Origin of the sequence: Pseudomonas putida S13.1.2 (assembly GCF_000498395.2) — a bacterium.
Classification (GTDB): domain Bacteria; phylum Pseudomonadota; class Gammaproteobacteria; order Pseudomonadales; family Pseudomonadaceae; genus Aquipseudomonas; species Aquipseudomonas putida_Q.
Genome location: NZ_CP010979.1, coordinates 4344768 through 4458075 on the forward strand (window position 1 = coordinate 4344768; position 113308 = coordinate 4458075).

The 113308-nt window shown below is 64.0% G+C and carries 102 protein-coding genes, 2 pseudogenes and 1 riboswitch (2 of these 105 only partly in view); of the genes and pseudogenes, 64 read left to right on the top strand and 40 right to left on the bottom strand.

The window, feature by feature from the left end; all coding sequences use genetic code 11:
* The 3 genes from N805_RS19215 to N805_RS19225 all read left to right on the top strand — a co-directional run.
* On the top strand, nucleotides 1-117 hold the 3' end of the coding sequence (locus N805_RS19215) for an IMPACT family protein (RefSeq protein WP_019472753.1). Its footprint begins 468 nt before the window's first position; only the last 117 of its 585 coding nucleotides appear in the window; the start codon falls outside the window, past its left edge; its stop codon occupies nucleotides 115-117.
* 370 nt (nucleotides 118-487) lie between these two features.
* The gene (locus N805_RS19220; protein WP_019472754.1) at nucleotides 488-1174 is read left to right on the top strand and encodes an SDR family oxidoreductase; all 687 of its coding nucleotides are present in this window, start codon (nucleotides 488-490) and stop codon (nucleotides 1172-1174) included.
* 86 nt (nucleotides 1175-1260) lie between these two features.
* Complete coding sequence (locus N805_RS19225) at nucleotides 1261-2208, top strand: adenosine deaminase (protein WP_019472755.1); 948 nt, start codon at nucleotides 1261-1263, stop codon at nucleotides 2206-2208.
* A gap of 19 nt (nucleotides 2209-2227) precedes the next feature.
* Here N805_RS19225 and N805_RS19230 read toward each other — a convergent pair whose 3' ends face one another.
* On the bottom strand, nucleotides 2228-2941 hold the full coding sequence (locus N805_RS19230; RefSeq protein WP_019472756.1) for an ArsR/SmtB family transcription factor: 714 nt from the start codon (nucleotides 2939-2941) through the stop codon (nucleotides 2228-2230).
* 486 nt (nucleotides 2942-3427) lie between these two features.
* Here N805_RS19230 and N805_RS31035 point away from each other — a divergent pair, with 486 nt between their 5' ends.
* Entirely contained in the window at nucleotides 3428-3625 is a 198-nt protein-coding gene (locus N805_RS31035; protein ID WP_080642756.1) for a hypothetical protein, read from the top strand.
* On the opposite strand, the gene N805_RS19235 is transcribed toward N805_RS31035, so the two are convergent.
* Both N805_RS19235 and N805_RS19240 read right to left on the bottom strand, forming a co-directional pair.
* Nucleotides 3576-4757, bottom strand: coding sequence for a multidrug effflux MFS transporter (locus N805_RS19235; protein ID WP_019472757.1), 1182 nt, complete (start codon nucleotides 4755-4757; stop codon nucleotides 3576-3578). The genes N805_RS31035 and N805_RS19235 overlap by 50 nt on opposite strands.
* 244 nt (nucleotides 4758-5001) lie before the next feature.
* On the bottom strand, nucleotides 5002-5199 hold the full coding sequence (locus tag N805_RS19240) for a heavy-metal-associated domain-containing protein (RefSeq protein ID WP_019472758.1): 198 nt from the start codon (nucleotides 5197-5199) through the stop codon (nucleotides 5002-5004).
* Nucleotides 5200-5343: 144 nt separating this feature from the next.
* Here N805_RS19240 and N805_RS19245 point away from each other — a divergent pair, with 144 nt between their 5' ends.
* The 5 genes and pseudogenes from N805_RS19245 (at nucleotide 5344) to N805_RS31325 (ending at nucleotide 10700) form a co-directional block, all read left to right on the top strand.
* Nucleotides 5344-5730 (top strand): hypothetical protein, encoded by a 387-nt coding sequence (locus N805_RS19245; protein ID WP_019472759.1) that lies wholly within the window; start codon nucleotides 5344-5346, stop codon nucleotides 5728-5730.
* A gap of 52 nt (nucleotides 5731-5782) precedes the next feature.
* The gene (locus tag N805_RS19250; RefSeq protein WP_019472760.1) at nucleotides 5783-8182 is read left to right on the top strand and encodes a heavy metal translocating P-type ATPase; all 2400 of its coding nucleotides are present in this window, start codon (nucleotides 5783-5785) and stop codon (nucleotides 8180-8182) included.
* Nucleotides 8179-8589, top strand: coding sequence for a Cu(I)-responsive transcriptional regulator (cueR, locus tag N805_RS19255; RefSeq protein WP_019099768.1), 411 nt, complete (start codon nucleotides 8179-8181; stop codon nucleotides 8587-8589). The genes N805_RS19250 and cueR overlap by 4 nt, the downstream gene beginning before the upstream one ends.
* A 365-nt stretch (nucleotides 8590-8954) precedes the next feature.
* A pseudogene (locus N805_RS31320) lies at nucleotides 8955-9794 on the top strand (cache domain-containing protein); the annotation flags it as partial.
* A gap of 201 nt (nucleotides 9795-9995) precedes the next feature.
* Nucleotides 9996-10700, top strand: coding sequence for a methyl-accepting chemotaxis protein (locus N805_RS31325; protein WP_419198335.1), 705 nt, complete (start codon nucleotides 9996-9998; stop codon nucleotides 10698-10700).
* A 126-nt stretch (nucleotides 10701-10826) separates the two neighbouring features.
* Here N805_RS31325 and N805_RS19265 read toward each other — a convergent pair.
* Together N805_RS19265 and N805_RS19270 are read right to left on the bottom strand one after the other, a co-directional pair.
* Nucleotides 10827-11605 (bottom strand): annotated as a pseudogene (locus N805_RS19265) (AraC family transcriptional regulator).
* A gap of 180 nt (nucleotides 11606-11785) precedes the next feature.
* Nucleotides 11786-13063 (bottom strand): acetyl-CoA C-acetyltransferase, encoded by a 1278-nt coding sequence (locus tag N805_RS19270; protein ID WP_019470370.1) that lies wholly within the window; start codon nucleotides 13061-13063, stop codon nucleotides 11786-11788.
* A gap of 118 nt (nucleotides 13064-13181) precedes the next feature.
* On the opposite strand from N805_RS19270, the gene N805_RS19275 reads away from it, so the two are divergent.
* From N805_RS19275 to N805_RS19310, 8 genes are all read left to right on the top strand, one after another.
* The gene (locus tag N805_RS19275; protein ID WP_019470371.1) at nucleotides 13182-14534 is read left to right on the top strand and encodes a 3-oxoacyl-ACP reductase; all 1353 of its coding nucleotides are present in this window, start codon (nucleotides 13182-13184) and stop codon (nucleotides 14532-14534) included.
* Between the two features lie 2 nt (nucleotides 14535-14536).
* Entirely contained in the window at nucleotides 14537-15388 is an 852-nt protein-coding gene (locus N805_RS19280; RefSeq protein WP_026034345.1) for a MaoC family dehydratase, read from the top strand.
* Between the two features lie 188 nt (nucleotides 15389-15576).
* Nucleotides 15577-15882 carry a MazG-like family protein gene (locus N805_RS19285; protein ID WP_019470373.1) on the top strand — a complete coding sequence of 102 codons (306 nt, stop codon included), beginning with the start codon at nucleotides 15577-15579 and terminating at the stop codon, nucleotides 15880-15882.
* Nucleotides 15879-16628 (top strand): methyltransferase, encoded by a 750-nt coding sequence (locus N805_RS19290; protein ID WP_019470374.1) that lies wholly within the window; start codon nucleotides 15879-15881, stop codon nucleotides 16626-16628. Before N805_RS19285 ends, N805_RS19290 begins: the two co-directional genes overlap by 4 nt.
* Before the next feature lie 21 nt (nucleotides 16629-16649).
* Nucleotides 16650-17285, top strand: a complete 636-nt coding sequence (locus N805_RS19295) for a DUF4136 domain-containing protein (RefSeq protein WP_019470375.1) — start codon at nucleotides 16650-16652, stop codon at nucleotides 17283-17285.
* 19 nt (nucleotides 17286-17304) lie between these two features.
* Entirely contained in the window at nucleotides 17305-17874 is a 570-nt protein-coding gene (locus tag N805_RS19300; RefSeq protein WP_019470376.1) for a DUF4136 domain-containing protein, read from the top strand.
* A gap of 278 nt (nucleotides 17875-18152) precedes the next feature.
* A complete protein-coding gene (locus tag N805_RS19305) occupies nucleotides 18153-18623 on the top strand; it encodes an A24 family peptidase (protein WP_019470377.1) in 471 nt (156 codons plus the stop codon).
* Between the two features lie 119 nt (nucleotides 18624-18742).
* A complete protein-coding gene (locus N805_RS19310; protein ID WP_026034346.1) occupies nucleotides 18743-19519 on the top strand; it encodes a response regulator transcription factor in 777 nt (258 codons plus the stop codon).
* A gap of 140 nt (nucleotides 19520-19659) precedes the next feature.
* On the opposite strand, the gene N805_RS19315 is transcribed toward N805_RS19310, so the two are convergent.
* Nucleotides 19660-21306, bottom strand: coding sequence for a ShlB/FhaC/HecB family hemolysin secretion/activation protein (locus N805_RS19315; RefSeq protein WP_019470379.1), 1647 nt, complete (start codon nucleotides 21304-21306; stop codon nucleotides 19660-19662).
* Nucleotides 21307-21398: 92 nt separating this feature from the next.
* On the bottom strand, nucleotides 21399-23741 hold the full coding sequence (gene pbpC / locus N805_RS19320) for a peptidoglycan glycosyltransferase PbpC (protein ID WP_019470380.1): 2343 nt from the start codon (nucleotides 23739-23741) through the stop codon (nucleotides 21399-21401).
* Nucleotides 23742-23818: 77 nt separating this feature from the next.
* Between pbpC and N805_RS19325 the strand changes: the two genes are divergently transcribed.
* Nucleotides 23819-24112, top strand: coding sequence for a hypothetical protein (locus N805_RS19325; RefSeq protein ID WP_016497866.1), 294 nt, complete (start codon nucleotides 23819-23821; stop codon nucleotides 24110-24112).
* Between the two features lie 163 nt (nucleotides 24113-24275).
* On the opposite strand, the gene N805_RS19330 is transcribed toward N805_RS19325, so the two are convergent.
* The gene (locus tag N805_RS19330; RefSeq protein WP_019470381.1) at nucleotides 24276-29177 is read right to left on the bottom strand and encodes an alpha-2-macroglobulin family protein; all 4902 of its coding nucleotides are present in this window, start codon (nucleotides 29175-29177) and stop codon (nucleotides 24276-24278) included.
* Nucleotides 29178-29456: 279 nt separating this feature from the next.
* Between N805_RS19330 and N805_RS19335 the strand changes: the two genes are divergently transcribed.
* Complete coding sequence (locus tag N805_RS19335; protein WP_019470508.1) at nucleotides 29457-30794, top strand: MATE family efflux transporter; 1338 nt, start codon at nucleotides 29457-29459, stop codon at nucleotides 30792-30794.
* A gap of 73 nt (nucleotides 30795-30867) precedes the next feature.
* On the opposite strand, the gene N805_RS19340 is transcribed toward N805_RS19335, so the two are convergent.
* The 3 genes from N805_RS19340 to N805_RS19350 form a co-directional block, all read right to left on the bottom strand.
* Nucleotides 30868-31323, bottom strand: coding sequence for an REP-associated tyrosine transposase (locus N805_RS19340; protein WP_019470507.1), 456 nt, complete (start codon nucleotides 31321-31323; stop codon nucleotides 30868-30870).
* A gap of 208 nt (nucleotides 31324-31531) precedes the next feature.
* A complete protein-coding gene (speA, locus tag N805_RS19345) occupies nucleotides 31532-33445 on the bottom strand; it encodes an arginine decarboxylase (RefSeq protein ID WP_016497862.1) in 1914 nt (637 codons plus the stop codon).
* Nucleotides 33446-33596: 151 nt separating this feature from the next.
* Nucleotides 33597-33968, bottom strand: coding sequence for a translation initiation factor Sui1 (locus tag N805_RS19350; protein WP_016497861.1), 372 nt, complete (start codon nucleotides 33966-33968; stop codon nucleotides 33597-33599).
* Nucleotides 33969-34220: 252 nt separating this feature from the next.
* Between N805_RS19350 and N805_RS19355 the strand changes: the two genes are divergently transcribed.
* A complete protein-coding gene (locus tag N805_RS19355) occupies nucleotides 34221-34832 on the top strand; it encodes a transferase (RefSeq protein WP_019470506.1) in 612 nt (203 codons plus the stop codon).
* Here N805_RS19355 and N805_RS19360 read toward each other — a convergent pair.
* Both N805_RS19360 and N805_RS19365 read right to left on the bottom strand, forming a co-directional pair.
* Nucleotides 34823-35359 (bottom strand): NUDIX hydrolase, encoded by a 537-nt coding sequence (locus N805_RS19360; RefSeq protein WP_019470505.1) that lies wholly within the window; start codon nucleotides 35357-35359, stop codon nucleotides 34823-34825. The genes N805_RS19355 and N805_RS19360 overlap by 10 nt on opposite strands.
* A 2-nt stretch (nucleotides 35360-35361) precedes the next feature.
* Nucleotides 35362-36429 (bottom strand): DUF2333 family protein, encoded by a 1068-nt coding sequence (locus N805_RS19365; RefSeq protein WP_016497859.1) that lies wholly within the window; start codon nucleotides 36427-36429, stop codon nucleotides 35362-35364.
* Nucleotides 36430-36677: 248 nt separating this feature from the next.
* Here N805_RS19365 and N805_RS19370 point away from each other — a divergent pair, with 248 nt between their 5' ends.
* The 6 genes from N805_RS19370 (at nucleotide 36678) to accC (ending at nucleotide 44819) form a co-directional block, all read left to right on the top strand.
* Nucleotides 36678-38036 (top strand): diguanylate cyclase, encoded by a 1359-nt coding sequence (locus N805_RS19370; RefSeq protein ID WP_019470504.1) that lies wholly within the window; start codon nucleotides 36678-36680, stop codon nucleotides 38034-38036.
* A gap of 1425 nt (nucleotides 38037-39461) precedes the next feature.
* Nucleotides 39462-40241, top strand: coding sequence for a methyl-accepting chemotaxis protein (locus tag N805_RS31330; protein ID WP_419198336.1), 780 nt, complete (start codon nucleotides 39462-39464; stop codon nucleotides 40239-40241).
* A 231-nt stretch (nucleotides 40242-40472) separates the two neighbouring features.
* Nucleotides 40473-42245: a protein-disulfide reductase DsbD gene (locus N805_RS19380; RefSeq protein WP_019470502.1), complete on the top strand. Its 1773-nt coding sequence runs from the start codon at nucleotides 40473-40475 to the stop codon at nucleotides 42243-42245.
* Nucleotides 42246-42424: 179 nt separating this feature from the next.
* Nucleotides 42425-42880 carry a type II 3-dehydroquinate dehydratase gene (aroQ, locus tag N805_RS19385; protein ID WP_003255330.1) on the top strand — a complete coding sequence of 152 codons (456 nt, stop codon included), beginning with the start codon at nucleotides 42425-42427 and terminating at the stop codon, nucleotides 42878-42880.
* A 98-nt stretch (nucleotides 42881-42978) separates the two neighbouring features.
* The gene (gene accB / locus N805_RS19390; RefSeq protein ID WP_019470501.1) at nucleotides 42979-43446 is read left to right on the top strand and encodes an acetyl-CoA carboxylase biotin carboxyl carrier protein; all 468 of its coding nucleotides are present in this window, start codon (nucleotides 42979-42981) and stop codon (nucleotides 43444-43446) included.
* Between the two features lie 17 nt (nucleotides 43447-43463).
* On the top strand, nucleotides 43464-44819 hold the full coding sequence (gene accC / locus N805_RS19395; RefSeq protein WP_019470500.1) for an acetyl-CoA carboxylase biotin carboxylase subunit: 1356 nt from the start codon (nucleotides 43464-43466) through the stop codon (nucleotides 44817-44819).
* Nucleotides 44820-44992: 173 nt separating this feature from the next.
* Here accC and N805_RS19400 read toward each other — a convergent pair whose 3' ends face one another.
* Complete coding sequence (locus N805_RS19400; RefSeq protein WP_019470499.1) at nucleotides 44993-46846, bottom strand: sigma-54-dependent Fis family transcriptional regulator; 1854 nt, start codon at nucleotides 46844-46846, stop codon at nucleotides 44993-44995.
* Between the two features lie 282 nt (nucleotides 46847-47128).
* Here N805_RS19400 and N805_RS19405 point away from each other — a divergent pair, with 282 nt between their 5' ends.
* From N805_RS19405 to N805_RS19430, 6 genes are all read left to right on the top strand, one after another.
* On the top strand, nucleotides 47129-48184 hold the full coding sequence (locus tag N805_RS19405; RefSeq protein ID WP_019470498.1) for an ATP-NAD kinase family protein: 1056 nt from the start codon (nucleotides 47129-47131) through the stop codon (nucleotides 48182-48184).
* Nucleotides 48185-48206: 22 nt separating this feature from the next.
* Nucleotides 48207-49184: a thiamine pyrophosphate-dependent dehydrogenase E1 component subunit alpha gene (locus tag N805_RS19410; protein ID WP_016497852.1), complete on the top strand. Its 978-nt coding sequence runs from the start codon at nucleotides 48207-48209 to the stop codon at nucleotides 49182-49184.
* 33 nt (nucleotides 49185-49217) lie between these two features.
* Complete coding sequence (locus N805_RS19415; RefSeq protein WP_013970705.1) at nucleotides 49218-50240, top strand: alpha-ketoacid dehydrogenase subunit beta; 1023 nt, start codon at nucleotides 49218-49220, stop codon at nucleotides 50238-50240.
* Nucleotides 50237-51343, top strand: a complete 1107-nt coding sequence (locus N805_RS19420) for an acetoin dehydrogenase dihydrolipoyllysine-residue acetyltransferase subunit (RefSeq protein ID WP_019470496.1) — start codon at nucleotides 50237-50239, stop codon at nucleotides 51341-51343. Before N805_RS19415 ends, N805_RS19420 begins: the two co-directional genes overlap by 4 nt.
* Nucleotides 51344-51840: 497 nt before the next feature.
* Nucleotides 51841-53574 (top strand): C13 family peptidase, encoded by a 1734-nt coding sequence (locus tag N805_RS19425; protein ID WP_019472372.1) that lies wholly within the window; start codon nucleotides 51841-51843, stop codon nucleotides 53572-53574.
* Between the two features lie 27 nt (nucleotides 53575-53601).
* Entirely contained in the window at nucleotides 53602-54246 is a 645-nt protein-coding gene (locus N805_RS19430) for an oxidoreductase (RefSeq protein WP_016497847.1), read from the top strand.
* Between the two features lie 107 nt (nucleotides 54247-54353).
* On the opposite strand, the gene N805_RS19435 is transcribed toward N805_RS19430, so the two are convergent.
* The 4 genes from N805_RS19435 to N805_RS19450 all read right to left on the bottom strand — a co-directional run bounded on the left by N805_RS19435 (nucleotide 54354) and on the right by N805_RS19450 (nucleotide 58749).
* Nucleotides 54354-54641, bottom strand: coding sequence for a YceK/YidQ family lipoprotein (locus N805_RS19435; RefSeq protein ID WP_019472371.1), 288 nt, complete (start codon nucleotides 54639-54641; stop codon nucleotides 54354-54356).
* On the bottom strand, nucleotides 54638-55267 hold the full coding sequence (gene ubiX, locus N805_RS19440) for a flavin prenyltransferase UbiX (protein ID WP_019472370.1): 630 nt from the start codon (nucleotides 55265-55267) through the stop codon (nucleotides 54638-54640). The genes N805_RS19435 and ubiX overlap by 4 nt, the downstream gene beginning before the upstream one ends.
* On the bottom strand, nucleotides 55264-56613 hold the full coding sequence (mpl, locus tag N805_RS19445; RefSeq protein WP_019472369.1) for a UDP-N-acetylmuramate:L-alanyl-gamma-D-glutamyl-meso-diaminopimelate ligase: 1350 nt from the start codon (nucleotides 56611-56613) through the stop codon (nucleotides 55264-55266). Before mpl ends, ubiX begins: the two co-directional genes overlap by 4 nt.
* 66 nt (nucleotides 56614-56679) lie before the next feature.
* The gene (locus tag N805_RS19450; RefSeq protein WP_019472368.1) at nucleotides 56680-58749 is read right to left on the bottom strand and encodes a sigma-54-dependent Fis family transcriptional regulator; all 2070 of its coding nucleotides are present in this window, start codon (nucleotides 58747-58749) and stop codon (nucleotides 56680-56682) included.
* A 255-nt stretch (nucleotides 58750-59004) separates the two neighbouring features.
* Here N805_RS19450 and N805_RS19455 point away from each other — a divergent pair, with 255 nt between their 5' ends.
* The 9 genes from N805_RS19455 to N805_RS19495 all read left to right on the top strand — a co-directional run bounded on the left by N805_RS19455 (nucleotide 59005) and on the right by N805_RS19495 (nucleotide 68306).
* A complete protein-coding gene (locus N805_RS19455; RefSeq protein WP_019472367.1) occupies nucleotides 59005-60525 on the top strand; it encodes an aldehyde dehydrogenase family protein in 1521 nt (506 codons plus the stop codon).
* 237 nt (nucleotides 60526-60762) lie between these two features.
* Entirely contained in the window at nucleotides 60763-62211 is a 1449-nt protein-coding gene (gene eat, locus N805_RS19460; RefSeq protein ID WP_019472366.1) for an ethanolamine permease, read from the top strand.
* A 46-nt stretch (nucleotides 62212-62257) separates the two neighbouring features.
* Entirely contained in the window at nucleotides 62258-63652 is a 1395-nt protein-coding gene (locus N805_RS19465; protein WP_019472365.1) for an ethanolamine ammonia-lyase subunit EutB, read from the top strand.
* Between the two features lie 8 nt (nucleotides 63653-63660).
* Nucleotides 63661-64479 (top strand): ethanolamine ammonia-lyase subunit EutC, encoded by an 819-nt coding sequence (gene eutC, locus N805_RS19470; protein ID WP_026034571.1) that lies wholly within the window; start codon nucleotides 63661-63663, stop codon nucleotides 64477-64479.
* A gap of 107 nt (nucleotides 64480-64586) precedes the next feature.
* On the top strand, nucleotides 64587-65045 hold the full coding sequence (locus N805_RS19475) for a GNAT family N-acetyltransferase (RefSeq protein ID WP_019472363.1): 459 nt from the start codon (nucleotides 64587-64589) through the stop codon (nucleotides 65043-65045).
* A 269-nt stretch (nucleotides 65046-65314) separates the two neighbouring features.
* Entirely contained in the window at nucleotides 65315-65962 is a 648-nt protein-coding gene (locus tag N805_RS19480; protein ID WP_019472362.1) for a DedA family protein, read from the top strand.
* A gap of 20 nt (nucleotides 65963-65982) precedes the next feature.
* Complete coding sequence (locus N805_RS19485) at nucleotides 65983-66798, top strand: zinc-dependent peptidase (RefSeq protein ID WP_019472361.1); 816 nt, start codon at nucleotides 65983-65985, stop codon at nucleotides 66796-66798.
* Between the two features lie 93 nt (nucleotides 66799-66891).
* On the top strand, nucleotides 66892-67419 hold the full coding sequence (gene ppa, locus N805_RS19490; RefSeq protein WP_016484715.1) for an inorganic diphosphatase: 528 nt from the start codon (nucleotides 66892-66894) through the stop codon (nucleotides 67417-67419).
* Nucleotides 67420-67604: 185 nt separating this feature from the next.
* Nucleotides 67605-68306: a LexA family transcriptional regulator gene (locus N805_RS19495; RefSeq protein ID WP_019472360.1), complete on the top strand. Its 702-nt coding sequence runs from the start codon at nucleotides 67605-67607 to the stop codon at nucleotides 68304-68306.
* A 288-nt stretch (nucleotides 68307-68594) separates the two neighbouring features.
* Here N805_RS19495 and N805_RS19500 read toward each other — a convergent pair whose 3' ends face one another.
* Nucleotides 68595-71453 (bottom strand): TonB-dependent receptor, encoded by a 2859-nt coding sequence (locus tag N805_RS19500; protein WP_019472359.1) that lies wholly within the window; start codon nucleotides 71451-71453, stop codon nucleotides 68595-68597.
* Between the two features lie 270 nt (nucleotides 71454-71723).
* Here N805_RS19500 and N805_RS19505 point away from each other — a divergent pair, with 270 nt between their 5' ends.
* Together N805_RS19505 and N805_RS19510 are read left to right on the top strand one after the other, a co-directional pair.
* Complete coding sequence (locus tag N805_RS19505; protein WP_019472358.1) at nucleotides 71724-72263, top strand: sigma-70 family RNA polymerase sigma factor; 540 nt, start codon at nucleotides 71724-71726, stop codon at nucleotides 72261-72263.
* Nucleotides 72256-73215: a FecR domain-containing protein gene (locus N805_RS19510; RefSeq protein WP_019472357.1), complete on the top strand. Its 960-nt coding sequence runs from the start codon at nucleotides 72256-72258 to the stop codon at nucleotides 73213-73215. Before N805_RS19505 ends, N805_RS19510 begins: the two co-directional genes overlap by 8 nt.
* Before the next feature lie 12 nt (nucleotides 73216-73227).
* Here the strand turns inward: N805_RS19510 and N805_RS19515 are convergent, their stop codons facing one another.
* Both N805_RS19515 and N805_RS19520 read right to left on the bottom strand, forming a co-directional pair.
* The gene (locus N805_RS19515; protein ID WP_019472356.1) at nucleotides 73228-74448 is read right to left on the bottom strand and encodes a glycosyltransferase family 4 protein; all 1221 of its coding nucleotides are present in this window, start codon (nucleotides 74446-74448) and stop codon (nucleotides 73228-73230) included.
* Between the two features lie 355 nt (nucleotides 74449-74803).
* Complete coding sequence (locus tag N805_RS19520) at nucleotides 74804-76981, bottom strand: TonB-dependent siderophore receptor (protein ID WP_026034569.1); 2178 nt, start codon at nucleotides 76979-76981, stop codon at nucleotides 74804-74806.
* A gap of 181 nt (nucleotides 76982-77162) precedes the next feature.
* Here N805_RS19520 and N805_RS19525 point away from each other — a divergent pair, with 181 nt between their 5' ends.
* From N805_RS19525 to N805_RS19535, 3 genes are all read left to right on the top strand, one after another.
* Nucleotides 77163-77855, top strand: a complete 693-nt coding sequence (locus N805_RS19525; protein WP_019472354.1) for a response regulator transcription factor — start codon at nucleotides 77163-77165, stop codon at nucleotides 77853-77855.
* Complete coding sequence (locus tag N805_RS19530; RefSeq protein WP_026034568.1) at nucleotides 77855-79201, top strand: sensor histidine kinase; 1347 nt, start codon at nucleotides 77855-77857, stop codon at nucleotides 79199-79201. Before N805_RS19525 ends, N805_RS19530 begins: the two co-directional genes overlap by 1 nt.
* 82 nt (nucleotides 79202-79283) lie before the next feature.
* Nucleotides 79284-80174: an alpha/beta hydrolase gene (locus N805_RS19535; RefSeq protein ID WP_019472352.1), complete on the top strand. Its 891-nt coding sequence runs from the start codon at nucleotides 79284-79286 to the stop codon at nucleotides 80172-80174.
* Nucleotides 80175-80212: 38 nt separating this feature from the next.
* Here the strand turns inward: N805_RS19535 and N805_RS19540 are convergent, their stop codons facing one another.
* Together N805_RS19540 and N805_RS19545 are read right to left on the bottom strand one after the other, a co-directional pair.
* The gene (locus tag N805_RS19540; protein WP_019472351.1) at nucleotides 80213-81199 is read right to left on the bottom strand and encodes a zeta toxin family protein; all 987 of its coding nucleotides are present in this window, start codon (nucleotides 81197-81199) and stop codon (nucleotides 80213-80215) included.
* A 95-nt stretch (nucleotides 81200-81294) separates the two neighbouring features.
* Entirely contained in the window at nucleotides 81295-82521 is a 1227-nt protein-coding gene (locus N805_RS19545; protein ID WP_371113231.1) for an RtcB family protein, read from the bottom strand.
* Between the two features lie 70 nt (nucleotides 82522-82591).
* Nucleotides 82592-82733: riboswitch (FMN riboswitch) on the top strand.
* Nucleotides 82734-82813: 80 nt separating this feature from the next.
* Between N805_RS19545 and ribB the strand changes: the two genes are divergently transcribed.
* The 5 genes from ribB (at nucleotide 82814) to N805_RS19570 (ending at nucleotide 88940) form a co-directional block, all read left to right on the top strand.
* The gene (ribB, locus tag N805_RS19550; protein ID WP_019472349.1) at nucleotides 82814-83464 is read left to right on the top strand and encodes a 3,4-dihydroxy-2-butanone-4-phosphate synthase; all 651 of its coding nucleotides are present in this window, start codon (nucleotides 82814-82816) and stop codon (nucleotides 83462-83464) included.
* A gap of 193 nt (nucleotides 83465-83657) precedes the next feature.
* Nucleotides 83658-83900 carry an exodeoxyribonuclease VII small subunit gene (locus N805_RS19555; protein WP_003255380.1) on the top strand — a complete coding sequence of 81 codons (243 nt, stop codon included), beginning with the start codon at nucleotides 83658-83660 and terminating at the stop codon, nucleotides 83898-83900.
* Nucleotides 83897-84784, top strand: a complete 888-nt coding sequence (ispA, locus tag N805_RS19560; RefSeq protein WP_019472348.1) for a (2E,6E)-farnesyl diphosphate synthase — start codon at nucleotides 83897-83899, stop codon at nucleotides 84782-84784. Before N805_RS19555 ends, ispA begins: the two co-directional genes overlap by 4 nt.
* Nucleotides 84785-84960: 176 nt before the next feature.
* The gene (gene dxs, locus N805_RS19565; RefSeq protein ID WP_019472347.1) at nucleotides 84961-86856 is read left to right on the top strand and encodes a 1-deoxy-D-xylulose-5-phosphate synthase; all 1896 of its coding nucleotides are present in this window, start codon (nucleotides 84961-84963) and stop codon (nucleotides 86854-86856) included.
* Nucleotides 86857-87068: 212 nt separating this feature from the next.
* Nucleotides 87069-88940, top strand: a complete 1872-nt coding sequence (locus N805_RS19570; RefSeq protein ID WP_019472346.1) for a TonB-dependent receptor domain-containing protein — start codon at nucleotides 87069-87071, stop codon at nucleotides 88938-88940.
* Here the strand turns inward: N805_RS19570 and N805_RS19575 are convergent.
* From N805_RS19575 to nrdR, 12 genes are all read right to left on the bottom strand, one after another.
* Nucleotides 88918-89730, bottom strand: coding sequence for a cobalamin-binding protein (locus N805_RS19575; RefSeq protein ID WP_019472345.1), 813 nt, complete (start codon nucleotides 89728-89730; stop codon nucleotides 88918-88920). The genes N805_RS19570 and N805_RS19575 overlap by 23 nt on opposite strands.
* A complete protein-coding gene (locus tag N805_RS19580) occupies nucleotides 89730-90149 on the bottom strand; it encodes a hypothetical protein (RefSeq protein ID WP_019472344.1) in 420 nt (139 codons plus the stop codon). The genes N805_RS19575 and N805_RS19580 overlap by 1 nt, the downstream gene beginning before the upstream one ends.
* Nucleotides 90146-90763 (bottom strand): GTP cyclohydrolase II, encoded by a 618-nt coding sequence (gene ribA, locus N805_RS19585; RefSeq protein ID WP_019472343.1) that lies wholly within the window; start codon nucleotides 90761-90763, stop codon nucleotides 90146-90148. The genes N805_RS19580 and ribA overlap by 4 nt, the downstream gene beginning before the upstream one ends.
* A gap of 244 nt (nucleotides 90764-91007) precedes the next feature.
* A complete protein-coding gene (locus N805_RS19590) occupies nucleotides 91008-91751 on the bottom strand; it encodes a substrate-binding periplasmic protein (RefSeq protein WP_019472342.1) in 744 nt (247 codons plus the stop codon).
* A 15-nt stretch (nucleotides 91752-91766) separates the two neighbouring features.
* Complete coding sequence (locus N805_RS19595) at nucleotides 91767-92270, bottom strand: phosphatidylglycerophosphatase A (protein ID WP_010951803.1); 504 nt, start codon at nucleotides 92268-92270, stop codon at nucleotides 91767-91769.
* A complete protein-coding gene (gene thiL, locus N805_RS19600; protein ID WP_019472341.1) occupies nucleotides 92267-93235 on the bottom strand; it encodes a thiamine-phosphate kinase in 969 nt (322 codons plus the stop codon). Before thiL ends, N805_RS19595 begins: the two co-directional genes overlap by 4 nt.
* 18 nt (nucleotides 93236-93253) lie before the next feature.
* On the bottom strand, nucleotides 93254-93754 hold the full coding sequence (gene nusB, locus N805_RS19605; RefSeq protein WP_016497782.1) for a transcription antitermination factor NusB: 501 nt from the start codon (nucleotides 93752-93754) through the stop codon (nucleotides 93254-93256).
* Nucleotides 93751-94227 carry a 6,7-dimethyl-8-ribityllumazine synthase gene (ribE, locus tag N805_RS19610; RefSeq protein WP_003255395.1) on the bottom strand — a complete coding sequence of 159 codons (477 nt, stop codon included), beginning with the start codon at nucleotides 94225-94227 and terminating at the stop codon, nucleotides 93751-93753. Before ribE ends, nusB begins: the two co-directional genes overlap by 4 nt.
* 91 nt (nucleotides 94228-94318) lie before the next feature.
* A complete protein-coding gene (gene ribBA / locus N805_RS19615) occupies nucleotides 94319-95410 on the bottom strand; it encodes a bifunctional 3,4-dihydroxy-2-butanone-4-phosphate synthase/GTP cyclohydrolase II (RefSeq protein ID WP_019472340.1) in 1092 nt (363 codons plus the stop codon).
* Between the two features lie 18 nt (nucleotides 95411-95428).
* Nucleotides 95429-96094 (bottom strand): riboflavin synthase, encoded by a 666-nt coding sequence (locus tag N805_RS19620; RefSeq protein WP_016497780.1) that lies wholly within the window; start codon nucleotides 96092-96094, stop codon nucleotides 95429-95431.
* A gap of 42 nt (nucleotides 96095-96136) precedes the next feature.
* Complete coding sequence (ribD, locus tag N805_RS19625; protein ID WP_019472339.1) at nucleotides 96137-97267, bottom strand: bifunctional diaminohydroxyphosphoribosylaminopyrimidine deaminase/5-amino-6-(5-phosphoribosylamino)uracil reductase RibD; 1131 nt, start codon at nucleotides 97265-97267, stop codon at nucleotides 96137-96139.
* Between the two features lie 2 nt (nucleotides 97268-97269).
* Nucleotides 97270-97734 (bottom strand): transcriptional regulator NrdR, encoded by a 465-nt coding sequence (gene nrdR, locus N805_RS19630; RefSeq protein ID WP_003255402.1) that lies wholly within the window; start codon nucleotides 97732-97734, stop codon nucleotides 97270-97272.
* 106 nt (nucleotides 97735-97840) lie between these two features.
* On the opposite strand from nrdR, the gene N805_RS19635 reads away from it, so the two are divergent.
* The 3 genes from N805_RS19635 to trxA are packed head-to-tail and all read left to right on the top strand — an operon-like array spanning nucleotide 97841 to nucleotide 99857.
* Nucleotides 97841-98293, top strand: a complete 453-nt coding sequence (locus N805_RS19635) for a YbaY family lipoprotein (RefSeq protein WP_019472338.1) — start codon at nucleotides 97841-97843, stop codon at nucleotides 98291-98293.
* Nucleotides 98294-98953, top strand: a complete 660-nt coding sequence (locus N805_RS19640; protein ID WP_019472337.1) for a class I SAM-dependent methyltransferase — start codon at nucleotides 98294-98296, stop codon at nucleotides 98951-98953.
* Nucleotides 98954-98984: 31 nt separating this feature from the next.
* Nucleotides 98985-99857 (top strand): thioredoxin, encoded by an 873-nt coding sequence (gene trxA / locus N805_RS19645; RefSeq protein WP_019472336.1) that lies wholly within the window; start codon nucleotides 98985-98987, stop codon nucleotides 99855-99857.
* Nucleotides 99858-99993: 136 nt separating this feature from the next.
* Here trxA and N805_RS19650 read toward each other — a convergent pair whose 3' ends face one another.
* Nucleotides 99994-100338, bottom strand: coding sequence for a hypothetical protein (locus tag N805_RS19650; protein ID WP_019472335.1), 345 nt, complete (start codon nucleotides 100336-100338; stop codon nucleotides 99994-99996).
* A 130-nt stretch (nucleotides 100339-100468) separates the two neighbouring features.
* Between N805_RS19650 and N805_RS19655 the strand changes: the two genes are divergently transcribed.
* The 5 genes from N805_RS19655 (at nucleotide 100469) to N805_RS19675 (ending at nucleotide 104452) form a co-directional block, all read left to right on the top strand.
* Nucleotides 100469-101044, top strand: coding sequence for a DUF2796 domain-containing protein (locus tag N805_RS19655; protein ID WP_019472334.1), 576 nt, complete (start codon nucleotides 100469-100471; stop codon nucleotides 101042-101044).
* A complete protein-coding gene (locus N805_RS19660; protein ID WP_019472333.1) occupies nucleotides 101045-101755 on the top strand; it encodes an ABC transporter ATP-binding protein in 711 nt (236 codons plus the stop codon).
* A complete protein-coding gene (locus tag N805_RS19665) occupies nucleotides 101755-103020 on the top strand; it encodes an ABC transporter permease (protein ID WP_019472332.1) in 1266 nt (421 codons plus the stop codon). Before N805_RS19660 ends, N805_RS19665 begins: the two co-directional genes overlap by 1 nt.
* A 126-nt stretch (nucleotides 103021-103146) precedes the next feature.
* Nucleotides 103147-103659 (top strand): DUF3299 domain-containing protein, encoded by a 513-nt coding sequence (locus tag N805_RS19670; RefSeq protein WP_028614145.1) that lies wholly within the window; start codon nucleotides 103147-103149, stop codon nucleotides 103657-103659.
* 109 nt (nucleotides 103660-103768) lie between these two features.
* Nucleotides 103769-104452, top strand: coding sequence for an OmpW/AlkL family protein (locus N805_RS19675; RefSeq protein WP_014589498.1), 684 nt, complete (start codon nucleotides 103769-103771; stop codon nucleotides 104450-104452).
* On the opposite strand, the gene N805_RS19680 is transcribed toward N805_RS19675, so the two are convergent.
* Entirely contained in the window at nucleotides 104440-105645 is a 1206-nt protein-coding gene (locus tag N805_RS19680) for an MFS transporter (protein WP_019473986.1), read from the bottom strand. The two genes, N805_RS19675 and N805_RS19680, sit on opposite strands and share 13 nt — an antisense overlap.
* Before the next feature lie 102 nt (nucleotides 105646-105747).
* Between N805_RS19680 and N805_RS19685 the strand changes: the two genes are divergently transcribed.
* Nucleotides 105748-106191: a winged helix-turn-helix transcriptional regulator gene (locus N805_RS19685; RefSeq protein ID WP_019473987.1), complete on the top strand. Its 444-nt coding sequence runs from the start codon at nucleotides 105748-105750 to the stop codon at nucleotides 106189-106191.
* Between the two features lie 131 nt (nucleotides 106192-106322).
* Here the strand turns inward: N805_RS19685 and N805_RS19690 are convergent, their stop codons facing one another.
* Both N805_RS19690 and N805_RS19695 read right to left on the bottom strand, forming a co-directional pair.
* Nucleotides 106323-107255 carry an NAD-dependent epimerase/dehydratase family protein gene (locus tag N805_RS19690; RefSeq protein ID WP_019471907.1) on the bottom strand — a complete coding sequence of 311 codons (933 nt, stop codon included), beginning with the start codon at nucleotides 107253-107255 and terminating at the stop codon, nucleotides 106323-106325.
* A complete protein-coding gene (locus N805_RS19695) occupies nucleotides 107248-108132 on the bottom strand; it encodes a sugar nucleotide-binding protein (protein WP_026034500.1) in 885 nt (294 codons plus the stop codon). Before N805_RS19695 ends, N805_RS19690 begins: the two co-directional genes overlap by 8 nt.
* Nucleotides 108133-108399: 267 nt before the next feature.
* Here N805_RS19695 and N805_RS19700 point away from each other — a divergent pair, with 267 nt between their 5' ends.
* Nucleotides 108400-109191 carry a TSUP family transporter gene (locus N805_RS19700; RefSeq protein WP_026034499.1) on the top strand — a complete coding sequence of 264 codons (792 nt, stop codon included), beginning with the start codon at nucleotides 108400-108402 and terminating at the stop codon, nucleotides 109189-109191.
* An 8-nt stretch (nucleotides 109192-109199) separates the two neighbouring features.
* On the top strand, nucleotides 109200-110045 hold the full coding sequence (locus tag N805_RS19705; protein WP_019471905.1) for an alpha/beta hydrolase: 846 nt from the start codon (nucleotides 109200-109202) through the stop codon (nucleotides 110043-110045).
* 11 nt (nucleotides 110046-110056) lie between these two features.
* On the opposite strand, the gene N805_RS19710 is transcribed toward N805_RS19705, so the two are convergent.
* Nucleotides 110057-110866: a helix-turn-helix domain-containing protein gene (locus N805_RS19710; protein WP_016497761.1), complete on the bottom strand. Its 810-nt coding sequence runs from the start codon at nucleotides 110864-110866 to the stop codon at nucleotides 110057-110059.
* A gap of 178 nt (nucleotides 110867-111044) precedes the next feature.
* Here N805_RS19710 and N805_RS19715 point away from each other — a divergent pair, with 178 nt between their 5' ends.
* A complete protein-coding gene (locus N805_RS19715) occupies nucleotides 111045-112487 on the top strand; it encodes an alanine/glycine:cation symporter family protein (RefSeq protein WP_019471904.1) in 1443 nt (480 codons plus the stop codon).
* A gap of 72 nt (nucleotides 112488-112559) precedes the next feature.
* Nucleotides 112560-113308: the 5' portion of an asparaginase gene (locus N805_RS19720; protein ID WP_026034498.1), read on the top strand. Its footprint extends 241 nt past the window's final position; 749 of the gene's 990 nt are visible here — the first part of the coding sequence; its start codon is at nucleotides 112560-112562; its stop codon lies off the right edge, out of view.

Genomic DNA, 113308 nt, shown 5'->3' on the forward strand with positions numbered 1-113308 from the left:
CAGTTCACCGCCAATGGCGTAGACCTGCTGATTGCCCTCGGTGACGCCCACCTGGCACCCCTGCAGCAGCAACTGGCCGACCTGAGCCGCGGGCGCATCCTGCTCGAAGCACGCTGAACATTGCCCACAACAACTGTGGGCCCGCCTGTGGATAAGCTTGGGGCAGTCGCTTGCAGACTACTGTTTTCAAGGCCTGCAGCGCTTTGATCATATTATGATCACCGTTTGATGACAGCCGCAAACCGCTGAAAGCTCACGAGTTATCCCCAGTGCGCGACCAAGCGGCCTGGCTGCATCGCCTTGGGCTTGCACACAATAACTGTGGACCAGCTTGTGGATAACCCGTGCGCCAACAGTTGCAATGCCCGGCCAGACAAGGCCCAGGTGCAGTTGATCATTTTTTATACAGCCATGGGTAAGGCAGTAACTGCCGCTGTGCATTATCCTCAATACCTTTCTTTAACCACCGACCACGGAGCGCGTTCACATGGCTGACACAAAAACCGCACTTATCATCGGTGCCTCGCGCGGGCTTGGCCTGGGCCTGGTGCAGCGCCTGAACGAAGACGGCTGGAACATCACCGCCACCGTGCGCAACCCGCAGCAACCCGGCGCCCTGGCAGGCGTGCCCGGCGTGCGCATCGAACAGCTGGAAATGAACGACACCGCCCAGCTCGATGGCTTGCAACAACGCCTGCAAGGCCAGGTGTTCGACCTGGTATTCGTCAACGCGGGCGTCATGGGCCCCCTGCCGCAAGACCTGGAAACAGTACAGAGCAACGACATCGGCGACCTGTTCATGACCAATGCCGTGGCCCCGATCCGCGTGGCCCGCCGCCTGGTCGGCCAGGTACGCGAAGGCAGCGGCGTGCTGGCCTTCATGAGCTCGATCCTGGGCAGCGTGACAATCCCCGACGGTGGTGAAATCTGCCTGTACAAGGCAAGCAAAGCCGCGTTGAACTCGATGATCAACAGCTTCGTGGTCGAACAACAGCGCCCCGACCTGTGCGTGCTGGCCATGCACCCGGGCTGGGTGAAAACCGACATGGGTGGCGAAAACGCCGAAATCGACGTGCTCACCAGTACCCGCGGCATGCTCGACCAGATCAAGGCACAAAGCGGCAACGGCGGCCTGCGCTTCATCAACTACAAGGGCGAACCCTTGGTCTGGTGATTCACCGGGTCGCAGCCTGGCCGGGCGCAATGCCCGGCCGGCCCCTGTAGAATGGCGGCAACCGTACCTGATTGAGATGATCCACTATGTATGACTGGTTGAACGCCCTGCCCAAGGCCGAACTGCACCTGCACCTGGAAGGCTCGCTGGAGCCCGAGTTGCTGTTCGCCCTGGCCGAGCGCAACAAGATTGCCCTGCCCTGGGCCGATGTGGAGACCTTGCGGGGTGCCTATGCCTTCAACAACTTGCAGGAGTTCCTCGACCTGTATTACCAGGGCGCGGATGTGCTGCGTACCGAGCAGGACTTTTACGACCTGACCTGGGCCTACCTGCAACGCTGCAAAGCCCAGAACGTGATCCACACCGAACCGTTCTTCGACCCGCAAACCCACACCGACCGCGGCATCCCCTTCGAAGTGGTGCTCAATGGTATCAACCAGGCGCTCAAGGACGGCCGCAAGCAACTGGGCATCAGCAGTGGCCTGATCCTCAGCTTCCTGCGCCACCTCAGTGAAGAGGAAGCACAAAAAACCCTCGACCAGGCCCTGCCGTTCCGCGATGCGTTCATCGCCGTCGGCCTGGACAGCTCGGAAATGGGCCACCCGCCGAGCAAGTTCCAGCGCGTTTTCGACCGCGCTCGCAGCGAAGGCTTTGTTGCCGTTGCCCATGCCGGCGAAGAAGGCCCGCCCGAGTACATCTGGGAAGCGCTGGACCTGCTGCAAATCAAGCGTATCGACCACGGCGTACGCGCCATCGAGGACGAGCGGCTGATGCAACGCATCATCGATGAGCAGATCCCGCTCACTGTGTGCCCGCTGTCCAACACCAAGCTTTGCGTGTTCGACCATATGAGCCAGCACAACATCCTCGACATGCTCGAACGCGGCGTGAAGGTTACGGTCAACTCGGACGATCCGGCCTACTTCGGCGGCTACGTGACGGAAAACTTCCACGCCCTGCACACCCACCTGGGCATGACCGAAGACCAGGCCCGTCGGCTGGCGCAGAACAGCCTGGATGCCCGGCTGGTCTGATTGACCGACGCCGTTGCGCTCAGCCGACCTGCAACGTCGCCACCCGGGCTATGCGATTGATCTGCTGGATACCCAGCGCCGAGATATGCAATGCCCGCGTGTCCTCGGCCTCGCGCATCCAGCCAGATTGCAGAAACAGCCGGAACAAGGCCTGGCCCAGCACGCCACCCAGGTGCGGGGCCTGGTCGTTCCACTCGGTGCAACGGCAGATCACGCAACCACGTTGCTGGTGTGGCGCCAGGGCATCGATGTAGACCCCGACCAAGGCCAACTGCGCCCGCCCCTCGTCACTTACCATCAACTGTCGGCCGCTGCCTTCCAGCCAGCCGGCCACTACCAGGCGATGGTACAGCTCACTGGCCAGCTCCCCACCCAGGTGATCGCCACAACGTCGTGCCCGGCGCATCGACATGGGCAACGGTGATACCGGCGCCTTGGCCTGCTCCCCCCTGGCGCTCTCCAGCTGAACGCTGGCCAAGGCCTCCACGGCGGCCCCGACCTGCGGTGTCGCCAGGCGGAAATAGCGCTTGCGGCCACGTGCTTCATGCCTGAGCAAACCGGCCGACGACAGCAACGAAAGGTGCGCGCAGGCCGATGACGAAGTCAGGCCGGTCATTATCGCGAGCTCATTGGCCAGCCGTGGCGTGCCGTCGATCAATGCCCACAACATGGCACTGCGCTTCGGGTCGGCCATCAGGCTGGCAATCTGGCTGATACTGCTGGCTGCGTTCATATCCCTGTAACTCCCTGCAAGTTCACGGTGTGGATGCGATGGCCAACCCTGGCAGGGAAGCACCTCTCGCTGTCACTGGCCTGGGTCGCCAGTATAAGCCGCAGAAAACGCCGTTCAGGCGGCCACGTGCCGACGTACCAGCGGCGAAAAACCACTGGGTATACCTACCCTTGGAAATTAATGAAGCAACCTGGGAAAACTACCCGAAACCCGGTCAGCAAAGCGCCGACACAGGTTTACAGCAGCGCAGAAATATCTTGATGAAAAATTACTTGCTGCAATTTCAGATACGGCCCACAGCCATGTTCCACAAATAGCGCGAAACAAAGCGAAGGTTCTGCGGGTTTGCGGGCATTACGCCCAAAGCGGGAAACAGGGTGAGAAAATGCGCCTGTCGACCGTCAGTCAGGACACGGATACAGCGCGTGGCAGGCACGAGGGGCAGCGCTACACTTGAGCGGCTCCCCCTTCTGGAGGTATGCCGCGATGAAAATTGTCGTCAGCGCATCGAGCCGAAACCCTGCCTGCCCCTGGCAGGTCCAGCTCGATCAACACGTGGTCAGTTTCCGCAGCGAGGCCGAGGCGCGGGCCTTCGTCGCCACGCTGGAGACCCGCCTGCAGGCACCTCACCCGCTTATGCGGGACGCCTGGCCTGCAAGCGTCGGGTCAGCAGCGCGACACTGACCGCCAGTGCACCGCACAAGCTGATCACCATCGCCATGGGTACCGCACTGCCATCATGCAGCAGGCCGACCAGTGCCGCCGCCCCTGCGGCGACGCTGAACTGCAGGCAGCCCATCAGTGCCGAGGCGCTGCCAGCCCGTGCGCCCTGCCCGCTCATGGCGCAGGCAGAGGCGTTGGGGATGATGCAGCCCAGGCTGGCGATGCAGATGAACAGCGGTACCAGCAGCGGCCACAACTGTGCCGGCTGCAACGCTGCCACGCCCAACAGCGCCAGGCCTGCCGCCAGGTAAACCCACACCCCGCGCGCCAACAGAAACGCCGGCCCACGCTTGGCCAGCAAACGTGCATTCACCTGCGCCACCAGGATAAAGCCGGCGGCATTGGTACCAAACAGCCAACCGTAATGCTCGGCCGGCACGTCATAGAGCTTGATGAACACGAAAGGCGAACCGGCGATGTAGGCAAACATGCCGGCAATGGCGATACCACCGGTCAAGGCATGGCCAAGGAACACCCGGTCAGCAAGCAACCGCAGGTACTGGCGCAAAGCGCCAGACAGCGGCTGACGCGGCATGTGCTCAGGCAGGCTTTCCGGCAGGCCAAGGCTGACCGCCAGCAGGCAGCCGGCACTGAACAGGCTCAAGGCCAGGAAGATCGACTGCCAGCCCGCCAGGTTCACCAGCACCCCGCCCAGCATCGGTGCCAGGATCGGCGCCAGGCCCATGACCAGCATCAGTTGCGAAAACACCTTGGCCGAGGCCACCGGGTCGCACTTGTCGCTGACGATAGCCCGCGACAGCACCATACCGGCACAACCGCCCAGTGCCTGGACGAAGCGCGCCAGCACCAGGGTGTCGAGGTTGGGCGCATAGGCACAGGCCAGCGACGCCAGGGTGAACAGGGTTACCCCGAACATCAGCGGTATGCGCCGGCCAAAGCGGTCGGCTACCGGGCCATAGGCCAACTGGCCGATGGACAGGCCGAGGAAATAAGCGGCCAAAGTGGCCTGGATGTGTTTTTCATCGGTGGCGAACGCCTGCGCCATGGCCGGGAAGGCGGGCAGGTAGAAGTCGATCGCCAAGGGCCCGAACGCACTGAGTGCGCCCAGGATGAGCACCATTCGCAGGTTCATCAGGAATCCATAGCAGGCTAAGCAAGTGATTGATTCTACCTGCTGTGGCGCCAATCAGGCTGAAAACATTTGCAACAAACCTCGGCCTTACGGGGACAACTGCCTGGCCCGGAACCTGAAAATTGCCGTGGTCCCTGTGGGAGCGGGCGTGCCCGCGAATCAGGCACCGCGGTGGATGGCACCGGCTACGCCGGTGTTCGCGGGCACGCCCGCTCCCACCGGTAAGTCTCCCACTGGCAAGTCCTCAGGCCAGTTCGGCCTGATAACCCTCTTCACGAATGGCCGTAAGGATCTGCTCCTGCGCCAGCTCACTCTGCACCCGTACCTGCTTCGCCGCCAGGTCGATCTCTACCTTGGCCGCGGCATCCTGCTCCTGCACCGCCCGGGTCACGGCTTTCACGCAATGGCCGCAGGTCATGCCTTGTACATTGAACACTTGCATGGGGTTACCTCCTTCAGGTTTTCAACGAGTCTCAAGCTTGCCATCGGGGCAAGGTCAAGCCCGGCCAGCAACACCTGGGGTGGAAATCCGCGCCCACGTCGGCCAAGCTTCGCGTTTGACGATCAGGCAAGCAGGAGATTTTTCATGTTCAGGGCAGCATTGGGCGTCGTCGGGCTATTGAGCGCGCTGGCTGCGGTGCCACCGGCCAGTGCCGAGGGCAATTCGGACTACAGCGTACTGATCATTTCCCGAGAACGCCTGGAAGTGGCCACCCACTGCGAAATCGGCGTCTACCTCAACGATCAGCTTTCCGGGCGTGTGTTCCAGGAGCAATCCGCCTCGTTCAACCTGCCGCCCGGCCCGGTGGATGTGCGCCTGCGCCTGCTGCCAGGGCAGATGCCAGGCTGTGCACCGGGCATCGAAGACCAACGCAGCACACGTTTGAACCTGCAGACGGGCCAGATCAACAAGTACCGCATCGCCATGGGGCAATATGGGCTGGAGTTGAAGCGAGCCGGCCTGGGCTATTGACCTTACCTGCATGGCAAGGTTGATGCTGGAGGCCTGTCCAAGGAGGAGAGCCATGCCCGCATCCACCACTTATGACCTGCCGATCTCCGGCATGACCTGCGCCAGCTGTGCCGGCCGGGTCGAGCGCGCCCTGCGCAAGGTCACCGGCGCTGAACAGGTCAGCGTCAACCTCGCCACCGAACAGGCCCGGGTCCAGGCCCCGGCCGACAGCCTGCCAGCCCTGCTCGACGCCGTGCGCGAAGCTGGCTACGGGGTGCCCAGCCGTACCGTCGAGCTGCAGATTGGCGGCATGACCTGCGCCAGCTGCGTCGGCCGCGTAGAGCGCGCCCTGGGCAAGCTGCCCGGGGTCGAGCAGGTCAGCGTCAACCTCGCCAGCGAACGCGCGCACCTCAAGGTGCTCGCGGCCGTCGACGACAACCTGCTGATCGACGCCGTGCACAAGGCCGGCTACAGCGCCAGCCTGCCGCAAACGGCCAATCACGACCAAAGCGTTGCCCAGCGCCGGTTGCGCAATGAGCGCCTGGCGGTCGGCGCAGCCTTGCTGTTGGCCCTGCCACTGGTATTGCCAATGCTGGTGCAGCCGTTCGGCCTGCACTGGATGTTGCCCGCATGGGCGCAGTTCCTGCTGGCCACGCCGGTGCAGTTCATTCTCGGCGCGCGCTTTTACGTAGCCGCCTGGAAGGCCGTACGCGCCGGCGCCGGCAACATGGACCTGCTGGTGGCGCTAGGCACCAGCGCTGGCTACGGCTTGAGCCTGTACCAGTGGGCGCAGGCGCCCGCCGGCATGGCCCCACACCTGTACTTTGAAGCCTCAGCCGTGGTGATTGCCCTGGTGTTGCTGGGCAAGTACCTGGAAAGCCGTGCCAAGCGCCAGACCGCCAGTGCCATCCGCGCCCTTGAGGCACTGCGCCCGGAGCGCGCCCTGCGTGTAGTCGACGGCCAGGAGCAAGACGTGGCCATCGCCCAGTTGGTGCTGGGCGACCTGGTACTGGTCAAGCCCGGCGAGCGGTTCCCGGTCGACGGTGTGGTCGAAGACGGCAGCAGCCATGCCGATGAAGCACTGATCAGCGGCGAGAGCCTACCGGTGCCCAAGCAACCCGGCGACAGTGTCACCGGTGGTGCCATCAACGGCGAAGGCCGGTTGCTGGTGCGCACCCAGGCGCTGGGCACCGAAACCGTGCTGGCCCGTATCATCCGCCTGGTGGAAGACGCCCAGGCCGCCAAGGCGCCGATCCAGAAGCTGGTCGACCGGGTCAGCCAAGTGTTCGTCCCGGCCGTGCTGGTACTGGCCCTGATCACCCTGATCGGCTGGTGGCTGGCGGGCGCACCGTTGGAAACCGCACTGATCAACGCCGTTGCCGTGTTGGTCATCGCCTGCCCCTGTGCCCTCGGCCTGGCCACACCTGCAGCAATCATGGCCGGCACCGGGGTTGCCGCCCGCCACGGCATCCTGATCAAGGACGCCGAAGCCCTGGAGCGTGCCCATGCGGTCAACCGCGTGGTCTTCGACAAGACCGGCACGCTTACCTCCGGCAGCCCCCGGGTGGTCCATAGCCAGGCGCAAGTGGGCAGCAGTGCCGACCTGCACCGTTTGGCCGGCGCCCTGCAGCGCGGCAGCGAGCACCCACTGGCCAAGGCGGTGCTGGATGCCTGCGCCGATCAGGGGCTGGACGTGCCAAGCGTAACCGACAGCCAGTCGCTGACCGGTCGCGGTATTGCCGGGCGTGTAGAAGGCCGCGAGCTGGCCCTGGGCAACCGCCGCCTGCTCGACGAAAGCGCCCTGCAGCCCGGTGACCTGGCCGCCAAGGCCCAGGCCTGGGAAGCCGAGGGTCGCACCCTGTCGTGGCTCATCGAACGCGGCCCGCAACCTCGTGTTCTGGGCCTGTTCGCCTTTGGTGACAGCCTCAAGCCCGGCGCCGCACAGGCGATCGACACCCTGCACGCACAGCACATCAGCAGCCACTTGCTGACCGGCGACAACCGCGGCAGCGCCAAAGTGGTGGCCGACGCCCTGGGTATCGACGATGTGCATGCCGAAGTGCTGCCTGCCGACAAGGCCGCCACCGTGGCCGCACTCAAGCGCAATGGCGTGGTTGCCATGGTCGGCGATGGCATCAACGACGCCCCGGCCCTGGCTGCCGCCGATATCGGCATTGCCATGGGTGGCGGTACCGACGTGGCCATGCAGGCCGCCGGCATCACACTGATGCGAGGTGACCCGCGCCTGGTGCCGGCCGCCCTGGAGATCAGCCGCAAGACCTACGCCAAGATCCGCCAGAACCTGTTCTGGGCGTTCATCTATAACCTGATCGGCATCCCGCTGGCGGCGCTGGGTTACCTCAACCCGGTACTGGCCGGCGCCGCCATGGCCCTGTCCAGCGTCAGCGTGGTCAGCAACGCGCTGTGGCTCAAGGCGTGGAAACCCACCAGCACCACCGAGGAAGCGCCATGAACATCGGCCAGGCCGCCCGCCGCAGCGGGCTTAGCACCAAGATGATCCGTTATTACGAATCCATCGGCCTGCTCAAACCTGCCACGCGCAGCGACAGCGGCTACCGCCTGTACCAGGCAGAAGACTTGCACAGCCTGGCCTTCATCAAGCGCTCCCGCGACCTGGGCTTTTCCCTGGAAGAGGTCGGCAAGCTGCTGACCCTGTGGCAGGACCGTCAACGTGCCAGCGCCGATGTGAAAGCACTGGCCATGCAGCACATCGATGAGCTGAACCGGCGCATCGAGGAGCTGGTGAGCCTGCGCGATACCCTTGGCGAGCTGGTTTCGCATTGCCAGGGGGACGACCGCCCGGACTGCCCGATCCTCAAGGACCTGGCCAATGGCGCTGCTGGAAACTGCTGTCACTGATCGGTCACCCGCGTTTGGTATGCCAAAAGCGTCCAAACGCGACCGAATAGTCATCAACCGCGACTTTATCCAATAAATACGGGCGTTTTGCTTCATAAAAACCGGAATGCTGCCGATGTACTGGCTACCTGCCTCGTGGGTCGACAATAAAAATTCCGGGAGCGTCGATGAGCATCAAACAGAAACTGACCTGGGCATTCGCGGTCATCGCCGGCTTGCCCATTGTCCTCGTGGCCACCCTGGTGGTCCTCAACCTGCGCGGCGAAGCCCGCGACGGATTCCTCGACGGTAGCAGCCGGGAAATCCGCCAGGTCAGCAACGCGATGAACATCTTCTTCCAGGGCATCAACCAGAACGTCGAGTACATGGCTTCGCAGCCAATGGTCGCCGCCACCGGCAGCGAGCTGAACAAGTACATGAGCGCCGCCCCGTCCTACGAACTGGGCGAGCACGCCAGCAAGCTCCTCGAGTTCATGACCCGTCTGGCCAACGCGCATCCCTCCTATGCCTACCTCTCATACGGGGTGAACGACGGCGGCTACACGGGCTGGCCGGCCGGGCAGAAGTTCGTCAATTACGACCCACGCACCCGCCCCTGGTACCAGCTGGCCATGGCCAACCCAGGCAAGACCGTGCGCACCGGTGCCTACTACTGGGCCGCCGACGACGCGGTGCTGGTCAGTACCGTGCGGGCCGTGGCGAACCAGCTTGGCAACCCCGGCGGCGTGGTCAACATCGACGTGTCGCTCAAAGGCCTGACCGAGATCGTCAAACAGATCAAGCTGGGTGAAAGCGGCTACCTGATGCTGGTGGAAAGCAACGGCAACGTCATGGTCGACCCACGCGACGCCGCTCACAACTTCAAGCAGCTGGCCAGCTTCGGCGACGGCTATGCCGCGCTGGCCAAGGCCGGCAAGGGCCTGGTCGAGGTCGAACTCAATGGCGTGCGCTACATGGCCAACGTCTACCCCGACGAGCAGCTGGGCTGGACCTTCATCGGCCTGATCGAGCAAAGCGAAGTGATGCAGACCACCACCCGGCTCACCTGGCTGATCGGGGTTATCGCCGTGGTGCTGGCCGCGCTGTTCGCAGTGGTGGGTGCAGCCTTCGCCAAGCTGATCGTGCGCCCGATCAACAGCGTCACCAGCGGCCTGGAAGACATTGCCCAAGGCGAGGGTGACCTGACCCGCAACCTGGAAATCCGTGGCCGCGACGAAACCGCGCAACTGGCCAGCTGGTTCAACCAGTTCCTCGGTGCCATTCGCAGCCTTATCCAGCACATCGGCGCCGCTGCCGGCAAGATCCTCAGCACCTCCAGCAGCTCGACCCGTGTTTCCAGCGACATGGCTGAGGCCGCAGGCCGCCAGCGCGAGGCCGTGGACATGGTTTCTACCGCCTTCCACGAAATGGTCGCCACCGCCAACGAAGTGGCCCGTTCCTGCAGCCAGGCGGCGCAGTCGGCCGACAGCGGCCAGCAGCAAGCCCGCGAAGGCCAGCAGCAGATCGATGCCGCCGTACAAAGCGTCGACCGCCTGAGCCACGAAATAGAACAATCGGCCCAGTCGATCCAGCAGCTGGAGCGTGACAGCAACGCCATCCAGTCGATCCTCGGCACCATTCGCTCGATTGCCGAACAGACCAACCTGCTGGCCCTCAATGCTGCCATCGAAGCCGCCCGTGCCGGTGAGCAGGGCCGTGGCTTTGCCGTGGTGGCCGATGAAGTGCGGGCCCTGGCCAAGCGCACTGCCGACTCCACGGCCGAAATCGACGGCCTGCTGGGCAACCTGGCCAGCCGCACGGCCGAAGTGGCCGACCAGATGCATGCCAGCCTGGAAGTGTCGCAGCAGTCGGTGAGCCGTATCGGCCTGGCCCGCGACAGCTTCGGGCAAATCCGTGAGTCGGTGGATGTGATCCGCGACATGAACACGCAGATCGCCACGGCGGCCGAGGAACAGCATCAGGTGGCCGAGGACATCAACCGGCACATCAGCCAGATCCACGGGGATGCGCAGCTGGTGGCCGAACTGGCCCAGGCAGCGCGCCAGGACTCCGAGAGCCTGGCTGGGCTGTCCAATGAGCTGGATTCGCTGGTGCGCAGGTTCCGCACCTGATGTGTTGCCTGTACCGGCCTCTTCGCGGGTAAACCCGCTCCCACAGGTACAGCGCTGCCCTGAGCCTTGCGCTGTACCTGTGGGAGCGGGTTTACCCGCGAAGAGGCCGGTTCAGGCAACCAGGCACTACAGTTTCAACTCCCCCGGCGTCGCCCCGAACAACTGCTTGAATGCGGCAATGTAAGCCGAGGTGGAGTCATACCCACACCCCAACGCCGCCTCGGTCACATTCTCCCCGCCTCCAGCAGCGCCAGCGACGACAGCAACCGCATGCGCTGGCGCCAGTTGCGAAAGCTCAACCCCGTCTCCCGCTGGAACAGCCGCATCAGCGTCTTCTCCGAACACCCCAGCTCCCGCGCCCATTGCTGCAAGGTCTGCGGCTGGTCCGGTGCGGCGATCAAGCCATTGCACAGCGTCAGCAACCCTGGGTGGCGGGGCAACGGCAGTGAAAACCCGACTTCCGGCAAGGTGCGCAATTGGTCGAGCAGCACCGCCACCAGACGCGCCTCGGCGCTGTCGCCCTCCGGGTAGTCCGGCGCAAACAGGCAAAACTGCTTGATCAGCTCGCGCGCCAGTGGCGTCACTTCCAGCACCCGGCATTGCTCCGGGGCCCATGGGCAGGCATCGCGGCGCACATACAGGCTGCGCATCTCGGCCTGCATGGAGGTGACCACTTCGTGCTCGGCATCGGCAGGGATCCACACACCCCACTGGGGCGGGGCGAAGTAACTGCCGTCGCGCGTGTATACGCCAAGTACGCCGCTGATGGCGTAGGAAAACTGCACCCAGTCGTGCTGATGGCGGGTGGTCCAGGAGCCGGCGCCGAGGCTTTCGGCACGGGCATAGAGGGGCCTGGGCAAGTGGTCCAGCGCCGGGATAGCGCGGGGATGTCCGATGATCGGCATGGCGGTTTCTTGTAGTTATGAGCAGACAAGCCTAACAGTTGGGGGATAGGACTGTGGCATCTGTGCTGCCTTCTTCGCGGGCTTGCCCGCTCCCACAGGTAGACCGCTGCCTGCGAAACCTGTGTTGTCCCTGTGGGAGCGGGTTTACCCGCGAAGCAGGCGACGCGGTATTGCAGAAAATCAACGCTCGACGATAACGGTCACCCCCTGCCCACCCGCCGCACAAATCGAAATCAGCCCACGCCCCTTCCCCGCCGTGGCCAGCAACTTGGCCAGGTTGGCCAATATCCGCCCCCCGCTCGCCGCGAACGGGTGCCCAGCCGCCAGCGAGCTGCCCTTGACGTTGAGTTTGCTGCGGTCAATCGCGCCAAGCGGCGCATCCAGCCCCAACCGCTCGCGGCAATAGTCGGCATCCTCCCAGGCCTTGAGCGTGCACAGCACCTGGGCGGCAAAGGCTTCATGGATCTCGTAGTAGTCGAAGTCCTGCAGGGTCAGGCCATTGCGCGCCAGCAAACGTGGCACGGCATACACCGGCGCCATCAACAGCCCTTCGCGGCCCGTGACGAAATCCACCGCAGCGGTTTCGCCATCGACCAAATAAGCCAACACCTCAAACCCCTGCTGCGCAGCCCATTCCTCCGTGCCCAACAACACCACCGAGGCGCCGTCGGTCAGCGGCGTGGAGTTACCCGCCGTCAGCGTGCCCTGGCCACTGCGGTCGAAGGCGGGCTTGAGCTTGGCCAACTGCTCGAGGGTCAAGTCGGGACGCAAGTTGTTGTCCCGCGTCAGCGACAGAAAAGGGGTCAGCAAGTCATCCTGCCAGCCCTCGGCGTACGCGGCGGCCAGCTTCTGGTGGCTGAGCAACGCCAGCTCGTCCTGCTCCGCACGGCCAATGCGCCAGGCCTGGGCCATGCGCTCGCAATGCTCGCCCATCGACAACCCCGTGCGCGGTTCGCCATTGCGTGGTAATTCGGGTTTCAGATGGTGAGGCCGCAGCTTGAGGAAAGGCTTGAGTCGCTCGCCCAGGCTTTTGCCACGGTTGGCCTGCAGCAGGATGTGACGCAGGCCTTCGTTGACGGCAATCGGTGCATCGGAGGTGCTATCCACACCACCGGCAATACCGCAATCGATCTGCCCCAGGGCAATCTTGTTGGCCACCAGTAGCGCAGCTTCCAGCCCGGTGCCACAGGCTTGCTGGATGTCATAGGTCGGGGTCTGCGGCGACAGGCGCGAACCCAGCACACATTCACGGGTCAGGTTCATGTCACGTGACTGCTTCAGCACCGCGCCAGCCACCACCTCCCCCAACCGCAACCCATGCAGGCGATAACGCTCGATAAGGCCTTCGAGTGCGACGGTGAGCATCGCCTGGTTGCTGGCCGTGGCATAGGCGCCATTGGAGCGGGCAAAGGGAATTCGGTTGCCGCCCAGGATCGCGACCCGGCGAAGTAAACGCATGTGCTTGTTCCTCCTGAAACAATTTGATCCGTACAGCCTAGGTGTTTTTACCGCTTTCGAACGACCTTGCCACAAAGTTGGTCCACACTTTCAAGCTTGCCTTTGCGGAGACCCACTCATGAGCGATCGCTACCTCGGTTTTGCCAACTCCAACCTCGGCCGCCGGCTCGTGGATGCCCTTGGCCTGCCAAGCCCTGCGCCGCTGGAGCGCTGGCAGGCCGGCCGCCTGCGCCCGGTCGAAGGGGCACTGGTGCTGGGTGGCGGGCCACTGGCAGCCCAGGTCGAAGCCATCGCCCCGCGCCTGACCGACGCGCTATACAGCTTCAATGCCGACAACCTGCAGGCCGAAGCCTGGGTGGCCGGCCTGGGGCCGAAAATCAAAGCCGTGGTGTTCGATGCCAGTCATCTGTCCGACAGCGATGCGCTGAAGCAGTTGCGCGAATTTTTCCAGCCACTGCTACGCAGCCTGGCCCCGTGCGCCCATGTCGTGGTATTGGGGCGCGCTCCGGAAAGCCTCGACAACCCGTTGGCCAGCGTTGCCCAACGGGCCCTTGAAGGCTTCAGCCGCTCGCTCGCCAAGGAACTGCTCAATGGTGCGACCGCCCAGCTGCTGTATGTCGCCCCCGGCGCCGAAGACCAGCTGGAAGGCGCCTTGCGGTTTTTCCTCTCGCCCAAGAGTGCGTTCATTTCTGGCCAGGTACTGCGCCTGGAAGCGTGCACCAGCCAGGTAGACGACTGGACCCGCCCGCTGGGTGGCCGCCGCGCCTTGGTCACGGGTGCGGCACGCGGCATCGGCGCCGCGATCGCCGAAACCCTGGCGCGGGACGGCGCCGATGTGCTGCTGCTGGATGTGCCGCAGGCCAGCCAGGACCTCGACGCCCTCGCCGCACGCCTGGGTGGCAAGGCGCTGCCACTGGATATCTGCGCCAGCGATGCGGCAACGCAACTGCTCGCCGCCCTGCCCGACGGCATCGACATCGTGGTGCACAACGCCGGCATCACCCGCGACAAGACCTTGGCCAACATGACCCCGGAATACTGGGACGCGGTCATGGCGGTTAACCTCAAGGCACCGCAACTACTGACCCAGGCGCTGTATGACAACGGCGCACTGGGGGAAAACGCGCGCATCACCCTGCTGGCCTCGGTCAGTGGCATCGCCGGCAACCGTGGGCAGGCCAACTATGCCGCGAGCAAGGCCGGGCTGATCGGCCTGGCCCAAGCCTGGGCGCCCCGGCTCGCCGAGCACGGCGGCAGCATCAACGCTGTCGCCCCCGGTTTCATCGAAACCCACATGACCGCGGCCATGCCCATGGGCCTGCGCGAGGCCGGGCGGCGCTTGAGCTCGCTGGGCCAGGGCGGCCGCCCGCAGGACGTCGCCGAAGCCATCGCCTGGCTCAGCCAGCCAGGCTCCGGGGCGGTCAATGGCCAGGTGCTGCGCGTATGCGGCCAGGCCTTGATGGGAGCGTGAACATGAGCAGAAACTGGCATGACCTGCAAAGCCCGGCTGCCCGCGCCAGCCTGTACCTGCGTGCAGCCAGCAAGCGCAGCATCAGCGGTGACCGCTTGCCGGACGATGGCCTGCGCTGTTTCATCCCGGTTCAGCCGGGCAACCTGGCAGCGTATAGACGGCTTTGCCACTTTACCGACGATGGCCGCCTGCCAGGCACTTACCCCCACGTCATGGCATTCACGCTGCAGTTGCAGTTGATGACCGCGCCAAACTTCCCTTTCCCGCTACTCGGCCTGGTGCACCTGCACAACCGCATCGAGGTGCTGCGCCCGCTTGGCGGCATCGAAGGGCTGCGCTTTGCGGTGTATGCGCACAACCTGCAGCCGCATGCCAAGGGCGGCACCTTCGACCTGGTTACCGAGGCAGACGACGGCATTGGCCTGCTCTGGCGCGAGACCAGCCGCATGCTGGTGCGCGGGCTGAAGCTGGAGGGCCAGGCAGGCGAGCCGGCCGACGATGACCCTGAGCCATTGCCCGAGGCCACCCGCTGGTACGCCGACAGTGATATCGGCCGGCGTTATGCCAAGGTGTGCGGGGACTACAACCCTATCCACCTCAGTGCCGCCAGCGCGCGGCTGTTCGGCTTCCCCACGGCCATTGCCCATGGCATGTGGAGCAAGGCCATGGCCCTGGCGGCACTGCGTGGGCACATGCCGCACAGCGGCTATGCCTTTGAAGTGGATTTCCGCAAACCGGTGCGGTTGCCGTCGGAGGTGGTACTCAGTGCCAGTGAGGCGGGGCCTGCGGGGACGTTGCGGCTGGATGGGCATGGGGACGTGCTGCATATGGTCGGAGGGTGGAGTCCCCTGTAGGAGCGGCCTTGTGTCGCGATAGGGACGCGCAGCGGCCCCACACTGTCAGCTTCGCCGCTGATATCGCCGGGGCCGCTTTGCGGCCCTATCGCGACGCAAGGCCGCTCCTACAAGGACCGTGTCGTAGTGGGATGCGCTTGCTTTGCATCGGGCCTGGGCCGAAGCTATGCAGCATTAGGAGACCCCCGATGAACCTGCAAGAACTCACCCAACGCCTGCACCAGATTCGCGACAACAATGACTGGCGCGGCTTCCACAGCCCGAAGAACCTGGCCATGGCCGCCAGCGTCGAAATGGCCGAGCTGGTGGAAATCTTCCAATGGCTGAGCGAAGACCAATCGCGCCAGCTGCCTGCCGACAAACTCGCCCACGCCGGCCAAGAGGTCGGTGATGTGGTGCTCTACCTGTTGCTGCTGTGCAGCGAGCTGGGCCTGGACATGGACCAGGTAGTGCGGGCCAAGCTGGCCGACAGCGAGAGGCGCTTCGCCCGATGAACGACCGTCACTTCGATGAGCTGGCCACCCGCTTTGCCGAGAAGATCTACGGCGGCGCCAAGGGCGCGATCCGCCTGGCCGTGCTGCAGGCCGACCTGGCCGAGGCACTGCCCGATCGCCCGCTGCGCATCCTCGACATCGGCGCCGGGCTGGGTCACATGGCCTTGTGGCTTGCCCAGCGCGGCCACCACCTGACCCTGGCCGAGCCCGCCGCCCCCATGCTCGATGGCGCCCGGGCGCGCTTTGCCGAGGCCGGCCAAAACGCCACGTTCATCCAGGCCCCCTGGCAAGACCTGCTCGGCCAACTGACCGAGCCCTACGACCTGGTGCTGTGCCATGCCGTGCTCGAATGGCTGGCAGAGCCCGAAAGCATCCTGCCCGTGCTGCACCAGCTCACGGCCCCTTCCGGTTGGCTGTCACTGGCGTTCTACAACCGCGACGCGCTGGTTTATCGCAACCTGCTCAAGGGCCATTTCCGCAAGTTGCGCAGCAACCGGCTGGAAGGTGAAAAGCAAAGCCTGACCCCACAGAAACCCCTTGATCCACGGGAGCTCAAGGCGCAACTTGATGCTATGTGGCAGGTTGAAAGCGAGAGCGGCGTGCGGGTGTTTCACGATTACATGCCCAAAGAGTTCCAGGGCAAGGCCGAGCTGCTCGACCTGCTGGAAATGGAACTGGCCTACCGCCGCCACCCCGGCTTCGCCGGGCTTGGCCGCTACCTGCACTGGGTGTGCCGCCCCCGTTGACCCGCCCGCCGGGAGGAATACATGCCGTACCGTCTGTTGTGCCTGGCCCTGCTGCCGCTTGCCTTGGCTGCCTGCCAAGGCAGCAACCCGTATGTGGCCAGCAGCCGTCCGCTGCCCCCGGCCCCCGCCCAAGCGGCCACCACCTTCGACGCCAGTGCCTACCCCGCGCCCGCGCGCGATTATGGGCACTACCGCAGCTGGAGCTGGCGCAACGGCCAGTTGCCCAGCGGCTCGGCCAATGCCAACCCTGCGCAACTGGCCGATGCCGTCAGTGGCGCACTCGACCAACATGGCCTGCGCCCTGCCCGAGGGGGCGCCGGCGACTTACTGGTGAGCGCCGACATACGCCTGGAAAAACGCCTGCGCCAGGTGCGTGACTACGACACCTACGACCCCTACTACGGCCCCTACCCCTACGGGGGTGTCGGCTATGGCGGCTACCGCAATGGCTACGGGGGCTATGCCAGCGTGCCCATCGTGCGCACCTACGAGGTGGAGGTGATGGTGGTGCGCATCGACCTGTACGACGCCCGCAACGGCCAGCCGGTGTGGAGCGCCAGCGCCGAAAGCGGCAGCGACAAGGACTCGCCGCGTGAACGCGAAAGCGCCTTGCGCGATTCTGTGCACAAGGCGCTCAGCGGCTATCCTCCCAGTTAATAGCTAACGGAGAACCATCATGTTGCGCCGTCTCGTTCTACTGTCATTCGCGTTACTGCTTGCCGCCTGCTCCAGCAATAACGTGCAGCAGGATTTCGATGCCAGCCGTGATTTTGCCGCCTACCGCAGCTGGGCGTGGCGAGAGCCGGGCCTGCAGTACCGCCCGGATGATCCGCGGATCAAGAGTGACCTCACCGAGCAGCGCATTCGCCAGGCGGTGGCAGACCAGCTCGACCAGCGCGGCCTGCGCCCGGTACAAGGCGGCGCGCGGCCTGACCTGACGGTGCGCACGTACCTGATCGTGGAACAGCGCCAGCAACAGATCACCACCAACTATGGCGGTGGCTGGGGTGGCTACTGGGGCGGCTACTGGGGCGGCCCGATGTATAACGAGACCCGCAGTGTCGACTACAAGGTTGCCACCATTCAGGTCGACATGTTCGACGGGCGTGACGGCAAGCTGGTGTGGCGCGGCAGTGCCGAGCAAATCATGAACAACTACCCGCCAAGCCCGGAAGAACGCAACAGCGCCATTCACAAAACCGTAAGCCAGGTGCTGGCCAACTACCCGCCGGGTAGCAAGAAATAAGGTTGTAATGCGGCTTTTGCATGCATCGAAGTCCCCTGTGGGACGGGCTTCGCCCGTGTTCGCGGGCGCGCCCGCTCCCACAGTGACAGTGCCAGCTTTTGAATGTTGAGCAAGGCAGTAGCCCCCACCTGAGCGGTGTCAGGAGCGACAAAATCCATTTCGACACCGCCTTTTTGCCTTTCCAGCGCCACTCGTGCGCAGGTTCTTGTCTATCTTCACTTAAGGAAACCTGACTGACCGGGTAGATGTGTTCAACATTTGGGAAAGGCGACCTGCCAATGCAAAGCATTGTTCTCCTGCTGTGGCTTGCCTTGTGCTCCGAACAGGATGTGCGTCAACGCCAGATATCCGATCTGCTGACCTTGGGCGTGGCTGCGGGCGCCCTGTTCTGGCTGTTCGCCACCGGCCACAGCTGGATCGGCGCCGATGCCAGTGATGCCGGCTGGGCACTGGCCATCGTCATGCTGCTTACACTGCCCGGCTACATGCTCGGCCGCTTCGGTGCCGACGACGTCAAGCTGATGGGCGCACTGGCCCTGGCCACCAGCCCGCAATATGTGCTCGGCACTTTCATCGGCGCCGGTGTCAGCGTGCTGGTCTGGCTGCTCACCCGTCGGCGCCTGTGGACCCTGCTCAATCCCAAGGTGAAGAAGCGTTTGCAGGCCCTGACCGAACAAATGGGCGACAAACAGGCGTTCGTACCCTATGTGTTATCAGGTTTTCTTCTAACGGCCGTATGGATCCAATAATCCTTCCAGTGGTCCGATAACTTGTACACGTCTTGTACATATTCGCTTTGTGCGACTATTTTTAAGCTGCCAGAGCGTCTGGCACGGGAGCAGGGCCGTATAAGAACAGGGAGTTGATCGTGTCCAGACCAGTGAGTGAAGTGAAAGTGTTGGTGGTTGATGACCAACCGGTCATTGTCGAACAGCTAAGCGAATTCCTCGAAACCAAGGGCTATGTCTGCGTAACGGCCCAATCAACCGACGAAGCCATCAAGCACTATGTGTCAGACCCGGCCATCGGTCTGCTCATCTGTGACCTGCACATGCCGGATCGGGATGGCATCGAGCTGATGCGCGCTTTGAAAGAAATCAACGGCAACCAGCGCATATTCGAAGCCATCATGTTGACTGGGCGCGCCGAGAAGCAGGACGTGATCCGGGCGCTACGCGAAGGCTTCGCCGACTACTACCAGAAGCCGATGGACCTTGATGAGCTGCTGGCAGGGGTACGCCGGCAGGAAGAGGCGTTGCTGTCGCGCTTGCGCAGCGTCCGTGATCTGGGTGGATTGAACCAGCGTTTGCAGGATCTGGCCGACTCGGTGGACGAGCTGTACCAGGACCTGGAAAAAGCCCGTGGCCTAGGTACCCACCGGCGTGCCAGCGATGTGGAAGAGGCCGAAAACGAGCTGCCAGCTGCCTTCGAGAAACTGTCACCACGCCAACTGGAAGTCGCCCGGCTGGTGAGCAAGGGCAAGACCAATTACCAGATCGCCTGTGAACTGGGCATTACCGAAAACACCGTCAAGTTGTACGTGTCTCAGGTGTTGCGTTTGACCCACATGCACAACCGTACCCAGCTGGCATTGGCGCTGACGCCCAGCTCGTCGCCGGTGCATCTGAGGTTTACTACCCATTGAGGGGTTTGCTTGGAGATTGCCGGGGGCTGCTTTGCAGCCCATCGCGACACAAGGCCGCTCCTACAGGCACCGCGCAACCCTCAGGATAACGGTGGACCTGTGGGAGCGGCCTTGTGTCGCGAAAGGGGCGCAAAGCGCCCCTACATTTGAAACCCAACACTCAGGGTAAAACGGGGAGCGCGGTCCAGGCTGTCCAACGCCACATCCGCCAAAGGCTTCGCCACCTCCAGCGCAACGTTGACGTAGCGCCCATCCCCCAACCGTACACCCAGTGCCGCCGAAGCCAAGTGCGCATCCTCCACCGCGCCCCGGTTATGCCAGGCCTGCGCCACATCCACTGCTGCATAGGGCTGAACCAGGGCCAGCCCGTTACCTCGCAGGCTGTAGTTCAGCTCGTAAGCCACCCCCCAGCCCTTGTCCCCATCTGCTTGGTCACGCGGGTAGCCACGGCCGAAATGCTGACCACCAAAGCCCGCCCGTTCGCTGTCGGGTAGCCGGTCGTCACTCCAGTACAACGCACCCGACACAACGCCCTGAAAACGCGCTGACAGCGGGTCACTTTGCAGCCCAGACAACCTGAGTCGCAGAAAGTCCATGTCGTAGTCGGCGCCGCTGCGCGCCCCCAGGTAATCCAACCCCTGATAGACCCCGGCACTGATAATGCGCAGGCGACTGCCTTCCACCTTGCGCCAGTCACCCTCGAAGGAAAGCGCGCGCACACTGGTGTCGTAGTCGTCCAGTTGGTCTTCGACGTGCTCGCTGACCGCGTACAAATGACCTTGCACGGCCATCCATTCGTTCGGCCTGACAACCACTGGCTGGCGCAGGCCCACTGCATAACGTTCACTGTTGCGCTCGCGGGTCATGTCACGGCCATCATCCAGGCGTATGCGCGTGCCCGGCTCACTGCGGTAGCGCGAAGCCGACAGCAGCAGTTGGCTACCGGCAGCGTCCAGGTACTGGCTGTAGTCCAGCCGCTGGTAATGCTCCTGGTCATCCCCCGCAGGCATCAACAGGCTGGCCTTGAGCTGTTCGGCAAAGCGGGTCTGGGCATTGCTGGTTGCCGTGAGCAGCGCCTGCGGATCGTCGCGATTGGAATCGGCCACGACTACAGTGGCGCCGAACGGCTTGCGCCGCGCATGCACGGTCAAGCGGGCCGCACCGTCAGCAGTTTGCGCCATCGCCAGCTCAGCCTCTATCGAAACGCCCGGCAAACGTTCAGCGAGCCCCAGGTAGCGCTCCAGCGTCTCCCGGGTCAGCGGGCGCTCGGCTTCCAGCTGCGTCAGCAGCTGCTGCAAATAGTCACTGGCCGGGCCGATATCGCCGTCTACGCGATAATCCCGAATATAACCTTCAACCAGCACCACATTGACCCGGCCATCAGCCACGTCCTGAGGTGGCAGGTAGGCGTAGGAAAGCAAATATCCTTCCTGCCGGTAGCGCTCGGTCAGGCGCTCGGTGTACTGCTGCAGCTCACCTAGCGTGACGTGGTGCCCGATCAGCGGCTGGTAGTGCTCACGCAAGTCGCTCAAGGGGAACACCGTCCCGCCTTCGAACCGCACCTTGTGCAGGACCATACGCGTATCCGCAGGCGCCCAGGCCAGGCTATCGGCACTCGGCCCTGGCATGCGCAGGTTGGGGCTGACGGGGCGGTAGGTGTCCACCGGCAGATCAGTCTGGGGCAGGCGCCGTTCGTATTCATGGCTGTCAAGAAAGCCCGGCAACGGCTCGGCCTGGGCCGCAAACGCCCAAGGCAGCAACAACAAGGGCATGGCCAGAGGACGCATAGGGCGCTCCATGTTCCCATGGGTTGCGGGGCACCAGCCGGTCACACCCGTCACTTGCAAGCGTAGGTGCTGGCCCGGCTGCCGTCGAACGCCTACTCGCTGACCTGGAACGCCACCCTCGCCGTCTCGCCGCTTTCATCCAGCGCACTGAGCTCGGCCTGCCCGGCCTGCGGCAAGCGCACCAACAGGCTGTCCTGCCCTTGTGTCTCGCCCAGTGGCTGGCCATTGAGGAACCACCAGCGCCGCCCACCACCGCCCAGGGCCGATACATGCAGTTGCAACGGCTCGCTGCTGGTAGCCGGGCGCCGCAGGTTGTCACCCGGGCGCACGCCCACGATCGACAGCGGCGGCGCGCTGGCCGGCACCTGCGGCGGGCAGGCCGGGTCGATGGCCGGCAGCCGCGCCGCGCGCCGCTCCACGCGGGGCAGCCAAGGTTCCAGCGGGGCCGGCCACAAGGCGATGTCGCGGGCCTTGGCGCCTGCGCAGCCGCCATCTACACGCAGCCCGTGGTCGTTGACCCACACGCTTTCGCGCAAGCCCAGGCCCAGCGGCTGGTCGGCGGCTTGCAACGTCGGTGGCGTGGTGCCATCCAGGGTCCAGGCAAAACGCTGGCGCCGGCAGTTGGGGTCCTGTTTGCTCATCGGCTGGCCCAGCGGCCAGCAGATCGCCGCCACACCAACATTCGCCGGCACCCGCTCCACTGGTACGCTGATGCCACGCTGGCTGTCGCGGTTGCTCAGCAGGTCGTGCACCTGCAGCATCAACGGCGCCGCAGAGGCCAGGCCGAACTGGCCGGGTACCGGCGTACCATCGGGGCGGCCGATCCACACGCCGATCAGGTAGCGCGGGCCCACGCCAATCGACCAGGCATCGCGAAAGCCATAGCTGGTGCCCGTTTTCCAGGCCAGTTGCGGGCGCTGTACCAGTTCGGCATGCGGGTCGCGGTCAGGGCGTGCCTGGCCGCTGAGGATGCGCCGGATGATCCACGCCGCCCCCGGTGACAACAGCCGGCGCTCCACCAGCGGGTCCTGTGGCTGCAAGCGCACCCGTGCACTGTTGCCACCTCGCGCCAGCGCCGCGTAGCCACCCACCAGGTCTTCCAGGCGGCTACCCGCACCGCCCAGGATCAACGACAGGTTGGGCTCGGCCAAGGGTGGCAACACCAGTGGCATGCCCGCCATGCGCAGTTGCGCGGCGAAGCGTTTCGGGCCGTAGGCCTCCAGCAACTGCACGGCCGGCAGGTTGAGTGACAGGGCCAGCGCCGAGCTGGCCGACACCGGCCCGCTGAAGCCCATGGAGAAATTGCCGGGGCGGTAGTCGCCATAACGGCGTGGCACATCCTGCAACAACGACTCGGAATGGATCAGGCCATCGTCCAGCGCCATGCCGTAGAGAAACGGCTTGAGCGTGGAGCCGGGTGAGCGTAGCGAGCGCACCATGTCGACGTGCCCGAAGCGGCGCTCGTCGGCCAGTTCGATCGAACCCAGGTAGGCGCGCACCGCCATGGTTTGCGCCTCGACCACCAGGATGGCCGCAGAGGTGCGCTCCGGCAGCCGCGCGCGCCAGCCCAGCAGCAAGTCTTCGAGGCGCCGCTGCAACGCTGCATCAAGCGTGGTGCGGATCAGCGGCGGGCTGTCGGCGCTGTTCAGGCGCCGGGCGAGCAAGGGCGCCAAGGCTGGCTCCTGGCGTGGCGCCAGCACCAGCGGCTCTTCGGCTGCCTCGCGTATTTGCTGCGCAGGCCACACCTGGTATTCGGCCAGGCGCTGCAGCACCTTGTCGCGGGCGCGCTGGGCACGCTCTGGGTGGCGATCCGGGCGCAGCCGGCTGGGTGCCTGGGGCAGCACCGCCAGCAGCGCGGCCTCGGCCGGGGTCAGGTGCATCGGCGATTTGCCCAAGTACGCCCAGCTGGCGGCGGCCACACCCTGCAAGGTGCCGCCGAAGGGCGCGCGGTCCAGGTAGATCTGCAGGATCTCGCGCTTGGACAGGTGCCACTCCAACTGCGCCGTACGCCACAGCTGGCGCAGCTTGCCGGCCAGGGTGCGGTCATGCGGGTCTAGCAGCCGTGCCACCTGCATCGACAGCGTGCTGCCGCCCGACACCACGCGCCCACCCCGCAGGTTCAGCCAGGCCGCACGTGCCAGGGCCAACGGGTTGACCCCGGGGTGGTGGTAGAACCAGCGGTCCTCGTAGGTCAGCAAGGCCTGCAGGTACAACGGCGAAACCTGGTCCGGGCTGACCGGGTAGCGCCACACACCTTCGGCATCGGCGAAGCGCCACAAGGGCGTGCCATCCTCGGCCAGCACTACCCGGGCCAGGTCGTCGCCGGGCAGCGGCAGCGGCCACAGGCGGTCAGCCAGCCACAACAGGCCGCACAGCAGCAGCAGGCCAACCAGCGTGGCGCGCAACAGCCTGCCCGCACGCGCTAAGCTTGGCATCGGGAACCGACCTGGCCAGGTAATGGCCAAAGGCTTGGGAACGGCAACCTCGCCAATTCGTTCATCAGGAAGCAACTATGCATGTAGAAGGTTTTTTCGAGTGGCTGGGCCAGGCACTGGGGTCTGTGATCCGCTTCATCGTCGACGCATTGAGCGGGCTGTTCAACCTGCTGGCCAATGCCGGTGGCAATTTCATCGATGGCCTGGCGCGCACCCTGGGCACGGACACCTCGCTGATCAGCATCCTGGCCGTGATCATCGGCCTGATGCTGCTGTACTCGGCAATCCGCGCGTTCATGCGCGCCTCGATCATCCTCGGGATCATCTGGCTGGTGCTGGGGTTGTGGGTGATGAGCTGGGTGATTCACTAGGCAATGCGCCATTCCTGTAGGAGCGGCCTTGCGTCGCGATCGGGCGCGCAGCGGCCGCAAAACCTGGCGACGCGGTATAACAGCTGCTCCGCGCGTTCAGGTTTGGGGCCGCTTTGCGGCCCGATCGCGACACAAGGCCGCTCCTACAACAGACCGCGTCGCCTCAGCGGGCTTTTACGGTCATTTCACCTTGTCCATCCCCCACAGCCTGCAGGTTCGGCCGGTACATCGACTCGACCTGCGGCGGCGGCACGCGGTAAGTGCCAGGGGTCACCGCCCGCGCCAGGTACAGCAGGTGGGTGGTGCCGTAGCTGTCGAGCTTGAGCGCGGCAACATAACGGTCATCACGGTACTCCTGGTGCACCACGCTGGCGTTCTGCATCGACTCGCGCCATTCCTTCACGGCGCTGCTGGCGTTGTCCAGGCTGGCGGCGCTTTGCGCCAGGTTCTGGTTTTCCAGCTCCAGGCCTGCCGGTAGCAGGTCTACCACCAGCGCATCCGGCACACGGTCTTCAGCCTTGAGCGCCAGGTGCACCAACACCAGGTCGCCGCTGCGCAGGTTGTGCAGGTCCAGCGGCTGGCCGTTCATGCCCAGGTACTCACGACGAATCTGCATGCCGTTGCCGCTGGCCGCAGGCGCCTGGCGTGGGTAACCGGACAAGGTCAGTTGCTGGTAGAGCGTCTCGCTGCCTTCGTTCTGCACGCTCAGCGGCGAGGCCAGCAACGGGCCTTCCAGCTTCATGCCGGCCTCGGCATTGTTGAACTCGCGGACCTCGCCCGCACTGTCCAGGCGCGCCTGCCACTTGCCTTCCGGCTTGCCCAGCAGGCCACGGCCGGCCAGGAAGAGTGCATTGCGCTCCTGGGTCGACAGCCAGCGGTTGGCCGCCAGTTCATCCGACAAGGCGAACAAACGCTGGTCGACCTGGCTGCTGGCCAGGTTGCTTTCCTGCAGCAGCGCCAGGATCAATGCCTGGTCACGCAGGGCGCTGCCGTAATCGGCCATCCAGCCTTTGCCACGGCTGATACCCAAGCCCGCCTGCAAGGCTTGCTCGGCACGCGGTTTGTCGCCCATCTTGTCCAGCGCCACCGCCAGTTGCACCAACGGCAAGCCGGAGCGGGCATCGGCGCGGCGCTCGAACAGGCCACGCAGCGCGCCCAACGGCGCCTGCTGGCTGCGCGACAGCACCAAAGCTGCGTAGGCCTGCACGGCAAAGCGGGTGTGGTCGGCGTTTTCGCTGTAGTCGACTTCGATCAGGTTGCGCTCCTGCAGGTAACGCAGCAGGCGCTCGCTGGCCTTCTTCAGCGCTTCAGCCGGCACGCCATAACCCTGGTCACGGGCACGCAAGAGGAAGTCGGTAACGTAGGCGGTCAGCCAGTACTCTTCTTCGCTGTCCGCACTCCACAGGCCAAAGCTGCCGTTATAGCGCTGCATACCCAACAGGTGCTCGATACCCATTTCAATCTTGCGCTTGCGCACATCTGCAGGCTCGCCCTTGATGCCCAGGCGCTTGAGGCTGTCGGCATCGGCGTACAGCGACGGATACAAGCCGCTGGTGGTTTGCTCCAGGCAACCGTAAGGGTAAGCCTCCAGCGCACGGATCTGCTCGGCCAGGTTCAACGGCGGCCGGCTCGACAAGGCCAGGCTGGCCTCCAGGCCAGCGGGTTCGAACGCGGCCAGGTCTGCTTCGGGCAGGGTCCATGGCTGATCCTTCAAGGCCACGCGGTAGTGCTTAAGCATTGCCGGGTAGGCCGGGCGCACGCCCAGCGTCCACTCACGTTCGAACGCAGTGGTCGGCTCGTTCGGCAGCGCCAGGCCGGTCACGCGCACATGCACCTTGCCCTGCCCCAGGCCGCCCTGGGCCTGCACCGGAATCATCAGCGTCGAGCGCTGGCCTTCGGCCAGGGCAACGTTCTGCACGGCGCTGGCCGCCAGGCTCAGCTGCCCTTCGGTGGTGATTTCAACGTTGAGCTGCTGGGCGCGGCCCGACAGGTTGGCCAAGTCCAGTGCCAGGCTGGTGCGGTCGCCTCCGGCCAGGAAGCGCGGGGCCGAAAGCTCGGCAATCAGCGGCGCGGCGACCACAGTCTTGCCTTCGGCCATGCCGAAGTGTTCTTCAGTCCAGGCCTGGGCCATCAGCCGCAGTTCGCCGTTGAAGTCGGGGATGTCAACCGTGGCCTGGCCCTCACCCTTGTCGTCCAGGGTCACCGGCAGGCTCTGCTGGGCGACGATGGTGACCGTGGTGTTAGGGCGCTTGCCGCCCTTGGCCATCGCCGCATCACCACCAAACGCCAGGCTGGCCAGGCGGCCCTGCCCGGCTTCGATCAGCTGGCCGTAGATGTCCAGTTGGTCGGCGCCATAGGCCTTGCGACCGAACAGGCTGGCAAACGGGTCGGGGGTTTTGAAATCGGTAATGTTGAGGATGCCTACATCCACCGCCGACAACAGCACATGCACCTGCTTGGGCACGCTGCCATCAGCATTCGCGGCCTTGACCTTCACGGTCAGCGGCTGTTTCGGGCGCATTTTCTCCGGCGCCTGCAGGCTCACCGCCAACTTGCGCTCGGCGCGGTCCAGTGGCAGGTGCAGCACGCCTACCGAACGTTTGGGCGTGGCGTTGGCCTTGCGCTCACCTGGGCGGATCACCAGCGTGCTGATGTACAGGTCGTGGCGGGCCCAGGCTTTGTCCAGTTGCACATCGAAGGTCTTGCCCTCGGCGGGCACTTCGATCTCCTGCCACCACAGCGGGCCATCGCTGGATTCAATCATCAGGTAGCCGCTGCCAGCGGCAGGCGGGGTGATGGTGACCTTGGCCGTGGCGCCGTCGGCGTAGGACGGTTTATCCAGCGCCAGCTTGACCTGGTCGGGGCGCACGGCACCGCCTTCGGCGTTGTCCTGGGCGCGGTAGCCGGCCCAGAAGCGCTCGCTGGACACCAGACCGGTCTGCGGGTCTTCCACCTCGACGCGGTACGGGCCCCATTCAACCTGGAAGCTCAGCTTGGCGGTGGAGCCCGCTTTGACGCTGATCGTCTCTTCGTTCTGGGTCAGGAATTTCTCGTTGTAGGCGTAGCTCCAGCCGTCGCTCTGCGAGTAGTTCCAGTAGTAGTCGCGGCGCTCGCGGATCAACCGCACCTTGAGGTCGTTGGCCGCCAGTTTGTTGCCATCGCGGTCGGCTACCAGGAACTCGAATTCCACCGGCCCGTCGCTATCGGTTTCCTCGCCATCGAACAGGCCACGCAGGCCCGGCAGGCGCTCGGCTGGCCAGATCGGTTGCTCCAGGCGCCGGGTAATCGGCCGGCCACCGGACTCCTGCAGGCTGGCCTGCACGGTCAGTTGCAGCGGCGAGCGGGCTTCGGCCCAGCGGCTTTCGATATCGACCACCGCCTTGCCAGCCTGGTCGAGGGTAACCTCGTCCAGTTCCAGGTCCTGGTTCAGCTCGGTTTCGGTGACCGAGCCAAACTGGTAGCCCGGCAGCGCAGGCACCGCCTCGCGAAGGGGACGCACATAGGCCTGGCCACTCAGGCGATTACCGGCAGCCGGGGCGCCATACAGATAACGGCCATTGACCTGAATGCGCGCATCCTCCTCCGGCGACAGCGGCGTGCTGCTGCCCTTCAGCTCCAGCGCCAGGCGCTCGGGCAGGAAGTCTTCGACCAGAAATTCATACACCTGCTTGCGCCCGCCGCCCAGGTCGAGCAGCAGTTGCCAGCGACCAGTCGGAGCCTCGGTGGCCAGTTGCAACTGGTATTGGTACAAGCCATTGCTGTCGGCTTCCCAGACGAACTTGCGGCTTACCTGTTCATCCGGGCGACGCACTTCCACGCTCACCGGCTGGGCTTTGACCGGCTTGCCGTCCTGGTCGCGCAGCAGGCCGTTGAGCAGCACGGTTTCGCCTGGGCGGTACAGGTCACGCGGGCCGAAGATGAAAAACTGCAACGGGTTGGCCTGGGGGCCGGTGATGTCGAATTCGGCCAGGTCCAGGGCGGCGGTGTTCAGGCGCAGCAAGGTGGTGTGCACACCTTGGGTAGCGATCAGGGTATCGGCTTTGGGCGTGATCGGCAGCTGGGCGTGGCCCTTGCCATCGGTGCTGGCCTGGGCGAGCAGCTTGCCCTTCTCGTCATGGATTTCGAGGTTGACGCCGTTCAGCGCCTTGCCGCCTTCCAGCGCCTGGGCGAACACGTCGAGGCGGTCACGGTAGCGGTGCGCCGACACGCCGATGTCGCTGAGGGTGAACAGGGTCGCTGGCTGCGAGTAGTCATAGGTGCCCGAGGCACGCATCACCGCCAGGTACACACCCGGGTCCTGCAGCGGCTTGATGCCGGCGATGGGCAGCAGCACGGTTTCGCGGGTGTTGCGGGCCGGGTTGAGGTCGAAGCGGCCGCTGTAGACCAGCTCGGCCATGTCCAGGGTTTCCTTGGACTGGTAGTAGTACAGGCTGCTGTTGCGCCCCCAGCTGGCCAGGAAGGTCGAGAGCATTTCCGGCTTCACCCGGAAGAACTCGACATCGACCTTGTCGACGTTCAGGGCAATCACCGGCAGGCCTTCGGCCAGGCGCGTGGGCAACAGCGAACCGCGGCTGGCAAAGCCGATGGTCGGTTGCATGTCGCGGGTTTCCAGCTGGGTGACCGACTCACTGTCCAGTTGCTTGCCGTTGACCGCGAGCAGGCCCTTGTCGACGGTCAGCACCAGCTTGCGCTGCGGCTCCAGGTGGCGCAGGCGCAGCTCCATCTGGTTGTCGGAGAGTTCCCAGGCGCCATCGAGCTTACCCTTGACGGTATCGACCAAGTGCACCTTGGTGGCGAAGTCCTGCTTGGCATCCAGCGGTGCTGAGAAGCTGATCGACAGCGTTGCTGCGCCATCGAGCTGCACTTCCGAAACATCCAGCACCGAAAGCTCGCGGCCCTCGTAGCGCTTGGCGAGCACAGCCGGGTCTTCGCGCTTGGGCGCCTGGGTTTCGACGGGCGCTGTAGCTACGGGTTTCTCGACCGGCGCCGGTTTGTCCGGCGTCGAAGAGTCACAGGCACTGAGCAAAGCCAGCGCGCAGGCCAGCAACAATCCTTTGTTGAACATGGAGTAGGAACTCTTAGGCAGCGTGTACGTGAGGGCAGCAACTATAGCTCAACGTCAGGTGCAGCACCCGGGCGTTGCGCGGCAAGTGAGACCATGGTCGCGCTAAATGGTTGCCTGGCCGTTACACTGTGGCATTTGTTAAAGGGGGCCGCTGTGCGACCCTTCGCGGGCTTGCCCGCTCCCACAGGTTTGGCGCCGTCCGCAAGAGCAACACTTTCCTGTGGGAGCGGGCAAGCCCGCGAAGGGGCGCACAGCGGCCCCAAGTCTCATGGAATGCAAATGTCCCAACTCTCTGCCGACTGGCGCCACCGCCCCACCCACCACAAGGTCTGGGCGCTGGCCGCGCCGATGATCCTGTCCAATATCTCCGTGCCGCTGGTGACGCTGGTCGACAGCACGGTCATCGGCCACCTCCCCCACGCCCATCAACTTGGTGCCGTGGCTGTGGGCGCCACGTTGTTCACCTTCATGGTCGGCCTGATGGGCTTCCTGCGCATGGGGTCTACCGGCTTCGCCGCCCAGGCTGCTGGCCGTGACGACGGGGCGGCGTTGCGCCAGGTGCTGGTACAAGGGCTGCTGCTGGCAGTCGGTTTCGCTGTTGTGATCGGCCTGCTGGCTCTGCCGTTCAGCCAGCTTGCACTTCATGCGATGCAACCCAGCGCAGCCCTGCAGCAATCCACCGAAGACTTCTTTCACACGCGCCTGCTTGGCCTGCCTGCAGCACTGGCCAGCTACGCGCTGGTTGGCTGGTTTCTGGGCACCCAGAACGCCCGGGCTCCGCTGGCCATCCTGCTGACCACCAACCTGCTGAACATCGTCTTGAACCTGTGGTTCGTTCTGGGGCTGGATTGGGGTGTGCTGGGTTCGGCGCGGGCATCGGTGATCGCCGAGTGGAGCGCCGCCCTGCTGGGCCTGGCCCTGACCCGCCCGGCCCTGCGGGCCTACCCGGGGCAAGTGGCGTGGGCGGCGCTCAAACGCTGGCAGGCCTGGCGCCCGCTGCTGGCGGTGAACCGCGATATTTTCCTGCGTAGCCTGGCGCTACAACTGGTGTTTCTGCTGATTACCGTACAAGGCGCACGCTTGGGCGAGTCCACAGTGGCCGCCAACGCCCTGCTGCTCAACGGCCTGTTGCTGACTGCCTATGCACTCGACGGGTTGGCGCATGCGGTGGAGGCCCTGTGTGGCCACGCCATTGGTGCCCGTGACCGCGACACCCTGCGCCGCTCGCTGGTGGTGGCCTGTGGCTGGTCGCTGATCACCAGCCTGGGCTTTGCCGGGTTGTTCCTGCTGGGTGGGCACCTGTTCATCGACTTGCAGACCGACATCGACAGTGTGCGGGCGGCGGCCTACCCATATTTGCCCTACCTGGCGCTGCTGCCGTTGATTGCAGTGTGGAGTTACCTGCTGGACGGCCTGTTCATAGGCGCGACCCGGGCGCGGGAGATGCGCAATGCGATGTTGGTGTCGGTGCTGATTGCACTGCCGGTGGCGGTGGCCATGAGCGGGTTCGGCAACCATGGGTTGTGGTTGGCGTTTCTCGGGTTCATGGGGTTGCGGGCGGTGACGCTGGGGTGGGTGGGGTGGCGGTTGCAGCAGAGGGGTGAGTGGATCGCGTAACGGCTTGGTATCGCGGCCCACTGTAGGAGCGGCCTTGTGTCGCGAAATGAGGGCAAAGCCCTCACCTGCTGACTCACAGCCACACACAATCCCAATGCGGATACTCGCCCGCTCGCCGGACCAGGCCAGCCCGAATCGGGTTGGCGATGATGTAGCGGGCAGCGGCCTTTACATCTTCTTCCTTGCGCAATGCCCGGTCATAAAAGCCAGGTTGCCAGATGTGTCGGCGATCAATGCCTTTACGGTAAAGCGCGCAGCTGCTTCGCGACTTGAAGGCACACATGAGATTGCCCAAGCTGGTTGGCCCCAGTTCGATCAGCCAATGCAGATGATCCGGCATCAAGACCCAAGCCAGAGAACGGCAGCACCCTTCATGATCGCTCAGGCGCAACTGCTGGATTAGCGTCCGCGCAAACAAGAGGTTCTTGAACAACGGAACGCGATCGCGCGTGATGGTGGTTAGCAGGTAGAGCCTGCCTGGCTCCGAGAAGCGCCCTTGGCGCAAGCGGTGATTGCCGTGACGATCCATGTCTACTTCCTTTGAACATTGCGTTCAAGGGTAGGTGTGGCGATGAAGGGCACCGTAGGCGGATCATTACCGCGTATGACGCGGTGAGGGCTGCGCCCTCAGATCGCGACGCAAGGCCGCTCCTACAAGAGGTCGCGACCCAATGTGATATCGCGGTCTCTGTAGGATCGGCATTGTGTCGCGATGGGCCGCAAAGCGGCCCCGGCAATTACGACGACAGGTACGAAGACCGGGTCAAGCCCAGGCGCAACGCATCCAGGTATTGCGTGCGCTCGCGCGCAGTGATCTTGGCGCTGGCCACCTTGTCGCGGTAGTGGGTCATCAACTCCTCCGGCGACAGGTGCACGTAGCGCAGCATGTCTTCGATGGTGTCGTGGGTCTCGATGCCCGCGTGGTACACGCTGCCGTCGGCGTTCTGGTAGATGTTCACCGAGTCGGTGTCACCGAACAGGTTGTGCATGTCACCCAGGATTTCCTGGTAGGCACCCACCAGGAACACGCCCAGCAGGTAGTCCTCGCCGTCCTTCAGCGCATGCACCGGCATGCTGGTCTCGATGCTCTGCTCGTCGACGTACTGGTTGATCTTGCCGTCCGAATCGCAGGTCAGGTCCTGCAGTACGGCGCGGCGCAGCGGCTCTTCGTCCAGGCGGTGCAGCGGGATGATCGGCAGCACCTGGCCAATGGCCCAGGTGTCCGGCAGGCTCTGGAACACCGAGAAGTTGCAGATGTACTTGTCGGCCAGCTTGTCGTTCAGCTCGTCCAGCACCTGGCGATGCGAGCGCTGGCGGGCTTTCAGCGAGTTATGCAGGCGGCGGCACACGGCAAAGTAGCACTGCTCGGCCAAGGCCTTCTCGCTCAGGCTGATCTTGCCATCGGCATACTGCGCGGCCACGTCACCCATGTAGTGGGTGGCGCGCCAGTAAGTCTCGGTCACCATCTCGATGTCGGTCGGGCCAAGCAGGTCGGCCAGCCACTGCACCGTCTCGGGCAGGGCTTCCTTGTTCTCGATGGTGGGCACGTCGTCGTTGTGCTTCTCGACGTCGGTGACCTGGATCACCAGCATGGCGTGGTGCGCGGTCAGCGAGCGGCCACTCTCGGAGAAGATGTGCGGGTGCGGCAGGCCCTGCGCGTCGCAGAACTCCTTGAGCATGCCCACCACCACGCCGGCGTAGTCGTCCATGTCGTAGTTGATCGAGCTGGCATTGCGCGAGTGGGTGCCGTCGTAGTCCACGCCCAGGCCGCCGCCGACGTCGATGTGGTCGACCGGCAGGCCCAGCGCACGCAGCTCGCCGTAGTAACGGATGGCTTCCTTGAAGCCGTGCTGGTAGTCGGCCAGGTTGGCAATCTGCGAGCCCATGTGGAAGTGCAGCAAGCGGATGCCCTGGTCCAGACCGGCATCGCGGAAGCGCTGTACCACCGAAATCAGCTGGGCAGCCGACAACCCGAACTTGGACTTCTCGCCACCGGTGTCGGCCCATTTGCTGGACGCCAGCGACGACAGGCGCACGCGCAGGCCGACCTGCGGCTTCACCTTGAGCTCGGCGGCCTCGTCGATCACCAGAGCCACTTCCGACTCTTTCTCGATGACGATAAATACGTTGTGGCCAAGCTTCTGGCCCATCAGCGCCAGGCGAATGAACTCCCGGTCCTTGTAGCCGTTGCAGACGATGGTACCGCCCTTCGGCGCCAGCGCCAGCACGGCCAGCAGCTCGGGCTTGGAGCCGGCTTCCAGGCCGATGGAAACGTTTTGCGTGGCGATGATGTTTTCCACCACCGCTTCCTGCTGGTTGACCTTGATCGGGTACAGCGCGGTGTACTGGCTCTGGTACTCCAGGCGCGCGATATTGGCATCGAACGCACCGGTCAGCTGGCGTACGCGGTCCTGCAGAATGTCGGGGAAGCGCACCAGCAAGGGCAGCGACAGGCCGCTCTGGCGCAGTTCGTCAACCTGCTCGTACAGGTCGATCGGCGCGCTGTCGGGGCCGTTGGGGCGCACTTCGACGCGCCCGGCTTCATTGATGGCGAAATAACCAGCGCCCCAATGGCGGATGCCATAAACACTGCGGCTGTCGGCCACGGTCCACTGGCTACCATCGTCTTTGCGTGTGCGTCGTACGGACATTCAAGTCCCCTATAGATAAGTCGAAGACACTGCCCCGCAGGCAGCGGAGCGAGTGTAAAAGCTGTAAATGACGATTCATCCGTGCTCAGGCATAGACCCTGAGCACAGGAACGAGTTTAGAAAGCGCTGGGCAAAAAATCGCGCGATGGCCTCAGCCGCCGGACTTTTTCGCCTTGAAACCCTGTTTGGTCAGCTCGCCGATCAACAGCTCGACATGGTCGCCCTGGATCTCGATAACCCCGTCCTTGAGAGCGCCGCCAGTACCGCAGCGGCGCTTCAGCGTGGTCGCCAGGTCTTTGAGCTGGTCGGGCGGCAGCGGCACACCGGTGACGGTGGTCACGGTCTTGCCGCCACGGCCTTTGCTCTCACGACGCACACGGGCAATGCCGTCGCCTTCGGGGATGATTTGCTGCTTGCAGCTGCAGGCATCCACCGGCTGGCCACAGTCGGGGCAGTGCCGACCGGCGTCGGTGGAGTAAACGAGACCGCCAAGGGCGGAAAAGGAAGAAGCTTTCTTGGCCACTTTTGTTCCTCTGTGCTGAGGACAAAAACTGGTCGTGCCTTGGGGTTGAGGCCGACCGCGAAGCCCCACTCTGGCAGGGGCGGCGCTACTGCTGCAAGACCTGCGGCAGCCCGAAAAGGGCGCGCAGTGTAACGATAAATCAGGCAATTGCTAAGTACTGGAATGCGCCATTTTACGAATGTTTTGCGACTTCGCCGCCTGTCGGCCCCTGCGCTGATGCAAACTGGCGCACCTTACCCAGGAGAAAGGCCCATGACGACACCTCAAATCGGTACGTTCATCGCCGACTGGTACACGCTTGGCGTAGCCGTGCCCACCGCATGGGGAGTGACCCAGGCGTGTGAAAGTCAGGTCCTGTCCCTGATGACACGCCTCGAGGCAGGGTATCGGCGCCAGGGTGATTGTGCCATTCACCACACCGCCGTCGTCGAGCCCGGAGCGGTACTGAAGGGGGCAATCATCGTTGGCCCGGGGGCCTTCGTGGCTGCAGGCGCCTATCTGCGAGGCGGTGTCTACATCGGCAGCAATTGCATTGTCGGGCCTAGCTGCGAGGTAAAAAGCAGCTTCATGCTCCACTCGAGCAAGCTGGCGCACTTCAACTTCGTCGGCGACTCGCTGATCGGGGCGAACGTCAATATCGAAGCTGGGGCAATCATCGCCAACTACCGCAATGAACTGGATGGGGCCGTTATCAGGATTCGCCATGCACAGGCGACCCTCGACACCGGGGTGCGCAAATTCGGCGCCTTGATAGGCGATGGCTGCAAGATCGGTGCGAACGCGGTCATCGCCCCTGGCGCATTGCTCTGGCCCGATACACGGGTGCCACGCCTGGGGCTCATCGACCAGTTTGCCTACGACTGAGCAGCCTTGTAGCGCGCCAGCGCTGCCAGGGAATCAGGGCAATAGGGGAAAAGATGCCGGTCTTCTTCGACCTGTGCGAGGCTGACGAAACGCGCTTCGCTCACCTCTTCCGGCTGCAGCCGCAAAGGCGCATCGGACACCGCCGAATACACCGCGCACCACAGGCGGTTGTCCGGCTGGTCGAAATAGAACCGCTCATGAAAGTGCAGCGCTACGCCTTCGATGCCCAGTTCCTCGGCCAGCTCGCGGGCCGCCGAGCCGGCGTACGTCTCGCCCGCGCCCACCATGCCACCGGCCGCCACATCCCAATGGCCCGGGTATAGCGCCTTGCTCAGGGTACGCCGGTGCACGCAGAGTTGCCCCGCGCCATTGAACAGCAGAATGAAGGTACACCGGCCGATCAGGCCACGCTCACGCAACTCGGCCCTTGGCAACGCGCCGAGTACCTGGTCGGCTTCGTCCACCCAGGCAACCAGCTCGCGGTCAGAGGCCGCCCGGTGGGCGGCCTCGTTGGGGCTGATGGCCATGTTCAACCCTGCGACAACAGCTGACGCAGGTCGATAACCGCAGCGTTAGCCCGCGAAATGTAGTTGGCCATGACCAGCGAGTGGTTGGCCCACATGCCGAAGCCACTGCCGTTGAGCACCATCGGGCTCCACAGCGGCTCTTGCGAGGCCTCCAGTTCACGGATGATCTGACGCACGCTGACGGTGGCATTCTTCTTAGCCAACACGTCGGCGAAGTCCACCTCGATGGCACGCAGCAGGTGCGACAGCGCCCAGGCCTGGCCGCGGGCTTCGTAGAACACGTTGTCGATCTGCAGCCATGGGGTTTCCACCAGCTCCTCGTCCACCTGCGGCGCCTGGCCGGCAACGACCGACTCGGTCTTCAGCGTGGTGTTGAGCTTGACCCGGCCAACGCTGGCCGACAGGCGCTGCGACAGCGAGCCCAGGCGAGTGGCCACGTCACCCAGCCAGTTGTTCAGGTTGTCGGCGCGGGTGTAGAAGATCGCCCCCTTGTCGCCGGCAGCCAGACGGGTCTGGTAACGGCTCAGCGACTTGATGCCCTCTTCGAACTCCGACTCGCTCGACGGCAGGATCCAGCTCTTGTTGTCGAAGTTGAAGCGCGGCTCGGCCTTGGCCAGGTCGGCGTCTTCGGTGGACTGCGACTGCGAGCGGGCGAAGTCCTTGCGCAGGGCGCGGGACAGGTCGCGCACCTGGACCAGCACGCCGTATTCCCAGCTCGGCATGTTGTCCATCCACAGCCCTGGCGGGAAGCGGTCGTTGGAGATGTAGCCGCCTGGCTTGTTCAGCAAGGTACCGGCCACGGTCTTGAGGGTTTCGATGGTGGTGTAGCCCACCACCATCTGCTGGCCACCGCGCTCAGCGGCAGACTGGGCATTTTGCTGCACCGGGAACAGCTCCGGCTCCTGGCTCCAGTACCAACCCAGGCCGATGCACACCAGCAGGTACAACCCGATCAGGGTCCCCAGGGCACGGCTCCACAGGCCGCCAAGGTAGCTACGGGCGGCAGCGCCGCGGCCGTCGACACGCTCACGGGGCTCGGCTTTGGCCTCGCGGTTTTTCCAGTCCAGCATGGCTTTGTCCTTAATCAGTCACGACGGTTCTAGGGCTTGGACCACAGGCCTGCGCCAGGGTGCCACGGCAAGCCCGCATGGCAGCACTATAAAGCAGACACCACCGTACGCATAAGCGACCAATCAGTCAGTAACTGAATATTCGTTCTGGCCGCTTTGTTGATACAGGGCAGTCCCGGATTTGCAAAGAGCTGCTAGCATAGAGCCATCATTGCCCCTGCACATCCCAACCTATAAGTAGCCAGGACATGAGCCAAGCAGTTGAGCCGAGCCCGCAGTGCCCCACCCAACAGGTGACGCGTAGCGGCCTGCGCAAGGACGACCCGCTCGACCAGCTGCTGCTGCCGCCCCTGCGCAAGCCGGTGTACATCCTGCTGCAGGACCATGAGCGTGCCCAGCGCCTGGCCCAGCAACTGGAGTTCTTTGGACTGGTGGTGCAAGCGCTCCCCAGCGCGGTGGCGTTTCTCGCCTCGATCAACGAATACCCGCCTTCAGCCATCATCATGGATGTCGACTTCACCGGTGCCGGCCAAGGCCTGGTGCTGGCCGCCCAGGTGCAGCAGGGGCTGGCGCTACCTGTTCCGCTGTTGTTCTTCAGCCACCACGAAGCCGACACCCCGACCCGCCTTGCCGCCGTGCGCGCGGGTGGCCAGGACTTTCTTACCGGTAGCCTGGAAGCGTCCAGCCTGCTGGAAAAGGTCGAACTGCTGACCAACGCCACCCCGCACGACCCGCTGCGCGTGCTGATCATCGACGACTCACGCACCCAGGCCCTGCACACCGAGCGCGTGCTGGCCAGCGCCGGCATGGTCACCCGTAGCCTGACCGACCCGATCCGCACCATGGCAGAGCTTGCCGACTTCCAGCCCGACCTGATCATCCTCGACCTGTACATGCCTGCCTGCACCGGCCCGGAGCTGGCCAAGGTGATCCGCCACAGCGACCGCTATGTGAGCGTGCCGATCATCTACCTGTCTGCCGAAGACGACCTGGACAAGCAGCTGGATGCCATGAGCGAAGGCGGTGATGATTTTTTGACCAAGCCGTTTCGCTCACGCCACCTGATCACCACCGTGCGCAACCGCGCCGCCCGCGCCCGGCACCTGAAGGCGCGCATGGTGCGCGACAGCCTGACCGGGCTGTACAACCACACTCACATCCTGCAACTGCTGGAGGACTGCAGCTTCCGCGCCCGCCGCGAGCAGCAGCCGTTGAGCTTTGCCATGCTCGACATCGACCATTTCAAGAAGATCAACGACCGCCACGGCCACCCCATGGGCGACCGGGTGATCAAGAGCCTGGCGCTGTTCCTCAAGCAACGCTTGCGCAAGACCGACTTCATCGGCCGCTATGGCGGTGAAGAGTTCGCCATTGTCATGCCCAACACCGCGCTGGACGCGGCGCACAAGGTGCTGGACGAGATTCGCCGGCGCTTTGCAGAAATCCTCTACCCGGCGCAGCCGCAGGATTTGCAGTGCACCTTCAGTGCCGGGGTGGTGCAGCTGGATGAGGTGCTGGATGCACTGACCATGGCCAGTGCGGCTGACGAGGCGCTGTACCGGGCCAAGCATGCGGGGCGTAATTGCGTCGTTCGTGTGGAACCTTGAGATTCGCACTCACCGTGCCGGCCTCTTCGCGGGCTTGCCCGCTCCCACCGGAATTTCACTCTTCTCAAGTCTGGAGGTAAACCTGTGGGAGCGGGCGAGCCCGCGAATAGGCCAGTGCAGGTCACACCGATAGAGGCACTGTGCCACTTTTTTCTGGCACCAGGCCTCTGTCGTCATCACCCCGTCACAGAATCGCAATAACTTCAGGCGCCTACCTCTACCCTGCGCAGGAAGTTCGCGGCTATGCGCCTGAAGTGGCTGACCAATTTCAACACCCTGTTGCTGGTAACGGTGTGTCTCGCCCTGGGCGTCACCCTGTGGTGGTCGCAGCGTGCCCTGGAGCGCCCCTACCAGATGATGGAGCGCTACCTGGGCCTGTCCCAGCAGTTCCAGAACCAGGCAGCACGTAATATCCAGGCTTACCTGGGCAATGGCGATGCCCTGCGCCATGCCGCCGCCATGGAGGCCAACCAGCAATTACAGGCCAGCCTGAACGAGTGGCCCACAGAACTGGCCGGCAAGCTGCGCCCCAGCCTCGACAACCTGCAGGCCTTCACTGCCAACGAACTGCTGGCCGCCGGTAAACTGGCTGGCGATCCGCAAGCCCTGCTGCTGCAGGCCGAGCGAGAACTGGGGGCCAACTTCGAACAACTGGCCGGCTACGCCCGCGACAGCGGCAGCGCCGACGCCAACCGCTACCTGTTGCCGTTGCTCGATGCCAGCGTGCACCTCGGGCGCCTGTCGCTGGCACGGGACAAGCTGGTCAGCAGCGGCCGCCCGGAGCTGGCCGACGAAGTAGAACGTGAACTGCAACTGATCCGCACCCAGGCGCAGGCCATCGACAACTTGCCGTTGCTGGGCGTGACCCGCACAGCCGAATCCGGTGCCGACGACTTTGCCGCCATGATGGGCCTGGAAACCCAGGCCAGCGCCCAGCAGGAAGACATTGCCGTGGGCCTGAAGCGTGAACTGCAAAGCCTGCTCAGCCGCTACCCGGCCGAAGTGCAACGCACCCGCGAACAGATCGAACGCCGCGTCGCCCTTGCCGCCAGCACCCATCAGCGCCTGGAGGCGGTGCAGCAGGCCATCGCCGCGCTGGAACCCGAAGTACGCGGCGAACATGCCGAGATCGCCGCTGAGGTGCGCATCATCCAGGGCCTGATGATCGGCCTGATCCTGCTAATCGCTCTGTTGATCGACACCTTGCAGCGGCGCCTGGCACATACCCTGACCGGCCTGGCTCCGGCCCTGTCGCGCTGGGCCGAGGGCGACTTTGCCCAGGCCATCTCCCTGGGCAAGACCAACCGCGAACTGCACGACATCCAGGCGTCGCTCAACCGCCTGCGCCAGTACCTGGTGGAGCTGGTCGGCACCATCCGCCACAACGCCGAGCAGGTGGCTGGCAGCAGCCACGCCCTGGCCGGCATGAGCGCCGCCCTGCACGACGGCGCCGAGCGCCAGGCGCGCGATACCGGGCAGATCCGCGATGCCCTGGGTGAGCTGGAAGCGACCATCCAGCAAGTAGCGGGCGACGCCAGCGCCGCCGCCGATGCCAGCCGCGATGCCGGGCGGGCAGTGGAACAGGGCCAGGCGGTCATTGGCCAGAGCCTGTCGGGCTTGCGCGAGCTGGTCGATGAAGTGCAAGGCAACGCCCGCATGATCGAGCAATTGTCGCAAGAGTCGGCGACCATCGGCGGGGTGCTGACAGTGATCCGTTCGATTGCCGAACAGACCAACCTGTTGGCGCTGAACGCCGCGATCGAAGCGGCCCGTGCAGGTGAAATGGGCCGTGGATTTGCCGTGGTGGCCGATGAAGTGCGTTCGCTGGCGCAGCGCACCACGGGGGCTACCGCCGAGATTCAGGCACTGATCGATCGCCTGCAGCAAGCGGCGAAAGGCTCGGTGGCGGGCATGCGTGCGCAGCTTGAGCATGCCGAGGCCACGGCCAGCCAGGCTCAGGCCGCGGATGGCGCGCTGGACGAAATTGTCTGTGCTATTCGTACCATCTCCGACACAGCGGTGCGTATTGCCGATGTCACGGCGCAGCAGAGTGGTGCGGTGAGTGAAATTCGTGACCACAGCCAGCGGATTCACGCGCTGGGCGAAGACAACCTGCAACGCATTGGTGAAGGGCGCGAGCAAGGCGAGCAGTTGCTGAGCCTGGGCGGTGAGCTGAACCGGGCGGTGCGGGCGTTCAGGGTTTAAGGAAGCATGCGTGATAACTGTGGGAGCGGGCATGCCCGCGAACACCGGCGCAGCCGGTGCCATCCATCGCGCCGCCTGCTTCGCGGGCTTGCCCGCTCCCACAGTGATCGCTAAAGGCCGGCACAGGCGACACATGATCCAGCGGCCATGTGTCGCCCCCACCGCCTGCTTGGCCCCAACCCGCACCAACTCCGCTATCATGCCCGGCACGTTCCACCTCGCGAGTCCGCCATGCGCCGCCTGTTTTTCCTGCTGTTCCTGCTGCTGGCCAGCCCTGCCTTCGCCACGGGCCTGCTCGACAACCGCCCCAGCGCCACCCTCGGCGCCGCTTCACTGGCCAACAACGCCGACTTCCTGCCGGTACACGAAGCCTTCAAGCTCAGCCTGGTCCAGGCCGATGCGCAAACCGTCAAGCTGCGCTTCGTCGCCACCGAGGGCTACTACCTCTACCGCCACCGCTTCCAGTTCCGCACCGAGCCGGCCGACATCGCCCTGGGCACGCCAAACATCCCCAAGGGCGAGGCCAAGCACGATGAATTCTTCGGCGACGTCGAGGTGTACCACGGCGTGCTCGACATCGAACTGCCGCGCACCGACCCGCGTGCCTTCACCCTGCTGGTGGGCTACCAAGGCTGTGCCGACAAAGGCCTGTGCTACCCACCGGAAACCGCACGCCTGAGCATCGATGGCGAAGGCGGTGCCAACGCCCCCGCAACCGCCGAACACGGCTGGAACTGGAAATCGCTGCTGTTGTTCTTCCTCGCCGGGGTCGGCCTGACCTTTACCCCGTGCGTACTGCCGATGCTGCCGATCCTGTCGGGCGTAGTGCTGCGCGGCCAGGTCGGTGGCCTGCGCGGGCTGTCGCTGTCGCTGGCCTACGTGCTGCCGATGGCGGCCAGTTTCGCGGCGCTCGGCGCGCTGATGGGCCTGTTCGGCGCCGGCCTGAACCTGCAGGCGCGCCTGCAGTCGGCCTGGGTGCTGGTGCCCTTCGCGCTGTTTTTCGTGCTGTTCGCCCTGGCCATGTTCGGCCTGTTCGAGCTGAAGCTGCCCCAGGCACTGAGCAACCGCCTGAACAACGTCGCCAACCATACCCGGGGTGGCTCGCTGCTGGGCGCGGCAGTGCTGGGCGTGCTCTCCAGCCTGCTGGTTTCGCCTTGTGTGTCAGCCCCCCTGGCTGGCGCCTTGCTGTATATCAGCGCCAGCGGCGATGCCCTGGGCGGCGCGCTCAAGCTGTTCGCCCTGGGCCTGGGTATGGGTGCCCCGCTGTTGCTGGTGGCCACCGGTGGCGCGGCCTGGCTGCCGAAAAGCGGCCCGTGGATGAACACGGTGAAAAACGCCATCGGTGTATTGCTGCTGGGGCTGGCCATCGGCTTGCTCAGCCGCGTGCTGCCGGGCCCTGCGACCTTGCTGCTGGTGGGTTTCCTCGCCGCTGGCGTGGCACTGTTCCTCGGCGCCCTGGAATTCGTCGTCAAGGATGCACGCCAGCGCCTGGCCCAACTGCTCGGCCTGGCCTTGCTGGTGTACGCCCTGGCCTGCTGGTACGGCGCCCTGAGCGGCCAAGGCGACCCGCTTCGCCCGCTGCCCGTTGCAACCCTTGCGGCCGCCGGCAGCAGCCAGGCGGCAAAGGCGGATGCCTGGCAGACCATCACCACCCCCACCGCACTGGACGCCGCACTGGCCCAGGCCAAGGCGGCCGGCCAGCCGGTGCTGCTGGACTGGTACGCCGACTGGTGCATCAGCTGCAAGGTGATCGAGCATGAAGTGCTCAACGCGCCGCAGGTGCAAACCCGGCTGACCGGCTTCAAGCTGCTGCGTTTCGACATTACCGAGAGCAATGCCGAGCAACGCAAACTGCTCGACCGCTATCAGCTGTTCGGCCCACCCGCCCTATTGTTCTTTGCCGCGAACGGCAGCGAAATTACCGCTGATCGGGTGATTGGCGAGATAAACGCCGGTGAATTTGCGCAAATTCTGACACGCGTTCGCGGCAAAGTCGGTCTATAACTTCCCGCGTGCCGGGAAAAATCCCGAATTAGGTGACCGGATTTAATTATTTGGTCACATACTTCGCGCGAATCTCGGACATCGTGCTGGCTATTGCCGGGAACTGGACACTTGCCGTCGCTTTACGGCACACTCGCCGCGCTGTGTCGAATTGCCCTACAAATCCAAGGAATCCGCAGATGGCAACGCTACTGGTGCTCCACGGCCCCAACCTCAACCTGCTCGGTACTCGCGAGCCTGGCCATTACGGCGCCGTGACCCTGGCCCAGATCAACCAGGACCTGGAGCAACGTGCCCGCGCCGCGGGCCACCATCTGCAGTACCTGCAGAGCAATGCCGAATACGAACTGATCGACCGTATTCACGCGGCACGCAACGAGGGTGTGGACTTCATCCTGATCAATCCGGCTGCTTTCACCCACACAAGCGTCGCATTACGTGACGCATTGCTTGCGGTGAGCATCCCATTCATCGAAGTGCACCTGTCCAACGTGCACAAACGCGAACCGTTCCGTCACCACTCCTACTTTTCCGATGTTGCCGTAGGAGTGATCTGCGGCCTGGGCGCCAGCGGTTATCGCCTGGCCCTGGAGTCCGCGCTGGAACAACTGGCTGCCAACGCACAGCCCAAATGATGAAAACCCTGGCCTAAGTGGGCCGGGGTTCGAGAGAAACGTATCGATACGTTTTTTGTATTTCGCCCCCTGACCGAACCTTTGGGAGTTGATGATTAATGGATATCCGTAAAGTCAAGAAACTGATCGAGCTGCTGGAAGAGTCTGGCATCGACGAACTGGAGATCAAGGAAGGCGAAGAGTCGGTCCGTATCAGCCGTCACAGCAAGACCCCAGCTGCCCAACAGTTCTACGCACCTGCGCCGATGGCTGCCGCACCTGTTGCTGCCCCGGTTGCCGCTGCTGCTCCAGTCGCCGAAGCCGAAGCCGCAGCCGCTGCCCCGGCCCTGAAAGGCACCGTGATCCGCTCGCCAATGGTAGGTACCTTCTACCGCAAGCCTTCGCCGACCTCGCCGAACTTCGCAGAAGTTGGCCAGTCGGTGAAGAAAGGCGACACCCTGTGCATCGTTGAAGCCATGAAGATGATGAACCACATCGAAGCCGATGTTGGCGGTGTCATCGACGCCATCCTGGTAGAAGACGGCCAGCCGGTTGAGTTCGACCAGCCGCTGTTCACCGTCGTTTGAATCGCGGAGAGCCAACGATGTCTGGGAAGCTCGAAAAAGTCCTGATCGCCAACCGTGGGGAAATTGCCCTGCGGATCCTGCGTGCCTGCAAAGAGCTGGGCATCAAAACCGTCGCTGTGCACTCCACCGCCGACCGTGAACTGATGCACCTGGGCCTGGCAGACGAGTCGGTCTGCATCGGCCCTGCATCGTCCAAGGATTCCTACCTGCATATCCCGGCAATCATCGCTGCCGCCGAAGTCACCGGCGCCACCGCGATTCACCCGGGCTACGGCTTCCTGGCAGAAAACGCCGACTTCGCCGAACAGGTCGAAAAATCCGGTTTCGCCTTCATCGGCCCTAAAGCCGACACCATTCGCCTGATGGGCGACAAGGTTTCGGCCAAGGACGCGATGATCAAGTCGGGCGTGCCGACCGTACCGGGCTCCGATGGCCCGCTGCCGGAAGACGAGGAAGTCGCCCTGGCGATTGCCCGTGACGTCGGCTACCCGGTGATCATCAAGGCCGCCGGTGGCGGTGGTGGTCGCGGCATGCGCGTGGTGCACAAGGAAGAGGACCTGATTTCCTCGGCCAAGCTCACCCGTACCGAAGCCGGTGCTGCCTTCGGCAACCCGATGGTCTACCTGGAGAAGTTCCTGACCAACCCACGCCACGTGGAAGTGCAGGTACTGTCCGACGGCCAGGGCAACGCCATCCACCTGGGCGACCGTGACTGCTCGCTGCAGCGCCGTCACCAGAAGGTCCTGGAAGAAGCACCAGCCCCGGGTATCGACGAGAAAGCCCGTCAGGAAGTGTTCAAGCGTTGCGTCGATGCGTGCATCGAGATCGGCTACCGTGGTGCCGGTACGTTCGAGTTCCTGTACGAGAACGGCAGCTTCTACTTCATCGAGATGAACACCCGCGTGCAGGTTGAGCACCCGGTGTCGGAGATGGTTACCGGTATCGACATCGTCAAGGAGATGCTGAGCATCGCCGCTGGCAACAAGCTGTCGTACCGCCAGGAAGACGTGGTGATCCGTGGCCACTCGCTGGAGTGCCGGATCAACGCCGAGGACCCGAAGAAGTTCATCCCGAGCCCAGGCAAGGTCAAGCACTTCCACGCCCCGGGCGGCAACGGCGTACGCGTCGATTCGCACCTGTACAGTGGTTATTCGGTTCCGCCGAACTACGACTCGCTGATCGGCAAGCTGATCACCTACGGCAAGGACCGCGAAGAAGCCATGGCGCGCATGCGCAATGCCCTGGACGAGATCGTCGTCGACGGCATCAAGACCAACATCCCGCTGCACCGCGACCTGGTGCGTGATGAAGGTTTCTGCAAAGGCGGCGTCAACATTCACTACCTCGAACACAAGCTGGCAAACGAGCATTGATCGAATAGTGTGATGTACCAGAACCCCGGACTTGTTCCGGGGTTTTTTATTGCCTGCCGGGGCCTCATCGCCGGCAAGCCAGCTCCCACAGGTACTGCACATGGCTTGAGGCCGATGCGATCGGGGTGGGAGCTGGCTTGCCGGTGATTGGGCTGCGGCGCAGCCCCAGGCCCCTACCCCTTCATCCGCGGCATCTCGATGTGGTGCTCGTGCACACGCCGATACAAGGTAGCCCGCGAAATACCCAACGCTCGCGCCGCATCGGCCGGCTTCCAGCGATGGCGGATCAGTGCATCCAGCAACAACTGCCGGGCCGGGCACGATACGCCACTGTCACTCGAAACGACTGCCTCGCCCCGCACCTCCGGCGGCAAATCCTGCAACTGCACCTGCCCGCCTTCACTCACCGCACAGGCATAGCGCAACACCTGTCGCAGTTGGCGCAGGTTGCCCGGCCAGCGGTAAAGCAGCAGCGACTGCAACGCAGCATCCGCCAACACCACCTCCACCGAACACGCTTGCGCCTCCTCGGCCAGCAGTTGGTGAATCAGCCCCAAGCGATCCTCGCGCTCACGCAGCGGCGGCAGCTCGAAGCGGGCATTGGCCAGACGGAAGTACAGGTCCTCGCGAAAACGGCCCTCCGCCACCATCTTCGCCAAGTCGCGGTGAGTGGCGCAGATCACCTGAATGTCCACGCGCTCGCGCCGTGCAGCCCCCAGCGGCGCCACTTCGCCTTCCGCCAGCACGCGCAGCAGGCGGGTTTGCAGGTTCAGCGGCATGTCGCCGATTTCGTCCAGGAACAGCGTGCCGCCATCGGCCTGCTGCAACAGCCCCTGCATGCCTTTGCTGCTAGCCCCGGTAAAGGCCCCAGCCACATAGCCAAACAGCTCGCTCTCGATCAGGTTTTCCGGGATGGCGGCGCAGTTCAGCGTGACAAACGGGCCGTCGCGGCGCTGGCTCTGCTGGTGCAACTGGCGGGCGAACACTTCTTTGCCTGACCCTGTCTCGCCTTGTACCAGTACCGCCAGGTTGCAGTCCTTGACCCGCGTGGCCAGCCGCAAATGCTGCTCGATGCGGGCGTCCTGGGCCTGATGCAAGGGCTGCACGCGCTGGCGCTGCTGCGGGGCGCTGACGCGGCCATACAGCCCGCCCAGGCCCGGCAGGCGCTGGGCGGACGACGTGTTGACGCGCCGTAGCTGGCCCATGTCGAACAGTTCACCAATGTGCTCAGGCAAGCGCCCCAGGTGCTGCACCAGCCGTTGCCGCGCCAGGCTGTTGATGGCCTGCAAGCGGCCGTCGGCATCCCAGGCCAGCAGGTAGTCGGGCTGGCTTTCGACGTAACCCGGTGTGCCATGGGCGCGCATCACCCAGTGGCCTTGGGCACTGTGCATGAAGAAGGCGTTTTCGATTTCACGGGCAGTCTGCTCGACCAACTGGCGGATCAGGTGCTGGCTGCGGCGGTCGTCCGGCGATTGCAAAGCCGAAACATCCACCACGCCCAGCAACTCGCCCTGCGGGTCGAACACCGGCGCTGCAGTGCAGGTCAGGCCGATGAAGGCCGCGCGGAAGTGATCGCGCTTGTGCACCGTGACCGGGGCCTTGCTGGTCAGCACCGCAGCCACCCCGCAGGTGCCCTCCTCGCCCTCCGACCAGCAGGTGCCCAGGTATAGCCCGGCCTTGCGGCAGTCATTGCGGATGGCCGCTTCGACCCGGTAATCGATGGTGCGCCCCTGGGCATCGGTCAGCAGCACGCAGTAGTCGGCGCCGCGCACCCGTTCGTGCAGGCGTGCCACGGCATCGCTGGCGATGCGCAGAAACAGCTCGGCGCGTTCGCGGCATTCGTTGAGCAGGCTTTGGGACAGGATGCGCGGCCCCTGCTGGGACCCGGGGTCGAGGCGGTACAGCTCCATGGAACGGCGCCATGAATCGAGGATCAGCGCTGGCACCGGCGCCTGTGGCAGGCGGTCGGCGTTCTTCAGCACCCGGCTGACGCAGTCGACATGGGCTCGGGAGTTCGCGGCAAGCATTCAGGCCCTCCGGTTCTCGTTGCTGTTTTTATCGTTGTCCGGCCATTAAGCGCTTCCACGCATGCCCCGACAAGCACTGTGTGATTACCGGCCGGCTTGAGACGCTGCGTCTCAGCGTCTCGCCAACCCAGGCCCCGCGCTGGCACTCAGCGTCTCGCCGGCGCCGCCCGTGGCGCGTACTGGTGCGCAACCAAACCGCTCTGGCGCGGCCACTACAGCCAAGCCAGGCAAAGCTGGCACCGCGCTTGCTCCTGCACTCTCAAACAAAAATCGAGGTGCGCCATGCCGCTACCCGCCCCAACCGTCGGGATCATTGCCAACCCTGCCTCTGGCCGCGACCTGCGCCGCCTGACCGCCAATGCCGGGCTCTATTCGAGCACCGACAAGGCCTCGGCGATCCAGCGCCTGCTGGCGGCCTTCGGTGCCACTGGCGTCGGACAGGTGCTGCTGCCCAGCGACATGACCGGCATAGCCGCCGCCGTGCTCAAGGCCAGCCAGGGCCCGGGCGCCCGTGACCAGCACTGGCCGGCCATCGAAATACTCGACCTTCCGCTGACCCAGACCGTTGCCGATACCCGCCTGGCCACCCGGCGCATGGTCGAGCGTGGCGTGGCGATGATCGCCGTGCTCGGTGGCGACGGCACCCACAAGGCAGTCGCTGCCGAGGCCGGTGACATACCGCTGCTGACGCTGTCCACCGGCACCAACAATGCCTTCCCCGAACTGCGTGAAGCTACCAGTGCGGGCCTGGCCGGCGGCCTGCTCGCCAGCGGCCAGGTACCGGCCAGCATCGGCCTGCGCCGCAACAAGCGCCTGCTGGTGAAAGTACCCGAGCAACAGCTTGCCGAATGGGCCCTGGTGGAAGTGGCGGTATCGCCCCAGCGCTTCATCGGTGCCCGTGCACTCAGCCGCAGCGAGGACCTGTGCGAAGTCTTTGCCTGCTTCGCCGAGCCCCACGCCATTGGCCTGTCGGCCTTGTGCGGGCTGTGGTGCCCGGTGTCACGCCAAGACCCGCGTGGCGCCTGGGTGCGCCTGAACCCCGGTGCCGAGCAGGCGCTGCTCGCGCCCCTGGCGCCCGGCCTGCTGCAAGGTTGCGGCATCACCGCCAGCGGCCCGCTGATGCCCGGAGTCGCACATCGCCTGAGCCTGGCCAGCGGCACCCTGGCCCTGGACGGCGAGCGGGAAATCGAATTCGCCGAGCACGACACGCCCACCATCACCCTCGACCACCAAGGCCCGCTAAGCGTGGATGTCGAGGCCGTCCTGGCGCATGCCGCCCGCCATCACCTGCTGGCCGTGCCGCGCGGCCACCGGCTGCACCCTGCAAACCCGCGTTGAGACAACCCTGGAGAACAACAAGATGTCCAATCAACTCAGTACCGAACAACTGCTGCATGCCTATGAAGTGATGCGCACCATCCGCGCCTTCGAAGAACGCCTGCACGTGGAATTCGCCACGGGCGAGATCCCCGGCTTCGTCCACCTGTACGCCGGCGAAGAAGCCTCAGCCGCCGGGGTAATGGCCCACCTGCGTGACAGCGATTGCATTGCCTCGACCCACCGCGGCCATGGCCACTGCATCGCCAAGGGGGTGGATGTGTACGGCATGATGGCCGAGATCTATGGCAAGAAAACCGGCGTGTGCGGCGGCAAAGGCGGCTCGATGCACATTGCCGACCTGGAAAAAGGCATGCTCGGTGCCAACGGCATCGTCGGCGCCGGTGCACCGCTGGTGGCCGGGGCGGCATTGGCAGCCAAACTCAAGGGCCGTGATGACGTGTCGGTGGCCTTCTTCGGCGATGGCGCTTCCAACGAAGGCGCCGTGTTCGAGGCCATGAACATGGCGTCGATCATGAACCTGCCGTGCATCTTCGTGGCCGAGAACAACGGCTACGCCGAGGCCACCGCCTCCAACTGGTCCGTCGCCTGCGACCACATTGCCGACCGCGCAGCCGGCTTCGGCATGCCGGGCGTCACCATCGACGGCTTCGACTTCTTTGCCGTGTACGAGGCCGCCGGGGCCGCCATCGAGCGTGCCCGTGCCGGGCAAGGGCCGTCGCTGATCGAGGTCAAGCTCAGCCGCTACTACGGCCACTTCGAAGGCGATGCGCAAACCTACCGCGCGCCGGATGAAGTGAAGAACCTGCGCGAATCCCGCGACTGCCTGATGCAGTTCCGTAACAAGACCACCCGCGCCGGCCTGCTCACTGCCGAGCAACTGGACGCCATCGACGCGCGCATCGAGGACCTGATCGAAGACGCCGTGCGCCGCGCCAAGTCCGATCCCAAGCCACAGCCCGCCGACCTGCTCACCGACGTCTACGTCAGCTACCCCTGAGCCGCGGATTACAAGAACAAAAGGAGAACCACCATGGCAAGAAAGATCAGCTACCAGCAGGCCATCAACGAAGCCCTGGCCCAGGAAATGCGTCGCGACAACACCGTGTTCATCATTGGCGAAGACGTTGCCGGCGGCGCCGGCGCACCCGGCGAGGATGACGCCTGGGGTGGCGTGCTGGGCGTGACCAAGGGCCTGTACCACCAGTTCCCCGGCCGCGTGCTGGACGCACCACTGTCGGAAATCGGCTACGTCGGCGCTGCCGTCGGTGCCGCCACCCAGGGCCTGCGCCCGGTGTGCGAACTGATGTTCGTCGACTTTGCCGGCTGCTGCCTGGACCAGATCCTCAACCAGGCTGCCAAGTTTCGCTACATGTTCGGCGGCAAGGCGGTCACCCCGCTGGTGATGCGCACCATGTACGGCGCCGGCCTGCGTGCGGCCGCCCAGCACTCGCAGATGCTCACCTCGCTGTGGACGCACATCCCCGGCCTGAAGGTGGTGTGCCCTTCTTCCCCTTACGATGCCAAGGGCCTGCTGATTCAGGCGATCCGCGACAACGACCCGGTGATCTTCTGTGAGCACAAGCTGCTGTACAGCATGCAGGGCGAGGTGCCGGAAGAGGTGTATACCGTGCCGTTCGGCGAGGCCAACTTCCTGCGCGATGGTGACGACGTGACCTTGGTCACCTATGGCCGCATGGTCCACGTAGCACTTGAAGCCGCCAACAACCTGGCCCGCCAGGGCATCGACTGCGAAGTGCTGGACCTGCGCACGACCAGCCCGCTGGATGAAGACAGCATTCTTGAAAGCGTGGAAAAAACCGGCCGCCTGGTGGTGATCGACGAAGCCAACCCGCGCTGCTCGATGGCCACCGACATCAGCGCGCTGGTGGCGCAAAAGGCTTTCGGCGCCCTCAAGGGCCCGATCGAAATGGTCACCGCACCGCACACTCCGGTGCCGTTCTCCGATGCCCTGGAAGACCTGTACATCCCTGACGCGGCGAAGATCGAAGCGGCCGTGCGCAAGGTGATCGAAGCCGCAAGGAGTGCCGCATGAGCCAGATCCATACCCTGACCATGCCCAAGTGGGGCCTGTCGATGACCGAAGGCCGGGTGGACACCTGGCTCAAGCAGGAAGGTGACGAAATCACCAAGGGCGACGAGGTGCTGGACGTCGAGACCGACAAGATCAGCAGCAGCGTCGAAGCCCCGTTCAGTGGCGTGTTGCGCCGCCAGGTGGCCAAGCCGGATGAAACCCTGCCAGTGGGCGCGTTGCTGGCCGTGGTGGTGGAAGGCGAAGCCGAAGAAGCCGAAATCGATGCGCTGGTGCAGCGCTTCCAGGCCGAGTTCGTCGCCGAAGGGGGCGCCGATCAGGCCCAGGGGCCGGCCCCACAGAAGGCAGAGGTTGGCGGCCGCCTGCTGCGCTGGTTCGAGCTGGGGGAAGGCGGCACGCCGCTGGTGCTGGTGCACGGTTTTGGCGGCGACCTCAACAACTGGCTGTTCAACCACCCGGCGCTGGCTGCCGAACGCCGCGTGATCGCCCTGGACCTGCCGGGGCACGGCGAGTCGGCCAAGGCCCTGCAGCGGGGCGACCTGGATGAACTGAGCGAAACCGTGCTGGCCCTGCTCGACCACCTGGACATCGCCAAGGCCCACCTGGCGGGCCATTCCATGGGCGGCGCGGTAAGCCTCAACGTGGCACGCCTGGCGCCGCAACGGGTGGCAAGCCTCAGCCTGGTCGCCAGTGCCGGCCTGGGCGAAGCGATCAACGGGCAGTACCTGCAGGGCTTCGTCGCCGCCGCCAACCGCAACGCCCTCAAACCGCAGATGGTGCAATTGTTTGCCGACCCGGCGCTGGTCACCCGGCAAATGCTGGAGGACATGCTCAAGTTCAAGCGCCTGGAAGGTGTTGATGACGCCTTGCGCCAGCTGGCATCAGCCATTGCCGACGGCGACCGCCAGCGCCACGACCTGCGCGGGGTGCTGGGGCAGCATCCGGCGCTGGTGGTGTGGGGCGGCAAGGACGCGATCATCCCGGCCAGCCATGCCGAAGGCCTGGAGGCAGAAGTACTGGTGCTGCCCGAAGCTGGGCATATGGTGCAGATGGAGGCGGCTGAAGAGGTGAACCGGAGGATGGTGGAGTTTTTGCGGGGGCATTAAAGGGGGGAGGTGCATGACTTGGGGTGGCGTTGAGACATAGATGTGCATGCCTCGGTTTTTTCAGCGCCTGTAATATCGAGCGCCGCCCGCGCGGCGCATCGCCGGCAAGCCAGCTCCCACATCTGTTTCGGGCCAGTCGCTCCTGTGAAGTCACCGCTGTCCGCCTTGTTTGTTCCTTTCAGAATCGAAGGTTGCGCCGCTGGTCTTCAGCAATTTCCAGTCATGCACCCAAGGGTGCGCGCGCCAAAGGCACAGGAGAGACTGGCCCGAAACAGATGTGGGAGCTGGCTTGCCGGCGATGCGCCGCGCGGGCGGCGCTCGATCTCACAGGAGATGAACAACTAAAGGCATGCGCCTGTCTGCCCACCCTCGATCCCCCGACATGCACCTCGCAGCCATCTCGCCGCGCCGGCCTGTTGTCTCATCTGCTTATGCCCTATCTGTCTCGGCCCCTTATTCTGCGTCATACTCGGCAGACCTATTGCCCGGTCCTCGCCATGCGTCCACTGCTCCCCATTACCCTGGTCCTGCTGCTCGCCGCCTGTGGCGATGGCGAATCGCTGCTTGCGCCGGACGCACGCCTGCCCGACGGGGGGCGTTACCGGGGGCAGGTGGTTGATGGCCTGCTGCAGGGCGAGGGCCGTATCGACTACCCCAATGGCAGCTGGTACGCCGGCGGCTTCAAGGATGGCCAGTGGCATGGCCAGGGCGAATGGCATGGCCAGAACGGCGAGGTTTACCGTGGCCAGTTCGCCGAGGGGCTGTTCCAGGGGCTGGGCGACCTGACCACCCCAGGCAGCCACTACAGTGGCACCTTCAAGCACGGCCGCCGCGACGGCGAAGGCACGCTCAAGCAAGCCGACCAGACCTACCGCGGCCAGTTCAAGGACGACCTGTACGAAGGCGCCGGCGAGCTGGAGCTGGCCGACGGCAGCCGCTACCAAGGCCTGTTCGCCAAGGGCAAGCCCAACGGCGCCGGGGTGCGCAGCGATGCCAGCGGCAACCAGTTCAGCGGGCGCTTCGTCAACGGCCAGCTGCAAGGCGGTGGTACTTACGACAGCGTCGACGGCGAGCAATACATCGGTGAGTTCAAGGACAACCGCCTGGAAGGCCGTGGCCGCTACGAAAACGCCGATGGCGATGTATGGATCGGCGAATTCAAGGACGGCTCGCTGATGGGTGAAGGCGAACTGCTAGGCAGCGACGGCAGCCACTACAAGGGCGAGTTCGTCGACTGGCGCCTTTCGGGCCGGGGCAGCCTGCAACTGGCCGACGGCAGCACCTACGTCGGCGGTTTCCTGAACGATGCCTACCATGGCCATGGGCAGCTGACCTTGCCCAGCGGCCAGGTCGAAGGTGGCACCTGGGCCAACGGTGTGCGCGTACGCGACCAGAAAGGCACGCTGCTGCCCGACCCACTGGACCTGGCCCTGCTCAACCAGGGCCGGCTGCTGGAAGAGTCGCTGGCCCGGGTACCGCGCTCAACGCCGCCCATCCAGCTGTACAGCCTGGTGGTGGCCGGCGATGGCCAGCAAAGCGTGTTCCTGCGCGAAGCCGACTACGTCAGCAACATGCTCAAGGTGCGCTTTGGCGCCCGCGGCCAGGTGACCCTGGTCAACCACCGTGACCACATGGCCACCCGCCCCATGGCCACCCGCGAGAACCTCACCCGTGCCGCCAGCACCCTGGCCGAACGCAGCGGCCCCGAAGACCTGGTGTTCATCTACTTCACCAGCCATGGCAGCCAGGACCACCAGTTGGTGCTCGACCAGCCGCGCCTGCAACTGGCCGACCTTTCTGCCGACGAACTGGCCACCGCCCTGGCGCCACTGAAGAACCGCGACAAGGTGATCGTCATATCGGCTTGCTATTCAGGGGGCTACATCGCCCCGCTCAAGGATGAGCGCACGGTGATCATGACTGCCGCTCGTGCCGACCGCGTGTCCTTCGGGTGCTCGGAAGAAGCCGACTTCACCTACTTTGGCGATGCGCTGTTCGCGCAAGCACTGAACCAGACCGACGACCTGAAACAGGCGTTTGAACTGGCCCGCGCCAGCGTTGCCGAAAGAGAACAAAGGGAAGGCTTCGAGGCTTCGGAGCCGCAGCTGTGGGCACCGCCAGCCGTACTTGAACACTGGCAGCACCTGCGCCGGCAACAGGCCGAAGAAGCATTGCGTAACGCCGCACAGGCCAACGTGGGGGTACAGGCAAAAACGCCTGGCAGCCACTAGACTTGTGTGTAACAAGGGAGAGACATCATGTATTTGACGCCTCAGCATGTCTTGCTTGCCGGTGCCACCGGCCTTACCGGTGAACACCTGCTGGACCGCCTGCTCAACGAACCCACCATCACCCGCGTACTGGCGCCTACCCGTCGGCCGCTGGCTGAGCACCCGCACCTGGAAAACCCGGTGGGTGACCCGGCGGTATTTCTTCCACAGCTGGCTGGGCGGGTCGATATTGCCTACTGCTGCCTGGGCACCACACTAAAGCAGGCCGGCTCCGAATCGGCCTTCCGCGCAGTGGACCTGGACATGGTAGTGGCGTTCAGCAAGCGTGCCCGGGAGATGGGCGCGCGGCATCTGCTGGTGGTCAGTGCGCTGGGCGCCGACCCGAAATCGTCGATTTTCTACAACCGGGTGAAGGGCGAGATGGAAGAGGCGCTGAAGGCCCAGGACTGGCCGCAGCTGACCATCGTGCGGCCGTCGTTGCTGCTGGGCGAGCGGATCGAGCCACGGCTGGCAGAACAACTGGTTTCGCCGTTTTCCAGGTTGATACCTGGCAAGTACCGGGGGATCGAGGCTTGTACCTTGGCCCGGGCCTTGTGGCGGCTGGCGCTGGAGGAAGAGGACGGGGTGCGGATTGTGGAGTCGGATGAGCTTCGCAAGTTGGGCAAGATATAAGCGTCACCTGAAAGGGCCTCTTCGCGGGCACGCCCGCTCCCACAGGTACTGTGATCAACTGAGGACCACACAATCCTGTGGGAGCGGGCAAGCCCGCGAAATGGCCATCACAGGCCGCCGGTGGCCTGGAAGCCGACACCGGCCGCAGTCAGCAATGACAACGGCAACAACAGGGTATCGAGCAGCATGCTGCCGGGCAGGTCCAGCCCTGGATAGGCCGGTGCATCAGCCCCGTAATGATCGCGCGGGCAGCACCCGCCATTGATCACGTACAAATCCAGCCGGGTACCGGCATACACCACCGGCGCCCCTGGTTTTGCAGCATCCAGCGTGCGCACCGTGGCGCAGCCTCCCAGCATCACCAGCGCCGCCACACCCAACAGCGCTCGCTTCAATCATCCACCCCGAAGTGGTGCTCGCCCCACCGCGGCAACATGTCCTGGGGAATGGCCAGCAGGTTGAGAATGCGCGCCACGACAAAGTCGACCAGGTCGTCGATGGTCTGCGGCTGGTGATAGAAGCCCGGCGCCGCCGGCAGGATCACCGCGCCCATTTGCGACAGCTTGAGCATGTTCTCCAGATGGATGGTGGAAAACGGCGCTTCGCGCGGCACCAGGATCAGCTGGCGACGCTCCTTGAGGGTAACGTCGGCAGCGCGTTCGATAAGGTTGTTGCAAGCCCCCGTGGCAATCGCCGAAAGCGTACCGGTGGAACAGGGCACCACCACCATCGCCGCCGGGGCGCCGGAGCCGGAGGCTACCGGCGACATCCAGTCTTCCTTGCCGTACACACGGATCTGCCCATCGGCGGCGCCGGTGTATTCGGTAAGAAATGCCTGCATCGCCTGGGGCTTGGCCGGCAGCACCACGTCGGTCTCGGTGGCCATCACCAGTTGCGCGGCCTTGGAGATCAGGAAATGCACCTCACGGTCCTCGCGCACCAGGCAATCGAGCAGGCGCAGGCCATACTGGGCGCCTGAGGCGCCGGTCATGGCCAGGGTGATGCGTTCCGGCCCGCTCACTTCAGGGCCTCGGCCAGCTTGCCGTGCAGGCCACCAAAGCCGCCGTTGCTCATGATCACCACGTGGGTGCCCGGGCGTGCCTGGCCTTTGACCCGCTCGATGATCGCGTCGAGGCTGTCGGCCACCACGCTCGGTACCTTGCACTTCGCAGCGGTGGCCGCCAGGTCCCAGCCGAGGTTGGCCGGCGCGTACCAGATCACCTGGTCGGCGTCGTTGACGCTTTCCGGCAGACCGTCACGGTGGGCGCCAAGCTTCATCGAATTGGAGCGGGGCTCGATCACGGCAATCACCGGCGCCTCGCCAACGCGCTTGCGCAGGCCGTCGAGGGTGGTGGCGATGGCGGTCGGGTGGTGGGCGAAGTCATCGTAGATGGTCACGCCCTGCACGTCGGCAACTTTCTCCATGCGCCGCTTGACGCTCTTGAAGGCGCTCAGGCCCTCGATACCCATGGCCGGCACAACGCCGACATGGCGGGCCGCTGCCAAGGTGGCCAGGGCGTTGGCAACGTTGTGCTGGCCAGTCATTGCCCAGTCCACCACGCCCTGCGCCTCGCCCTCGAACAGTACTTCGAAACGCGACCCGTCGGGGCTGAGCAGGCGCGCCTGCCACTGGCCACCTTCGCCGGTCGTCTGCACCGGGGTCCAGCAACCCATGCCGATCACCCGTTCCAGCGCTTGCTCGGTGGCGGGGTGAATGACCAGGCCTTCGCCGGGAATGGTGCGCACCAAGTGGTGGAACTGCCGCTCGATCGAGGCCAAATCCGGGAAGATGTCCGCATGATCGAACTCAAGGTTGTTGAGGATCGCGGTACGTGGGTGGTAGTGGACAAACTTCGAGCGCTTGTCGAAGAAGGCGCTGTCGTACTCGTCGGCTTCGACCACGAAGAACGGCGTATCGCCCAGGCGTGCCGACACCGAGAAGTTCTGCGGCACACCGCCAATCAGGAAGCCCGGGCTCATGCCAGCATGTTCCAGCACCCAGGCCAGCATGCTGCTGGTGGTGGTCTTGCCGTGGGTGCCGGCAACGGCCAGTACCCAGCGGCCTTGCAGCACGTGGTCCGCCAGCCATTGCGGGCCGGAAACATAGGGCAGGCCCTTGTTCAGCACGTACTCCACTGCCGGGTTGCCACGCGACATGGCATTGCCGATGACCACCACGTCTGGCGCCGGGTCCAGCTGGGCTGGGTCATAGCCTTGAGTCAACTCGATGCCCTGGGCTTCGAGCTGGGTGCTCATCGGGGGATAGACGTTGGCGTCCGAGCCGGTGACGCGATGGCCAAGTTCCTTGGCCAGCACCGCCAGCGAGCCCATGAAAGTGCCGCAAATACCGAGAATGTGAATATGCATGGTCGACCTCGCAAAACATCGAGGCAGGGTAGCCCAGGGCGCGACAAATCGCACCCGCTGTTTCGCTCAGCCAGCCCTGGTGATGCCGTGTTTGCGCAGTTTTCGATACAAAGTATTGCGGCTGATGCCCAGGTGCTCGGCGACGCGGGTCAGGTGCCAGTGTTTTGCCTCCAGGGTCGCCAGCAGCGCATGGCGCTCGGCCTCTTTCAACGCTGCCGGCCCTATCGCCGGCAAGCCAGCTCCCACAGGTGCAGCGTCAGCTTCGAAAGCCCTGTTTACCCTGTAGGTGCAACTGCCTTCTAGCGCCTGTTCTGGCCTTGTCGCCGGCAAGCCGGATCCCCCTGGATTTACAAATGGCTTGAAGCCAGTGTGGTCGGGGTGGGAGCTGGCTTGCCGGCGATCGAGGGCAAAGCCCTCGCGGACGATGGCGGGGAGGTCCGAGAACATGATTCGGGCATCTTCGCAAAGCGCCACCAGGGTACGCAGCACATTGCGCATCTGCCGCACGTTCCCCGGCCAGGCGAAGTCGAGCAGTGCCTCCCGCGCTCTGGGTTCGATATCGACACGCTGCCCCTGCGCCTCCTGACGCAACAGAAAGTCCAGCAACTGCGCCTTGTCACTGCGATCGCGCACCGCAGGTAACGCCACCTCCAGCCCATTCAGGCGGTAATACAGGTCCTCGCGGAAACTGCCCTGCGCCACCCGCTCCAGCAGGTCACGGTGGGTAGCGCTGACAATGCGCACGTCAACCGCCTGCGGCTCACCACCAATCGGCACCACCTGGCGCTCTTCCAGCACCCGCAGCAGGCGGGTTTGCAGGGCCAGCGGCATGTCGCCGATCTCGTCCAGCAGCAAGGTGCCGCCGTCAGCCTGCAACAGCTTGCCGCGCATGCCTTCCTTGCGCGCGCCGGTAAAGCTGCCGCCGCGGTAACCGAACAGCTCACTTTCAATCAGGCTCTCCGGGATCGAGGCGCAGTTGATGGCGACAAACGGCTTGCCGCGCCGTTCACTGGTCTGGTGCACGGCCTGGGCGAAAGCCTCCTTGCCACAGCCGGTCTCGCCGCGCAGCAACAACGGCACGTCGCGCTCGAACACCCGCACGCAGCGGCGAAAGTCGTTTTGCAACGCCGGGTCGAGCAGGCAGATGGCCGGTTCCACATCGCGCACGGGCTGGCGGTGGGCGGTGGGCACAGACCACACCGGCGTACGTGCCTGGCCGCGCACACTGGCGAACACCTGGCGGCCGTCCACCGTGCGTAGCGGCCAGACCGTACTGCCTGCGGGCATGGCGCGGTTGAACAACTCGTCTTGGCTGCAGGCGAAGAAGCGCTGCACGGGTTTGCCCAGCACGCCACCGCGCACGGTACCCAGCAGGTTCAGCGCACTCTGGTTGGCCGCGCAGATGCGCCCGTCACCGTCGAAGGCCAACAAACCTTCGCTGAACAGGCCGACCGACTCGGCCTGCAGGTGGAAACGCAGCAGCCACTGCTGCTCGAAATGGCGCAGGAAATAGCAGCTTTCGATCATCTTCGCCGAAAGGTTGACCAATGCCATGGTGTGGAACTGGCTCTGGCGCGAAACATCGGGCCGGGCCGACGACACATCAAGCACCGCCAGCAGTTCACCATGGGGGTCGAACACCGGGCTGGCCGAGCAGGTCAGGCCGGTATGGCGGCCACGAAAGTGCTCGTTCTGGTGGATGGTCAGGGCCTGGCGCTCGACCAGGCAGGTGCCGATGCCGTTGGTGCCCTCGCGCGCTTCGCTCCAGTCGGCGCCCAGCCACAGCCCGGCACGCTCGAAGCTGCGCCGCTCGGTGGGTGCGCTGACGCAATTGAGGATCACCCCGCGGGCGTCGGTCAGCAGTACCGCGTGGCCGGCCCCGGAAAGCTGCTGGTGCAGGCTGTTCATTTCAGGGTCGGCAATTTGCAGCACCTGGCACAAGCGCTCGCGGCTTTCCAGCAGGCGCCCGTGCTCGAGCACCACCGGGGCCGCGATCACAGCAGGGTCGAGGTGGTAGTCCTCCAGGCAACGCAGCCAGGAGCGGGCGATGGACGGGTCACTGCCGCCCTCCCCGGCCCCGCCATGGGCAACGGTATGGACTTGCTGGGCATGGCGACTGAAAGGGTTGCTCTGCATTGTTGTAGTTCTCCGCAGATAGAGAGTCTGGTCAGCATCCTCCACCCGGGAAGCCTTTGCAATGCACCCGGCCATGACGTGTCGCAAATGGCACAAAGTGTCACCCCTGCGTGTACCCCCGCTGGCACACCAGCCGTTTACCGGTCCCAGACAACTGGCCCAAGTCATTGATTTGCCTGGCGTGCGAAACGCTGGCCCAACCTTTGCTCTACGCTTCTCAACTCCCCAACAAACATAACAGCCAGGAGACACACCATGCGTTACGCACATCCCGGTACCGACGGCGCGAAGGTTTCCTTCAAGAACCGCTATGGCAACTACATCGGTGGCGAGTTCGTAGCTCCGGTCAAGGGGCAGTATTTCGAAAACACGTCCCCGGTGAATGGCAAACTGATAGCCGAATTCCCTCGCTCCACTGCCGAAGACATCGATAAAGCGCTCGACGCCGCCCACGCCGCTGCCGACGCCTGGGGCCGCACGTCGGTGCAGGACCGCTCCAACGTGCTGTTGAAGATTGCCGACCGCATCGAGCAGAACCTTGAGCTGTTGGCGATTACCGAAACCTGGGACAACGGCAAGCCCATCCGCGAAACCCTCAACGCCGACATCCCCCTGGCCGTCGACCACTTCCGCTACTTCGCCGGCTGCATCCGCGCCCAGGAAGGCGGCGCTGCCGAGATCAACGAAGGCACCGTGGCCTATCACATCCACGAGCCGCTGGGCGTCGTCGGGCAGATCATTCCGTGGAACTTCCCCATCCTGATGGCTGCCTGGAAGCTGGCGCCTGCGCTGGCCGCCGGTAACTGCGTGGTGCTCAAGCCTGCCGAGCAGACGCCACTGGGCATCACCGTGCTGCTGGAAGTGATCGGCGACCTGTTGCCACCTGGCGTACTCAACGTGGTGCAAGGCTATGGCCGCGAAGCTGGTGAAGCCCTGGCTACCAGCAAGCGTATCGCCAAGATCGCCTTCACCGGTTCTACCCCGGTTGGCTCGCACATCATGAAATGCGCAGCCGAAAACATCATCCCGTCCACCGTCGAGCTGGGCGGCAAGTCGCCGAACGTGTACTTCGAAGACATCATGCAGGCAGAGCCAAGCTTCATCGAGAAGGCTGCCGAGGGCATGGTGCTGGCGTTCTTCAACCAGGGCGAGGTGTGCACCTGCCCGTCGCGCGCCCTGGTGCAGGAGTCGATCTACCCGCAGTTCATGGAAGTGGTGATGAAGAAGGTGCTGCAGATCAAGCGCGGCGACCCACTGGACACCGACACCATGGTTGGCGCCCAGGCTTCGCAGCAGCAGTTCGAGAAGATTCTTTCGTACCTGCAGATTGCCCAGGACGAAGGCGCCGAGCTGCTGACCGGCGGCAAGGTCGAGAAGCTGGAAGGCTCGCTGGCCACCGGTTACTACATCCAGCCGACCCTGCTCAAGGGCAACAACAAGATGCGCGTGTTCCAGGAAGAAATCTTCGGCCCGGTGGTCAGCGTCACCACCTTCAAGGACGAAGCCGAAGCACTGGCGATTGCCAACGACACCGAGTTCGGCCTGGGGGCCGGCGTGTGGACCCGTGACATCAACCGTGCCTACCGCATGGGCCGCGGCATCAAGGCTGGCCGCGTGTGGACCAACTGCTACCACCTGTACCCGGCGCATGCGGCGTTTGGCGGCTACAAGAAGTCCGGTGTTGGCCGTGAGACCCACAAGATGATGCTCGACCATTATCAGCAGACCAAGAACCTGCTGGTGAGCTACGACATCAACCCGTTGGGCTTCTTCTAAATCCGGGATGGCCTCGGGGGCTGCTTTGCAGCCCATCGCGACGCAAGGCCGCTCCTACAGGGACCGCACTGATCTCGAAAACTGTGCAGTACCTGTGGGAGCTGGCTTGCCGGCGATGAGGCCGGACCTGCATCACTCAACCCCCGGAGCACCAACCGCTCTGGCTCGCTTCCTGCAGTACCCATCACCATCGGCCCGGGCCCCTTCCGGCCACCAAGAAAAAGAACAGGTGAATCTATGCCAAGCGATCATTCCGCCGGCTCGCCGGCAGGCTCTTCCGTCGACTTCGAAAAAGTCGGGTCGGACTATTTCCAGCAACGTGAACTGAAAAAAGGCGCGGCCGGCTGGGTACTGCTGGTTGGCCTGGGCGTGGCCTATGTCATCTCCGGCGACTATGCCGGCTGGAACTTCGGCCTGGCCCAGGGCGGCTGGGGCGGCATGTTCCTCGCCACCTTGCTGATGGCCACCATGTACCTGTGCATGTGCTTCTCGCTGGCCGAACTGTCGTCGATGATCCCCACCGCAGGCGGCGGCTACGGCTTTGCCCGCAGTGCGTTCGGCCCGTGGGGCGGTTTTCTGACCGGCACGGCGATCCTTATCGAATACGCTATCGCACCGGCCGCCATCGCGGTGTTCATTGGTGCCTACTGCCAGTCGCTGTTCGGTATCGGCGGCTGGATGATCTACCTGGCGTTCTATATCGTGTTCATCGGCATCCACATCTTTGGGGTGGGTGAGGCGTTGAAGCTGATGTTCATCATCACCGCCGTCGCCGCCATCGCCCTGGCAGTGTTCCTGATAAGCATGGTGCCCCATTTTGATGCAGCCAACCTGTTCGACATCGCCAAAACGGACGCAGTAGGCGCCAGCAGCTTCCTGCCGTTCGGCTATGTCGGCGTGTGGGCGGCGATCCCTTACGCCATCTGGTTCTTCCTTGCCGTCGAAGGCGTGCCGCTAGCTGCCGAAGAAACCAAGAACCCCAAGCGTGACCTGCCACGCGGCCTGATCGGCGCCATGCTGGTACTGCTGGCCTTCGCCCTGCTGATCCTGGTGGTCGGCCCTGGCGGCGCCGGCTCCGAAGCGCTGAAGGCATCCGGCAACCCGCTGGTCGAAGCGCTGTCCAAGGCTTACGGCGGCAGCACCTGGATGGGCGGCTTCGTCAACCTGGTCGGCCTGGCCGGGCTGATCGCCAGCTTCTTCTCGATCATCTACGCCTATTCCCGGCAGATCTTCGCCTTGTCCCGCGCCGGCTACCTGCCGCGCAAGCTGTCGGAAACCAACAAAAGCAAAGCCCCGGTACTGGCCCTGATCATCCCCGGCATCATCGGCTTTGCCCTGTCGCTGACCGGCCAGGGCGACTTGCTGATCCTGGTGGCGGTGTTCGGCGCTACGCTGTCCTATGTACTGATGATGGCCGCGCACATCACCCTGCGCATCCGCCGGCCGAAGATGGAGCGCCCGTACCGCACCCCCGGTGGCATCTTCACTTCGGGCGTGGCGCTGGTGCTGGCGTGCATCGCCGTGGTTGCCGGCTTCCTGGTGGACCCACGGGTGGTGATTGGCGCCGCAGTGATTTATGCGGTATTGATTGCCTACTTTGCTTTCTACAGCCGCCACCACCTGGTCGCGGGCACGCCGGAAGAGGAATTCGCCGCCATCCAGCAGGCCGAAGAGGCCTTGCACTGATTGCCGCCACCCGCCGCGGGGCAACCCGCGGCTCTGGAGATTCTGTATGGCAAGTTTCGTACACACGGTAGGCCACCTGGTCTACCGCTTCGACAGCCTCAAGGACGTGATGGCCAAGGCCAGCCCGGCACGCTCGGGGGACTTCCTGGCAGGCGTCGCAGCCAGCAATGACGGCGAGCGTGTCGCCGCGCAGATGGCGTTGGCCAATATCCCGCTGACCCACTTCCTCAATGAAGCACTGATCCCTTACGAAGCCGATGAAGTCACCCGGCTGATCATCGATACCCACGATGCCCAGGCCTTTGCCCCGGTCAGCCACCTGACCGTGGGCGGCCTGCGCGACTGGCTGCTGAGCGAAGAGGCCACTGAAGACAGCCTGCGCGCCCTGGCGCCGGGGCTTACGCCAGAAATGGCTGCGGCGGTGTCGAAGATCATGCGCGTGCAAGACTTGGTGCTGGTGGCGCAGAAGATTCGCGTGGTTACCCGGTTCCGCGGCACCATGGGCTTGCGCGGGCGCTTGTCTACTCGCTTGCAGCCCAACCACCCGACCGACGAGCCGGCCGGTATCGCCGCCAGCATTCTTGACGGCCTGCTGTACGGCAACGGCGACGCGATGATCGGCATCAACCCGGCCACCGACAGCATCGCCTCGATCTGTGCCCTGCTGGAAATGCTCGACGCCATCATCCAGCGCTATGACATCCCCACCCAGGCCTGCGTGCTGACCCATGTCACCACCTCGATCGAGGCGATCAACCGTGGCGTGCCGCTGGACCTGGTGTTCCAGTCCATTGCCGGCACCGAGGCGGCCAACGCCGGGTTTGGCATCAACCTGAACGTGTTGCAGGAAGGTTACGAAGCGGGCCTGTCGCTGAAACGCGGTACCCTCGGGCAAAACCTGATGTATTTCGAAACCGGCCAGGGCAGCGCACTGTCGGCCAACGCCCACCATGGCGTCGACCAGCAAACCTGCGAGACCCGCGCCTATGCCGTGGCCCGCCACTTCAAGCCGTTTCTGGTCAATACCGTGGTCGGTTTCATCGGCCCGGAGTACCTGTACAACGGCAAGCAGATCATCCGCGCGGGCCTGGAAGACCACTTCTGCGGCAAGCTGCTGGGTGTGCCGATGGGCTGCGACATCTGCTACACCAACCACGCCGAAGCCGACCAGGACGACATGGACACCCTGCTGACCCTGCTGGGGGTGGCCGGGATCAACTTCATCATGGGCATCCCCGGCTCCGACGACATCATGCTCAACTATCAGACCACCTCGTTCCACGACGCGCTGTACGCGCGCCAGACCCTGGGCCTGAAGCCCGGGCCGGAATTCGAGGCATGGCTGGCCCGCACCGGCATCTTCACCCAGGCCGATGGCCGGGTGCGCTTTGGTGACAACCTGCCACCGGCCTTCCGCCAGGCCTTGGCACAGCTTGCATAGGGATGACCATGGACCACCGCACGCCTACCCCCGACAACCCTTGGCTGGCCCTGCGCAACCTGACCCCGGCGCGCATCGCCCTGGGCCGTGCCGGCACCAGCCTGCCGACCGGGGCGCAGCTGGACTTCCAGTTCGCCCATGCCCAGGCCCGCGACGCCGTGCACCTGGCCTTCGACCATGCCGGCCTGGCTACCCAGCTGGGTGACCGTGGGCGCGAAAGCCTGGTGCTGCACAGCGCTGCCAGTGACCGCCACCAGTACCTGCAGCGCCCGGACCTGGGCCGGCGCCTGAACGAAGCGTCGATTGCCACCCTGCGCCAGCATGCCCAGGCCAACCCCGGCGGCGTCGACCTGGCCATTGTGGTCGCCGATGGCCTGTCGGCGCTGGCCGTGCACCGCCACACCCTGCCGTTCCTGACCCGCTTCGAAGAACAGGCCGCCGCCGACGGCTGGACCAGCGCCCCGGTGGTGCTGGTGGAGCAAGGCCGCGTGGCGGTGGCCGACGAGGTCGGTGAACTGCTGGGCGCCCGGATGACCGTGATGCTGATCGGCGAGCGCCCGGGGCTGAGCTCGCCCGACAGCCTTGGTCTGTATTTCACCTACGCGCCAAAGGTCGGCCTGACCGATGCCTACCGCAACTGCATTTCCAATATCCGCCTGGAAGGGTTGAGCTACGGCATGGCGGCGCACCGCCTGCTGTACCTGATGCGCGAAGCCTGCCGGCGCCAGCTTTCGGGGGTGAATTTAAAGGACGAAGCCGAGGTCCATAGCCTGGAAACTGAACACACCAGCAACCAGAAGGGCAACTTCCTGCTGGGCAAAGGGTAAAAAACCTGTCACGGAAGGCGGATTGCACTTGCGACCTGCATTGGGCAGGATGCCCTTGAAAGCTGCTGGCATTCCGCTGTTTCCCCAATGGACTCTGAGGGCCGCACATGCGCATCATCAAGGCAACCCTGGAACACCTCGACCTGCTCACGCCACTGTTCGTCAAATACCGTGAGTTCTACGGGCAGCTACCCTACCCCGACAGCTCGCGCAGCTTCCTGGAAAAGCGCCTGAAGCGGGATGAATCGGTGATCTACCTGGCACTTCCCGATGATGACGACAGCAAGTTGATGGGCTTTTGCCAGCTTTACCCAAGCTACTCGTCGCTGTCGCTCAAGCGCGTGTGGATTCTCAATGACATCTACGTGGCCGAAGACTCGCGGCGCATGCTGGTCGCCGACCACCTGATGCGTGAAGCGAAGAAAATGGCCAAAGAGACCAATGCCGTGCGCATGCGGGTGTCGACCAGCGCGAACAATGAGGTCGCGCACAAGACCTACGAATCCATCGGGTTTCGTGAAGATACCGAGTTCAAGAGCTACATCCTGCCCATCAGCCAGGAATGACCCGCATGCCTGTACCGGCCTCATCGCCGGCAAGCCAGCTCCCACAGGTTGACCACTACCTCAGGGCAGTAGTTAACCTGTGGGAGCTGGCTTGCCGGCGATGAGGCCGGTACAGTCGATACCACTATCCAGGCCTTTCACCGTAACCCCCCGCTACAAACTCCCCGGGCATGATCCTCACTTCGCCGTATAATGCCCCACCTGTCATGTGTGAAAATTTACCCATCCCCAGGTAACCCAGCCTACGCCCAAGAACACAGGTGCTGTACATGGATTTCAACCCGTTGGACCTTATCCTGCATCTCGATGCCTACCTCGATCTGCTGGTCACCAATTACGGTCCCTGGATCTACGCCATCCTTTTCACCGTGATCTTCTGCGAAACCGGGCTGGTGGTAATGCCCTTCCTGCCGGGCGACTCGCTGCTGTTCATCGCCGGCGCCGTAGCGGCGGGCGGCGGTATGGACCCGGTGCTGCTGGCTGGCCTGTTGATGGCTGCCGCCATCCTGGGCGACAGCACCAACTACGTGATCGGCCGAACAGCCGGCGAGCGGTTGTTCAACAACCCCAACTCGAAAATTTTCCGCCGCGACTACCTGCAGCGCACCCACGAATTCTATGAACGCCATGGCGGCAAGACCGTGACCCTGGCGCGTTTCCTGCCCATCCTGCGCACCTTCGCACCGTTCGTCGCCGGCATCGCCCACATGCATTACCCACGTTTCCTGGGCTTCAGCGTTGCCGGTTCGCTGCTGTGGGTCGGCGGCCTAGTCACCTTGGGCTACTTCTTCGGCAACGTGCCATTCATCAAGCAGCACCTGTCGCTGATGGTGGTGGGCATCATCGTCCTGTCGCTGGTGCCGATGATCCTCGGCCTGTTGCGCGGCCGCCTGGGCCGTGCGGCCAAGGCTCACTGAACACTCAGAGAACAGCAGGCATGTGGTCGTTCAGCGCCTGGCGGCGCAAGCGCGCACTGGCGCGCTACCCCATCGAGCCAAAGCAGTGGCAGGCCGTGCGCGAGCGCCTGCCCATGCTGGACGGCATCAGCGACGACGAAGACCACTGGCTGCGCGAAGCCTGCATCCTGTTCCTGCTCGACAAGCACCTCACCTGCTTGCCAGGCGTTGAACCCGACGACGAGCAGCGCCTGTTGCTGGCCGCCCAGGCGCAGCTGCCGCTGCTGCACCTGGGTGAGCTGAACTGGTACCAGGGCTTCCACGAAATCATCCTGTACCCCGACGACTTCAAGAGCCCCCAGCGCCACCGCGATGCCAGTGGCGTGGAGCACGTATGGGACGGTGAGCACAGCGGCGAGGCCTGGCAACAGGGGCCGATCATCCTGGCCTGGAACGGCGTGCTGGCCAGCGGTGGCTGGGAGGCCTACAACCTGGTCATCCATGAGCTGGCGCACAAGCTGGACATGCTCAATGGCGATGCCAACGGCCTGCCCCCGCTACACAGCGGCATGCCGGTGGATGAGTGGGCAACGGCCATGCAGCAGGCCTACGACGACCTCAACCGCCAGCTGGACAACAACCCCGACGCCGAAACCGCCATCGACCCGTATGCCGCAGAAAACCCGGCGGAGTTCTTTGCCGTCACCAGCGAATACTTCTTTAGTGCCCCCGACCTGCTGCACCAGGCTTATCCGTTGGTCTACCACCAGTTGTCGCAGTTCTACCGGCAAGACCCGCTGGTGCGGCTGCACCGGCTGCAGGCCGAACACCCCGAATACCGCGAAAGCCAAGCCTGACGGGGCCGCACATCAGGCCAGGCGTGGCATGCCCCGGCAGAATGTGCCTATAATCGCCGCCACTTTTTTGGTCAAACACGGGGGCACTGCCCAATGAGCTACAGCAAGATTCCGGCGGGCAAAGACCTGCCGAACGACATCTACGTCGCCATCGAAATCCCGGCCAACCACGCGCCGATCAAATACGAGATCGACAAGGACAGCGACACCCTGTTCGTCGACCGTTTCATGGCCACCCCGATGTTCTACCCAGCCAACTACGGCTTCATCCCGAACACCCTGGCTGACGACGGTGATCCGCTGGACGTGCTGGTGGTTACCCCTTACCCGGTAGCGCCAGGCTCGGTTATCCGCGCCCGTCCAGTTGGCGTGCTGAACATGACCGACGACGGCGGCGGCGACGCCAAGGTCATCGCTGTTCCTCACGACAAGCTGTCGCAGCTGTACGTCGACGTGAAGGAATACACCGACCTGCCAGCCCTGCTGATCCAGCAGATCGAGCACTTCTTTGCCAACTACAAAGATCTCGAGAAGGGCAAGTGGGTCAAGATCGAAGGCTGGGATGGCGCTGACGCCGCCCGTGCCGCGATCACCAAATCGGTTGCTGCCTACAAAGGCTGATACCGGTTTTAAAAAAAACCCGCCTCGGCGGGTTTTTTTATACCCGAAACGGCGACAACGCCTTCATCGGTAAAAAGTCCTACGCAGTCCTACACCAACGCCCTACAAGCAGGCATTTTTCGTACAAATTCCGTCAACAACCGGTTCATTTCCTTGTGGGTACCGCATCGCTACACTCGCCCCCCATGAACACGTCCGGCGACCGCCTCAAAGCCCTTCTCCACGAATGTGGCCTGTCCCCTTCCGCTTTCGCCGCTCAGCGCAGCGTCACACCGCAGCACGTCAACAACTGGTTCAAACGCGGCGTGCCCCTGGCCCGGCTGGACGAACTGGCCGACCTGTTCTGTGTGTATAGGCGTTGGCTGCGCACGGGCGAAGGGCCAAAACACCCAATCCCGATCCAGCGCAACTACCCGCCACGCCAGGCACCCATCAACCCACCCAGCCCACTGTCGGCACACCGCGCCCGCCAGCTGAAGTTACCCTTTTACGAACTGCGAAACGGCCTGCTTTCACCGGTGCCCAGCAAACACCTGCGCCTGCCCGCAAAAGCGCTGAAAGCGTTGGGTGTGCACGCCGATAACGCCATCTGCCTGGCCATGCCGGCCAGCAACATGCTGCCGCTGGTGCCACTGGAAGCCACCTTGGCCGTCGACCTGGGCATGACGCGGATAATAGAGGGCGAAACCTATGCCCTGCTGCACAATGGGGTGCTCAGGGTAAACAACCTCAGCCTCGGCACGCAGGGCACCCTGTACCTGCACAGCCATGACCGGCGCAATTACGCCGTCGAACGCTACACCCCCGCCCAGCGCCAGGCGCAGGGCCTGGAGATTATCGGCTGGGTATTCCACTGGTCGCATTTCCGCCAGCAGCGGCCGGGCTGAAACAACCTGTGCCATTTTTTGCTGGGCATCCTGCGCGTGCCCTTGTATGCTACGCCGCACATTATGCCCCGACCGGCGCAAGCCGCGGTCCAGAGGGCTCGGCGATACCCCACACGGGCATCTGCCATCTCTTTCAGGCCCTTGATGGCCACACAGTTAAGGCGATTGCGGCTTACCATAAATTAGTCGGAAGCGTCCCCGAGAAGCCGGCCACAAGCCGGCTTTTTAATGCCCGCAGAAATGTCGGGGCGCTGGCGAAACCCTCTGCGCCAACGCCCTCTGCGGCCTTCAGAAGCGCGTCACTACCCCCACCCGCAGCGTCCGCCCCGGTGCCGGCATGAAGCTTTGCGCCAGCGGGTCCAGATAGTAGCGATCGGTCAGGTTCTGCAGCGAAGCATTCACCTCGGTGTTCTCGAGCAACTTGTACTTGAGGAACAGATCAAACAGCGCAACCGAGCGGTATTCCACCTGCGGCGTGGTGGCACCGGACTGCCAGGGCTTGTCGAGGGTATTGGTAGGCCCGGAGGTGTAGGTCACCCGTCCACCCACGGTCAATGCCTCGCCGAAGAAGCGCACGCCGCTCGTCAGGTTGGCTGAAAACCGTGGCGGGTTCTGTGTGTTGGTATAAGAGCCCATGAAACTTCCCGGCGTACAGTTGGGCGTGTTCTCGGTCTTCTGGTACGGGTTGGCCGTGGCGCGAAGTTTGCCGGCGAAGTCCGCGTCGCAGGTCTCGGTCTTGAGATAGTAGGTGGCCGAGAGGTCGGCGAACGCATGGCCGGCATCGTAGTGCGATTGCAGCTCAAGGCCGCGGGTGCTGAAGCTGTCGGTGTTGCTGAAGGTCATCAGGCCCCAAAGCTCCGGGCTTGGGTCGTAGTAACGGGTGATGTAGTTCTTTATCACGTTGTCGAAGTAGGCAAGCTTGACCGCGGCCGAATCGTGCTCGGTAAACAGGTTGTCGCGCAACGCACTGACGCCGATCTCCCAGCTCTGCGAGCGTTCGGGCTTCAGGCTTTTACCGGGGGCGACTTGCTGGGTACCCTGGCTGGTCTCGAACAAAGACGGCAGGCGCAGGCCTTGGGTGTAGGTGACATAGAAGAACGTGTCGGGCATCAGCTCGACATTGATGCCGAATGCCGGCGAGAAGCCGCCGCCACTGCTGCTGCCCTGCGGGCTATGGTCGTAGCCTGTGACCACGCTGCTGATGCCTTCGGAGCCGACCTCCACGCTGGTTGCGCCGAAGTCGTTGAAACGCACGCCATTGAACGGCTCGTTGCTGTTGCCGAAGACGATGCCGTTGTTCAGCCTCGGGTCGGTGGCGTCGGTGTACTGGCCGTTCTGGTCGGGGAACCAGGTCATGCTGCCCCAGCCTTTTGGGCCACTCGCCGATATGTATCGTACCTCGCGGTCCTGACGCCGGGCGGTGGCCAGCACGGTGTTGTCCTTGGTGTGGAAGTGGCTGTAACGGCCACCGCCCCATAGGGTCAGTTGCTCGATCGGCTGGTATTCGAGCTTGCCGTTGAAGCTGAACTCTTGCCGGGAGGCATCGCGCAGGGTGCGGTTGGCATCGATATCATGCTGGGTGATAAGCACACTTTTCTGCGGCTGCAGGTCTTCGAGCTGGAAGGCGCCGCCCAGGTCGAGCTTGAAGTCGCCATGGGTCGTTTCGAACCGGGAGACGTTGTTCAGGTCGCCACCAATACGGCGATTGTCCTGGCGGGTCCAGCTGCGGTCAGAACGAAACAACTGCGAAGCAGGCGCCGTCCAGGCCGAGCTCAAGGTGCTGGTTTTGGCGTCTGTCATCCACAGGTTGCTGGTCAGGTCGACCCAGGGGTTGCCGGCAGGCAGGTAGTGGTAGCGCGCCGTGTAGGTGTCGATCTTCACCGCGCCCAAGGGGTACTGGTAGATACCCGCGGTGCCGAAACGGTAGATGTCGGAAGGCATGATCTCGGCAGTGCGACCGTCGTAGCGGCGATAGCCCAGGTCCAGCGTGTGGTCGTCGGCTATCCGCCAGGTTGCCTTCAGCAGGTACGAGTCGGTTTTCGATGAAGAGTTGAGCACTTCTTCGCCGGCGTTGTAGGTCATTGCAACGCTCGGCTGCTCGCGGCCGTCTTCGTCATGGATGCGATAGCGGTCCTGGCCTTTCTTGCCGGAAAAGTAGTTGCCCTGGTTGCGGTGTGCATACGCCGCCACCACGTCCAGCCGCTCTGTGGTGAAGGCAAAGGCAGCGCTGCCAGACTCAGCCTCGGAGCCAAACAGGCTGCCGCGGCTGTCGCGTGGCGGCGCGGTCAGGCTTTCATCCCTGGAGCTGGCGCTGCGGTGAGCGGGGGCTACGCCGTTGTCCCAGAAATCGCCCTTGAGGCGCACGCCGACCTGCTTGCCGTCCACCAGAATGTCCTGCACACCGATCGTCTGCATCTCCACCGTGCCGCCTATCGCCCCGGACTTGGTCGACGGCCCTTTGTTCACGGTCAGACTGCTGATCAGGTCGGGATCGATATAGCTGCGCTGCTGGGTTCCGCCATAACCTCGATAGACATCCAGGGCCTGCTCAGAACCATCGACCTTGACCGCTACCCGGCTCTGGCCCTGGATGCCGCGGATGTTGACGTCCAGGGCACCGCCATTGCGGGTGTCACCAACCTGCACGCCAGGGATACCGTTGAGCAGGTCGCCCGCAGACACCCGCCCGAAGCGGTCGATCTGCTCGCTGGTCAGGTGCACTGACGAACGTGGCGCTCTGTAGGTTTCCACCTCTGGGCCCTGTGCGGCGGCTTCGACCATCGTCGGCGACAACTCTGCTGCAGCACGGGCACCTGTGCCCTGCGCCATCACCACGTAGGTGCCGGTAGCACTTGGCGCCAGCTGCAAACCGGTATTGGCGAGCAACCGCTGCATGCCCTCGCTGACCGTATACCGCCCTTTCAAGGCGGGCGCCGTTCGCCCGCGGATCAGGTCAGGCTCGTACGACAGCAGCAGCCCGGCCTGGCTGCTGAAGCTGCCGAGGGCTGCTCCCAGCGGGCCTTGGGCAATGTTGTAGTCACGCAGCGTGGCGTCGTCCAGGCGGGTAGCCGTGAGCGCAGCCTTGTAGGCATCCTGGGCCACAACCACGCTGCTGTGCAGCAGGCCTGCAGCGCAGCAACTGGTCATCGTGCAACGCAGGACAAAGGTGATGGGCGACAGGCAAGGCCGAGGGCGCGGAGCAGGTGAAGGACAACGTACTGGGAGCATGCTTTTCTCGCTCGTAGGGTTTGCGCCCACCACTGGCAGTGGGCTGTTACCTCCTCTGTCGCACGAGATCGAAAAAAGGATATGAATGAATGGGCAGCGTCCGAATTTACCGAACTGGCCTTGTGACTTGAGCAATTCTAGTGATAATGGTTTGCATTTGCGACAGCCCATGTATCAATTCAATCGACGATGAATGCCCCCTTCTCCCCGCCTAACAGTACCGAGCCGTGCAGTATCGAAACGCTGTACATCGAGAATCACGCCTGGCTGCGCAACTGGCTTGCCTACCGGCTGAGGTCATGGGGGCGCGGGGTGGCCGACGATCTGGCCCAGGATACGTTCCTGCGTGTGCTGGCCAGCCGCGAGGGCGCGCGGGTCGAGCCGATTCGTCAACCCCGCGCCTACCTGACGCGCATCGCGAACTGCGTGCTGGTGAGCTGGCGGCGCCGCCAGTCGCTGGAGCAGGCGTGGCTCGAAGCGCTGCTGTTGCTGCCAGAGCCCGAGCATCCTTCGCCTGAGCTGCAATATGTGATCCTCGAAACCCTGCATGAGATCGACGCAGTTCTGGACAAGCTGCGACCGCGTGCAAGGCAGGCATTCCTGATGGCGACACTGGACGGCATGAAGCAGAAGGACATCGCCGTGGCCTTGAACATAGCGCTGCCGACGGTGAAGAAGTACATCCACGAGGGCTACCTGGCCTGCCTGACGCAGATGCCCGATGACTAACGGTACTGCAACACCCGACGATGCCATCGCGCAGCATGTGCTTGCCCAGGCAGCCTCGTGGCTGATGCTGATGCAGGAAGGCCCGCTGCTGCCTGCCCAGCAGCTCGAACTGGAACGCTGGCGGCTTGCCAATGATGAGCACGAACGTGCATGGAAAAGGGCGCAGCGCCTGCTTTCACGCCTGGGCAGCCTGCCGCCAACGCTGGCCAGGCAGACCCTGCAACGCCCCCAGGGCAGGCGGGCGGTACTGCGCGGCCTGGTTCTGCTGATGGGTGCCGCACCGCTTGGGTGGTGGGGCTGGCGCTCGCAGGCCGGGCGTTTTACCAGTGATTACCAGACAGCTGTGGGTGAGCGCACAAACGCGCGGCTGGCCGACGGCACACAGATCATCCTCAATACCGACAGTGCCCTGCAGCTGGTTTTCGATAGCGCGCAACGGCTGCTGCATCTGCGCCGTGGCGAGGTGTACATCGTGACCGCTGCCGACCCACGGCCGCTGATGGTGCAGACCGGGCATGGTCAGTTGCTCGCGCTGGGCACGCGGTTCAGCGTGCGCCAGCTGGCCGATGAAACCTTGCTTGAGGTGTATGAAGGCGCCGTGCAGGTACGCCCCGACAGCGCCAGCGTGGCGGCAGGCGAGAACATCATCCGCGCCGGGCAGCAGGTTCGATTCAGCCGGGAGCGTCTGGGCCTTGTCGGGGAGGTGCATGAAACCAGCCTGGCTTGGCAGCGCGGCTTGCTGGTGGCCGATGACATGCCATTGCAACAGTGGGCCCAGGCATTGATGCGCTACGCCGACCAGCGCCTGGAGTGCGACCCCGCGTTGAGCGAACTGCGGGTGTCTGGCACCTTCCCGGTCGATGATCTGCCGCTGGCGTTGGCCATGCTGGCCCAGACCTATGGGCTGCAGGTTCGCCAGGGTGATGGGCGCCTGGTTATCAGTCGGTTATAGGGGCGCCCGTCGTCAGTCATTTGGGGCGCGCGGGCTGGCAGAGGCCGTCAAACTGCTCTTCAGGAATTCCTCGCGCACCTGATGCATCTGCAAGTGTGTTTTCCCCGTCGCATACTCCAACCCCGCAAGCCCCATTTCCAGCGCCAGCTCGGGATGCCGGGCAGCATGACGAATACGGTCTGCCAGGCTGGACGGGTTCCCGGTTTCAAACGTGAGCGTGTTGTGCTTGCTGGTTATGTCCAGCACCCCGGATGTGTCAGAACCGATGACGGGAACGCCCTGGCTGAATGCGTCAAAAATGATGCGGGGTTGTTCCTGTTTCAATGTCGGCACCAACAGCCAGTCATGCTGGGCAATGATGCTGAAAAAGTCTTTGCCGTAATCAACTGCGTTCTGGAACCGCACTTCGATGCCGCCATGGTCTTCAGCTGCAAAGCGTAGGCAGTGCTCTTTGAAATCACCCTCACCCATGAGGGTGACGGTGATATCAATATTTTCGATTTGCAGTTGTTCAATGGCTTCAAGGACTACCAGAACACCTTTATCCAGGACAAGGCGTGATGGGTAAAGCAGTTTGAGTTTACGGTTGCCTTTGGCTTCGAATCTTTTCCTGACGGCGTCCGGTGCCGCGATGTATTTTTTATCCAGCCAGCTGGCAGGGTTGATCAGCGTGCGGCTGCTATTACGCCCAAGAAAATATTCCTTGTAGAAAGACTGAGTAAAGATCCTGGCATTCGCCAGCTTCAGGCAGCGCTTCAACAAAAGGGTGTGCATATGGTGTTCGATGATTGCTCTGAGGCTTCGCGGCTGCCCCTGAGCCAACATCCAGAATGAAGACTCTATGACAATCACCCACTGAAAGCGGAAGAACGGCTTGAGCGGCAATAGATAGAAGGACAAAGGGAATGCCCAACCTGCCCCGTCAGAATGAACGATCCTGGCCTTCTTGCAGGCGTTGATGACGGTGATGAAATTCGGAATAAAATTCTTTAATACTGACGCAAGCCCATAGTCCTTGCGCAACGCATACAACCATTTTACATCCAGATGACCAATGCTTTGCAGCCCGTCGATATTGCTGCCTCGTTCAACAGGGCAGCACATCCCGAAGTTTGCTATGTAGCCCAAATGAAGTTCTATATCTTTGACCCACAAGGGATCTGTGAATACGTCACCTTGCTCGTCTACTACAACAGCAATGCGAGTGAACAGAATGTATGGGTCTTCAATCATATTCCCCTCACAGGGATGCCAAGGACACTAACGGTTGAATTGTCTACATGGGGCCTACTCCTCAATACCAGCCGTCCATCTCAACAACGTTCCAGCGTCCTTGCAAACCTTCTGCACACGCAGCAAGCGCTCCGCATGGGTTCACTCTAGTGCGGCTTCACAGATTGCACACGCGGTGTAGCAACAATTTCTCATCGTTTGCTGCCCCCTTGTAGGAGCGGCCTTGTGTCGCGATGGGGCGCGGAGCGGCCCCGACAATATCTGCGTCGAAGCGGAAATTGCCGGGGGCGCTTCGCGCCCCATCGCGGCACAAGGCCGCTCCCACAGGGACCGCACGCGTGCCGAAATGAGCCGATCAGAAGTCGTAACGCGCCCCAACCATCATGCTGCGCGACGGCCCGTAGAAGTTGAACGTCGACGTCGATCCCACCCGCGACAGGTAGTCCCGGTCGAACAGGTTGTTGACGTTGAAGGTGGCAGTCAGCTTCGAGGTAACCGGGTACGACAGCATCGCATCCACCGTGGCATAGCCCGGTGCATCGATACGCACGCCACCATTCTCGGAATAGAAGCTGCTCATCGCCGATACACCGCCGCCAATGGCCAGGCCCGTCAGCGGGCCTTGGCTGATGGTGTACTTGCTCCACAGCGAAGCCTGGTTGCGCGGCATGATGAAGAACGTGGTTTCGGCGTCACCCTTGAGGGTTTCGGTTTCCATCCAGGTGTAGCCGGCCAGCAGCTCCCAGTTCGGCGTCAGCTTGCCGCTCACTTCCACTTCCGCGCCTTTGACGCGGGTCTTGCCGGAGGCCACCGAGAAGTTGGTGTCTACACCATCCTCATCGTATTCGGTGGTGGCGCGGTTCTTGTCGGTCAGGCGGAATACCGAGAAACGGGTATTCAGGTCGCCGCCAAAGTAGCTGCTCTTGAGGCCGAACTCATACTGCTCGCCTTCACGCGGCTTCAACACCCGGCCGTTGCTGTCGGTGTCGGACTGCGGCTTGAACACCTGCGAGTAGCTGGCGTACAGCGCATGGTTCTCAGTCAGGTCGTAGACCAGGCCGCCATACGGCGTGAAGTGGCCGTCCACGCGCTTGCTGTCGTTGGTGCTGGCACCGCTGCTCAGGGTGGTGGTGTAGAAATCACCGCGGTACCAGCTGAAGCGGCCACCGGCGATCAGCGCCAGGCGCTCGATCGGGCGGAAAGTGACCTTGGAATACAAGCCATATTCCTCTTCCTGCATGCCGGTCTCGGTACTGTAGTTGGGCGACGGTTTGGCGAACTGCTTCGGCGAGTAGGTGTTGACGTTGATGGGGCCCAGGTTGGTGGTGCCGTTGAGGTACTCGGTGTCGTAGTTCTTGTAGTCGGTGCCGACCACAAATTCGCTGACCTGGCCGAGGGTTTCGAACGGCTGGCTGTAGCTGGCGTCCAGCGAGTAGGTGTCCTGAGTGAAGTCGCGGGCGCTGGCGCGCTCGGAATTGGCACCGGTGGTAGCATTGGTCGCGGTGAAGGCATACAGGTAATTGGTGTCGCGGTGCGAACCGCGCGCCGCGATACGGCCATAGCCGCCGTTGTCGAAGCGGTGGGTCAGCTCGGCGACCAGGTCGGTGGTCTTGCCGTCGAAGTAGTTCCAGTCGGCCCCCAGGAAACGGGAATGGCTGAAGTCAGGCACATCCCCGGACAGCGTTGCCGGGTAGCCATTGTGCGGCGTGATGTTTTTCACTTCGTGCATCAGGCCGAACGACAGGGTGGTGGCGTCGTCCAGGTCGACATCCAGCGCACCGTAGTAGCTGTTGCTGGTGTTGGCGTTGTAATCGACTTCGCCATTGGTGTCGTCACGGGACGTGACGAAACGCCCGCGCACGCGCCCGGCGTCATCCAGCGGCCCGCTCAGGTCGATTTCTTCATGGTTGGTGTCCCAGGTGCCATAGCTGCCTTCGACGTGGCCCTGAAACTCGGCAGTCGGGCGCTTGCGCACCATGTTGACGATGCCACCCAGTTCACTGGTGCTGCTGAACAGCCCGGCCGGGCCGCGCATGATTTCGACACGGTCGAACGCCGCCAGCGACGGCACGGTACCAAAGATGCTGGCCATCGGTGCCGGCAGGCCGTCAATGTTGAACTCGCTGTACTCGTAGCCACGGGCGTAGATCGACGACCGGCCGCTGTCGTTGGTCAGGGTACGCAGGCCGGCGGTGTACTTGGCCAGGTCATCCAGGTGCACGAACTGGCGGTCTTTGACGTAGTCCTGGGTGTACACGGTGATGGACTGGGGAATGTCCTTCAGCGCGGCTGGCGTCTTGGTGCCCACGGTCGCTGCATCGACACTGTAGCCACCGGTCGCTTCCGAGGGCAGCATGTCGTACAGGCGGTTGCCTTCGATGGTCAGTGCCGGCAGGTCGAGCGAGCTGTCCTCGCCTGCCGCCTGGGTCGCTACCGTTTCGGCCAGAGCCGACAACGAAAACGGCGCCAGCAACCCCAGCACCAGCAAACCCCGAGCCCGTCGCGAGCTCCCCACACCTTTGAAACCGTTCATGACACACCCTTCACCCAAATGATAGTAATTCGCAAACGAAACAAGTTGCTTTTTGCGAACGATACCGGAGGGAAAACGGGGGCGCAGCAGGATTAACCTTCTTAACACACCCAGGCGTTGCCCTCCCTTGCTGGCAATGGGATGATCCGTAACTGATACAGGTTCTCATTCAAGGCTCGCCGTGCCCACCTCACTTCTCCTCGCTGAAGACGACGCAAGCCTGCGTCAGGACCTGGAACGCCATTTCCTCAAACGCGGTTTCCGGGTGCACGCCTGCGCCACGGGCACCCAGGCCCTGGACGCGATTCGGCAATCACCGTTCGAGCTGGTGTTGCTGGACATCATGTTGCCGGGTATCGATGGCCTCAGCCTGCTCGACGAGTTGCGCCGACAGCAGGCGGTGCCGGTCATGCTGATGTCGGCGCTGGGGGCCGAGCAGGACCGCATCAGTGGCTTTACCCGTGGTGCCGACGACTACCTGCCCAAGCCCTTCAGCCTGGCGGAGCTGGACGCACGGGTCGATGCCTTGCTGCGGCGCGTGGCATTTGATCGCGGCATGGCGCTGCGTGCCGACGTCGGCGAAGTGATGCTGGACCACGACCGTCAGGACGTTATCCACAACGGCAACGCCGCTGGCCTCACCGCTTCCGAATTCCGCTTGCTGCTCACGCTGCAGGCGCACCCCGGCGAAGCCTTGAGCAAACCGTTCCTTTACCAGACCGTGCTGCACCGGGCCTATACCCGTCTGGACCGGGGCCTGGATGTGCATGTGTGCAACCTGCGCCGCAAACTGGCCGACATCAGTGCCCAGCATCTGCAGATCCAGGCCGTGCGTGGTCAGGGGTACATCCTGGTCGACACGGAACAGCCCTGATGCGGCGCCACCCGTTGCTGTGGAAACTGGCGGTCCTGCAGGTCAGCTTCTGCCTGCTGCTGATCTGGCTGATCTGGACCTGGGGCCTGTCCGTGGAGCGCAGCACCTATTTTCTGTCCCGGGCCGACCAGGATTACCTGGCGCGCTATGCGCAACAAGCTGAAGACGCCTGGAGCCAGGGCGGCGCGATCGGCGCCGAGGCCTGGCGCAGGCAACTGGCGCAGGCCGAGGACACCTGGGTGGCGGTGATCGGCCCGCATCTGCAAAGCCTCGGCACCACTCCGCTGAGTGCCGAGGAGGCCAGCCACCTGACCTTCATGCGTAAGCTGGACTGGCCGATGAGCCGGCGCCTGCAGGATGAGTTGCCGTATGTCAGCATCGAGTTCCCGCAGCACCCCGAGCAAGGCCGCCTGGTGCTGCAATTGCCCGAGCGCCTGCTGCCCACCGGCCTGACGCCGTGGACCCATGTGGTCACCCACGGCGTTGCACCTGCACTGCTCGCCCTGCTGCTGGGCCTGGCGTTGTACCGGCACTTGGTAGTGCCGCTGAACCGCCTGCGCGACCGCGCCGATGCCCTGCGTGCCGATGACCTGGACAGCCCCGCCCTGCCCCTGCTGGCACGCCGTGATGAGCTGGGTGAACTGGCACAGGCCTTCGAGCACATGGCCGGGCGCTTGCGTCAGAGCCTGGAGCAACAGCGCCTGCTGCTGCGCACGCTGTCTCACGAGCTGCGCACGCCCCTGGCACGGTTGCGCATCGCCCATGACAGCGACTTGCCGCCGCTGCAGTTGCGCGAGCGCCTGGACCGTGAAGTCGCCGACATGCAGAAACTGCTGGAAGACACGCTGGACCTGGCCTGGATGGACACCGAACAGCCAAGCTTGCCCACCGAGCCGATACTGATGGTTTCCGTATGGGAAGCACTGTGCCAGGACGTTTGCTTCGAAAGTGGCTGGGACCGTGCACGCCTGCCTTGTTCGCTTGGCACCGATTGCCTGGTACAGGCGCATCTGGACAGCCTGGCCCAGGCCTTGGAAAACCTGATGCGCAATGCCATTCGCCACTCGCCGGCCGAGGGCCGGGTCAGCCTGGAGGGCTGGCGTGAAGGCGACTGCTGGCACCTGCGCCTGAGCGACCAGGGCCCCGGCGTACCTGACGCCGACCTTGAACGCATCTTCAAGCCTTACCAGCGCCTGGCCGACAGCGGCGCGGGTTTCGGCCTGGGGTTGGCCATCGCCCGTCGGGCCATCGAGCTGCAAGGCGGCCGCTTGTGGGCCAGCAATGGCCACCCTGGGCTGCGCCTGCACTTGACCTTGCCGATGGCCAAGGACTGTTTAGAAAGTTAATGCGCTTTACGCTCAATCAGGACTGATTATCATCTGGGCGCTCCAGCCTTGCGTTCCTCGCAAAGCCCTGACGAGACGCCTGATGAGCAAGATGACCCTGACGCTGGCTTTGGCACTGGCCCTGGCAGCCCCCGTTGCCCTGGCACAGCCCGAGCGCAACCAGAAGATGGACACCTCGCTGCTGCAGCGTCAGGACCTGGCCTACCGCTTCACCCAGCTCGACCTGGACTCGGCCGATGGCCAGCGTCATTACCGTTTGTGGGTCGGTACACCGAACCGCCCGGCGCCAGCATCGGGGTATCCGGTACTGTGGATGCTCGACGGCAATGCCGCGCTTGGCGCGCTGGACAGCCAGCAACTGGCCAAGCTTGCCGCCGGCCAGGCGCCCTTGCTGGTGGCTGTGGGCTACCAGACCGAGCAGCGTATCGAGCGGGCTGCGCGGACTTATGACTACACCCCGGCGTTGCCCGGGCAGGCTGAGCAGCGCGACCCGCTGACTGGCCAGCCCAGTGGTGGCGTGGATGCATTTCTTGACCTGCTGACCGAGCGCATGCGGCCGATGGTGGCCGGGCTGGCCCCCATCGACCTGCAGCGACAGACGCTGTGGGGCCATTCCTACGGCGGGCTGGCCGTGCTGCATGCGCTGTTCACCCGGCCCGGGGCGTTCAGTGACTATGCGGCGGCCAGCCCTTCGCTGTGGTGGCATGACGGGGCAATCGTGCAGGAGGCGCAGGGCCTTGAGCAACGCTTGGGCAACACCCCGGCGCGACTGCTACTGATGCGCGGCAGCGAGGAACCTGCCAACCCCAGGGCGCAGGTAAAGGGCGATGTCGAGAGGCCTGCACGAGAACTGGCGGCAGACCTGGCCAGGGTAAAAGGCCTTCGGGTCCACTTCGAACGGTTCGAAGGGCTCGACCATGGGCAAATGCTGGGGGCATCGTTGAAGACGGTGATCGAGCAGCTGGCCAGATAACGCCCTATTCGCCTCGGGCCTGCTGCGCCCTCTTATCATCAGGGGTAGGTGTACTTGAGCAGGTACTGACTCAGGTCGCGGAAGGCATCTTCGGAAATTCGGGGTACCAGGTCGGTGCTCCGGCCAAGGGTCTTGCAGCAGGCCATGACCATCTGTTGGCGCACCGGCTCATCCAGCATGCCGGCATGCACGACCTGGAAGAATTGCAGGTAGGCGCCAGAATCGGTGCCTTCAGGGCTGCGCCGGATTTCAATCGGTGTGTCATGGTAAGGCGCCCGGAAAAAGGGCTGGCCATCGTAGTCTGGCTGCGGGGTCAACACGCCAGGGGCATCACAGGTGCTGTGGCACAGCACCTTGCTCTGCTGATCCGTTTCGAAACCACGTTCATAAAGCGTGACCTGCGAGCCAGGGGCCTGCGTACAGGCGTGTTCGAAAGCGTTCAGGATCTTTTTGGCATTCGCCTGTGAGGCCTGGATCTGCGACAACGCCACGAATCGCTCGATTTCGCCCTTGGCGACGCTCTTCACGCCGCGGTCGAGGGTCGCCCAATGGCTGAATTCCACCTTGCAGGCGATCATGTGAATCTCGAAGCGGTAACCCGCCTCCACGGCCGCAGGCGGGAAGCCGGCGAATGCTTCGTCGTCCAGTGCCGATTCCATGATGATGTTGTAGCGGTTGGCGAAGGCGTACCCAAATACCTTGCCGCTCAGTGCCCTGATGAAGGCTTCGGTGTGCTCGTACACATGCAGCACACCGTGCTCGCTCATTTCGGTGTAGTGCGGGTGCAGTTTGCGAAATTCTGGCAGGTAAAGCCGCACATGGTTCTGGTAGCGCTCGCTGGGCAGCAACTGCTTCTCCAGCAGGTAGGTCTTGCCTGACCCTTGCGCACCGGCAACGATGAGCATGTTCGGGGTTGGGTCACTTTCAGGCCCATCAGCTTCGCGCGCTTTGTCGAACAGTGCATGGTCGAGCTGGGCGAAGGCGTCATCGACATCGCTGTCGGTGAACGGGTAAAGCGTGGCCATATCTGCAATCCTCAGGTGTCTGCCCCAAGTGGGCGGCCCGACACTCTAGGAACTACCCCGGCGCACTGTGTGGTAGTTAGTTAAGGCACTGCTCGCTACCCCTTCACACACACGACCTGGCGCAGGGTATGAACCACCTCTACTAGCGCCTGCTGGGCACGCATCACCGCGTCGATGTCTTTGTACGCCATCGGGATTTCGTCGATGACGTCTTTGTCCTTGCGGCACTCCACATGTGCCGTGGCCCGCCGTTGGTCCTCCACGGTAAAGCGGCTTTTGGCCCTGGTCCGGCTCATCACCCGGCCGGCGCCATGGCTGCACGAACAGAACGACTCCTCGTTGCCCAACCCACGCACGATGAAGCTTTTGGCCCCCATCGAGCCCGGGATGATGCCCAACTGCCCCTTCTGCGCCGACACCGCCCCCTTGCGCGTGACCAACACTTCGCGGCCAAAATGTTGCTCACGCTGTACATAGTTGTGGTGGCAGTTCACCGCTTCCAGGCGGGCCTCGAACGGTTTGCCCAACGCCTTGCGAGCAGCGCCGACCACGGCCAGCATCATCAGCTCGCGGTTCTGCCGGGCGTAGTCCTGCGCCCACTCCACGGCTTCGACATAGTCAGCAAAATGGCGGCTGCCTTCTTCGAAATACGCCAGGTCCTTGTCCGGCAGGTTGGCCAGGTGCTGGCGCATGTCGGCCTGGGCCAGTTCGATGAACAGGTTGCCGATGGCATTGCCCACACCGCGCGAGCCGCTGTGCAGCATGAACCAGACGCGGTCGGCCTCATCCAGGCACACTTCGATGAAGTGATTGCCACCGCCGAGGGTAGCCAGGTGGTGGCGGTTATTGGTCTTTTCCAGCCGCGGGTATTTGTCGGTAATGGCCTTGAACCGCCCGGCCAGCTGGCCCCAGGCCTTGTCAGTCTTTGCCGGCACATCGGCCCAGGCGCCCTGGTCACGTTTGCCGAAGCTCTTGCCATGCGGCACCGCCTGCTCGATGGCACTGCGCAGGCCATGCAGGTTGCCTGGCAGGTCACGGGCGTGCAGCGAGGTGCGCGCGGCGATCATGCCGCAGCCGATGTCCACGCCAACCGCAGCGGGGATGATCGCACCGACCGTGGGGATCACGCTGCCGATGGTCGAGCCCTTGCCCAGGTGCACGTCGGGCATCACCGCCAGGTGCTTGAAGATGAACGGCATCCTGGCCGTGTTCAGCAGTTGTTGGCGGGCCTCGTCTTCGACCGGCACGCCGTCGGTCCACAGCTTGATCGGCTTGCCACCGGCGACCTGGAGAATATCCATGGGCTTGTTCCTCGAATGCATGAGGGCATGATACCGCCAAAGGTCGTAGAGCCGTGGGTTGCCAGCGGGGTGGCAAGGTGCTGTATGCTTGGCCGGTCTTCAGGGCGGGGTGCAAGTCCCCACCGGCGGTAAATCGAAAGATGAGCCCGCGAGCGCTCCGGCCATGCCGGGGGTCAGCAGATCTGGTGCAATTCCAGAGCCGACGGTCATAGTCCGGATGAAAGAAGGCGTCAGGCAGGGGCCATCCGGGCGCCCCTGCGCGCGCATTTTGTTCGCCCCGAGACGTTCATCGATCATTCACGAGGAGCGTTTCATGTCCACCCGTAACCACCCGCAATTCCCCGCTGTTTCCGCCGCCATCGCCGCCTTCCAGGCCGGGCGCCCTGTGCTGCTGCTTGACGATGACGACCGCGAGGACGAAGCGGACATCATTGCCGCTGCCGAAAACATTACGCTGCAGACCATGGCCATGATGATTCGCGACTGTAGCGGCATCGTCTGCCTGTGCCTGGACGAAGCCACCGTCGACGCACTGCAACTGGCGCCGATGGTGCAGAACAACCAGGCCCGTCATGGCACCGGCTTCACGGTCACCATCGAGGCCGCAGAAGGCATCACCACCGGGGTTTCTGCCCAGGACCGCATCACCACCATTGCCGCGGCACTGCGCTCCAGCGCCGAACAGCGCCATATCGTCAGCCCGGGGCATGTGTTCCCGCTGCGCGCCCGCAATGGCGGGGTATTGACCCGCCGTGGGCACACCGAAGGCTCGGTGGACCTGGCGCGCCTGGCCGGCCTGCGCCCGGCGGCGGTGTTGTGCGAGCTGATGAACCCCGATGGCAGCATGGCCCGCGGCGAGCAGGTGGCGGTTTATGCGCGCCAGTACAACTTGCCGGTGCTGACCATCGAGGAGTTGGCGCGTTACCGTGAGGCGATGCTGGAACGGGAAGCAGAGCCGGCCTGATAGAGCTCCTTGGGGCTATTCGCGGGCTTGCCCGCTCCCACAGGGTCCGCGCCGGGTTCAGAACCGGTGCAATACCTGTGGGGGTTTACCCGCGAAGAGGCCCGCAAATCCAACCGCATCACCCCGGAAGTTTGCTCCCCCCGCCCCGCTCTGCTAGTGTCGCGCCGTTCTGAATGCCACCGAGACAGTCGCCATGGCCCGCAAAAAAGCCTCCCTCGATTTCGAGCAATCCCTCGCAGACCTGCAAGCACTGGTCGAGCGCCTGGAGAACGGCGAGTTGTCGCTGGAAGAGTCGCTGGCCGCCTTCGAGCAAGGCATCGCCCTGACCCGTGATTGCCAGGGTGCCCTGGCCCAGGCCGAACAGAAGGTGCAAATCCTTCTGGAGCGCGACGGCGAACTGGCCGCGCAGCCCTTCGACGCGGAGCCGGAAGCATGATCGGCACCTACCAGGCCAGCTGCCAGGCTCGGGTCGACGCCGCCCTCGAACCGCTGTTCGTTGCCCCGTCCAAAGAGCTGGAACGTCTTTACGCCGCCATGCGCTACAGCGTGATGAACGGCGGCAAGCGCGTACGCCCGTTGCTGGCCTACGCGGCCTGCGAAGCCTTGGGCGCCCCGGCCGAACAGGCCAACGGCGCGGCCTGCGCGGTCGAACTGATCCACGCCTACTCGCTGGTGCATGACGACCTGCCAGCCATGGACGACGACGACCTGCGTCGCGGCCAACCCACTACCCACAAAGCATTTGACGAAGCCTGCGCCATCCTCGCTGGCGACGGTTTGCAGAGCCTGGCGTTCAGTGCCCTGCTCGACCCAGGCCTGAGCCCGCAGGCCGACAGCATTCGCCTGGCCATGGTCCAGGCCCTGGCCAAGGCTGCCGGCCCGGCAGGCATGGTCGGCGGCCAGGCCATCGACCTCGGTTCGGTAGGCCTGAAGCTGGACCAGCAGGCACTGGAGTTCATGCACCGGCACAAGACCGGCGCGCTGATCGAAGCCAGCGTACGCCTCGGCGCCCTGGCCAGCGCGCATGCCGAACAGCCGCAGCTGGATGCCTTGCAGGTTTATGCACAGGCCATCGGCCTTGCATTCCAGGTGCAGGACGACATCCTCGACGTGGAAAGCGATACCGCTACCCTGGGCAAACGCCAGGGTGCCGACATAGCGCGTGACAAACCGACCTACCCGGCCCTGCTGGGCCTGGAAGCGGCCAAGGCCTATGCAATCGAACTGCGCGACCAGGCGCTGGTCGCACTGCAAGGGTTCGGTGAAACGGCCGAGCCACTGCGGGCCCTGGCGCGCTACATCGTCGAACGCCGTAACTGAGCAGCTACACCATTCCCTGTGGGAGCGGGTTCACCCGCGAATGCGCCAGTAAATTCAACATCGCATTCGCGGGTAAACCCGCTCCCACAGGGGCCGCGTAACCTGTGGTCGAATGGGCACTTTTCCCACAATGGGGTAAACTGCCGCGTCTTCACACACCTATAACGACTCGCCTGATGCCCACGACGTTTCAAGAGATCCCCCGCGAACGCCCGGTCACGCCGTTGCTCGACCGCGCTGACACGCCTGCCGGCCTGCGCCGGCTGGCCGAAGCCGACCTGGAGACCCTGGCCGACGAACTGCGCCAGGAACTGCTCTACACCGTGGGACAGACCGGTGGGCATTTTGGCGCCGGTCTGGGCGTGATCGAGCTGACCATCGCCCTGCACTACGTGTTCGACACCCCGGACGACCGGCTGGTGTGGGACGTGGGCCACCAGGCCTACCCGCACAAGATCCTCACCGGGCGCCGTAACCGCATGCTCAGCCTGCGCCAGAAAGACGGCATCGCCGCCTTCCCGCGCCGCAGCGAAAGCGAGTACGACACGTTTGGCGTCGGCCACTCCAGCACCTCGATCAGCGCCGCACTGGGCATGGCCATTGCCGCCCGTCTGCAGAACAGCGCACGCAAGTCGATCGCGGTGATCGGGGACGGGGCGCTGACTGCTGGCATGGCCTTCGAGGCGTTGAACCACGCCCAGGAAGTCAACGCTGACATGCTGGTGATCCTCAACGACAACGACATGTCGATTTCGCGCAATGTCGGCGGCCTGTCCAACTACCTGGCCAAGATCCTCTCCAGCCGCACCTACGCGAGCATGCGCGAAGGCAGCAAGAAAGTGCTGTCGCGCCTGCCAGGCGCCTGGGAAATCGCCCGCCGCACCGAGGAATACGCCAAGGGCATGCTGGTGCCGGGCACGCTGTTCGAAGAGCTGGGCTGGAACTACATCGGCCCCATCGACGGCCACGACCTGCCGACCATGATCGCCACCCTGCGCAACATGCGTGACCTGAAGGGCCCGCAGTTCCTGCACGTGGTGACCAAGAAGGGCAAGGGCTTCGCCCCGGCCGAGGTCGACCCGATCGGCTACCACGCCATCACCAAGCTGGAGCCGGCCGACAAGCCTGCCGCGCCGAAGAAAGTCAGCGGCCCGAAATACTCTGCCGTGTTCGGCCAGTGGCTGTGCGACATGGCCGCCGCCGACAACCGCCTGGTGGGCATTACCCCGGCGATGAAGGAAGGCTCCGACCTGGTCGACTTCAGCGAGCGCTACCCGGAACGCTACTTCGACGTGGCGATCGCCGAGCAGCACGCCGTTACCCTGGCGGCCGGCATGGCCTGCGAGGGCAGCAAGCCGGTGGTGGCGATCTACTCCACGTTCCTGCAGCGTGCCTACGACCAGCTGATCCACGACGTGGCAGTGCAGAACCTCGACGTGCTGTTCGCCATCGACCGCGCCGGCCTGGTTGGCGAAGACGGCCCGACCCACGCGGGCAGCTACGACCTGTCGTACCTGCGCTGCATCCCGGGCATGCTGGTGATGACCCCCAGTGACGAAAACGAGCTGCGCAAGATGCTCAGCACCGGTCACCTGTACAACGGCCCGGCAGCCGTGCGCTACCCGCGTGGCACCGGCCCGAATGCGCCGATCAGTGGCGACCTGGAGCCACTGGAAATCGGCAAGGGCGTGGTTCGCCGCCAGGGCGAGAACGTCGCCCTGCTGGTGTTCGGCGTGCAGCTGGCCGAGGCCATGCAGGTGGCCGAGCAGATCAACGCCACGGTGGTCGACATGCGCTTCGTCAAACCGCTGGACGAGGCCTTGGTGCTGGAACTGGCTGGCAGCCACGCGCTGCTGGTGACCATTGAAGAGAACGCCATCATGGGTGGCGCGGGTGCTGCGGTGGGTGAGTTCCTGGCCAGCCAGGCAGTGCTCAAGCCGCTGCTGCACCTGGGCTTGCCCGACATCTACGTCGAGCATGCCAAGCCTGCACAGATGCTGGCTGAGTGCGGGCTGGATGCGGCCGGGATCGAGGCTTCGGTAAAAGCCCGCATGGCCAGGCTCGGCTTGTAATCCCTGGGGCCGCTCTGCGGCCCATCGCGACACAAGGCCGCTCCCACATTGACCGCACCGCTCCCCAGGCTTGCGCAATACCTGTGGGAGCTGGCTTGCCGGCGATGGGGCCCTGACAGGCCGCACAACACAATCGCCCCCAGACTGGCCCACCTGTGGGAGCGGCCTTGTGTCGCGATCGAGGGCGCAGCCCTCGCAAAATGGTACTGCCCATGAAAGCCCCAACTTTTGCCACCCTGCTCTGCCTCCCCCTCCCGCTGCTGGCTGCTGAGCGCGACGACGCCCTCAAGCTCCCCGACGTGCTGATCAGCGCCAGCCGCCAGGTCGAATCGCGCACCGCCACCAGCGCCGCCAATACCGTCTTCACCCGCACCGACATCGACCGCCTGCAACCCACCAGCGTCACCGACCTGCTCAGCCGCGTGCCTGGCGTGCAAGTGGCGCCTACCGGTGGCCGTGGCAGCCTGCCCGGCATCTTCATCCGCGGCACCAAGGCAGCGCAAAGCCTGGTGTTGGTCGATGGCGTGCGCATTGCCAACGCCACCTCCGGCGACAGCGGCCTGCAGTTTCTCGACGTCGACCAGATCGAGCGGGTGGAAGTGCTGCGAGGCTCGCGTTCGGCGGTGTACGGCAGCGATGCCATTGGCGGGGTAATCCAGATCTTCACCCGTCGCAGCAATGGCCCCGGCCTGCAGCCGCGCCTGCGCATGGCCGCCGGCAGCAACCAGACATTCCAGCGCAGCCTGGGGCTTTCGGGCGGGGATGGCGCAACCCGCTTCAACCTCGGCGCCAGCCTGGATGAAACGGCCGGCATCGACTCGACCGGGCCTTCGTTCTCCAGCGATGGTGACCACGACGCTTACCGCAACAAGGCATTCAACCTGAGCCTGAGCCACACCTTCGGCGAACGCTTCGAGGCCGGCCTGAACCTGCTCGACAGCCGGGGCCGCAGCGAGTACGACAACCCGTTCGGCGGTTTCGACCCGGTCACCTTCGAAAGCTTCGGCCAGCAGCCCTACACCGATTTCAGCGTCAGCAGCCTGGGCAGCTACTTCGATGCCCAGCTCACCGACACCTGGCATTCGCGGCTGGAACTGGCCCACAGCGAGAACCGCGACGACAAGCGCGACAAGCTCAGCGCCGAACGCTTCGTGTTCAACACCTACCGTGATCAGGTCACCTGGCAGAACGACCTGGCCCTGGGCGAGCGACACAGCGTGTTGCTGGGTGGCGACTGGTACGAAGACCGTGTGCACGCCAGCACCGACTTCACCGAAGACAGCCGCTGGAACCGCGCCGTTTTCGTTCAGCACCGCTACCAGGGCGAGCACTTTTCCACCGAAGTGGGTGTGCGCCATGACCGTAACCAGCAGTTCGGCGGCCAGACCACCTGGAGCGGCAGCCTGACCGTACCGTTGAACGCACAGAATGATGTGCTGCTGTCCTACAGCGAGGGCTTTCGGGCGCCAACCTTCAACGACCTGTATTACCCCCAGTTCAGCAACCCGGACCTGGACCCCGAGCACTCCAGAAGCTACGAGCTGCAATGGCGCAGCCAGCTGACGGCGGACAGCCGCCTGGAAGCCTCGCTGTACCGCACCGACCTGCGCGATGCGATCGTGTTCGGCCAGGACTCGATACCCCGCAACGTGGCCTCGGCACGTATCAACGGCTTCGAAATGGCTTTGGCGCAGCAGTGGGGCGCCTGGCACAGCCAGCTCGGCCTGGCACTGATCGACCCTCGTGACCGTGACAGCGGCCACACCCTCGCCCGCCGTGCACGCCGCACGTTGAGCCTGGACCTGGACCGTGAACTCGGCCGATTCACCGTGGGGGCAAGCTGGCAAGCGGTCAGCGGCAGCTACGACGATGAGGCCAACCGCAACCACATCGGCGGCTATGGCCTGCTCGGTTTGCGCGGTAGCTGGGCAGCCACTGACGAACTGAAACTGGAAGCGAAGCTGGATAACCTGCTGGACCACGCTTACAGCCGCGCCCTGTACAGCTACGAGGGTGCCTACCACCCCTACCGCGAAGAAGGCCGCACGCTGTTGTTCAGCGTTACCTGGACGCCGGCGCTTTAGCCGCGAGCAATGCGCACAAACGGGCGGTGGCTTCGATCATCTGCCCACTGGGCCGCTCAATACCTTTGTCGGGTACCACCAGCAAGCCACCATCGGCAACCGCACGCAGTTGCGGCCAGGCCTTCCAGCTGGCCAGTTGCGCCTGATCGCCCGCCAGGATGACCTGTGGGTTGCGCAGCAGCACAGACTCCACGTTCACCTGCGGCGCCGGTTGGCTGAGGTCGGCAAACACATTGCGCGCGCCGCACACGGCCAGGGCATCGCTTACCACCTGCTGGCCACCCAGGGTGTACAACGGCTGATCCCACACTTGGTAGAACACCTGCAATGGCGCGTCACGCCGATACTGCTGTCGCAGTTGCAGCAGCCGTTCGCGCAGCGCCTGGGCGTACTGATGGCCTTGCCCGGCACGGCCGACACGCTCGGCGATGGCTTCGATCTGCGCGATCAACTGGTCGATGTCATGGGGTTCTGCACTGAAAGTGGCGATGCCCAGGCGCTTGAGTTGGTCGCGCTGGGCGGGTGGCACGCTGCCCGGCCAGAGCAGCAGCAGGTCGGGGCGCAGGCTGAGCAGGCGCTCCATGTCCAGTTGCCCCTGGCGCCCGACCGAGGGCAGGTCGCGCAGGGCTGCCGGCCGTTCGCCACCGTCGAGTACGCCTACCAGCAGGTCGTCGGCCTGCAGTTCAAGCATGATTTCAGTCATCGAAGGCGCCAGGCTGACCACCCTCAAGGGGTCAGCGGCCAGCGCGGTGCAGGCAAGCAGCGCCAGCAGGCCAGGCAGCAGGCGCATCAGCCGAGCTGGCGCGGGATGCGATAGAGGTACAGCACCACCACGGTGGACAACGCCAGCAAGATCTGCGGCACCGCCTCCAGGCCGACCAGCACCGACAGTGCGGCGACCCAGGCCGGGAAGCAGGCGTACAGCATGGCTATGCGCCGCACGCGCGCCAGTTCGATCCAGGCGGCGGGTTCTTCGCTGCTGCCCAGCACCTTGGAGGTGGCGATCAGTGCCCGCTTGTAGGCGCCGAAACGTGGCAGGCTGAGGAACATGGTCGCCGCACCGGCGATGAACAGTGGCATGGCCAGCACCGGAATCAGTGCAGCCCCACCACCAAAGGCCCAGGCCATTACCGGCAGCGGCACCAGGCCCAGGGCCAGGTACTGCCACCAGGCCAGTGCCAGGCGCCGCTTGACCTCGGCGCGGGTCACGCCTGTGGCGCCTCGCCCTGGTGTTCATTGCCCAGCATGTGGCCGAGTTTGCCGGCCTTGGTCGCGAGGTAAAGGCGATTGTGCGGGTTGTGACCGGTGTGCAGCGGCACACGCTCGGCAACCACGATATTCATGTCGGTCAGCGCCTTGACCTTGCGCGGGTTATTGGTCATCAGGCGCAGGGCCTTCACACCCAGATGCTCCAGCATCGGCAAGCACATGGCGTAGTCGCGCTGGTCGGCGGCAAAGCCAAGGCGTTCGTTAGCTTCGACAGTATCGGCACCGCCATCCTGTAACTCGTAGGCGCGGATCTTGTTCAACAGGCCAATACCACGGCCTTCCTGACGCAGGTACAGCAGCACCCCACGGCCTTCGCGGGCGATGGCCTGCAGCGCGGCTTCCAGCTGCGAACCGCAGTCGCAGCGCTGGCTGAACAGGGCATCGCCGGTCAGGCACTCGGAGTGCAGGCGCCCCAGCACCGGCTGGCCATCTGCGATGTCACCCAGGCTGAGCACTACGTGCTCGCGGCCAGTGGCTTCGTCGAGAAAGCCGTGCATGGTGAAGGTCGCGAATGGCGTCGGGAGTTTAGAGGCGGCAACAAAGACGACGGGCACGTTGTGCTCCTGGAATAAGTTGAAAATTTCTCGTGGGGCGATTGTATCAGCCGGTTGCAGGCTGTGGGCGGGCTGAATACCGTGGGTTAAGATCGAAAAGTTCGATGCTTAGCAGCGCGGGCTTGGCAGGCTCTCTGTGGGAGCGGGTTTACCCGCGAAGCAGACAACGCGGTGCCTGGCACCGGCTCCGCCGGTGTTCGCGGGTAAACCCGCTCCTTCAGGGACCGCGCAAGCCCTCTGAATGCTAATGCGGGCGGCTATCAGGGCCGAAAGGATACGGCTGTTTCCAGTGCTCGAAAATCGGCTTCAGCTCGCCACTGCGCACCAGTTCGTCCATGCGCTTGTCGAACAGGTCACACAGCGCCTTGGCCTGGCCGTTGCGGGCAAACGCCAGGTACAGCGGTAACTCGGCCACATGGGTACGGCGGAAGCGCTCGGGCTGGGATGACTGGCTCAGGACATAATCGACTTCGGTCTGTGCATCGATGTAGAAGTCCACACGGTCATGCTCGAGCATCGGCAGAATGCCTTCGCGGCGCTGAATTTCACGGTATTCATGCACGTCTGGCAGGTAGCTGCCGTAGTCGTAGCCACGCACCCAGGCCAGGCGATACTTGCCCACATTCTGCGCAGTAGGCACAGGTTTGCTGGCCAGCCCCAGGGCGTAGATGTGGTCCATGTCGAAGTGCCAGCGCGGGTACAGGTTGTCGTTGTTTTCTTGCTTGTACGAGCCCACCCAGGCATCGGCTTCGCCACGTTTGACCAGCCCGACTGCACGGCTGTAGGGCGCGCTCTGGGCCACCACTTTGACCCCTGCCGGCTCGAACACCTTGCGCAGTACGTCCCAGGCCACCCCGGTACCGTCAGCGTTGGTGTAATCGAGCCACTCTTCGCTGACCAGGTGGATCTGCTTCGGCACGCCCTCAGCAGCTGCCACCCATGGGGCAACGCTCAGCAGCATTGCCAACAGCAAAGCCCTTATGGCCATTCACGCGCTCCCTGTTCAGGCAACCGCCCACACCAGAACCTGCATGCCCAGCCAGGCAAACACGCCGGCCAGGATATCGTCGAGCATGATACCGACACCCCCGTGCACATGGCGGTCGATCCAGCGGATCGGCCATGGCTTGAGGATGTCGAAGAAGCGGAACATCAGGAACCCTGCCAGCAGCCACTGCCAGCCTTCTGGCACCAGCCAGAGGGTGATCCACATGCCGACGATCTCGTCCCAGACAATGCCTTCATGGTCGTGTACGCGCAAGTCATTGGCGACCTTGCCGCACAACCAGAAGCCAAACAGCATGCTGACGCCCAGCAACAGCCAGTAGCCCCAGTCAGGCAACAGCTGCCACAACGGGATGAACGGTATGGCCACCAGCGAGCCCCAGGTGCCCGGGGCCTTGGGTAAGGTACCGGAACCGAAGCCAAAAGCGATGAAGTGCCACGGGTTGCGCCAGACCGAAGGCGGAACAAACTCCGCAGGCACCTGATTGGGGTGATCGGTCACGGTGTCTCCCTAAAGTGTTGATAGCCCCGCTGAACGGGGGTGATGTCCCGGCCCTGCGCGTCACGCAAGGTGACACCCTGCCCTTCGAGCACACGGCCAATGGTATGCACCTCGACCAGGCCGAGGTCAGCCAGGGGCGCCAGCGCCTCAGGCGGCAGCGTGAAGGCCAGCACGTAATCGTCGCCACCGGCGAGGGCGGCCTGCACGGCCGCTTCGCGCCCGAGGAACGCCTCTACAGCAGGAGACACTGGCACCTGGGCCAGGTTCACCTCCAGCGCAACGCCGGACGCCTTGGCGATGTGCCCGCAATCTGCGAGCAGGCCGTCGGAGATGTCCAGCGCCGCCGTGGCCCGGCCACGCAGCAACGTGCCGAGGGTGAGCTGCGGCATTGGCGACCAGTAATGGGCCAGCAGCGGATCGGCCTGCTCGGCCGGCGCCTCGCGCTCGCCCAGCACCAGCGGCAGCGCGCCGGCCGCCTTGCCCAGCACACCACCGACGCACAGCAGGTCGCCTGGCCGTGCACCGCTACGGCGCAACGCCTGGCCTGCCGGCACGCGGCCAAACACGGTAACCGTGATGCTCAGCGGGCCCCGGGTAGTGTCACCCCCGATCAGGCTCATGCGGCAACGGTGGGCCATGCGGCTGAGGCCATCAGCATAGGCCGCCAGCCAGTCAGGGCCCACGTCAGGCAAGGTCAGGGCGAGGGTGAAGCCGATCGCGGTCGCGCCCATGGCGGCCAGGTCACTGGCGGCCACGGCCAACGAACGCTGGCCAAGCAGCAACGGATCGCAGACAGCGGGAAAATGCACCCCGGCGACCAGGGTGTCGGTCGACACCGCCAGTTGCTCACCAGGGGGAAGAGCCAGCAGGGCGCAGTCGTCGCCGATACCCAGGGCCACGCCCTCGCCGCCCTGCGCACAGGGCGCGGCGGCGAAGTAATGGTTGATCAGCTCGAACTCACCCATGGCTCGGCAGCGCCAGAATCAGCGCTTGTTCGCCTTGACTTCGGCTTCACGCAGCGACGGTGCCAGTTTGTCCAGCACGCCGTTGACGAACTTGTGGCCGTCGGTGGCACCGAAGACCTTGGCCAGCTCGACACCTTCGTTGATCACTACGCGGTACGGTACGTCGACGCGCTTGATGAACTCCCAGGTGGACAGACGCAGCACGGCCAGCTCGACCGGGTCGAGCTCTTCCAGCGTCATGGTCATGCAAGGCACCAGCGCCTTGTCGATTTCGCCCTTGATTGCCGGAACCCCATGCAGGATTTCACGGAAATAGGCACCGTCGACATCGGTGAAATCGTTATCCACCCGGAACTGCGCTTCGATCTCGTTCAGCGAATGCTGCGCCATGTGCCACTGGTACAGTGCCTGGGTCGCGAGCTTGCGGGCTTCGCGGCGCTTGGCGCTTTTCGAGGGCTTGCCGGCATCCGCAGGTTTTGGATCGCGCGGGTTGAAACGATCGCTTTCGTCGCTAATCACTTGGCCTCCAACTGCGCCAGCAGGCTGACCATTTCCAGTGCGGACAGGGCAGCTTCAGCACCTTTGTTGCCGGCTTTGGTGCCGGAACGCTCGATGGCTTGTTCGATGGAGTCGACGGTCAGTACGCCGAAGGCCACCGGAACACCGAACTCCATGGACACCTGGGCCAGGCCCTTGGTGCATTCGCCCGCCACGTATTCGAAGTGCGGGGTACCACCACGGATCACGGCGCCCAGGGCGATGATCGCGTCGTAGGCGCCTTGCTGGGCGACCTTCTGTGCTACCAGCGGGATTTCAAATGCGCCCGGGGCACGGATGATGGTGATGTCGCTTTCGCTGACACCGTGGCGTACCAGGGCATCAACGGCACCGCTTACCAGGCTTTCAACGACGAAGCTGTTGAAGCGGCCAACCACCAAAGCATAGCGACCTTTGGGGGCGATGAAGGTACCTTCGATGGTCTTCAGGGTCATTCCGATATTCTCATCTTCAAGAGCGAGGCCGCATACAAGCGGCCTCGACAGGGGTCTGGACTCGAGCAGAGGGCGTCAATGCCGCCTCAAGTCACTCGGAGGGCACGTATTCTACAACTTCCAGATCGAATCCGGATATCGCGTTGAACTTCATCGGCGAACTCATCAGGCGCATCTTGCGCACACCAAGGTCGCGCAGGATCTGCGAACCGGCACCCACGGTGCTGTAGGTGGTCGGTGCCTTGGTCGGCGCATCGCCCGCGCTTTCGCGGATGTGCGCCAGCAGCACGTCGCCGTCCAGCGGGTGGCCCAGCAGCAATACCACGCCGCTGCCGGCCTCGGCCACGGCGGCCATGGCAGCACGCAGGCTCCAGCGGCCTGGCTGCTTGACCAGCAGCAGGTCGCGCAGCGGGTCCATGTTGTGCACCCGCACCAGGGTCGGCTCTTCGGCGCAGATCTTGCCCAGGGTCAGGGCCAGGTGCACGTCGCCTTCCACCGCGTCGCGGTAGGTGACCAGGTTGAACTCGCCCAGCTCGCTTTCCACCGGCTGCTCGGACACACGCTGCACGGTGCGCTCGTGAATCATGCGGTAGTGGATCAGGTCGGCGATGGTGCCGATCTTCAGGCCGTGCTCGGCGGCGAACACTTCCAGCTCGGCGCGGCGCGACATGGTGCCGTCGTCGTTCATCACTTCGCAGATCACGCCGCTTGGCTCGAAACCGGCCATGCGCGCCAGGTCGCAGGCAGCTTCGGTGTGGCCGGCGCGGGCCAGGGTACCGCCCGGCTGGGCCATCAGCGGGAAGATGTGGCCAGGGCTGACGATATCTTCGGCCTTGGCGTCCTTCGCTGCGGCGGCCTGCACGGTGCGTGCACGGTCGGCGGCGGAAATGCCAGTGGTGACGCCTTCGGCGGCTTCGATCGACACGGTGAACTTGGTGCCGAAGCCCGAGCCATTGCGCGGCGCCATCAGCGGCAGCTTCAGCGTTTCGCAACGCTCACGGGTCATCGGCATGCAGATCAGGCCACGGGCGTGCTTGGCCATGAAGTTGATGTGCTCGGGCAGGCAGCATTCGGCTGCCATGATGATATCGCCTTCGTTCTCGCGGTCTTCGTCATCCATGAGGATGACCATTTTGCCCTGGCGGATGTCTTCGACCAGTTCTTCGATGCTGTTGAGCGCCACGCGGCACCCCCTTCTCAATCAGGATTTCAAGAAGCCGTTGGCGGCCAGGAAGCTTTCGGTAATGCCACTGCCCTTGCTCGGTTCGGCAGCCTTGTCACCCAGCAGCAAGCGCTCCAGGTAACGGGCCAGCAGGTCGACCTCAAGGTTTACCCGACGCCCTGCGCGGTAGTCGGCCATGATGGTTTCGGACAGGGTGTGCGGGACAATGGTCAGCTCGAACTCGGCGCCATTGACCTCATTGACCGTCAGGCTGGTGCCGTCGACGGTGATCGAACCCTTGTGGGCGATGTACTTGGCCAGCTCCTTGGGTGCACGCACACGGAACTGGATGGCGCGGGCGTTATCGCTGCGCGAGATGATTTCGCCGACGCCGTCGACATGGCCGCTGACCAGGTGCCCACCCAGGCGGGTGGTGGGGGTCAGGGCCTTTTCCAGGTTGACCTTGCTGCCGCTCTTGAGGTCGATGAACGCGGTGCGCTTGAGGGTTTCGACGCTGACGTCGGCCCAGAAGCCATTGCCCGGCAGCTCGACGGCGGTCAGGCATACACCGTTGACGGCGATGCTGTCACCGAGCTTGACGTCGCCCAGGTCGAGCTTGCCGGTTTCGACGTAGACACGCACATCGCCACCTTTGGGGGTGAGGCTGCGGATGGTGCCAATGGATTCGATGATGCCGGTGAACATGGGGTCTTCCTCAAAAACGGTTTGCACGGGGCAAGCCCGGCATTATACGCCGGGCGCCGGCAGGGGGATGGCCGTGACCCGCCAGTCATCGCCCACTGCGCGCATTTCGGTAATTTTCAATCGCGGCGCTTCGCTCATCTTGTCCAGCGGCCAGTCCAGCAACGGGCGGGCCTGGGAGCCGAGGAAGGTGCCGGCGACGAACAGCTGGTACTCGTCGACCAGGCCTTGGCGGGCAAAGGCACCGACCAGGCCTGCACCGGCTTCCAGCAGGATTTCGTTGACGCCTCGGGCCGCCAGGGCCTGCAGCAGCGCCGGCAGGTCGACCTGACCATTGTCACCTGGCAGGCTCAACAATTCGTGGCCGGCAGCGGCATAGCGCGGGTCATCTGCGACAGCGGTCACCACCAGTGCCGGGCCGGCCTGGAAGAACGGCGCATCCAGTGGCAGGCGCAGGCGGCCATCGACCAGTACGCGCAGCGGCGTACGGCTGAGAGCCAGGGCTGTGGTTTCGGCATCCAGGCCCAGCTCGGTGCCACGCACGGTCATCCGCGCATTGTCGGCCAGCACACTGGCAGCGCTGGTCAGCACCACGCTGGAGCGGGCGCGCAGGCGCTGTACCGCCGAACGGGCAGCCGGGCCGGTAATCCACTGGCTTTCGCCGCTGGCCATGGCGGTGCGGCCATCCAGGCTCATGGCCAACTTGGCGCGCACGAACGGCAGGCCAGTTTCCATGCGCTTGAGAAAGCCCGGGTTGAGTGCGCGGGCCTCGGCTTCGAGCACGCCACTGGCCACCTCGATACCGGCCTCGGCGAGGCGCCGCAGGCCTTGCCCCGCCACTTGCGGGTTAGGGTCCTGCATGGCTGCCACCACCCGCGCCACACCGGCCTTGACCAGCGCCTCGGCACACGGCGGCGTGCGCCCATGGTGGCTGCACGGTTCAAGGGTAACGTAGGCACAGGCGCCACGGGCACGCTCACCGGCCTGGCGCAGGGCATGCACTTCGGCATGCGGCTCGCCGGCACGCACGTGCCAGCCTTCGCCGACCACTTCGCCATCGCGCACGATCACGCAGCCAACGCGCGGATTCGGGTGGGTGGTGTACAGGCCCTTGCGCGCCAGCTCCAGCGCGCGGGCCATGTAGTGGGCGTCAAGGATGGCGGCTTGGCTGGGCATGTTCACTCTTTAGCCGGCTCACGGGCCAGGCGGTCGATTTCTTCGCGGAACTCGTCCAGATCCTGGAAGCGTCGGTACACCGAGGCAAAGCGGATATAGGCCACTTCGTCGAGCTTGCGCAGCTCGGCCATGACCATTTCACCCACCACCAGCGATTTGACTTCGCGCTCGCCCGTGGCACGCAAGCGGCTCTTGATGTGCGCCAGCGCCGCTTCCAGGCGCTCGACGCTGACCGGGCGCTTTTCCAGCGCCCGTTGCATGCCGGCGCGCAGCTTTTCTTCGTCAAAAGGCTGGCGCGTACCGTCCTGCTTGATCAGCCGGGGCAGCACCAGCTCGGCGGTTTCGAAAGTGGTAAAGCGCTCGCCACAGGCCACGCATTCGCGGCGGCGGCGCACCTGCTCGCCCTCGGCAACGAGGCGAGAGTCAATGACCTTGGTGTCGTTGGCACCGCAAAAGGGACAGTGCATGGTGGCAGGCAACAAAAAAAGGGAGGGCCATGGTAGCGCATTGCACTGGCAAGACAAGCCAAAGGGGTTAACATCCATGGGAAATCTGCCCGCGAAGGACAACCCCATGCACTACCGAGCGCTCGTCGTGCTGTGCTGCGCCGCCCTGCTCGCTGCCTGCGGCAGCGACAGGCCGAAAACCGATACGCCCCCGGCGCCCACGCCAACCCGCTCGGCCAAACCGGCCGAAGTACTGGGCCCGCTGCCGGCCTACCAGCGCGAGCTGAGCGGCACCTTGCTGGAAATCCCGGCCGGTGCCGACGTGGAACTGGCCTTGCTGGTCATCGATGAACGTGGCCGCCCGCAACGCCTGCTGGCCAGCAGCAACCTGACCGGCACCGGCCAGGCCCTGCCCTATCACCTGCGCTTCAACCCCGAAGCCTTCCCGGCCGGTGCGCGGGTCGAGCTGCGTGGCCGCGCCAGCCGTTCCGGCCAGTTGATCATGCACCTGCCCCCCGTGCGCATTACCCAAGCCCAGACCCAGGCCACCGGCCCGCTGCGTTTCGAGAAGGCGCCGTAAGTGGCGCCGCTGGCCCTGCAGCAGGCCCTCAGCGGCCTGATCGGCGAAGCGCGCCTGATCGTCAGCGAGCTGCCCGGCTGTGACCTGAAGCTGTGGTTGATCGACGACCAGAACATGGACCGCGCCTTCAGCAGCGACGAAACCCGGCGCATTCTTGAAGAGCCGCCCTACTGGAGTTTTTGCTGGGCCAGTGGCCTGGCCATGGCCCGGTACCTGGCCGAGCGCCCGGAGTGGGTGGCCGGCAAGCGCGTGCTGGACTTTGGTGCCGGCTCAGGTATCGCCGGTATTGCCGCCGCGCGCGCCGGTGCATTGGAAGTGGTGGCCTGCGACCTCGACCCGCTGGCCCTCGATGCCTGCCGCGCCAACGCCGCGCTGAACGGGGTCGAGCTGAGTTACAGCAGTGACTTCTTTGCCGAAGACGACCGCTTCGACCTGATCCTGGTCGCCGATGTGCTGTACGACCGCGCCAACCTGCCGCTGCTGGACGCCTTCCTCGGCCGCGGCCGCCAGGCGCTGGTGGCGGACTCGCGGGTACGCGACTTCAGCCACCCGCTGTACCAGCAATTGGGCGTGCTCGAAGCGCTGACCCTGCCGGACCTGGCCGAGCCACACGAATTCCGCAGGGTCAGCCTGTACCACGCCAGCCGCGACGCCTTATAGTGGTGCCATTCACGAGTTTGCGAGAGTCGCGATGACCCAAGACACGCCTTACATTTTCGACGCTACCGATGCCAACTTCCAGCAACTGGTAATCGAGAACTCCTTCCACAAGCCGGTGCTGGTGGACTTCTGGGCCGAGTGGTGCGCACCCTGCAAGGCACTGATGCCGTTGCTGGCCAAGATCGCCGAGGGTTACCAGGGCGAGCTGCTGCTGGCCAAGATCAACTGCGACGTGGAGCAACAGGTGGTTGCCCAGTTCGGCATCCGCAGCCTCCCGACCGTAGTGCTGTTCAAGGACGGCCAGCCGGTGGACGGTTTTGCCGGGGCTCAGCCGGAATCGGCGATTCGCGCCATGCTCGAGCCGCACGTGCAGATGCCCGCCGCCCCCACCGCTTCGCCGCTGGAGCAGGCCAAGGCGCTGTTTGCCGAAAGCCGCTTTGCCGAAGCCGAAGCGCTGTTGCAGGCGCTGCTGGGTGAAGACAACAGCAATGCCGAGGCGCTGATCCTGTACGCCCGCTGCCTGGCCGAGCGCGGTGAACTGGGCGAGGCCCAGGTGGTGCTGGATGCGGTCAAGACCGACGAGCACAAGGCTGCGCTGGCCGGTGCCAAGGCCCAGCTGACCTTCCTGCGCCAGGCCGCCAGCCTGCCGGAAGTGGCAGACCTGAAAAGCCGCCTGGCGCAGAACCCGCAGGATGACGAGGCGGCTTACCAGCTGAGCATTCAGCAACTGGCGCGCCAGCAGTACGAGGCGGCGCTGGATGGGCTGCTGAAGCTGTTCCAGCGTAACCGTGGCTACGAGAACGGGCTGCCGCAGAAGGCGATGCTGCAGGTGTTCGAGTTGCTGGGGGGGGATCACCCGCTGGTGGGCGTTTATCGCCGCAAGCTGTCGGCGGCGATGTTCTGACCTGATGGCATTTGCGAGGGCTTCGCCCTCGTTCGCGGGCACGCCCGCTCCCACAGGTGCTGCACAGCTCCCCAGTGCGGTGAAATCCTGTGGGAGCGGGCGCGCCCGCGAAGAGGCCAGAACAGGCAATACCAATTCACCCAACCCAGTGATAGACCGGCGCATCCACGCCACTTTCCACCTTCACCTCACTGCTGTGCCGCAAGCGCACCAGCAGCCGCTTGCCCGCCGCCGTGCTTCCCGCCAGCCCTTCCAGCCGGTCCAGCAACTCCGGCCCGCTCATCTGCCCGGCAAGGCGCAACACTTCACGCGCTGCGGCCCATTGCCCGTCGTCCTGGCGCGGTGCAGCAACAGTAGGCGTCGCAGCCCCCTGCGCCGCCACAGGCACCTCGATTTGCTTACCCAGTTGCGCCCACTCTTCAGGCGCCAACTCGATGGTCAGGTCCACCGGCCAGTCACCAATCTGTCCACGAATTCTCATGATGCATTCCTTGAGCCCAGGTCAATGCAGCCATGCTACCGCAACATGAAACCTTAGCCACGCAGGCTGGCGGCGCGCAGAAAAGTTGTTATAACATTACCCAATCTTCCAGCCCGCCCCGGAGTCGTCCATGCGTCGTCTGCTGCTCGCCCTGCCCTTCGCCTTGCTGCCACTGGCCGTGGCCCATGCCCACGATGACGACCATGATCATGATCACGCCCATGGCACGCTGGGCGCCCACGAGCATGGCGTGGCCAAGCTCAACGTCGTGCTCGATGGCAACACCCTGGAGCTGGAGCTGGACAGCCCGGCGATGAACCTGGTGGGCTTCGAGCATGCCGCCAGCAGCGATGCCGACAAGGCCAAGGTTGCTGCCGTGCGCCAGCAACTCGAACAACCGCTCAAGCTGTTCGGCCTTTCTGCAGCAGCAAACTGCAAAGAGGAACAGCAGGAGCTGGAAAGCCCGCTGTTCGGTGATGCCCCGAAAGCCGACGACGACGATGAGCACGCGCATGGCCACCCGCACAGCGACATCGGTGCCCATTACCAGCTGACCTGCGCCAACCCCGACAAACTGGCACAGGTGGACCTGGCGCCTCTGTTCAAGGCCTTCCCGGCCACCCAGAAAGTCAACGTGCAACTGATCGGCCCCAACGGCCAGAAAGGCGTGGAAACCACGCCGGCCAAGGCCGCGGTCGCCTTCTGAATGAGCCAGCCGTTGATCGAACTGCATGACCTGGTGTTCGCCTGGCCAGGTCAGCCGCCGCTGCTGGATATTCCGGCATTCCACCTGGACGCCGGTGAAGCCCTGTTCCTCAAGGGCCCCAGCGGCAGTGGCAAGACCACGTTGCTGGGCCTGCTGGGCGGGGTGAACGTGCCGGCCCAAGGCAGCATTCAGTTGCTCGGGCAGGACCTCGGCCAGCTGGGCCAGGGTGCCCGTGACCGCTTTCGGGTCGATCACACGGGCTACATTTTTCAGCAGTTCAACCTGCTGCCATTCCTCTCGGTACGTGAAAACGTCGAGCTGCCCTGCCATTTCTCGCGCAGCCGCAAGGCCCGCGCCGAACAGCGCCATGGCAGTGTCGACCAGGCGGTCTGCACGCTGCTGGCCCACCTTGGCCTGGGCGACCCCGCCCTGCTCGCCCGCCGCGCCGACAGCCTGTCGATCGGCCAGCAACAGCGGGTCGCCGCCGCACGCGCCCTGATCGGCCAGCCAGAACTGGTGATTGCCGACGAACCGACCTCGGCGCTGGATGCCGACACACGCGAAGCGTTCATCCGCCTGCTGTTCGATGAATGCCGCGCCGCCGGTGCCAGCCTGCTGTTCGTCAGCCACGACCAGAGCCTGGCGCCACTGTTCGACCGTCACCTTTCCCTGGCCGACCTCAACCGCGCCGCCAAGCCCCGGGAGGCCTGATGTACCTGCTCCGCCTTGCCCTGGCCAGCCTGGCCAACCGCCGCTTCACCGCCTTGCTCACCGCCTTCGCCATCGCCCTGTCAGTGTGCCTGCTGCTGGCGGTGGAACGTGTTCGCACAGAAGCGCGCGCCAGCTTCGCCAGCACCATCAGCGGCACCGACCTGATCGTCGGTGCCCGCTCCGGTTCGGTGAACCTGCTGCTGTATTCAGTGTTCCGCATTGGCAACGCCACCAACAACATCCGCTGGGACAGCTTCCAGCACTATGCACAGGACCCGCGCGTGAAGTGGGCGATCCCTATCTCGCTGGGCGACTCGCACCGCGGCTACAGGGTGATGGGCACCACGACGGATTACTTCAGCCATTACCAGTACGGCCGCCGCCAGCATCTGGAACTGAGCCAGGGGCGTGAGTTTGCCAGCGACCCGTTCGAGGTGGTGCTCGGTGCCGAAGTGGCCGAGGCGTTGCACTACAAGCTGGGTGACAAGCTGGTGCTGGCCCACGGCGTGGCAGCCATCAGCCTGGTCAAGCATGACGACAAGCCGTTCACCGTGGTCGGTGTGCTCAAGCGCACCGGCACACCGGTAGACCGCACCCTGCATATCGGCCTGGGCGGTATGGAGGCCATCCATATCGACTGGCACAACGGCGTCCCGGCCCGAGGCGCCGGGCGCATCAGCGCCGACCAGGCACGCACGATGGACCTGCAACCTGCCGCCATTACCGCGTTCATGCTGGGCCTGAACAACAAGATCGCGACCTTCAGCCTGCAGCGCGAGATCAACGAGTACCGCAGCGAGCCCTTGTTGGCAATCCTGCCAGGTGTGGCCCTGCAAGAGCTGTGGAGCCTGATGGGCACGGCGGAACAAGCGTTGTTCGTGGTGTCGCTGTTCGTGGTATTGACCGGTCTGATCGGCATGCTCACGGCTATTCTCACCAGCCTCAACGAGCGCCGCCGGGAGATGGCGATCCTTCGTTCGGTCGGGGCCAGGCCGTGGCATATCGCGGGGCTGCTGGTACTGGAGGCGCTGTCACTGGCAGCGGTCGGGATCGTGGCCGGGCTTGGCTTGCTGTATGCGGGGATTGCCCTGGCGCAGGGGTTCGTGCAGGCCAACTATGGCTTGTATCTGCCACTGGCCTTGCCGAGCGCACATGAATGGACCTTGCTGGCTATCATCCTGGGGGCGGCGTTGCTCATGGGCAGCGTGCCGGCGTGGCGGGCTTATCGGCAGTCGCTGGCCGATGGCCTGTCCATACACCTTTGAGTGCGCGTAATGATCAGACACCTCACCGCCTGCTTCGCGGGCACGCCCGCTCCCACAGGGTTCTCCACAAGCCTCAGGCCTTGCAGAGGACCTGTGGGAGCGGGCATGCCCGCGAAGAGGCCGGCCATGCGCATGCTGCTGGCCCTGCTGTTGCTGGTAGCGATGCCGCTATGGGCCGCCGAACCCAAGGAGCTGGACTGGCCCGCCCTGATCCCCGAAGGCGCCCCGGTCATCCCGCCACAACTGGCGCCGCTGCACGACATGTCACAGCTCAGCAACGCCCTGTCTGCCGAATCCGCCCCACCCGCGCGCCAGCAAGCCCCCGATGCCCCAGTGGTGAAGGGTCTCGACGGCCAGCAGGTCAAGCTGCCGGGCTACATCGTGCCACTGGAGGTCAGCGAAGAAGGCCGCACCACCGAATTCCTGCTGGTCCCTTACTACGGTGCGTGCATCCACGTGCCGCCGCCACCGTCGAACCAGATCGTGCATATTTTCAGCGAGATGGGCGTGCGCGTCGAAGACCTCTACCAGCCCTACTGGATCGAGGGAAAGATGCAGGTTAGAGCCTCCAGCAGCGAACTGGCCGACGCCGGCTACCAGATGGAAGCCGAGAAAATATACGTTTATGAGCTGAGATGAGAACTGTTTCGAATTCGTGAAGACGCTTCTTTGAGCTGGGTCAAACTTTCTGTTTAACCACCTCCGTACCATTGGACTACTCGATTAATAACGTCCTTTGGGAGCTTCCATGAACAAGTCCTTGCTCGGCGCCTCGCTTGTGGCCCTTGCGCTCGCCGCCCCTGCCGCCCACGCCTATCAGGCGGGGGACATGATTCTGCGCGCAGGCGCCATCACCACTGCCCCGAACGAGAGCAGCGGCGACCTGAAGTTCGACGGCAACAAGGTGTCGGGCACCAAGGCGACCCTGGACAGCGACACCCAGCTGGGCCTGACCTTTGCCTACATGCTCACCGACCACATCGGCCTGGAGCTGCTGGCAGCCACCCCGTTCAAGCACACCGTCGGCGTAAAAGGCCTGGGCGGCGGGTTGGACGGCAAGCTGGCCGACATCAAGCAACTGCCACCGACCCTGTCGCTGCAGTACTACCCGATGGAGCCAAATTCGCGCTTCCAGCCGTACGCCGGCGTGGGTATCAACTACACCCTGTTCTTTGACGAAGACCTGAGCAGCGCACGCAAGCAACAAGGCTTCAGCAACCTCAAGCTGCAGGATTCGGTAGGTATTGCTGGCCAACTGGGCATGGATTACATGCTGACCGACAACCTGCTGGTCAACGCCTCGGTCTGGTATGTCGACATCGACACCAAGGCCAGCGTCAACGGCCCGACCGCGCTTGGCTATAGCAAGACCAAGGTCGACGTCGACGTCGACCCGTGGGTGTACATGGTCGGCCTTGGCTACAAGTTCTGACCTGAACACTGCAGGGCGGCTTCGGCCGCCCTCGCGCGTTGCAGCCATAGCCAGTAACCCAGCGCGGCCGCGCTGATGGCCATGCCAAGCCCACACACCGCAGCCCAGCCCCAATGGGCAAACACCCAGCCCGCCAGCACCGCCCCCAACCCGCTGCCAAGCGAATAGCAACACATGTAGGCGCCAATCAAGCGGCTGGCCATCTCACCACGCCCCGCCAGCAACAGGCTCTGGTTGGTGACATGCACCGCCTGCACGGCAAAGTCCAGCATCAGCACACCCAGCACGAAGGCCATCAGCGAATGCCCGACAAAGGCCGTGGGCAACCACGACAGCGTCAGCAGGGCCAGCGCCAGCCCGGTGGTGCGCTCCCCCTGCCCTTGGTCTGCCAGGCGACCGGCGCGCGCAGCCGCCAATGTGCCCGCCACACCTGCCAGGCCGAACAGGCCGATCTCGGTATGGCTCAGCAGCAACGGCGCAGCACTGAGCGGCATGACCATGGCACTCCACAGCACACTGAACGCGGCGAAGATCAACACCCCGAACACGCCGCGCTGGCGCAGCAACCTGTCGTGCCGGTACAAACTGAACTGGGCCACGATCAGCGCCCGGTAACCCGGCCGCTGCCCCATCGGCCGCCCACCGGGCAGGCTGCGCCACAGCACCAGGGCCAGCAACATCAATAGCCCTGCGGCGACCAGATAAACACTGCGCCAACCGGCCAGATCAGCCAACCCGCCCGACACCAGGCGTGCCAGCAGAATGCCCAACACCACACCACTGGTGACGGTGCCTACCGCCTGCCCTTGCTGGCCCGGTGAGGCCAGGCTCGCGGCGTGAGCCACCATCACCTGCACCATGACTGCCATCAACCCGGTGATGGCCAGCGCCAACAGCAACATTGCCCAGTTCGGCGCCACGCCGACACCGACCAGCGCCAACGCCGAGAACAGCAACTGCCAGAGCAACAGGCGCTTGCGATCGACCAGGTCCCCCAGGGGCACGATCAATAGCAGACCCACGGCGTAGCCCGCCTGGGTCGCGCCGACCACCCAGCCAATCTGCTGCTGCGCCACTCCCAGGTCGGTAGCCATCGACTCAAGCAGAGGCTGGGCGAAGTAAACCGTCGCCACGGCCATGGCGCTGGTGGTGGCAAGCAACAGCGTTATCCAGCGTGTCAGCGAAGGCTTCATAGGACCGCTCTTATCAATCTGGTTTCGTTTTGAAACCACACACTGGCTATTTAGCAAATGTGGTTTTAATCTGCAACCAGGTAATCAACACAGGTTTGAGCCATGCTCGATGAAAACAATGCGCAGTGCCCCGTAGCCCGGGCGCTGGAGGTGCTGGGTGATCGCTGGGCGCTCATGATCCTGCGCGATGCCTTTGACGGCCTGCGGCGGTTCAGTGAATTTCAGAAGAACCTGGGGCTGGCGAAGAACATCCTCGCCTCGCGGCTCAAGCTGCTGGTGGAAAGCGGGTTGCTGATCACACAGCCGGCGTCGGATGGCAGTGCCTACAAGGAATATGTGCTGACCGAGAAAGGGCGGTCGGTGTTTCCGGTGGTGGTTGGCTTTAGGCAGTGGGGGGAGCGGTATCTGTTTGAGGCGGGTGAAGCGCGTTCTGAATTGGTGGAGGGTGTCACGGGGCAGGCGCTTGAGACTTTGCAGGTGCGGGCTGTGGATGGGCGAGTACTCGGGGCCGAGGATTGCCTGCGCAGAGTCGTGCGGCCTGGGTGATTTTTAGGGCTGCTGCGCACCCCATCGCGACACAAGGCCGCTCCTACAGTGACCGCACGTCCATTGGCTTTACGCGGTCGTTGTAGGAGCGGCCTTGCGTCGCGATAGGGGCGCAAAGCGCCCCCAGGGAATCAGCCTTTACCCAATAGCCGCGCCAGGCCCTCGACCATCGGCGTCGCCTGCGGAAACTCGAACCGCGCCAGCAGCCGCTGGTTATCCGCCCGCGAATGGCGAATGTCACCGGCACGCGCCGCCACATGCGTGATCGCCGGCAAGCTGCCCACCACCTTCTCCAGCGCCACCAGCAACTGGTTCAGCGAGGTGGCCTGGTTGAGGCCGATATTCACAGCCCCCTCCTCGACCTGCGGCTGCTCCAGCGCCTGCACCATCACCTGCACCAGGTCGCCCACGTAGAGGAAGTCGCGAGTCTGCTCGCCATCGCCGAAGATGGTGATCGGCAAGCCCTGCACTGCGCGCTCGCAGAAGATGCTGATTACCCCGGAATATGGCGAGGACGGGTCCTGCCGTGGCCCGAAGATATTGAAGAAACGGAACACCACCGGCTCCAGGCCATGCTGACGACGGTAGAAGTCCAGGTACTGCTCACTGGCCAGCTTGTCCACGGCGTAGGGGGTCAGCGGCGCCTTGGGCGTGTCCTCGGCAATCGATTCACCCTCGCCATTGTTGCCGTACACCGCCGCACTGGACGCGAACAGCACCCGGCGCAGACCGTGCACGCGCATGGCTTCGCACACGTTGAGGGTACCGATGAAGTTGCTCTGGTGGGTACGCACCGGGTCTTCGACCGAGGCCTGCACCGAAGCCACCGCCGCCAGGTGCACCACAGCACTGCAGCCTCCCGCAGCCTGCGTGACCAGCCCGGCGTCGGCGACATCGCCTTCGATCAGTTCCAGCCGTGGGTGGCCAACCTGCAGGTTGCTCCGCCGGCCGGTTGAGAAGTCGTCGAGAATGCGTACGGCGTAGCCTTTTTCCAACAACGCATCGCACAGGTGGGAGCCAATGAAGCCGGCACCGCCGGTGATCAGGATGGGGGCGTCAGCCATGGCGGTAGAACCGGTCCAGTAGAGGCGGCAGGCCTGCGCGCCAGGCGCGCGGCTTGATGCCGAAGGTATGAAGGATTTTCTTGCAGGCCAGAACCGCGTGCTGCGGTTCTTCGCTGGCATCCGGCCGTGCGGCATGGGCCTGCGGTGTCGGCGCCTGCACCGCCAGTTGGCGGTATTGGCCTGCTTCGGTAAGGATAGCCTGGCCCAGCGCCAGCGGCGTGGTCGCCTCGTTGCCGGCGTAATGGTAAGTGCCCCACAGCGGCGCACTGCAATCGAGCTGCTTGAGCACCGACAGAATCACCCGTGCGGCATCGTCGACCGGTGTCGGGTTGCCACGCCGGTCATCAGCCAGCAGCAGCTCTTGCGGCTGCTCTGCACGGGTCAGGAAGCGGCCCAGCGAGCCGTCGATGCTCTCGTCGAGCAACCAGCCGAAGCGCAGCAGTACGTGCTGCGGGCAGGTCGCGCGCACACTCTGCTCGATGCGCCACAAGGCCTGGCCACGCAGCCCCAGCGGCACGGGCTCGTCCTTTTCGCTGTAGGCCGTTGCCCGCGAACCATCGAATACCCGGTAGCTGGAAGGTTGCACCAGGGTGATCTGGTGGTGCTGGCACAGCTCTGCCAGCCGCTCCACTGCCCGCTCCTGTTGAGCCAGGCGTTGCTCGCTGACCGACTCGGCCTGGAACCAGTCGAAGTAATAGGCCAGGTTGACCAGGGCGTCGGGGCGGTGATCGTCGAGCAACTGGGTGAGGTTGGCCGGCGTCCAGCCATTCTCGGGAGGGCGCGGCGCCAGGAAAGCAATGTCCTCCTCGGCCCCAAGACGAATCAGCGCTTGCCCGAGGGCATTGCCACCACCCAACAGCATTAGGCGCATACGCATAGAGTCAGCAGATCCGAGAGGTTGATGAAGGAAAGGGGTCATTTTGCGGTTTCCGGGCGGGGAAGTCCAACGTCGAGCCTCGCCAAGGCCTCAGGGGTCGCTGATCTGAGGATTCACTCCACGACACAGCCCCGCAGAGAAATATCCTACTACGTACCAGGAAAGAGCTGACTTCCACTCAGAGGCGTAACTGCATTGAATAGTTGACTCTCCTGCTTGCCAGCCGGGGAGCTTCCCCACAACAAGTACAAGGAACGTTCAATGTCTCTGATCGAATTCGATTTGACGCTTGTTCTGATACTCGCGTTCGTTGCACTCATGGCCGGCTTTTTCGATGCGATCGCCGGAGGCGGAGGCTTGATCACGCTCCCGGTGCTATTTATCGCCGGTATAGAGCCCTTGGCAGCAATTGCCACGAATAAAGTCCAAGCCGCTTCGGCTACCGTTTCGGCTACATGCGCTTTCGCCCGAAAAGGCATGATCGACTGGAGGCGAGGCAGCCCAATGGCGGTGATGTCGTTTATTGGAGGGGCCTTGGGGGCCTTGTCCATAACCTACGTGCCCAAAAGCTTTTTGCAGGCATGTGTCCCACCCTTGCTGATCCTGATAGCAATCTACTTTGCCTTTAGTCCAAAGCCGAATGAGCAAACGCGTAAGGCGAAGTTATCGAGTAGCCTGTTCTGCGTAACGGTTGCGCCAATCATTGGGTTTTATGATGGTATCTTCGGCCCTGGCGTCGGCTCGTTCTTCATGCTGGCCTGCGTAGTTCTACTAGGCCAACAGCTGATACAAGCCGTGTGCACCAGCAAGCTTTTGAACGCAGCCTGCAACCTGGGCGCGTTGTCAGTATTTTTACTCAGCGGAGCGATCATCTGGCCGCTGGCGCTGGCAATGGCGATTGCCGCCTTTCTGGGCGCACAATTAGGTGCGCGCTGCGCAGTTCGTTTCGGCTCTCGCCTCATAAAGCCGCTGCTGGTCAGTGTCTGCATCATCATGGCATTCAAACTACTGCTCGACACGGGCAATCCACTCGGCGAGTGGCTCGATCAGTTTTTCTAGAGGGCGCCATGCACTTGCAAAAGGGATCTTCTCAGCGTCTGAAATGGCAATTTGACGAACCCGCCCCGGGCAAAGAACTGTTTATCAACGAAGCGTTTGGCAACTACCAGCAACAGGCCCGGTTGCTGGTACCTGATACCGAGCGCGCAGCGCCGGCATTGGTGCTGGGTGGCGCGCGCTCGGACTTTACCCGGCTCAACCCACTGCTCTATCGCTTGCAAGCCGCTGGCATCGGGTCGCTCACCGGCAATCTTTCTGGTCACAGCCTCGCCAGCGAGCCAGGCGCAGTGGCACCGTCACTGGCTACCAACCTCAAAGAGGCACAGCGGTTTCATACGCATATCGCACCTCGATGCCGAACACTGATCGGCCACAGCCTGGGCGCGGCAATCACGCTGAAACTTGCAGCACGGTTGCCGCAAGTGGACAGGATCGTGTTGATCTGCCCAGCGGTTTATCCAGATGATGCCCACCGGGCGCCGTTTGGCCCGGCATTCACCACAGCCATCAGCAAACCCTACGGCTTTCTGGACAGCGACAGCTACGCCTTCCTCAAGCAGTTCCAAGGCAGAGTGCTGATGGTGATTGGCGAGTATGACGGGCTCAACTCACAACGATTCGGCAAAGGCCCAGGGACCAGTGCAGGTAGCCTGTGGCTGGCCGGTGCCGAGCGCTACAGCCCGATTCCTGAAGAAGTTACCCAGGCCCTGATGCAATCAGTTCCAGCAGCCCATTTGCAATGCCTGTTTCTTACCGACTGCGACCATGGCATCGCTTCCCACTTACGCAGTACGCCAGCGATTGCGGATCAGGTTGCCAGCGCCGTGGCGGGATTCATCCTCGAAGACGCCTGACTTGTTGAGCATTACTCGATCTCGAACAAACTGTTGCGCAACGGCCCCACACTCAACCGCTCACGCACATCATCATCTATTCGCGGATCATCCGGGCGGTACAGTTTCACCTGACGATAGGCATTGATGCGATTGATCTCCTCGCCCAGGTACTCCCACACCACCCGGGTGCATGCCGGGTTGCGCCGGTCGCCGCTGGAAACCCCGGCCTTGAGGCCGTTCAGGCGGGTGATGCGGCTTTTAAAGCTGGGGATGAGAATGGTCTGGCTCATTTCGTTGAAGGTGAGCGACTCGTAGTCGATGAGGAACACCCGGTCCTGCAGCTGGAACGCCGCGCCCAGGTAGCGGCAGCGCACCTCGGCATGCTGGTCCGTGGCACTGGAACGCTCCTGGCGCTCCTGGCGCTCGAACAGGAAACGGCCGCGCTCTTCCCACAGGTGCACCAGCGAGACCAGGATCGTGCCCGGCACCGACATGCAGTTGGAATACTCGAAGTAATAACCGCAATAGCGCGACAGGTTGCCCGCATGATCATGCAGCGGGCGGAACAGCTCGCTAATCGGGTCGCTGGGCTGCTCGGCCAAGGTGGACACCCGAGCGCCGATCAGCCGGGCGAACTGCTCGGCCGGCAGGTTCAGTTCGTAATCCTCGACCCCGAAGAAATCGCCAATGCGCTTGAGGTTGAACGCCGTCGGACGGCTCTGCCCGCTCAGGTACTTGTTGAACTGAGCGCGGTTGATCGAGAGCTGCCGGCAAACTTCGGAGATAGAGCGGTAGTGGCTGCAAGCCAGTTTGAGGTTGGTGGCGAAATGATCGCTCATGTGCGGAACCCAGGTGACGCGAATGACGCCATTGTAGCATCAACTAGCATCAAGTCAGAGCAACCCGCGAAATTGTAACGACTCTTGTCATGGCCAACCATTCGCCCCAACGAATAGCGGTGCGCCTGCCGTCCGCTGGTCATTCCACACGAAGAATAAGAATCGAGGTCATTTTCCAATGCTCGAAGTACTCAACGATTTCCTTTCGGGGAAACTCCTCATCGTGCTGATCGTAGGGCTGGGTAGCTACTTCACTATCCGTTCGCGTTTCGTTCAGTTCCGCCATTTCGGCCACATGTTCACCGTTTTCAAGGAATCGCTGCGTGGCCAGGCAGGCCAGCTGAGCTCCTTCCAGGCCCTGATGCTCAGCCTGGCCGGCCGCGTTGGCGCCGGTAACATTGCCGGTGTCGGTATCGCCGTGACCCTGGGTGGCCCGGGCGCCGTGTTCTGGATGTGGGTCACCGCACTGGTGGGTATGTCCAGCAGCTTCTTCGAGTGCACCCTGGCCCAGGTCTACAAGCGCGCCGACGGCGACGGCCTGTACCGTGGCGGCCCGGCCTACTACATCCAGCACGGCCTGAAGCGCAAAAGCATGGCCATCGTGTTCTCGATCCTGCTGCTGGTCACCTACGGCTTTGCCTTCATCGGCCTGCAGTCGTACACCGTGACCCACTCGCTGCAGAACGCCTTTGACTTTGCCCCAAGCCAGACCGGTATCGTCCTGGCAGTGCTGCTGGCCATCACCTTCATCGGCGGCATCAAGCGCATCGCCGCAGTGTCGGACCTGCTGGTACCGATCAAGACCTTGGCCTACATCGGCGTGACCCTGTACGTGATCGGCACCCAGATCGAACACGTGCCGGCCATGCTGGAAACCATCTTCAAGAGCGCCTTCGGCCTCGACCCCGCGTTCGCCGGCCTGCTCGGCAGCGCCATCGTCATGGGCGTGAAGCGTGGCGTGTTTGCCAACGAAGCGGGCCTGGGCAGTGCGCCGAACGTCGCCGCCGTGGCAGCCGTGAAACACCCGGGCGCCCAGGGCGTGGTTCAGGCCTTCAGTGTGTTCCTCGATACCTTCGTGATCTGCACCTGCACCGCGCTGCTGATCCTGCTGTCGGGCTTCTACACCCCGGGCTTCGAGGGTGACGGCATTGTCCTGACCCAGAACTCGCTGGCCGCCGTGGTCGGTGACTGGGGCCGTGTGTTCGTCAGCGTGGCGCTGTCGCTGTTCGTGTTCACCTGCATCCTCTACAACTACTACCTGGGCGAGAACAGCCTGCAGTTCCTCACCCGCAACCGCGTGGTGCTGATGGTGTTCCGTGGCCTGGTGCTTGCACTGGTGGTGTGGGGCTCGATGCAAGACCTGTCGACCGTGTTCGCCTTCGCCGACATCACCATGACCTGCCTGGCTTTCGTCAACCTGGTGGCCCTGGCCCTGCTGTTCAAGGTCGGCCTGCGCGTGATGCGTGACTACGACGACCAGCGCAAAGCCGGTATCGGCCAGCCTGTGTTCGACTCGAGCAAGTTCGCCGACCTGGACCTGGACCGCAATGCCTGGCCTGCCAACCCGCAGGTGGAAACAGCCGCTGACAAAGCAGCCGTCCAGGCTCAGCCGCAGCGCTGATATCCTCCCCTGCCCAGCCGCCCCTTCCGCGGGCGGCTTTTCTTTCTCGGCTCACCGCTACGGATGTTTTCCATGCGTGCAGTAAAGAATCTCCTCGTTCTCTATACCGGTGGCACCATCGGCATGCTCGAAACCCCAGAGGGCCTGGCGCCAGCCGGTGGCTTCGAAGCGCGGATGCGTGAGCACTTTGCCAAGATGGCCGATGCCCCCCAGGTGCACTGGTCGCTTCAGGAGCTGAACCCGCTGCTCGACAGCGCCAACATGCAGCAGCACAACTGGCTGGCGATGCGCGATGCCATCGTCGAAGCCGTGGATGTGGCAGGCCATGATGGTGTGCTGGTGCTGCACGGCACCGACAGCATGGCTTACAGCGCCGCGGCGTTGTCGTTCTTGCTGCTGGGCCTGCCAGTGCCGGTGCTGCTGACCGGTTCGATGCTGCCGGCAGGCGCCGCAGATAGCGATGCCTGGGCCAACCTGTGCGGCGCGTTGCACCATTTCGAATCCGGCCTGGAAAATGGCGTGCAACTGTACTTCCATGGCCAGTTGCTGCATGGCTGCCGGGCGTCGAAGTTGCGCAGCGAGGCGTTCGATGCCTTTGCTGCGCTGCCGCGCCATCGTGACAGCGAGCGGGCCGATATTATCCCTGCCGCACTTGGCTACAAGCAGCCGCGTCAGCCGGTCAACCTGGCAGTCGTGCCGGTGTTCCCCGGGCTGCAGGCCGCGCACTTGCAGGCCTTGATCGACAGTGGTGTGCAGGGTTTGCTGCTGGAGTGCTACGGCAGCGGTACCGGGCCGTCGGATGACCAGGCGCTACTGGATGT

What these genes read in the sequence shown, in the direction of transcription:
- N805_RS19220 (WP_019472754.1), top strand. Translation starts at nt 488, where the DNA reads ATGGCTGACACAAAAACCGCACTTATCATCGGTGCCTCGCGCGGGCTT.
- N805_RS19225 (WP_019472755.1), top strand. Translation starts at nt 1,261, where the DNA reads ATGTATGACTGGTTGAACGCCCTGCCCAAGGCCGAACTGCACCTGCAC.
- N805_RS19230 (WP_019472756.1), bottom strand. Translation starts at nt 2,941, where the DNA reads ATGAACGCAGCCAGCAGTATCAGCCAGATTGCCAGCCTGATGGCCGAC.
- N805_RS31035 (WP_080642756.1), top strand. Translation starts at nt 3,428, where the DNA reads ATGAAAATTGTCGTCAGCGCATCGAGCCGAAACCCTGCCTGCCCCTGG.
- N805_RS19235 (WP_019472757.1), bottom strand. Translation starts at nt 4,757, where the DNA reads ATGAACCTGCGAATGGTGCTCATCCTGGGCGCACTCAGTGCGTTCGGG.
- N805_RS19240 (WP_019472758.1), bottom strand. Translation starts at nt 5,199, where the DNA reads ATGCAAGTGTTCAATGTACAAGGCATGACCTGCGGCCATTGCGTGAAA.
- N805_RS19245 (WP_019472759.1), top strand. Translation starts at nt 5,344, where the DNA reads ATGTTCAGGGCAGCATTGGGCGTCGTCGGGCTATTGAGCGCGCTGGCT.
- N805_RS19250 (WP_019472760.1), top strand. Translation starts at nt 5,783, where the DNA reads ATGCCCGCATCCACCACTTATGACCTGCCGATCTCCGGCATGACCTGC.
- cueR (WP_019099768.1), top strand. Translation starts at nt 8,179, where the DNA reads ATGAACATCGGCCAGGCCGCCCGCCGCAGCGGGCTTAGCACCAAGATG.
- N805_RS31325 (WP_419198335.1), top strand. Translation starts at nt 9,996, where the DNA reads ATGGTCGCCACCGCCAACGAAGTGGCCCGTTCCTGCAGCCAGGCGGCG.
- N805_RS19270 (WP_019470370.1), bottom strand. Translation starts at nt 13,063, where the DNA reads ATGCGTTTACTTCGCCGGGTCGCGATCCTGGGCGGCAACCGAATTCCC.
- N805_RS19275 (WP_019470371.1), top strand. Translation starts at nt 13,182, where the DNA reads ATGAGCGATCGCTACCTCGGTTTTGCCAACTCCAACCTCGGCCGCCGG.
- N805_RS19280 (WP_026034345.1), top strand. Translation starts at nt 14,537, where the DNA reads ATGAGCAGAAACTGGCATGACCTGCAAAGCCCGGCTGCCCGCGCCAGC.
- N805_RS19285 (WP_019470373.1), top strand. Translation starts at nt 15,577, where the DNA reads ATGAACCTGCAAGAACTCACCCAACGCCTGCACCAGATTCGCGACAAC.
- N805_RS19290 (WP_019470374.1), top strand. Translation starts at nt 15,879, where the DNA reads ATGAACGACCGTCACTTCGATGAGCTGGCCACCCGCTTTGCCGAGAAG.
- N805_RS19295 (WP_019470375.1), top strand. Translation starts at nt 16,650, where the DNA reads ATGCCGTACCGTCTGTTGTGCCTGGCCCTGCTGCCGCTTGCCTTGGCT.
- N805_RS19300 (WP_019470376.1), top strand. Translation starts at nt 17,305, where the DNA reads ATGTTGCGCCGTCTCGTTCTACTGTCATTCGCGTTACTGCTTGCCGCC.
- N805_RS19305 (WP_019470377.1), top strand. Translation starts at nt 18,153, where the DNA reads ATGCAAAGCATTGTTCTCCTGCTGTGGCTTGCCTTGTGCTCCGAACAG.
- N805_RS19315 (WP_019470379.1), bottom strand. Translation starts at nt 21,306, where the DNA reads ATGCGTCCTCTGGCCATGCCCTTGTTGTTGCTGCCTTGGGCGTTTGCG.
- pbpC (WP_019470380.1), bottom strand. Translation starts at nt 23,741, where the DNA reads ATGCCAAGCTTAGCGCGTGCGGGCAGGCTGTTGCGCGCCACGCTGGTT.
- N805_RS19325 (WP_016497866.1), top strand. Translation starts at nt 23,819, where the DNA reads ATGCATGTAGAAGGTTTTTTCGAGTGGCTGGGCCAGGCACTGGGGTCT.
- N805_RS19330 (WP_019470381.1), bottom strand. Translation starts at nt 29,177, where the DNA reads ATGTTCAACAAAGGATTGTTGCTGGCCTGCGCGCTGGCTTTGCTCAGT.
- N805_RS19335 (WP_019470508.1), top strand. Translation starts at nt 29,457, where the DNA reads ATGTCCCAACTCTCTGCCGACTGGCGCCACCGCCCCACCCACCACAAG.
- N805_RS19340 (WP_019470507.1), bottom strand. Translation starts at nt 31,323, where the DNA reads ATGGATCGTCACGGCAATCACCGCTTGCGCCAAGGGCGCTTCTCGGAG.
- speA (WP_016497862.1), bottom strand. Translation starts at nt 33,445, where the DNA reads ATGTCCGTACGACGCACACGCAAAGACGATGGTAGCCAGTGGACCGTG.
- N805_RS19355 (WP_019470506.1), top strand. Translation starts at nt 34,221, where the DNA reads ATGACGACACCTCAAATCGGTACGTTCATCGCCGACTGGTACACGCTT.
- N805_RS19360 (WP_019470505.1), bottom strand. Translation starts at nt 35,359, where the DNA reads ATGGCCATCAGCCCCAACGAGGCCGCCCACCGGGCGGCCTCTGACCGC.
- N805_RS19365 (WP_016497859.1), bottom strand. Translation starts at nt 36,429, where the DNA reads ATGCTGGACTGGAAAAACCGCGAGGCCAAAGCCGAGCCCCGTGAGCGT.
- N805_RS19370 (WP_019470504.1), top strand. Translation starts at nt 36,678, where the DNA reads ATGAGCCAAGCAGTTGAGCCGAGCCCGCAGTGCCCCACCCAACAGGTG.
- N805_RS31330 (WP_419198336.1), top strand. Translation starts at nt 39,462, where the DNA reads ATGAGCGCCGCCCTGCACGACGGCGCCGAGCGCCAGGCGCGCGATACC.
- N805_RS19380 (WP_019470502.1), top strand. Translation starts at nt 40,473, where the DNA reads ATGCGCCGCCTGTTTTTCCTGCTGTTCCTGCTGCTGGCCAGCCCTGCC.
- aroQ (WP_003255330.1), top strand. Translation starts at nt 42,425, where the DNA reads ATGGCAACGCTACTGGTGCTCCACGGCCCCAACCTCAACCTGCTCGGT.
- accB (WP_019470501.1), top strand. Translation starts at nt 42,979, where the DNA reads ATGGATATCCGTAAAGTCAAGAAACTGATCGAGCTGCTGGAAGAGTCT.
- accC (WP_019470500.1), top strand. Translation starts at nt 43,464, where the DNA reads ATGTCTGGGAAGCTCGAAAAAGTCCTGATCGCCAACCGTGGGGAAATT.
- N805_RS19400 (WP_019470499.1), bottom strand. Translation starts at nt 46,846, where the DNA reads ATGCTTGCCGCGAACTCCCGAGCCCATGTCGACTGCGTCAGCCGGGTG.
- N805_RS19405 (WP_019470498.1), top strand. Translation starts at nt 47,129, where the DNA reads ATGCCGCTACCCGCCCCAACCGTCGGGATCATTGCCAACCCTGCCTCT.
- N805_RS19410 (WP_016497852.1), top strand. Translation starts at nt 48,207, where the DNA reads ATGTCCAATCAACTCAGTACCGAACAACTGCTGCATGCCTATGAAGTG.
- N805_RS19415 (WP_013970705.1), top strand. Translation starts at nt 49,218, where the DNA reads ATGGCAAGAAAGATCAGCTACCAGCAGGCCATCAACGAAGCCCTGGCC.
- N805_RS19420 (WP_019470496.1), top strand. Translation starts at nt 50,237, where the DNA reads ATGAGCCAGATCCATACCCTGACCATGCCCAAGTGGGGCCTGTCGATG.
- N805_RS19425 (WP_019472372.1), top strand. Translation starts at nt 51,841, where the DNA reads ATGCGTCCACTGCTCCCCATTACCCTGGTCCTGCTGCTCGCCGCCTGT.
- N805_RS19430 (WP_016497847.1), top strand. Translation starts at nt 53,602, where the DNA reads ATGTATTTGACGCCTCAGCATGTCTTGCTTGCCGGTGCCACCGGCCTT.
- mpl (WP_019472369.1), bottom strand. Translation starts at nt 56,613, where the DNA reads ATGCATATTCACATTCTCGGTATTTGCGGCACTTTCATGGGCTCGCTG.
- N805_RS19450 (WP_019472368.1), bottom strand. Translation starts at nt 58,749, where the DNA reads ATGCAGAGCAACCCTTTCAGTCGCCATGCCCAGCAAGTCCATACCGTT.
- N805_RS19455 (WP_019472367.1), top strand. Translation starts at nt 59,005, where the DNA reads ATGCGTTACGCACATCCCGGTACCGACGGCGCGAAGGTTTCCTTCAAG.
- eat (WP_019472366.1), top strand. Translation starts at nt 60,763, where the DNA reads ATGCCAAGCGATCATTCCGCCGGCTCGCCGGCAGGCTCTTCCGTCGAC.
- N805_RS19465 (WP_019472365.1), top strand. Translation starts at nt 62,258, where the DNA reads ATGGCAAGTTTCGTACACACGGTAGGCCACCTGGTCTACCGCTTCGAC.
- eutC (WP_026034571.1), top strand. Translation starts at nt 63,661, where the DNA reads ATGGACCACCGCACGCCTACCCCCGACAACCCTTGGCTGGCCCTGCGC.
- N805_RS19475 (WP_019472363.1), top strand. Translation starts at nt 64,587, where the DNA reads ATGCGCATCATCAAGGCAACCCTGGAACACCTCGACCTGCTCACGCCA.
- N805_RS19480 (WP_019472362.1), top strand. Translation starts at nt 65,315, where the DNA reads ATGGATTTCAACCCGTTGGACCTTATCCTGCATCTCGATGCCTACCTC.
- N805_RS19485 (WP_019472361.1), top strand. Translation starts at nt 65,983, where the DNA reads ATGTGGTCGTTCAGCGCCTGGCGGCGCAAGCGCGCACTGGCGCGCTAC.
- ppa (WP_016484715.1), top strand. Translation starts at nt 66,892, where the DNA reads ATGAGCTACAGCAAGATTCCGGCGGGCAAAGACCTGCCGAACGACATC.
- N805_RS19495 (WP_019472360.1), top strand. Translation starts at nt 67,605, where the DNA reads ATGAACACGTCCGGCGACCGCCTCAAAGCCCTTCTCCACGAATGTGGC.
- N805_RS19500 (WP_019472359.1), bottom strand. Translation starts at nt 71,453, where the DNA reads ATGACCAGTTGCTGCGCTGCAGGCCTGCTGCACAGCAGCGTGGTTGTG.
- N805_RS19505 (WP_019472358.1), top strand. Translation starts at nt 71,724, where the DNA reads ATGAATGCCCCCTTCTCCCCGCCTAACAGTACCGAGCCGTGCAGTATC.
- N805_RS19510 (WP_019472357.1), top strand. Translation starts at nt 72,256, where the DNA reads ATGACTAACGGTACTGCAACACCCGACGATGCCATCGCGCAGCATGTG.
- N805_RS19515 (WP_019472356.1), bottom strand. Translation starts at nt 74,448, where the DNA reads ATGATTGAAGACCCATACATTCTGTTCACTCGCATTGCTGTTGTAGTA.
- N805_RS19520 (WP_026034569.1), bottom strand. Translation starts at nt 76,981, where the DNA reads ATGAACGGTTTCAAAGGTGTGGGGAGCTCGCGACGGGCTCGGGGTTTG.
- N805_RS19530 (WP_026034568.1), top strand. Translation starts at nt 77,855, where the DNA reads ATGCGGCGCCACCCGTTGCTGTGGAAACTGGCGGTCCTGCAGGTCAGC.
- N805_RS19535 (WP_019472352.1), top strand. Translation starts at nt 79,284, where the DNA reads ATGAGCAAGATGACCCTGACGCTGGCTTTGGCACTGGCCCTGGCAGCC.
- N805_RS19540 (WP_019472351.1), bottom strand. Translation starts at nt 81,199, where the DNA reads ATGGCCACGCTTTACCCGTTCACCGACAGCGATGTCGATGACGCCTTC.
- N805_RS19545 (WP_371113231.1), bottom strand. Translation starts at nt 82,521, where the DNA reads ATGCATTCGAGGAACAAGCCCATGGATATTCTCCAGGTCGCCGGTGGC.
- ribB (WP_019472349.1), top strand. Translation starts at nt 82,814, where the DNA reads ATGTCCACCCGTAACCACCCGCAATTCCCCGCTGTTTCCGCCGCCATC.
- N805_RS19555 (WP_003255380.1), top strand. Translation starts at nt 83,658, where the DNA reads ATGGCCCGCAAAAAAGCCTCCCTCGATTTCGAGCAATCCCTCGCAGAC.
- ispA (WP_019472348.1), top strand. Translation starts at nt 83,897, where the DNA reads ATGATCGGCACCTACCAGGCCAGCTGCCAGGCTCGGGTCGACGCCGCC.
- dxs (WP_019472347.1), top strand. Translation starts at nt 84,961, where the DNA reads ATGCCCACGACGTTTCAAGAGATCCCCCGCGAACGCCCGGTCACGCCG.
- N805_RS19570 (WP_019472346.1), top strand. Translation starts at nt 87,069, where the DNA reads ATGAAAGCCCCAACTTTTGCCACCCTGCTCTGCCTCCCCCTCCCGCTG.
- N805_RS19575 (WP_019472345.1), bottom strand. Translation starts at nt 89,730, where the DNA reads ATGCGCCTGCTGCCTGGCCTGCTGGCGCTGCTTGCCTGCACCGCGCTG.
- N805_RS19590 (WP_019472342.1), bottom strand. Translation starts at nt 91,751, where the DNA reads ATGGCCATAAGGGCTTTGCTGTTGGCAATGCTGCTGAGCGTTGCCCCA.
- thiL (WP_019472341.1), bottom strand. Translation starts at nt 93,235, where the DNA reads ATGGGTGAGTTCGAGCTGATCAACCATTACTTCGCCGCCGCGCCCTGT.
- ribE (WP_003255395.1), bottom strand. Translation starts at nt 94,227, where the DNA reads ATGACCCTGAAGACCATCGAAGGTACCTTCATCGCCCCCAAAGGTCGC.
- N805_RS19620 (WP_016497780.1), bottom strand. Translation starts at nt 96,094, where the DNA reads ATGTTCACCGGCATCATCGAATCCATTGGCACCATCCGCAGCCTCACC.
- ribD (WP_019472339.1), bottom strand. Translation starts at nt 97,267, where the DNA reads ATGCCCAGCCAAGCCGCCATCCTTGACGCCCACTACATGGCCCGCGCG.
- nrdR (WP_003255402.1), bottom strand. Translation starts at nt 97,734, where the DNA reads ATGCACTGTCCCTTTTGCGGTGCCAACGACACCAAGGTCATTGACTCT.
- N805_RS19635 (WP_019472338.1), top strand. Translation starts at nt 97,841, where the DNA reads ATGCACTACCGAGCGCTCGTCGTGCTGTGCTGCGCCGCCCTGCTCGCT.
- trxA (WP_019472336.1), top strand. Translation starts at nt 98,985, where the DNA reads ATGACCCAAGACACGCCTTACATTTTCGACGCTACCGATGCCAACTTC.
- N805_RS19650 (WP_019472335.1), bottom strand. Translation starts at nt 100,338, where the DNA reads ATGAGAATTCGTGGACAGATTGGTGACTGGCCGGTGGACCTGACCATC.
- N805_RS19655 (WP_019472334.1), top strand. Translation starts at nt 100,469, where the DNA reads ATGCGTCGTCTGCTGCTCGCCCTGCCCTTCGCCTTGCTGCCACTGGCC.
- N805_RS19660 (WP_019472333.1), top strand. Translation starts at nt 101,045, where the DNA reads ATGAGCCAGCCGTTGATCGAACTGCATGACCTGGTGTTCGCCTGGCCA.
- N805_RS19665 (WP_019472332.1), top strand. Translation starts at nt 101,755, where the DNA reads ATGTACCTGCTCCGCCTTGCCCTGGCCAGCCTGGCCAACCGCCGCTTC.
- N805_RS19670 (WP_028614145.1), top strand. Translation starts at nt 103,147, where the DNA reads ATGCGCATGCTGCTGGCCCTGCTGTTGCTGGTAGCGATGCCGCTATGG.
- N805_RS19675 (WP_014589498.1), top strand. Translation starts at nt 103,769, where the DNA reads ATGAACAAGTCCTTGCTCGGCGCCTCGCTTGTGGCCCTTGCGCTCGCC.
- N805_RS19680 (WP_019473986.1), bottom strand. Translation starts at nt 105,645, where the DNA reads ATGAAGCCTTCGCTGACACGCTGGATAACGCTGTTGCTTGCCACCACC.
- N805_RS19685 (WP_019473987.1), top strand. Translation starts at nt 105,748, where the DNA reads ATGCTCGATGAAAACAATGCGCAGTGCCCCGTAGCCCGGGCGCTGGAG.
- N805_RS19690 (WP_019471907.1), bottom strand. Translation starts at nt 107,255, where the DNA reads ATGGCTGACGCCCCCATCCTGATCACCGGCGGTGCCGGCTTCATTGGC.
- N805_RS19695 (WP_026034500.1), bottom strand. Translation starts at nt 108,132, where the DNA reads ATGCGTATGCGCCTAATGCTGTTGGGTGGTGGCAATGCCCTCGGGCAA.
- N805_RS19705 (WP_019471905.1), top strand. Translation starts at nt 109,200, where the DNA reads ATGCACTTGCAAAAGGGATCTTCTCAGCGTCTGAAATGGCAATTTGAC.
- N805_RS19710 (WP_016497761.1), bottom strand. Translation starts at nt 110,866, where the DNA reads ATGAGCGATCATTTCGCCACCAACCTCAAACTGGCTTGCAGCCACTAC.
- N805_RS19715 (WP_019471904.1), top strand. Translation starts at nt 111,045, where the DNA reads ATGCTCGAAGTACTCAACGATTTCCTTTCGGGGAAACTCCTCATCGTG.